The sequence below is a fragment of the Citrobacter amalonaticus genome, from assembly GCF_002918555.1.
Lineage (GTDB): Bacteria > Pseudomonadota > Gammaproteobacteria > Enterobacterales > Enterobacteriaceae > Citrobacter_C > Citrobacter_C amalonaticus_A.
In genome coordinates, this window is the sequence record NZ_PQMB01000005.1 from 461372 (window position 1) to 576562 (window position 115191).

The 115191-nt window shown below is 52.6% G+C and carries 111 protein-coding genes, 2 pseudogenes and 1 other annotated feature (1 of these 114 running past the window's edge); of the genes and pseudogenes, 37 read left to right on the forward strand and 76 right to left on the reverse strand.

What is annotated here, in order from left to right:
• Together mgtA and C3432_RS22050 are read right to left on the reverse strand one after the other, a co-directional pair.
• Positions 1 to 861, reverse strand: partial view of a magnesium-translocating P-type ATPase gene (gene mgtA / locus C3432_RS22045; protein ID WP_103778889.1) — the 5' portion only. The gene continues 1872 nt to the left of window position 1, outside the view; 861 of the gene's 2733 nt are visible here — the first part of the coding sequence; the start codon lies at positions 859 to 861; its stop codon lies off the left edge, out of view.
• Positions 862 to 1020: 159 nt separating this feature from the next.
• Positions 1021 to 1716, reverse strand: a complete 696-nt coding sequence (locus C3432_RS22050) for an MgtC family protein (RefSeq protein WP_103778891.1) — start codon at positions 1714 to 1716, stop codon at positions 1021 to 1023.
• 488 nt (positions 1717 to 2204) lie between these two features.
• Between C3432_RS22050 and C3432_RS22055 the strand changes: the two genes are divergently transcribed.
• Positions 2205 to 3107 (forward strand): carboxylate/amino acid/amine transporter, encoded by a 903-nt coding sequence (locus tag C3432_RS22055; protein ID WP_103778893.1) that lies wholly within the window; start codon positions 2205 to 2207, stop codon positions 3105 to 3107.
• A gap of 45 nt (positions 3108 to 3152) precedes the next feature.
• On the opposite strand, the gene C3432_RS22060 is transcribed toward C3432_RS22055, so the two are convergent.
• From C3432_RS22060 to C3432_RS22095, 8 genes are all read right to left on the reverse strand, one after another.
• The gene (locus C3432_RS22060; protein WP_103778895.1) at positions 3153 to 3791 is read right to left on the reverse strand and encodes a hypothetical protein; all 639 of its coding nucleotides are present in this window, start codon (positions 3789 to 3791) and stop codon (positions 3153 to 3155) included.
• A gap of 16 nt (positions 3792 to 3807) precedes the next feature.
• The gene (locus C3432_RS22065; protein ID WP_103778897.1) at positions 3808 to 4539 is read right to left on the reverse strand and encodes a fimbrial biogenesis chaperone; all 732 of its coding nucleotides are present in this window, start codon (positions 4537 to 4539) and stop codon (positions 3808 to 3810) included.
• Positions 4540 to 4549: 10 nt separating this feature from the next.
• Entirely contained in the window at positions 4550 to 5635 is a 1086-nt protein-coding gene (locus C3432_RS22070; protein ID WP_181012965.1) for a fimbrial protein, read from the reverse strand.
• Positions 5632 to 8217, reverse strand: a complete 2586-nt coding sequence (locus C3432_RS22075; RefSeq protein ID WP_308457714.1) for a fimbria/pilus outer membrane usher protein — start codon at positions 8215 to 8217, stop codon at positions 5632 to 5634. Before C3432_RS22075 ends, C3432_RS22070 begins: the two co-directional genes overlap by 4 nt.
• A complete protein-coding gene (locus C3432_RS22080) occupies positions 8165 to 8914 on the reverse strand; it encodes a fimbrial biogenesis chaperone (protein ID WP_103778903.1) in 750 nt (249 codons plus the stop codon). Before C3432_RS22080 ends, C3432_RS22075 begins: the two co-directional genes overlap by 53 nt.
• A 52-nt stretch (positions 8915 to 8966) precedes the next feature.
• A complete protein-coding gene (locus tag C3432_RS22085) occupies positions 8967 to 9524 on the reverse strand; it encodes a fimbrial protein (RefSeq protein ID WP_103778905.1) in 558 nt (185 codons plus the stop codon).
• Between the two features lie 908 nt (positions 9525 to 10432).
• On the reverse strand, positions 10433 to 11251 hold the full coding sequence (nlpA, locus tag C3432_RS22090; RefSeq protein WP_103778906.1) for a lipoprotein NlpA: 819 nt from the start codon (positions 11249 to 11251) through the stop codon (positions 10433 to 10435).
• Positions 11252 to 11590: 339 nt separating this feature from the next.
• Positions 11591 to 12007 (reverse strand): GNAT family N-acetyltransferase, encoded by a 417-nt coding sequence (locus tag C3432_RS22095; RefSeq protein ID WP_103778908.1) that lies wholly within the window; start codon positions 12005 to 12007, stop codon positions 11591 to 11593.
• A gap of 130 nt (positions 12008 to 12137) precedes the next feature.
• Here C3432_RS22095 and C3432_RS22100 point away from each other — a divergent pair, with 130 nt between their 5' ends.
• The gene (locus C3432_RS22100) at positions 12138 to 12419 is read left to right on the forward strand and encodes a YicS family protein (RefSeq protein WP_103778910.1); all 282 of its coding nucleotides are present in this window, start codon (positions 12138 to 12140) and stop codon (positions 12417 to 12419) included.
• 94 nt (positions 12420 to 12513) lie between these two features.
• Positions 12514 to 13896 carry a glycoside hydrolase family 1 protein gene (locus C3432_RS22105; protein WP_103778912.1) on the forward strand — a complete coding sequence of 461 codons (1383 nt, stop codon included), beginning with the start codon at positions 12514 to 12516 and terminating at the stop codon, positions 13894 to 13896.
• A 38-nt stretch (positions 13897 to 13934) separates the two neighbouring features.
• Here C3432_RS22105 and phnV read toward each other — a convergent pair whose 3' ends face one another.
• The 5 genes from phnV to phnR all read right to left on the reverse strand — a co-directional run bounded on the left by phnV (position 13935) and on the right by phnR (position 18627).
• Positions 13935 to 14732, reverse strand: coding sequence for a 2-aminoethylphosphonate ABC transport system, membrane component PhnV (gene phnV / locus C3432_RS22110; RefSeq protein ID WP_103778914.1), 798 nt, complete (start codon positions 14730 to 14732; stop codon positions 13935 to 13937).
• Between the two features lie 2 nt (positions 14733 to 14734).
• Positions 14735 to 15595 carry a 2-aminoethylphosphonate ABC transporter permease subunit gene (gene phnU / locus C3432_RS22115; RefSeq protein WP_103778916.1) on the reverse strand — a complete coding sequence of 287 codons (861 nt, stop codon included), beginning with the start codon at positions 15593 to 15595 and terminating at the stop codon, positions 14735 to 14737.
• 2 nt (positions 15596 to 15597) lie between these two features.
• Positions 15598 to 16707 (reverse strand): 2-aminoethylphosphonate ABC transport system ATP-binding subunit PhnT, encoded by a 1110-nt coding sequence (phnT, locus tag C3432_RS22120; protein WP_103778918.1) that lies wholly within the window; start codon positions 16705 to 16707, stop codon positions 15598 to 15600.
• Between the two features lie 5 nt (positions 16708 to 16712).
• Positions 16713 to 17726, reverse strand: coding sequence for a 2-aminoethylphosphonate ABC transporter substrate-binding protein (phnS, locus tag C3432_RS22125; protein ID WP_103778920.1), 1014 nt, complete (start codon positions 17724 to 17726; stop codon positions 16713 to 16715).
• A 181-nt stretch (positions 17727 to 17907) separates the two neighbouring features.
• The gene (phnR, locus tag C3432_RS22130; protein WP_103778922.1) at positions 17908 to 18627 is read right to left on the reverse strand and encodes a phosphonate utilization transcriptional regulator PhnR; all 720 of its coding nucleotides are present in this window, start codon (positions 18625 to 18627) and stop codon (positions 17908 to 17910) included.
• 140 nt (positions 18628 to 18767) lie between these two features.
• On the opposite strand from phnR, the gene phnW reads away from it, so the two are divergent.
• Together phnW and phnX are read left to right on the forward strand one after the other, a co-directional pair.
• Positions 18768 to 19871: a 2-aminoethylphosphonate--pyruvate transaminase gene (gene phnW / locus C3432_RS22135; RefSeq protein ID WP_103778924.1), complete on the forward strand. Its 1104-nt coding sequence runs from the start codon at positions 18768 to 18770 to the stop codon at positions 19869 to 19871.
• Between the two features lie 10 nt (positions 19872 to 19881).
• Entirely contained in the window at positions 19882 to 20691 is an 810-nt protein-coding gene (phnX, locus tag C3432_RS22140; protein WP_103778926.1) for a phosphonoacetaldehyde hydrolase, read from the forward strand.
• A 94-nt stretch (positions 20692 to 20785) separates the two neighbouring features.
• On the opposite strand, the gene nepI is transcribed toward phnX, so the two are convergent.
• From nepI to rbsK (C3432_RS22170), 5 genes are all read right to left on the reverse strand, one after another.
• On the reverse strand, positions 20786 to 21976 hold the full coding sequence (gene nepI, locus C3432_RS22145; protein ID WP_103778928.1) for a purine ribonucleoside efflux pump NepI: 1191 nt from the start codon (positions 21974 to 21976) through the stop codon (positions 20786 to 20788).
• A 104-nt stretch (positions 21977 to 22080) separates the two neighbouring features.
• Positions 22081 to 22533, reverse strand: a complete 453-nt coding sequence (locus C3432_RS22150) for a DUF1198 family protein (RefSeq protein ID WP_103778930.1) — start codon at positions 22531 to 22533, stop codon at positions 22081 to 22083.
• Between the two features lie 245 nt (positions 22534 to 22778).
• Positions 22779 to 23792 carry an aldose 1-epimerase family protein gene (locus C3432_RS22160; RefSeq protein WP_103778932.1) on the reverse strand — a complete coding sequence of 338 codons (1014 nt, stop codon included), beginning with the start codon at positions 23790 to 23792 and terminating at the stop codon, positions 22779 to 22781.
• Between the two features lie 11 nt (positions 23793 to 23803).
• Positions 23804 to 25120 carry an L-fucose:H+ symporter permease gene (gene fucP, locus C3432_RS22165; RefSeq protein ID WP_103778934.1) on the reverse strand — a complete coding sequence of 439 codons (1317 nt, stop codon included), beginning with the start codon at positions 25118 to 25120 and terminating at the stop codon, positions 23804 to 23806.
• A gap of 27 nt (positions 25121 to 25147) precedes the next feature.
• Positions 25148 to 26068, reverse strand: coding sequence for a ribokinase (rbsK, locus tag C3432_RS22170; protein WP_103778936.1), 921 nt, complete (start codon positions 26066 to 26068; stop codon positions 25148 to 25150).
• A 326-nt stretch (positions 26069 to 26394) separates the two neighbouring features.
• Between rbsK (C3432_RS22170) and C3432_RS22175 the strand changes: the two genes are divergently transcribed.
• The gene (locus C3432_RS22175; protein WP_103778938.1) at positions 26395 to 27180 is read left to right on the forward strand and encodes a DeoR family transcriptional regulator; all 786 of its coding nucleotides are present in this window, start codon (positions 26395 to 26397) and stop codon (positions 27178 to 27180) included.
• 1 nt (position 27181) lies between these two features.
• Here the strand turns inward: C3432_RS22175 and ilvN are convergent, their stop codons facing one another.
• The 3 genes from ilvN to ivbL form a co-directional block, all read right to left on the reverse strand.
• The gene (ilvN, locus tag C3432_RS22180; RefSeq protein WP_103778940.1) at positions 27182 to 27472 is read right to left on the reverse strand and encodes an acetolactate synthase small subunit; all 291 of its coding nucleotides are present in this window, start codon (positions 27470 to 27472) and stop codon (positions 27182 to 27184) included.
• A 3-nt stretch (positions 27473 to 27475) separates the two neighbouring features.
• Positions 27476 to 29170: an acetolactate synthase large subunit gene (gene ilvB, locus C3432_RS22185; protein WP_103778942.1), complete on the reverse strand. Its 1695-nt coding sequence runs from the start codon at positions 29168 to 29170 to the stop codon at positions 27476 to 27478.
• A gap of 230 nt (positions 29171 to 29400) precedes the next feature.
• Complete coding sequence (gene ivbL / locus C3432_RS22190) at positions 29401 to 29499, reverse strand: ilvB operon leader peptide IvbL (protein WP_003827118.1); 99 nt, start codon at positions 29497 to 29499, stop codon at positions 29401 to 29403.
• Here ivbL and C3432_RS22195 point away from each other — a divergent pair.
• The 4 genes from C3432_RS22195 (at position 29454) to emrD (ending at position 32503) form a co-directional block, all read left to right on the forward strand.
• A complete protein-coding gene (locus tag C3432_RS22195) occupies positions 29454 to 29924 on the forward strand; it encodes a hypothetical protein (protein WP_181012967.1) in 471 nt (156 codons plus the stop codon). The two genes, ivbL and C3432_RS22195, sit on opposite strands and share 46 nt — an antisense overlap.
• A 99-nt stretch (positions 29925 to 30023) precedes the next feature.
• Entirely contained in the window at positions 30024 to 30113 is a 90-nt protein-coding gene (tisB, locus tag C3432_RS22200; RefSeq protein ID WP_097734737.1) for a type I toxin-antitoxin system toxin TisB, read from the forward strand.
• A gap of 119 nt (positions 30114 to 30232) precedes the next feature.
• Positions 30233 to 31066, forward strand: coding sequence for a DMT family transporter (locus C3432_RS22205; RefSeq protein WP_103779118.1), 834 nt, complete (start codon positions 30233 to 30235; stop codon positions 31064 to 31066).
• A 252-nt stretch (positions 31067 to 31318) separates the two neighbouring features.
• Complete coding sequence (gene emrD, locus C3432_RS22215; RefSeq protein WP_103778948.1) at positions 31319 to 32503, forward strand: multidrug efflux MFS transporter EmrD; 1185 nt, start codon at positions 31319 to 31321, stop codon at positions 32501 to 32503.
• On the opposite strand, the gene C3432_RS22220 is transcribed toward emrD, so the two are convergent.
• Together C3432_RS22220 and dsdC are read right to left on the reverse strand one after the other, a co-directional pair.
• Positions 32430 to 33491 (reverse strand): cellulase family glycosylhydrolase, encoded by a 1062-nt coding sequence (locus C3432_RS22220; RefSeq protein WP_103778950.1) that lies wholly within the window; start codon positions 33489 to 33491, stop codon positions 32430 to 32432. The genes emrD and C3432_RS22220 overlap by 74 nt on opposite strands.
• A gap of 90 nt (positions 33492 to 33581) precedes the next feature.
• Positions 33582 to 34505 carry a DNA-binding transcriptional regulator DsdC gene (gene dsdC / locus C3432_RS22225; RefSeq protein ID WP_103778952.1) on the reverse strand — a complete coding sequence of 308 codons (924 nt, stop codon included), beginning with the start codon at positions 34503 to 34505 and terminating at the stop codon, positions 33582 to 33584.
• 341 nt (positions 34506 to 34846) lie between these two features.
• On the opposite strand from dsdC, the gene dsdX reads away from it, so the two are divergent.
• Both dsdX and dsdA read left to right on the forward strand, forming a co-directional pair.
• Positions 34847 to 36184 (forward strand): D-serine transporter DsdX, encoded by a 1338-nt coding sequence (gene dsdX, locus C3432_RS22230; RefSeq protein ID WP_103778954.1) that lies wholly within the window; start codon positions 34847 to 34849, stop codon positions 36182 to 36184.
• A 16-nt stretch (positions 36185 to 36200) separates the two neighbouring features.
• Positions 36201 to 37523: a D-serine ammonia-lyase gene (gene dsdA / locus C3432_RS22235; protein WP_103778956.1), complete on the forward strand. Its 1323-nt coding sequence runs from the start codon at positions 36201 to 36203 to the stop codon at positions 37521 to 37523.
• Between the two features lie 12 nt (positions 37524 to 37535).
• On the opposite strand, the gene C3432_RS22240 is transcribed toward dsdA, so the two are convergent.
• The 5 genes from C3432_RS22240 to C3432_RS22260 are packed head-to-tail and all read right to left on the reverse strand — an operon-like array spanning position 37536 to position 42610.
• Positions 37536 to 38648 (reverse strand): anaerobic sulfatase maturase, encoded by a 1113-nt coding sequence (locus tag C3432_RS22240; RefSeq protein ID WP_181012966.1) that lies wholly within the window; start codon positions 38646 to 38648, stop codon positions 37536 to 37538.
• Positions 38645 to 39007 (reverse strand): DUF202 domain-containing protein, encoded by a 363-nt coding sequence (locus C3432_RS22245; RefSeq protein ID WP_103778960.1) that lies wholly within the window; start codon positions 39005 to 39007, stop codon positions 38645 to 38647. Before C3432_RS22245 ends, C3432_RS22240 begins: the two co-directional genes overlap by 4 nt.
• On the reverse strand, positions 38997 to 39344 hold the full coding sequence (locus tag C3432_RS22250) for a YidH family protein (protein ID WP_103778962.1): 348 nt from the start codon (positions 39342 to 39344) through the stop codon (positions 38997 to 38999). Before C3432_RS22250 ends, C3432_RS22245 begins: the two co-directional genes overlap by 11 nt.
• A 60-nt stretch (positions 39345 to 39404) precedes the next feature.
• The gene (locus C3432_RS22255; RefSeq protein WP_103778964.1) at positions 39405 to 40898 is read right to left on the reverse strand and encodes a sulfatase-like hydrolase/transferase; all 1494 of its coding nucleotides are present in this window, start codon (positions 40896 to 40898) and stop codon (positions 39405 to 39407) included.
• Positions 40895 to 42610, reverse strand: a complete 1716-nt coding sequence (locus C3432_RS22260) for a solute:sodium symporter family transporter (protein ID WP_103779120.1) — start codon at positions 42608 to 42610, stop codon at positions 40895 to 40897. Before C3432_RS22260 ends, C3432_RS22255 begins: the two co-directional genes overlap by 4 nt.
• Before the next feature lie 167 nt (positions 42611 to 42777).
• On the opposite strand from C3432_RS22260, the gene C3432_RS22265 reads away from it, so the two are divergent.
• The gene (locus tag C3432_RS22265) at positions 42778 to 43671 is read left to right on the forward strand and encodes an AraC family transcriptional regulator (RefSeq protein WP_103778966.1); all 894 of its coding nucleotides are present in this window, start codon (positions 42778 to 42780) and stop codon (positions 43669 to 43671) included.
• A gap of 127 nt (positions 43672 to 43798) precedes the next feature.
• Here C3432_RS22265 and C3432_RS22270 read toward each other — a convergent pair whose 3' ends face one another.
• The 4 genes from C3432_RS22270 to C3432_RS22290 all read right to left on the reverse strand — a co-directional run bounded on the left by C3432_RS22270 (position 43799) and on the right by C3432_RS22290 (position 45981).
• On the reverse strand, positions 43799 to 44266 hold the full coding sequence (locus C3432_RS22270; RefSeq protein ID WP_103778968.1) for a DUF6392 family protein: 468 nt from the start codon (positions 44264 to 44266) through the stop codon (positions 43799 to 43801).
• Positions 44267 to 44431: 165 nt separating this feature from the next.
• Positions 44432 to 44899 carry a DUF6392 family protein gene (locus C3432_RS22280; protein WP_103778970.1) on the reverse strand — a complete coding sequence of 156 codons (468 nt, stop codon included), beginning with the start codon at positions 44897 to 44899 and terminating at the stop codon, positions 44432 to 44434.
• Positions 44896 to 45216: a hypothetical protein gene (locus C3432_RS22285; protein WP_258041645.1), complete on the reverse strand. Its 321-nt coding sequence runs from the start codon at positions 45214 to 45216 to the stop codon at positions 44896 to 44898. The genes C3432_RS22280 and C3432_RS22285 overlap by 4 nt, the downstream gene beginning before the upstream one ends.
• Positions 45217 to 45480: 264 nt before the next feature.
• The gene (locus tag C3432_RS22290) at positions 45481 to 45981 is read right to left on the reverse strand and encodes a hypothetical protein (protein WP_103778972.1); all 501 of its coding nucleotides are present in this window, start codon (positions 45979 to 45981) and stop codon (positions 45481 to 45483) included.
• An 87-nt stretch (positions 45982 to 46068) separates the two neighbouring features.
• Here C3432_RS22290 and C3432_RS28455 point away from each other — a divergent pair.
• Both C3432_RS28455 and C3432_RS22295 read left to right on the forward strand, forming a co-directional pair.
• Positions 46069 to 46152 (forward strand): annotated as a pseudogene (locus C3432_RS28455) (IS1 family transposase); the annotation flags it as partial.
• Positions 46113 to 46334: pseudogene (locus tag C3432_RS22295) on the forward strand (helix-turn-helix domain-containing protein); the annotation flags it as partial. The pseudogenes C3432_RS28455 and C3432_RS22295, both read left to right, overlap by 40 nt.
• On the opposite strand, the gene C3432_RS22300 reads toward C3432_RS22295, so the two are convergent.
• Together C3432_RS22300 and C3432_RS22305 are read right to left on the reverse strand one after the other, a co-directional pair.
• The gene (locus C3432_RS22300) at positions 46331 to 47653 is read right to left on the reverse strand and encodes a 6-phospho-alpha-glucosidase (RefSeq protein ID WP_103778974.1); all 1323 of its coding nucleotides are present in this window, start codon (positions 47651 to 47653) and stop codon (positions 46331 to 46333) included. The pseudogene C3432_RS22295 and the gene C3432_RS22300 overlap by 4 nt on opposite strands.
• Entirely contained in the window at positions 47650 to 49269 is a 1620-nt protein-coding gene (locus tag C3432_RS22305; RefSeq protein WP_103778976.1) for an alpha-glucoside-specific PTS transporter subunit IIBC, read from the reverse strand. Before C3432_RS22305 ends, C3432_RS22300 begins: the two co-directional genes overlap by 4 nt.
• A gap of 223 nt (positions 49270 to 49492) precedes the next feature.
• Between C3432_RS22305 and C3432_RS22310 the strand changes: the two genes are divergently transcribed.
• Positions 49493 to 50209, forward strand: coding sequence for a GntR family transcriptional regulator (locus C3432_RS22310; protein WP_103778978.1), 717 nt, complete (start codon positions 49493 to 49495; stop codon positions 50207 to 50209).
• Here the strand turns inward: C3432_RS22310 and C3432_RS22315 are convergent, their stop codons facing one another.
• From C3432_RS22315 to ibpA, 3 genes are all read right to left on the reverse strand, one after another.
• Positions 50210 to 51871: a putative transporter gene (locus C3432_RS22315; protein ID WP_103778980.1), complete on the reverse strand. Its 1662-nt coding sequence runs from the start codon at positions 51869 to 51871 to the stop codon at positions 50210 to 50212.
• A gap of 123 nt (positions 51872 to 51994) precedes the next feature.
• Positions 51995 to 52423, reverse strand: a complete 429-nt coding sequence (gene ibpB, locus C3432_RS22320; RefSeq protein WP_103778982.1) for a small heat shock chaperone IbpB — start codon at positions 52421 to 52423, stop codon at positions 51995 to 51997.
• Positions 52424 to 52515: 92 nt separating this feature from the next.
• Positions 52516 to 52929 carry a small heat shock chaperone IbpA gene (ibpA, locus tag C3432_RS22325; RefSeq protein WP_103778984.1) on the reverse strand — a complete coding sequence of 138 codons (414 nt, stop codon included), beginning with the start codon at positions 52927 to 52929 and terminating at the stop codon, positions 52516 to 52518.
• Positions 52923 to 52995, reverse strand: a sequence feature (ROSE (Repression Of Heat Shock gene Expression) occurs in the 5'-region of heat shock genes and acts as an RNA thermometer to modulate expression.). Its footprint overlaps the gene before it by 7 nt.
• 362 nt (positions 52996 to 53357) lie before the next feature.
• On the opposite strand from ibpA, the gene C3432_RS22330 reads away from it, so the two are divergent.
• On the forward strand, positions 53358 to 53687 hold the full coding sequence (locus tag C3432_RS22330) for a YceK/YidQ family lipoprotein (protein ID WP_103778986.1): 330 nt from the start codon (positions 53358 to 53360) through the stop codon (positions 53685 to 53687).
• A 1-nt stretch (position 53688) separates the two neighbouring features.
• Here C3432_RS22330 and C3432_RS22335 read toward each other — a convergent pair whose 3' ends face one another.
• The gene (locus tag C3432_RS22335; RefSeq protein ID WP_103778988.1) at positions 53689 to 54915 is read right to left on the reverse strand and encodes a DUF3748 domain-containing protein; all 1227 of its coding nucleotides are present in this window, start codon (positions 54913 to 54915) and stop codon (positions 53689 to 53691) included.
• A 98-nt stretch (positions 54916 to 55013) separates the two neighbouring features.
• Between C3432_RS22335 and cbrA the strand changes: the two genes are divergently transcribed.
• Entirely contained in the window at positions 55014 to 56120 is a 1107-nt protein-coding gene (cbrA, locus tag C3432_RS22340; RefSeq protein WP_103778990.1) for a colicin M resistance lipid reductase CbrA, read from the forward strand.
• Here cbrA and C3432_RS22345 read toward each other — a convergent pair.
• The 10 genes from C3432_RS22345 to dnaA form a co-directional block, all read right to left on the reverse strand.
• Positions 56117 to 57454, reverse strand: coding sequence for an MFS transporter (locus tag C3432_RS22345; RefSeq protein ID WP_103778992.1), 1338 nt, complete (start codon positions 57452 to 57454; stop codon positions 56117 to 56119). The two genes, cbrA and C3432_RS22345, sit on opposite strands and share 4 nt — an antisense overlap.
• Before the next feature lie 117 nt (positions 57455 to 57571).
• Positions 57572 to 58720 carry a galactonate dehydratase gene (gene dgoD / locus C3432_RS22350; protein WP_103778994.1) on the reverse strand — a complete coding sequence of 383 codons (1149 nt, stop codon included), beginning with the start codon at positions 58718 to 58720 and terminating at the stop codon, positions 57572 to 57574.
• On the reverse strand, positions 58717 to 59334 hold the full coding sequence (locus C3432_RS22355) for a 2-dehydro-3-deoxy-6-phosphogalactonate aldolase (protein WP_103778996.1): 618 nt from the start codon (positions 59332 to 59334) through the stop codon (positions 58717 to 58719). The genes dgoD and C3432_RS22355 overlap by 4 nt, the downstream gene beginning before the upstream one ends.
• Positions 59318 to 60196 carry a 2-dehydro-3-deoxygalactonokinase gene (locus tag C3432_RS22360; RefSeq protein ID WP_103778998.1) on the reverse strand — a complete coding sequence of 293 codons (879 nt, stop codon included), beginning with the start codon at positions 60194 to 60196 and terminating at the stop codon, positions 59318 to 59320. Before C3432_RS22360 ends, C3432_RS22355 begins: the two co-directional genes overlap by 17 nt.
• Complete coding sequence (dgoR, locus tag C3432_RS22365; protein ID WP_103779000.1) at positions 60193 to 60882, reverse strand: D-galactonate utilization transcriptional regulator DgoR; 690 nt, start codon at positions 60880 to 60882, stop codon at positions 60193 to 60195. The genes C3432_RS22360 and dgoR overlap by 4 nt, the downstream gene beginning before the upstream one ends.
• A gap of 246 nt (positions 60883 to 61128) precedes the next feature.
• Positions 61129 to 61941, reverse strand: a complete 813-nt coding sequence (gene yidA, locus C3432_RS22370; protein WP_103779002.1) for a sugar-phosphatase — start codon at positions 61939 to 61941, stop codon at positions 61129 to 61131.
• Positions 61942 to 62102: 161 nt separating this feature from the next.
• Positions 62103 to 64517, reverse strand: coding sequence for a DNA topoisomerase (ATP-hydrolyzing) subunit B (gene gyrB / locus C3432_RS22375; RefSeq protein ID WP_103779004.1), 2415 nt, complete (start codon positions 64515 to 64517; stop codon positions 62103 to 62105).
• A gap of 28 nt (positions 64518 to 64545) precedes the next feature.
• Positions 64546 to 65619 (reverse strand): DNA replication/repair protein RecF, encoded by a 1074-nt coding sequence (gene recF / locus C3432_RS22380; protein WP_103779006.1) that lies wholly within the window; start codon positions 65617 to 65619, stop codon positions 64546 to 64548.
• A gap of 140 nt (positions 65620 to 65759) precedes the next feature.
• On the reverse strand, positions 65760 to 66860 hold the full coding sequence (dnaN, locus tag C3432_RS22385) for a DNA polymerase III subunit beta (protein ID WP_103779008.1): 1101 nt from the start codon (positions 66858 to 66860) through the stop codon (positions 65760 to 65762).
• Positions 66861 to 66864: 4 nt separating this feature from the next.
• A complete protein-coding gene (dnaA, locus tag C3432_RS22390; RefSeq protein WP_103779010.1) occupies positions 66865 to 68268 on the reverse strand; it encodes a chromosomal replication initiator protein DnaA in 1404 nt (467 codons plus the stop codon).
• A gap of 296 nt (positions 68269 to 68564) precedes the next feature.
• On the opposite strand from dnaA, the gene C3432_RS28565 reads away from it, so the two are divergent.
• The 10 genes from C3432_RS28565 to C3432_RS22435 all read left to right on the forward strand — a co-directional run bounded on the left by C3432_RS28565 (position 68565) and on the right by C3432_RS22435 (position 76565).
• The gene (locus tag C3432_RS28565) at positions 68565 to 68645 is read left to right on the forward strand and encodes a hypothetical protein (RefSeq protein ID WP_445432939.1); all 81 of its coding nucleotides are present in this window, start codon (positions 68565 to 68567) and stop codon (positions 68643 to 68645) included.
• A 228-nt stretch (positions 68646 to 68873) separates the two neighbouring features.
• Entirely contained in the window at positions 68874 to 69014 is a 141-nt protein-coding gene (rpmH, locus tag C3432_RS22395) for a 50S ribosomal protein L34 (RefSeq protein ID WP_000831330.1), read from the forward strand.
• A 17-nt stretch (positions 69015 to 69031) separates the two neighbouring features.
• The gene (gene rnpA / locus C3432_RS22400; protein WP_012000809.1) at positions 69032 to 69391 is read left to right on the forward strand and encodes a ribonuclease P protein component; all 360 of its coding nucleotides are present in this window, start codon (positions 69032 to 69034) and stop codon (positions 69389 to 69391) included.
• On the forward strand, positions 69355 to 69612 hold the full coding sequence (gene yidD / locus C3432_RS22405) for a membrane protein insertion efficiency factor YidD (protein ID WP_001307474.1): 258 nt from the start codon (positions 69355 to 69357) through the stop codon (positions 69610 to 69612). The genes rnpA and yidD overlap by 37 nt, the downstream gene beginning before the upstream one ends.
• Before the next feature lie 2 nt (positions 69613 to 69614).
• Complete coding sequence (yidC, locus tag C3432_RS22410) at positions 69615 to 71261, forward strand: membrane protein insertase YidC (RefSeq protein ID WP_103779012.1); 1647 nt, start codon at positions 69615 to 69617, stop codon at positions 71259 to 71261.
• Between the two features lie 192 nt (positions 71262 to 71453).
• Positions 71454 to 72818 carry a tRNA uridine-5-carboxymethylaminomethyl(34) synthesis GTPase MnmE gene (mnmE, locus tag C3432_RS22415; protein ID WP_103779014.1) on the forward strand — a complete coding sequence of 455 codons (1365 nt, stop codon included), beginning with the start codon at positions 71454 to 71456 and terminating at the stop codon, positions 72816 to 72818.
• A gap of 163 nt (positions 72819 to 72981) precedes the next feature.
• On the forward strand, positions 72982 to 74163 hold the full coding sequence (locus C3432_RS22420) for an MFS transporter (RefSeq protein WP_103779016.1): 1182 nt from the start codon (positions 72982 to 72984) through the stop codon (positions 74161 to 74163).
• Positions 74132 to 75091, forward strand: coding sequence for an HTH-type transcriptional regulator YidZ (gene yidZ / locus C3432_RS22425; RefSeq protein WP_103779018.1), 960 nt, complete (start codon positions 74132 to 74134; stop codon positions 75089 to 75091). The genes C3432_RS22420 and yidZ overlap by 32 nt, the downstream gene beginning before the upstream one ends.
• Positions 75092 to 75238: 147 nt before the next feature.
• The gene (locus C3432_RS22430; protein ID WP_103779020.1) at positions 75239 to 75988 is read left to right on the forward strand and encodes a 4'-phosphopantetheinyl transferase family protein; all 750 of its coding nucleotides are present in this window, start codon (positions 75239 to 75241) and stop codon (positions 75986 to 75988) included.
• Between the two features lie 10 nt (positions 75989 to 75998).
• Positions 75999 to 76565, forward strand: coding sequence for an NADPH-dependent FMN reductase (locus C3432_RS22435; RefSeq protein WP_103779022.1), 567 nt, complete (start codon positions 75999 to 76001; stop codon positions 76563 to 76565).
• Between the two features lie 54 nt (positions 76566 to 76619).
• On the opposite strand, the gene adeP is transcribed toward C3432_RS22435, so the two are convergent.
• Complete coding sequence (gene adeP / locus C3432_RS22440; RefSeq protein ID WP_103779024.1) at positions 76620 to 77957, reverse strand: adenine permease AdeP; 1338 nt, start codon at positions 77955 to 77957, stop codon at positions 76620 to 76622.
• Between the two features lie 166 nt (positions 77958 to 78123).
• Here adeP and yieH point away from each other — a divergent pair, with 166 nt between their 5' ends.
• Positions 78124 to 78789, forward strand: a complete 666-nt coding sequence (gene yieH, locus C3432_RS22445; protein ID WP_103779026.1) for a 6-phosphogluconate phosphatase — start codon at positions 78124 to 78126, stop codon at positions 78787 to 78789.
• An 86-nt stretch (positions 78790 to 78875) separates the two neighbouring features.
• Here the strand turns inward: yieH and C3432_RS22450 are convergent, their stop codons facing one another.
• The 21 genes from C3432_RS22450 to asnC all read right to left on the reverse strand — a co-directional run bounded on the left by C3432_RS22450 (position 78876) and on the right by asnC (position 100386).
• Positions 78876 to 79784, reverse strand: coding sequence for a chitinase (locus C3432_RS22450; protein ID WP_103779028.1), 909 nt, complete (start codon positions 79782 to 79784; stop codon positions 78876 to 78878).
• Positions 79785 to 80268: 484 nt separating this feature from the next.
• Positions 80269 to 80994, reverse strand: a complete 726-nt coding sequence (gene phoU, locus C3432_RS22455; RefSeq protein WP_042323545.1) for a phosphate signaling complex protein PhoU — start codon at positions 80992 to 80994, stop codon at positions 80269 to 80271.
• Between the two features lie 24 nt (positions 80995 to 81018).
• Positions 81019 to 81792 carry a phosphate ABC transporter ATP-binding protein PstB gene (gene pstB / locus C3432_RS22460; RefSeq protein ID WP_015961095.1) on the reverse strand — a complete coding sequence of 258 codons (774 nt, stop codon included), beginning with the start codon at positions 81790 to 81792 and terminating at the stop codon, positions 81019 to 81021.
• Positions 81793 to 81839: 47 nt separating this feature from the next.
• Positions 81840 to 82730: a phosphate ABC transporter permease PstA gene (gene pstA / locus C3432_RS22465; protein ID WP_103779030.1), complete on the reverse strand. Its 891-nt coding sequence runs from the start codon at positions 82728 to 82730 to the stop codon at positions 81840 to 81842.
• Positions 82730 to 83689 (reverse strand): phosphate ABC transporter permease PstC, encoded by a 960-nt coding sequence (pstC, locus tag C3432_RS22470; RefSeq protein ID WP_103779032.1) that lies wholly within the window; start codon positions 83687 to 83689, stop codon positions 82730 to 82732. Before pstC ends, pstA begins: the two co-directional genes overlap by 1 nt.
• A gap of 82 nt (positions 83690 to 83771) precedes the next feature.
• A complete protein-coding gene (pstS, locus tag C3432_RS22475) occupies positions 83772 to 84812 on the reverse strand; it encodes a phosphate ABC transporter substrate-binding protein PstS (RefSeq protein ID WP_103779122.1) in 1041 nt (346 codons plus the stop codon).
• A gap of 314 nt (positions 84813 to 85126) precedes the next feature.
• Positions 85127 to 86956, reverse strand: a complete 1830-nt coding sequence (gene glmS / locus C3432_RS22480) for a glutamine--fructose-6-phosphate transaminase (isomerizing) (protein WP_103779124.1) — start codon at positions 86954 to 86956, stop codon at positions 85127 to 85129.
• Positions 86957 to 87196: 240 nt separating this feature from the next.
• Complete coding sequence (glmU, locus tag C3432_RS22485; RefSeq protein ID WP_103779034.1) at positions 87197 to 88567, reverse strand: bifunctional UDP-N-acetylglucosamine diphosphorylase/glucosamine-1-phosphate N-acetyltransferase GlmU; 1371 nt, start codon at positions 88565 to 88567, stop codon at positions 87197 to 87199.
• Between the two features lie 311 nt (positions 88568 to 88878).
• Positions 88879 to 89298, reverse strand: a complete 420-nt coding sequence (locus tag C3432_RS22490) for a F0F1 ATP synthase subunit epsilon (RefSeq protein WP_008806724.1) — start codon at positions 89296 to 89298, stop codon at positions 88879 to 88881.
• 20 nt (positions 89299 to 89318) lie between these two features.
• Positions 89319 to 90701 (reverse strand): F0F1 ATP synthase subunit beta, encoded by a 1383-nt coding sequence (gene atpD, locus C3432_RS22495; protein WP_103779036.1) that lies wholly within the window; start codon positions 90699 to 90701, stop codon positions 89319 to 89321.
• Between the two features lie 26 nt (positions 90702 to 90727).
• Entirely contained in the window at positions 90728 to 91591 is an 864-nt protein-coding gene (gene atpG / locus C3432_RS22500; protein WP_103779038.1) for a F0F1 ATP synthase subunit gamma, read from the reverse strand.
• A 50-nt stretch (positions 91592 to 91641) separates the two neighbouring features.
• On the reverse strand, positions 91642 to 93183 hold the full coding sequence (gene atpA, locus C3432_RS22505) for a F0F1 ATP synthase subunit alpha (RefSeq protein ID WP_103779040.1): 1542 nt from the start codon (positions 93181 to 93183) through the stop codon (positions 91642 to 91644).
• Between the two features lie 12 nt (positions 93184 to 93195).
• Positions 93196 to 93729, reverse strand: a complete 534-nt coding sequence (atpH, locus tag C3432_RS22510; protein WP_103779042.1) for a F0F1 ATP synthase subunit delta — start codon at positions 93727 to 93729, stop codon at positions 93196 to 93198.
• 14 nt (positions 93730 to 93743) lie between these two features.
• Positions 93744 to 94214, reverse strand: coding sequence for a F0F1 ATP synthase subunit B (gene atpF, locus C3432_RS22515; protein WP_073511767.1), 471 nt, complete (start codon positions 94212 to 94214; stop codon positions 93744 to 93746).
• Between the two features lie 59 nt (positions 94215 to 94273).
• Entirely contained in the window at positions 94274 to 94513 is a 240-nt protein-coding gene (atpE, locus tag C3432_RS22520; protein ID WP_000429386.1) for a F0F1 ATP synthase subunit C, read from the reverse strand.
• 46 nt (positions 94514 to 94559) lie between these two features.
• Positions 94560 to 95375: a F0F1 ATP synthase subunit A gene (gene atpB / locus C3432_RS22525; protein ID WP_103779044.1), complete on the reverse strand. Its 816-nt coding sequence runs from the start codon at positions 95373 to 95375 to the stop codon at positions 94560 to 94562.
• Between the two features lie 8 nt (positions 95376 to 95383).
• Entirely contained in the window at positions 95384 to 95764 is a 381-nt protein-coding gene (atpI, locus tag C3432_RS22530; RefSeq protein ID WP_103779046.1) for a F0F1 ATP synthase subunit I, read from the reverse strand.
• 616 nt (positions 95765 to 96380) lie between these two features.
• Positions 96381 to 97004: a 16S rRNA (guanine(527)-N(7))-methyltransferase RsmG gene (gene rsmG / locus C3432_RS22535; protein WP_103779048.1), complete on the reverse strand. Its 624-nt coding sequence runs from the start codon at positions 97002 to 97004 to the stop codon at positions 96381 to 96383.
• A gap of 102 nt (positions 97005 to 97106) precedes the next feature.
• A complete protein-coding gene (gene mnmG, locus C3432_RS22540) occupies positions 97107 to 98996 on the reverse strand; it encodes a tRNA uridine-5-carboxymethylaminomethyl(34) synthesis enzyme MnmG (RefSeq protein ID WP_103779050.1) in 1890 nt (629 codons plus the stop codon).
• A 378-nt stretch (positions 98997 to 99374) separates the two neighbouring features.
• A complete protein-coding gene (gene mioC / locus C3432_RS22545) occupies positions 99375 to 99818 on the reverse strand; it encodes an FMN-binding protein MioC (protein ID WP_103779052.1) in 444 nt (147 codons plus the stop codon).
• A 109-nt stretch (positions 99819 to 99927) separates the two neighbouring features.
• Positions 99928 to 100386 (reverse strand): transcriptional regulator AsnC, encoded by a 459-nt coding sequence (gene asnC, locus C3432_RS22550; protein WP_000433016.1) that lies wholly within the window; start codon positions 100384 to 100386, stop codon positions 99928 to 99930.
• A gap of 151 nt (positions 100387 to 100537) precedes the next feature.
• On the opposite strand from asnC, the gene asnA reads away from it, so the two are divergent.
• Positions 100538 to 101530 carry an aspartate--ammonia ligase gene (gene asnA, locus C3432_RS22555; RefSeq protein WP_103779054.1) on the forward strand — a complete coding sequence of 331 codons (993 nt, stop codon included), beginning with the start codon at positions 100538 to 100540 and terminating at the stop codon, positions 101528 to 101530.
• Between the two features lie 4 nt (positions 101531 to 101534).
• Here asnA and viaA read toward each other — a convergent pair whose 3' ends face one another.
• Complete coding sequence (gene viaA, locus C3432_RS22560; protein ID WP_103779056.1) at positions 101535 to 102986, reverse strand: ATPase RavA stimulator ViaA; 1452 nt, start codon at positions 102984 to 102986, stop codon at positions 101535 to 101537.
• Positions 102980 to 104476 carry an ATPase RavA gene (gene ravA, locus C3432_RS22565; RefSeq protein ID WP_103779058.1) on the reverse strand — a complete coding sequence of 499 codons (1497 nt, stop codon included), beginning with the start codon at positions 104474 to 104476 and terminating at the stop codon, positions 102980 to 102982. The genes viaA and ravA overlap by 7 nt, the downstream gene beginning before the upstream one ends.
• 331 nt (positions 104477 to 104807) lie before the next feature.
• Between ravA and kup the strand changes: the two genes are divergently transcribed.
• The 7 genes from kup to rbsR all read left to right on the forward strand — a co-directional run bounded on the left by kup (position 104808) and on the right by rbsR (position 112760).
• Positions 104808 to 106676 (forward strand): low affinity potassium transporter Kup, encoded by a 1869-nt coding sequence (kup, locus tag C3432_RS22570; RefSeq protein WP_103779060.1) that lies wholly within the window; start codon positions 104808 to 104810, stop codon positions 106674 to 106676.
• Between the two features lie 193 nt (positions 106677 to 106869).
• Positions 106870 to 107289 carry a D-ribose pyranase gene (gene rbsD, locus C3432_RS22575; protein ID WP_103779062.1) on the forward strand — a complete coding sequence of 140 codons (420 nt, stop codon included), beginning with the start codon at positions 106870 to 106872 and terminating at the stop codon, positions 107287 to 107289.
• 7 nt (positions 107290 to 107296) lie between these two features.
• On the forward strand, positions 107297 to 108802 hold the full coding sequence (gene rbsA / locus C3432_RS22580; protein ID WP_103779064.1) for a ribose ABC transporter ATP-binding protein RbsA: 1506 nt from the start codon (positions 107297 to 107299) through the stop codon (positions 108800 to 108802).
• A gap of 5 nt (positions 108803 to 108807) precedes the next feature.
• Positions 108808 to 109773 (forward strand): ribose ABC transporter permease, encoded by a 966-nt coding sequence (gene rbsC / locus C3432_RS22585; protein ID WP_103779066.1) that lies wholly within the window; start codon positions 108808 to 108810, stop codon positions 109771 to 109773.
• Positions 109774 to 109797: 24 nt separating this feature from the next.
• On the forward strand, positions 109798 to 110688 hold the full coding sequence (rbsB, locus tag C3432_RS22590) for a ribose ABC transporter substrate-binding protein RbsB (protein ID WP_103779068.1): 891 nt from the start codon (positions 109798 to 109800) through the stop codon (positions 110686 to 110688).
• A gap of 140 nt (positions 110689 to 110828) precedes the next feature.
• Positions 110829 to 111758 (forward strand): ribokinase, encoded by a 930-nt coding sequence (rbsK, locus tag C3432_RS22595; RefSeq protein ID WP_103779070.1) that lies wholly within the window; start codon positions 110829 to 110831, stop codon positions 111756 to 111758.
• A 3-nt stretch (positions 111759 to 111761) separates the two neighbouring features.
• Complete coding sequence (gene rbsR, locus C3432_RS22600) at positions 111762 to 112760, forward strand: ribose operon transcriptional repressor RbsR (protein WP_103779072.1); 999 nt, start codon at positions 111762 to 111764, stop codon at positions 112758 to 112760.
• Here the strand turns inward: rbsR and mdtD are convergent.
• Positions 112726 to 114153, reverse strand: a complete 1428-nt coding sequence (mdtD, locus tag C3432_RS22605; RefSeq protein ID WP_103779074.1) for a multidrug transporter subunit MdtD — start codon at positions 114151 to 114153, stop codon at positions 112726 to 112728. The genes rbsR and mdtD overlap by 35 nt on opposite strands.
• Before the next feature lie 11 nt (positions 114154 to 114164).
• Entirely contained in the window at positions 114165 to 114869 is a 705-nt protein-coding gene (locus C3432_RS22610) for a FadR/GntR family transcriptional regulator (protein ID WP_103779076.1), read from the reverse strand.
• Between the last annotated feature and the right edge of the window lie 322 nt (positions 114870 to 115191).

Here is a 115191-nt window from a genome sequence, read left to right on the forward strand (position 1 = left end):
AGTCTGGGTGCGGGTGCCGACGATGGACTTCGCCAGCGAACCAAACCAGGTGCGGTTACCGGTGGCGACGACCACCGCCTGCGCTCTGCCGCTGGTCACGTTCGTTCCCATCAGGCAAATGTTGCCCATCTCCAGCAGGCTTTTATCCTTATTCGGCGTGGGCAGCTGGTCGCTGTCCTTGCCCGATACGCTGGCCATCACGTCATATTTCTCAACCGGCAGCGATTCTCCACTAAGAATCGACTGGCTGACGAACAGATCGCGAGACTCCAGCAAGCGAACATCCGCCGGAACCAGATCGCCAGCAGCGAGAAAAATCACATCGCCGGGTACCAGTTCCTCAATCGGAATCTCTTCTTGTACCGGCCCAATATTGCCCGGTCCGCGACGCAGAACTGTCGCCGTGGTACGAACCATCGATTTCAGCGCATGTGCCGCTTTGTTCGTGCGAAACTCCTGCCAGAAACGCAATAACCCACTCAGACTAACCATCGTCAGTATGATGATAATCCCGGTCAGATCGGTCTCTTCACCGTTACGCAGCGGGAGCCAGTAATCGGTGACGACACTGACAGCGGCCAGCGCCATCAGCACATAGATAAACGGGTTATTGAATGCCTGCAAAAGCTGGACCAGCGCCGGGGGTGCCTGCTCATGCGCCACTTCATTGCGGCCATATTCATCCAGTCGCTCAAGGGCATCTTCTGTCGTAAGCCCCTGACGACTGCTGTTCAGGCGCGCCAGCGTGTGATCCGGGCTGTGGAAAGCCTCCGTTTCTATCGGAAAGCTTTTTTTATGCTGCTTATCATTTTCTGACGCAGACCGGTTTACTTTCCGGTTTTCTATTTTCATGTCAGTCATGATTTATCCCCAAATTTAAGACGTCGTTATTCCTGCACAGAAATCTCTATGCATAATGTATTTCTCACTCTACAGAGCAGGTATTACTTTATGTGTATGGGAATATCCATCATTCCCTCCTTATGCGATACTTCGCAGCGTATTGAAGTTCGGGAAGGATTACCTCCCCTGTGCACTCCAGCGAACTGAAGTAATATTTTCATGCCCACCGATTCTGGACATAATAAGATCCCGTGTTTTTCGGTTATCGGAGTCACTAATAATCTCGGCGCGAATTTCCTTGTGGCCTTTTTCTTCCGCAGAGACACAGCCCAGTCCGTGCAGGCTGAGCGTCATCTCTTTCGCTATATTCAGTAACAGCTGGCGAATGGCATTTTCATGATCGTCATTGCAGGTGACTTTCAGAACATAGCGTTTTTCTTCTTCTGTTGCGCCTGGGATTTGATTAATCCGCTGCGCGGCTTCGCGAAGCAAAATATTGGCGCACAGGATAATCAACGTGGCCGCCGCCGCATTCCAGAACTGCCCCAGACCACATAAGACACCAATGCCCGCGGAGCACCACAGCGTCGCTGCGGTGTTCAGGCCGCGCACATTCATGCCTTCACGCATAATGACGCCAGCGCCAAGAAAGCCAATCCCGGAGACAATCTGCGCCGCAATGCGCCCCGGACTGTCAGGGGATGTGGACATTGAACTCAGAATAAAAACCGCCGCACCGGTGGCAACTAACGCATTAGTTCGCAAGCCAGCCATCCGCTGACGCCATTGTCTTTCCGCACCAATCAGCGCCCCCAGCAGCATCGCTGCGAGCAAATTTGAGATATAAGGAAACATCAACATACGTTCCTCCATTTTTGCTGGAAGAATTAAGTACGTGCTTTATTTAGCACACGACAAATTGTCGCCCAAAAGAGCGATTAACGTCGTGCTGACGGTGGAGGGAATAAAGAATTTTTAAACATGAACATAACGACTGCCCTCGCGACACTGCGCGGTTGTAACTTTATTGGGAGGCAATCGACTGTCTGAGGTGATTGCTGCCCGCCGTTTCGGCAAGCAGCGCAGGAATAAATGCGTTAGCTTGCCTTGTTATTTAAGTAAGGGTGACTGTCCAACGTATTACTCCTGTGTGAATTTGTGCTCATTATAGTCGGTCATTGAATTGAGTAAAGTTAAAAAAAACATTCAGTGACGATTTGTTTAGGTTTTCCTGACGGGCTTTGTTGATGACAATAAAATGACAATGTCGCAATAAATTCCGTTTCCTCGCCCGCAGCGCCCCGACATCTCTGATATGATGGCTGCACACAAATAAGACAAAACAACATGCTGAGGAAAAAATGGGTTCCACCAGAAAAGGGATGCTGAATGTCCTGATTGCTGCCGTATTGTGGGGGAGTTCGGGCGTTTGTGCGCAGTACATTATGGAGCAAAGCCAGATGTCGTCGCAGTTTCTGACCATGACGCGCCTGATATTCGCCGGGCTCATTCTGCTGATGCTCTCCTTTGTGCACGGCGACAAAGTATTTTCAATTTTCAAAAGCCGCAAAGATGCCCTGAGTTTACTGATCTTCTCCGTGGCCGGCGCTCTGACGGTGCAACTGACCTTCCTGCTCACTATCGAAAAATCGAACGCGGCGACAGCGACGGTACTGCAATTTTTATCACCGACCATCATCGTCGCGTGGTTCTCGCTGGTGCGTAAAGCCCGTCCAGGCATTCTGGTATTCACCGCCATCCTGACGTCGCTGATGGGAACCTTTTTACTGGTCACGCACGGTAACCCGACGTCGCTGTCGATTTCTCCCGCCGCGCTGTTCTGGGGGATCGCCTCAGCATTTGCCGCCGCGTTTTATACGACGTATCCCTCCACGCTGATTGCACGCTACGGTACGCTGCCGATAGTTGGCTGGAGTATGTTAACAGGTGGCCTGATCCTGCTGCCTTTCTATGCCGAGCAGGGTACAAACTTTGAGGTGAACGGCAGTCTGATTCTGGCGTTTTTCTACCTGGTGGTCATCGGTACCTCGCTGACGTTCAGCCTGTATCTGAAAGGCGCGCAGATGATAGGCGGGCCGAAAGCCAGCATCCTGAGCTGTGCTGAGCCGCTCAGTAGCGCGCTGCTTTCACTGTTGCTGTTAGGTATCACCTTTACCGTGCCGGACTGGCTCGGTACGCTGCTGATCCTCTCGTCGGTTATCCTGATTTCAATGGATTCCCGCCGTCGCGCCAGAGCAGGCTAACAAAAAATGGTGGACCAGCCGTCGCCTGGTCCGCTTTCATAAGATTTATAACGTTGCGTTAATTTTGATTAACCTTTTGTATAATCTGCAATTTTGTTGGTCTATGAGTTTTCGCGCCAGCGTCCAGCGTTCCCGGTAAACCAGTTTATCGCTCACGTTTAATTCAAGGGCGATTTCTTTAACAGACATCCCCTGTAATAAGTGGAAGATTATCTGCTGCTCGCGCAGGGTAAACAAGAAGCTGCTGGAACGGCACTTTTTATTCCCCCCGATGACCGCTGCACAATGCATCATAAAAGCGTCAATGCGCTCTTTAACCACCTCAGGATCGCTCAGTCCGGCGAACGAAAGAAATGAAGTATGGTCAGGATTGTACATATCGACAAAAAAGAGAATATGGTTAAAACTCAGTCTTTTTATCTCTTCCCCTTTCACGGAAAGGATAATATCATTTTCAAGTACACGGCTACGTTGTTGATACGTCGCATTAAAACGCAATGAAAATGGAATAAAATTACTGTATTTATCGATGAGATGAAAAGGGATATCCTCCTGGAGAACCGTTTTCAGCCCCGACTCATTCAGCGCCTCTTCAAAAAGAGTATGAATAGCAATGCCATCGTAGATGTTTTTCGTTAAATAAATAAACTTAAAACGTAAGGATGACGGGTTAAAGTTAAGCATAGCAGTATCCTTCACGTTAGTAGTTGTAGGTATTGTTTACGCCATAATCATCAATCCATGAAAATGCTTTGACAGTACCGTTTCCTTTTGTGTTATGTGGTAAAAAAACCGTTTTCGTTGACAATGGTGCTAACAGACCATCATCAGGCAGCTGCTTTATTTCCACGCCATCGTTGAGCGTCAAACTGATTAATGTCACATGCAAAGGCGAGTTATTTTTCACTAACAAGCAGCGGTCCCCGCCACAGTCAGATGAAGAGATGTGCAATTTTCTAATACTCTCCTCAAGGGAGATATTCGCCAGTGCCGTGGGGCGCCAGAATAGCTTCACCCGGGTACGGAATGCGACCTGCAGCGCGCCGCGACTCCCGTTATTATCCGCGACAGGCGGGACTTCCAGCGTGTTCAGCCAGAACAGCGATTCCCTGTCAGCAGGGAGCGTATGCCGATCGCCTGTAAACTGTATTCGCACCGCCCGGGATGTTTTTCCTTCCAGTCGGAAAATGGGCGGTAAGACCATAAACGGTGTTTTAATCGCCTCGGGGCGCTCAAAGATATTGTCTTTTTCAGTCCACAATTTTAATAAGGCTGGATTTATCCCCTCATTATAAATAGTAAACGACGCCTCACGATCTTTCTCATTGATAATCAAACGGGTATGGTTGATATAGGTTGCCGCCATCGCTACGGGGGACGACAACATTATAACCAGAAAGTGATTCAGAACATGTTTCAGCAGTTTCTTCATGCACTCTCCTTTATTTATATACAAGGGTGAAGGTCACCGAGCCTCTGACATCGCCTGAAGAGACGTTTGTCGAGGTCTGATATAACCCTGCACGCAATGGAACGGTGTAATTAGCATTATCCTGCGTAGGATCGTAATCCGTGAGGAGATATGCCGTATTAAATGACAGTGGGATATCCTGGCTGTCCAGCAACTGGATCCCTACACCGCCAGCCGTTGAGCTACTGGCGAGCGCAAATACACCATGAGTATTATCAATAATGGCTGTGGTCGGCGTAAATAAATAACGGATGCTCGATAATCCCGCCGGGCATTTCGTAAAATTCAGATTAAAGTCAGTACGTGCTGCAATATAACCCACGCCACTAAAATCAGCCCGACTCACCGCCGGTAAATTAACGTTCACATCGGAGGTGGTACACGTCCCTCCCGTTGTGGATATGATCAGTCCACCTGCCAGAAAATCAGCGATCATATAAGTACCGCTGCCGACGGATGTGCTGCCTCCATATGTCTGGTAATGCCGCATATACATCGGATCAAAAACGGAGGTGCTACCGGCAGTCAGCGACGTTGCCGTTTTGACAAAGCGGATTTGAACATCCACGCCCAGATTCCACGTACTTCCGTCACCGGTCACCGTAAATAACTGCGATGGCGTCTGATAAACGCCATTCGCAACGGTGAGTGGATACCAGTCGCTGGTTTGTCCTTTTACCGTATAGCGCCAGCGGGCGATATAGCCCAGCCCCGTTTTTACCACGGTGTGATAGACGTTGTAAGTTTGCCCATCCACCTGCGTGGTTCCCCATATGGCGTAAGGGGGATAGCCCTGCACAGCCATCGGTATGGTGTAGCTTTGATAGTTGGTACGGTGCGAGCAGGTCCATGCCGTTGGGTTGTAAGAGGTCGCCCAGGTTCCCAGCAAATCGCCTACCGCCGCATCTTTGCCTACCTGTATCGCGGTGGAATCAAAGTACTGGTAGTAACCTTTGGTTCGTTCGCAGTTCACCCATGTTCCGTCCGCCCTCGCCGCACCACACATCGCCATCAGCATCAGAAACGCGAACACCACACCCGTTACGATAGTTTTCATCTTGTACTCCTTAATGGCTGACATACCGCATCAGCCCGGCGTAATTCAGTGACATCCGCGTTTCTCTGCTCTGATAAGCGATAATTAAACTGGCACTGCTTATCCGATTCACTCCCCCATTTCACGCGTAGTGTGCCGGTCAGATCCTTAACGCGAGCAAAACTTTGCCCACCCTGGGCGATATAACCAACAGTGTTACCGCGCGCGTCCACGACATCCGCGCCAAACGGCAATATTTCTCCGACATGCTGGAGGGTGAAAAGCACCGAGTAGCCAACATCGGTGGCGTATTTCATCAGCACCACGGCCCCGGCGGTGGGCACGCTGTTCTGACTGGTAACGTCCAGGGAGATATCGTTGGATAACCCCTTCGGATCGAGTTCGATAGTGTTCTGCCGATACGGCGAAAGATAAGGCACCGCAGCATTGCCTTTGTTGTTAAGGCTGAGACTGTTGTTGTTTGCGATCCTTGCCCCTGCCGCATGTTCCGCTTCGATGACCGCCATGGTGTCCCCCATGACCGGCGTCAGCACGACCCCCTTTTGCCAGGCAACCCCCCCCCCGGAGAGATTCATGCCATATTGCTGATAACCCTGACCTGCGGAAAAGCTGCCGCCCATACTGGTCCATGGCGACGTCCAGCCTCCGCTGGCCCCACCGGTGGTTTTGCTGCTGCTATGGTCGTAATGATCCTGATTGGCGAAAGCGCTCCAGGTGTACTGGCGGTTTTCCCCGGAAGTTCCGGCGAGGGTGTTTTGCAGTCCCTGATGTCCGCTCTCCTGCACATACGTGGTACTGAGATAAGCCGAACGCGCACTATTTCCTAACGGTAAGGAAATACCCACCGCTATTTTGTTATCCCATTTGTCTTTCACCAGATCGCGGGTACGGCTGGCATTCAGGTTGAAGTTGAACCATTTAAACGCATTGCTATAACCGAGCTGATACTCCGTATCACGCCCGCTTTTGTTCCAGTAATCCTGAGTGCTGGCACTGATATTGATGCTGCCAGACGTGTCGGAAATCGTCTGTGTCGCGCTAATCTGCAGCCGATTTTTACGGTTAACGCTGCCGGAATAAGCACTTTTATGTGTTCTCTCTAAATCACGCATCAGCATCGCGTCATCAATATCGTAATAGCCGGAACTGGAATAGCGATAGCTCGCCAGAGTGATATTGGTATCGATGACCGGCAGGATCCTGGCAAAAGAAAAACGAATACTCTGGCCTTCGCGTTTACTGTCATCTGCAAGCGTCGTACGCGCATGTGTTACGTCAGCAGAAAGCGCACCAACTGGCGTATTGAGCGCGACCCCACCGGCAACCGATTGGTAATCCTCCCCACCCATCGCACCGGTATAAGCGGTCAGCAGGTTGGTAAAACCGTGGCGGAATGTTCCCATCGCTATCCGGGGTTTTTCATTAACAGAGGTATTCCGGTAACGTCCCACCATCAGCGAATAGCGACGGGTTCCCGGGCGGAGCAGCTCCGCAATGGTGGCGTAAGTCACGGTAAAACGGTGTTCGCTCCCGTCCGCCTCGTTGATCGTGACCAGCAGATCGCCCCCGGTTCCGGTGGGATACAGATCGTCAATACGAAACGGCCCGGGTGGAACCGTCGTTTGATAAATTCGCACGCCGCGCTGGCTCACGCTGACGAGAGCGTTGGTATTCGCAACCCCGTTAATGACAGGCGCATAACCGCGCTGAGAATCCTCATACATACGATCGTCAGAAGTCAGCATCACGCCACGAAAACCGACGCTATCGAACACCTGTCCATCCGTCGTGGAATCCCCCATAACCAGTTTGCTGCGCAATGGGATAATGCCGCGTTCGAGATAAGCGCTGTTTGAGTCATAATGCCAGCCCTTATCATTATTCCAGTTAAAAATACCGCGATAGCGTAAGCGCCAGGCATCCCAGTTCAGTCCGCCCATCAGGCCTAAATATTGCGACGACGACGATTCAGAGCCGGACATTTCGGCATGCCAGGCGTTGTAATCATATTGCAGCGTTGCGGCAGGGATACCGTTATCCCATAACTCTGGATTCACATAGCCACGCGCCTGACGAAGCAACCACACCTGAGGTGCCTGGACATTAATACGCTGCGTGGCAACGTCGAAATTAGCGGTCAAATCGGAAGAAATAGCATCCATCCGCACACAGCGACTTTCATCCTTAAGAGCCTGGCGAATTGCAGAGTCAATTTTATCAATATCAATACCCAGCGTTGATATCAGCTTTAGCGTAAAACAAGGTTTGGCAACAACGGTGCCGCTTGCATCATTTTCAAATTTAACGTCGCCTCTGCCCCGCCATTTGTCGTTCACATAAAGATCGACATTATATTGTCCCTGGGGAACAGGATTCCCCCTAGACCAGGCGCTGATATCAATCGCTGAGCGCAAAAAATCGCTATTAAACTGGACCTCCTCGTTTTCAGCAAAGGCAATCTGAACAGTGACAAGTGATAAAACAACAAATTGAGCAATATGAGTGAATGTCATTGAATAAGAAATAACATTATGGGCTATTTTGTAATTTCTGCTCATTTGTTGTTTCCCCTCCAAAGTCATTTATTACACGGTAAAAGACTGATGCTCCCCTTAACGCCCCCATGTTTTTATTCACAAGAGGGAATATGATTTCACTTTTCGGCTTCACCATGCGTTGAGGAAATTTTTCTACCGTGGCTAACACAGTGGAATCTTTTGATTGTCGAATCTCGATCTTGCTAAACGTAACGTGATACGGAGATTCATTTTTAACCTTTAAATTATTACCCTGTAAGGATATTTTTAGTTCTTTATAGGCCTGTAATGGCGTTGACTGTAAATTATCCGGACGATAGAACATTTTTATTCTGGTGCGAAATGCCAGCTGCATATGCGTTTTCCCGGACTTCGATGCCTGGGCTTTAGGCGGAATTTCCAGCATGTTAAACCAGAAGACAGATTCCCTGTCCTGCGGCAATGCAGGGTTCGTTGCCATAATACGCACGGCCTGGCCTTTCGCAGGATCAATACGCACGACAGGTGGCGTGATGAGGAATGGAACTGTTACATTCCCAGGTCTGGCATCAGCATTCCCGTCATCTATCCAGAGTTGTAAAAGATAAGGATTATTCCCCTGGTTTTTTAGCTGTACGACGGATTCTTTATCCTTCGCATTAAATACAATGCGGGTTCCATTAATCACAACGTCAGCCAGAGCATTGAGTGGAAACAATACTGTAGTAAACAACACCAACCCAGGAAATAATTTCTTTAACATCTCATCACCTCATCATCAGGAGTAAAGATTGGCGTCTCTACCCCTGTCTTTATTACTCGTAAACCATGGTGTAATCGACCTGAGTCGTTACGGAACCCGCTGTTGACGTACCTGTTGCATAATATTGTGCAAAATAATTCAGCGTGCCGTTGCCAGAGGCGATACTGACAGGAATATCATTCTGACCATTCGCCGCTGATGCCCCTGCGACAATCGCGTTACGATCGGCATTTAATAACTGCACCTGCACGAAGGTTGCAGCATCAGCGGCTGTCGAATCAATGTTCAGGCGACCCGTTGTACTATCAACATACGCACCGGGTTCAAAATAGGTGCTGGCAGTATTTATTGACGTACCTGAGCAGTTACTCAGAGAAATCGTAAATGGTGTCGCACCTGCCGTCGCGCCAGGCGAGGAAAGAGTCGATGCAGAGACGGTTGGCAACGTTACGGTTGCATCATTACTGCCGCCATCGACAGAAATAGTGCAAGTTGTATCCGTAATTTGCCCATTAATTGTAATAGTGCCATCTGCCGCAAATGCTGAAACAGTAAATGCTGAGGTAGCGACCATCGCTAATGCTGATAACACAAAATTATATTTACGCATATTAAACTCCCTTTTGTGGTTGATATAAATGAACAGCACCTTGAACGTGTTATTAGGGCAAAACGATCCCGGTCTCATTTTCAAAAATGAGCGCTAAATAACCAATTTCAGTTCCATTGACATGATATACGCAAAACCTTCATCCGCAATATTAGGAATTTTCAACTAAAACCCATCAATCCAAATACTTATCGGAAAATCGAGTGCTACATAACATCTGCGCTATTCACTATGCAAAATATAAACAGTTCTAGCTTTTTATAAGACAGGTTCAGTTAAAAAAAGATAAAATTTCATAAATCGTCAAAATTGATATGGATCAATGCCAAACAAAAAAAACCCTTAATCGCAACAGTTATAAAACACACAAACAACAAAAAAGCATCATATCAATATCAATTAAAAAACAAAAAAGCCCTGTTATTGATGGTTTATTAGCCAGAAAAGATCCTGTTCTGCGCAATGAGAATATTCCTGACAATACGACTCAACTACTCTTTATAATCCGTTAATATTAAAAGAATTATTTCATTTGAAACATTTTTTTATTCACTCATAAGAATTATCCTATTGAGAATAAAAAGGTAATCATTGTTAAAGTTATGTTCCAAAACCTGCTATTTCCAGGAATTTTACCGGAACGATCTTTTCTTTTAATCCCTCACCTTTTCTCAGTATAAAAATCTACACATTACCCCATTAAACCTTACAAAAAAGGACAATTGACTATCAGAAACGGGTTTCTTGAGCACAATAAAGAGTGAAAGAGGAAGGTGTGTTGAAAACTCTGAACGGATAAAAAGGTGGAAAATCTCTCAGTTATTGTTTTGAGGAAAGAAACCGACCGTGGATTATCGCCAGAAAGCATTTTCTGGCGATAAATTTCATTTATCTTAACGCGTTATCACTTACCAGCCCGGCACTCCGCCGCCATTGAAGATAGTCTCTGCCGCTTTCGCAACTTCCGGTGACTGATAGGATTGCAGAAACGCTTTTACGTTGTCAGCGTCCTTGTTGTCTTCCCGTGCGACCAGAATATTGACGTACGGAGAGTTTTTATCTTCGATAAACACGCTGTCGTGAACCGGAGATAACCCGGTTTGCTGAATATAAGTGGTGCTGATAATCGCCACATCGACTTTCGGGTCATCCAGCACGCGCGGCAGCTGCGCGCCCTCCAGCTCCATAATCTGCAAATGACGTGGGTTATCGGCAATATCCAGCGCTGTCGGCAGCAACCCTTTCCCCTCTTTCAGGGTGATAAGCTTCTCTTTTTGCAACAGCAGAAGAGCGCGGCCGAGGTTGGTCGGATCGTTCGGAATCGCCACCGTTGCCCCCTCTTTCAGTTGCTCAACGGTTTTGATTTTTTTTGAATAACCCGCCATCGGGAAGACAAACGTATTGCCCACCGCCACCAGCTTGTAGTGATGCGCTTTGTTATCCTGTTCAAGGAACGGGCGATGCTGGAAAACGTTGGCATCCAGTTCGCCGTGATCGGTGGCGTCATTGGGCAGTAGCGAACCGCTAAAACCCACCAGTTCGACGTCGAGATCGTATTTCTCTTTGGCGACTTTTTTGGCAACCTCCGCCACATCCTGCTCGGCGCCGTTAATCACGCCAACTTTGATGTGCTTCGCATTGCTACTTTGCTGATCGCAGCCTGCCAGCAGTAATCCCGCCAGCAGCACAGCCGCCCCTGTCCGTAAATGAGGTATCGTCAATTTCACATTGTCATCCTTTTGAAATAACCGCCTGATGGGTAAAGAAATGACTATAGCGGGAAGGCCGGTGCGATTTAAAAAACGAAAAGGTATCAGTAAGAAGAAAAAGGCATAACAGGATTTATGCCTTTATACCGGGTGGAGCGGGCGACGGTGACCGGACCTGGGTATGGTGCTCCGCGTAACCCTCTCTGACTAACAGCCAGGCCCACCGGTGTCATTGACACAGGTCGTTTGAATACGCAAAGTCCGCACGTCAGCCGCTCCCGTTCTCCCGGAATACACCATTCTGCTACGCGAGAAAGAGAGGAGACTTCCAGACACCGCGCACGAAGCTTCCGGTCATCAAAATGTTTTCGTCAAATAGTGGCGGGAGGCGCCCTGCTCCGGGAAGCCTGGCAGCGTCAATTTCAGCTGGTAGCCGTTCTTCTGATAAAACGGTAACGCCTGGAAGCTCATGGTATCCACCTGTGCATGCAGGCAGCCGCGTTCCTGCGCGGTTTTCTCCGCGGCCTGAATCAACCGGCCTCCATAGCCGCCTTTTCGCAAAGACTCGTGCATCCACAAATATTCGATGCACAGCCAGTCACCTTTGACTTTAGCAATTAGCCCCCCCTGAATTTCACCCCGATCGTCACGCCAGTACACGGCAAGATCGCCGAAATTTGACGTTTTTATAAACTGCAGGTTGTAAGCCCGCAACCCGGTAAGGAGCGCGGTTTGATCTGCATCGGTAATGCTATCGGTTATCTGTAGCTGCATTTTATTCCCCTGAAAAAACTACAACTTCTGGCTGAAACTGGCTTTGTCGTTAACACGGACTGCTGAGTGAGTCGTGTGCTGTATACACTTACTCTTGAGATAACGTTCATCAGCAATAAGGATTATTACCATGAAACGATCCGCTCTGCTGCTTTTTGCCCCTCTTCTTACACTCTCAGCCATTGCGCAAGCCGACGTCCCTTATGGCGCGCAGGAAAAAAACACCGTGTTGAAGGAGTTACGCAAGATTTGTACGCCGCAGGCCGCGCTCTCAGACGAAGCATGGGAAAAGGTGATCATGTCAGATAAAAATAACGCGCAACATATTCGCGAGGCAATTGTGGCGATGAAGAGGAATAATCAACACAACTACTGGGAAGCGCTCGGCAAAGTGGAATGTCCGGATATGTAGCTATCATATTGAAAAATGAGTACTGTAACCGGTTTCTGTCGTACAAAAAAACGTATTATTGCCAGAACAAATGAATCCTAAAGGAGCAACAATAATGCGATACCGTTTTCCTGAAAACTTCTGGTGGGGCAGCGCCTGTTCCGCTTTGCAAACCGAAGGGGACAGTCTGCATGGCGGCAAAAGCCAGACCACATGGGATGTGTGGTTCGAACGCCAGCCAGGTCGTTTTCATCAGGGGGTTGGACCGGCCAATACCTCAACGTTTTACCGCCACTGGAAGCAGGATATCGCCCTGCTCAGGCAGTTAAAGCACAACAGTTTTCGCACCTCAATAAGCTGGTCACGTCTGATCCCTGACGGTACAGGTGACGTTAATCCCGAAGCGGTGACATTCTATAACAACGTCATTGATGAGCTACTCGCGCAGGGCATTACGCCATTTATCACCCTGTTCCACTTTGATATGCCAATGGTCATGCAGGAAAAGGGCGGCTGGGAAAACCGCGAAGTCGTGGAAGCCTTTGGCCGCTACGCGCAAACGTGTTTTGCGTTGTTCGGCGATCGGGTGAAGCACTGGTTTACCTTCAACGAACCAGTGGTCCCGGTGGAAGGGGGCTATTTGTATGACTTCCATTATCCCAATGTGGTGGATTTCAAACGCGCTGCCACCGTGGCGTATCACACCGTACTGGCGCATTCGACGGCGGTAAAAGCTTATCACGCAGGGAACTACGGGGGAGAAATCGGCGTGATCCTGAATCTGACGCCCTCTTACCCGCGATCGCAGCATCCGGCAGATATTAAAGCCGCGCACCATGCGGATCTGCTGTTTAACCGCAGCTTTCTCGATCCGGTACTGAAAGGTGAATATCCGACGGATCTGGTGGAACTGCTGAAAGAGTACGATCAGCTCCCGGCCAGTGAACCTGCCGATAAACAGCTGATTGCCGACGGTAAAATCGATCTGCTGGGCATTAACTACTATCAACCGCGCCGGGTGAAATGCCGCGACGCGGCGGTCAACCCGGACGCGCCGTTTATGCCGGAGTGGTTGTTTGATTATTACGAAATGCCGGGACGTAAAATGAACCCTTATCGTGGCTGGGAAATCTATGAGCCGGGGATTTACGACATCATCACGAACCTGCGCGATAATTACGGTAACCCGCGCTGCTTTATCTCCGAAAACGGGATGGGCGTTGAGAACGAACAGCGTTTTATTCAGGATGGCCAGGTTAACGACAGCTATCGTATTGAATTCATCTCTGAACACCTTGAATGGTTACATAAAGGCATCAGCGAAGGCTGTAACTGTCTTGGCTACCACATGTGGACCTTTATCGATAACTGGTCATGGCTCAATGGTTATAAAAACCGCTACGGCTTCGTGCAGCTGGATTTAGAAACACAAAACCGGACGGTGAAAAAGAGCGGCGAATGGTTTGCGAAGACCGCCGAGAATAACGGCTTTGATTAAATAAATCTTATTGCCGGATGGCGATGCCATCCGGCATTTCAGGCTTGTCCCAGCCTCTTCGCAACCCGCTCCAGCTTCATCATCAACAGCAGCGTCACGCCCACCAGCACAATAGTCAGCGCCGCGCCATCGGCAATATTACCGCGATCGGTCAGGCTAAAGATGGCGACCGGCAGCGTGGTCCAGCCCGGCGGATAGATCATCATCGTCGCCCCCAGCTCCCCCATCGAGAGCGACAGGCTCAGCGCCAGCGCGGAAACCATCCACGGCATCAGCAGCGGCAGCGTCACGTGACGCAGTCGATACCACGGCGATGCGCCGAGGCTTGAGGCGACGTTTTCAATATCCGCAGAGATCCGCGCCAGCCCCGTTGAAACGTTGCTGAAGGTAAACGCAGAAATCAGTACGAAATGCGCCGTCAGGACAATCCACAGCGTGCCGTTCATTTGCAGCGGCCCCTGGCTGAAGGCCACCAGAATCCCAAGCCCCACAGAAACCGACGGGATGGCACTCGGCAGATAGAACGCCATACTTAGCCATTTTTGCGCTTTTACACTGTATTCCCGCAGCGCCAGCGCCGCCCATAAGCCGCACAGCAGGGCAAACAGGCTGGCGCAAAAACCGATAGCCAGACTGGCTAACAGCGCATCCCATGCCGCACCGTGCAGGGCGTTCACAAAGTGGTTTAGCGTGAAGCCGCTCGGCAGGATCCCGTTCCACTGCTGGCTGAGGCTCGACATCAAAATCACCGCCAACGGCAGGAAGAAAAAGACGGCAAACAACGTGGTGGCGACGATCCCCGCAGCGGCACGCCCTTTACGTGACCAAATCAACATGGTTAGCTCCTTACGCCGGTGCGCGATGCCGCCAGGCGATACAGGGAGAACAGCCCCAGCGACAGCACAATGTTAATCAGCGCGATCGTGCAGGCGACGCTGTAGTCGGACTCCAGAATCGCTTTGCTGTACACCATCATCGGCAATGTATTGACCCCTTTCGCACCGATAAACAATACAATGCCGAACTCGTTGGTGGTGAGCAGCAGGCACAGACTGCCGCCCGCCATCAGCGCTGGCAGCGCTGCCGGGAAAATGACCTGAGCGATCACCCGCAGCGGGCGGGCGCCAAGAATGCTGGCCGCCTCCAGCTGGCTTTGATCAATTTGTCGTAGTGCCGCCATCAGCGGGCGCATCACCAGCGGCGTGAACACGGTTATCTCCGCCAGAATCACGCCCTGCATGGAGTAGAGGAAATCAACCGGCTGCAGCCCGAAGGCAAACAGGCTCATCAGCGTGCCGTTGAGCAGCCCCGCCGAGCCATAGATAAAGGTGAATGCCAGCGTAATCAGAAAGGTCGGCAGCGCGATAAAGGTATCCACCACCCGACTAATCAGCTCGCTGCCCGGAAAAGGGATAAACACCAGAATCAACGACATAACGCTACCCAGCAGCAGACAACCCGCGGTGGCGAAGAAGGCAATTTGCAGGGTGTTAATCAGCGCGCCGATAAAACGCTTAGATTCAACCACCTGCCAGAAAGTCTCCAGCCCGATATGACCGCTGGTATCACGCAGCGCCTGGTCGACAATAAGCGATAAGGGCCATAAGAACAGCGTCGCCAGCACCAGCAGCGGCATGAGCAGCCACAGGAACGGACGCAGATTGAGGGTGGACTTTTCCACGGTCTGAGAGAGCGACATCGTTATACCTCGATCAGAACCGCGTCATCAGGCTCGAACCACAGCGCCAGCTTATCACCCGGCTGTGGCAGCGGATCCACGTGCGTCATGACGATGCGCACCGCCTCCCCCGCCACATCGCACAGCAGATGAGTTAAGTCACCCTGCCAGTGTACCGATTGCAGCGTAGCGTTAAGGCGGTTGCTCCCCGCCGAGCGCGGCGCCAGGCTCAGATGCTGCGGGCGAATACACAGCAGCTTGTTATAACCATGATGGCTGCCCTGGCTGAAAGCGCGGATCACCGCACCGCCGCAGCTCACGTCCACCAGCCCCGGAGTATCCGTGATCCCCAGCGCGGTCGCGGAGAGAATATTGGCGCGGCCTAAAAACTCAGCGGCAAAGCGATTGGGTGGATGCCGGTACAGCGTGCGGGTTTCACCGTGCGCAATCATCGAGCCGTCCTTCATGATGCCAATTTTGTCCGCCAGGGTCAGCGCTTCCGTCTGATCGTGAGTGACATAAAGAATAGTGAGTTCTGGCAGTTCGCGGTGCAACCGGCCAATTTCCTCCACCATGTTATGGCGGATTTGCGCATCCAGTGCTGAGAGCGGCTCATCGAGCAGCAGCACGCGCGGGCGCACGGCAATGGCACGGGCAATCGCCACGCGCTGCTGCTGACCGCCGGAAAGCTGGTGAGGGTAGCGGGTGGCATAGTCGCTCATACCGACAATTTTCAGAGCTTCGGTCACGCGATCCTTAATCAGCGCTTTTGGCTGTTTCTGCGCACGCAGGCCGAAGGCGACGTTATCCTCCACTTTGAGATGTGGGAACAGCGCGTAGTTCTGCACTACCATCGCCAGCCCGCGTTTGTAGGGCGGCAAATGAGTGACGTCCGTATCACCAATAAGTATGCGCCCCCCCGCTGGCTGAACAAAGCCCGCCACCGCACGCAGCACCGTGGTTTTCCCGGAGCCGGAAGGGCCGATCAGCGCCAGAACCTCGCCGGGTTCGATGGTCAAGGAGAGCGGTTTCAGCACCACGTTGCCGTGATACGCCACGCGCAGCGAGTCGAGGACAATCCCCGATGTCCCCTGCATCGCAGGGGACTGAACGACGGTCGATTTCATCAGCATCAGGCTTACTCGCTTTCGGTCACGTTATGCCAGCGGGAGATATCCGCAGACAGCGATGTCGCCACCTCGTCCCAGTTCGGCTGCCAGCTCTGCACGCCTTCCAGCGCGGCGGTCGCCGCCTTGTAGTGGGCGTCGTCCGGCGTCACGTCGCTACGCACCGGCATCCCCCAGGAGAGTGCGCTGACGCTGGTTTGCGCCTCTTTACTGAGCAGAAAATTAATCAGTTTCTTACCGTTTTCACTCTCCGGCGCCCCCTGGACCAGGCCAATCACGTACGGGATTGCCAGCGCGCTGCGCTCGCCTTTCTCATTGGCAGGCCAGAAGATCTTCACGTTTGGATTACGTTCCATCTGTGCCAGGTTCATCTGTAGATCGCCGTTAGCCACATACAGCTCGCCTTTATTCACCAGCGCGGTCAGTTTGCCGGTGGAAGCGGATGGCCCAACGTTGTTGGCTTGCAGTTTACCCAGATAGTCAAATCCCGCCTCTTTGCCGCCGAAGCTGTGGAAAGCCTGCAACATCACCGCCGTACCGTCAGCAGCCTGTCCCGGCGTGGAGTACTGGAGTTTGTTTTTGAATTTACCGTCCAGCAGATCCTGCCAGCTGGCTGGGGCGGTTTTCAGCAGCTTGCCGTTGTAGATAAAGCTCAGGTAGTTCTTCACCAGCGGAGAGTAGAAATCATTGGCGTCCGGGATCGCGGCGGCGGCGTCGGTTTTAAAGTTCGCCAGCAGCTTCCCGGCGGCGGCACGCTGAATGAACGGCGGCGCGGTTACCAGGACATCCGCCTGTGGATTGGTGCGCTCTTTCGCCAGACGCTCCACCACTACGCCACCGCCGCCTTCCACGTAGCGCACGGCAATGCCGGTCGCTTTGGTGAATGCGTCAAACTGCGCCTGATACCAGCTGTTATCGCCATCGTGTAGCCCGTCGATGGAATAAACGGTGACCACGGATCCCGCCCAGGAGGGGGCGCTGGCGAGGGCAAAAACAGACAACAGGGCAAGTCGGGAAAGTTTCATCGTAATAGCCTCATAGCGTACATTTCATTTTTCTGGCCTATACCAGATTTGTTTTACGCTAAACGGCTTTTATGACAAAACGATGAAAGAGGTGTGAATCTGTGGAATACCGGGTGGCGCTACGCTGATCCGACCGACGGGCGGCGCCGTTAAAGGCATTTACGCCGCCATCGGCAAGCGGCTAGTGGGTATCCACCTCAATACGCAGGCTGTCATGACGCCAGTATTCGATGTCCAGATCGAGCACGCGACCGTGCTGATCGTAGTTCAGACGACGCAGCAGCAGCGCCGGACGCCCTTCCATTACCCCCAGCGCCTGTGCGGCCTGGACCGGCATCGCGGTAGGGTAGAACGACAAATGCATACTGGTATAGACAAGGTTGTAGCGCGATTCATACACCTCGGTCAGGCTACCGTTGAGGTCATACTGCAACAGCTCAGGCACGCGGGCGGGCAGGCAGTGGTTTTCGCAATAGCAAACGGCGCGGCCATCGGCATAGCGCAGGCGGGTCAGCAGATAGATTTGGTCAAACGGCTGCAACTGCAGCGGCTCCATCACCTCTACCGGTACGGTGGTCAACACGCCGCTCAGCAGGGCGGTTTTCGGCTCTCTGCCCTGCTCGCGGCACAGCTTATGGAAGTTGGTGTTCTGGGTTGGATCCAGCCACAGACGGTCTGGCGTCACAAACCAGCCGCGGCGATCGGCGCGCCAGACAAGCCCGCTGGCCTCCAGCTGTGCCAGACTTTCGCGGATCGTAATGCGTGTGGTGTTGAAGATCGCACACAGCTCACGTTCAGATGGCAGCTTATCGCCGCTTTTCAGCGCACCGCTCTGGATACGTGCCTGAAGCTGCGCCTTGATCAACAGGTACTGCGGGATATCGCCCGGGACAGATTTCATGCTTGCTCGCTTCCATTTTTCCTGCCGCTATTATACAGACGCAGATGAATTTTTTGTTGCAGCGCCATTTTCCCTTTGACCCATTGCGGGAAAGATCGTCATGATAAATGCAAATCTGGTATAGACCAAAGGTAAATAACATGACTTCGCGTAACTATCTGCTGCTGACCCCTGGCCCGCTGACCACCTCACGCACGGTGAAAGAAGCGATGCTGTTCGATAGCTGTACCTGGGATGATGACTACAATATCGGCGTGGTGGAGCAGATCCGCCAGCAGCTAACCGCACTGGCAACAGCGTCTGAGGGTTACACCTCCGTTTTACTGCAAGGTAGCGGCAGCTTCGCCGTGGAAGCCGTGCTGGGCAGCACGCTCGGCCCACGGGATAAGGTGTTGATCGTCAGCAACGGTGCCTACGGCGCACGCATGATTGAGATGGCAAACCTGATGAGCATCGCCCATCACGCCTTTGACTGTGGGGAAGTCACCCATCCGGACGTGCGGGCGATCGAAACGATCCTCAAAGCCGACCCGGCGATCAGCCATATCGCGATGGTACACAGCGAAACCACCACCGGGATGCTCAACCCGATTGCTGAAGTGGGCGCGCTGGCGCGTCAGTATGGCAAAACGTACATCGTTGACGCCATGAGCAGCTTCGGCGGCATTCCGATGGATATCGCCGAACTGAACATTGATTTTTTGATTAGCTCCGCCAACAAATGTATTCAGGGCGTGCCGGGATTTGCCTTCGTGATCGCCCGCGAGGCCAAAATTTCTGTATGCAAAGGCTGCTCCCGTTCGCTGTCGCTGGATCTTTACGCCCAGTGGCGCTGCATGGAGGATAATCACGGCAAATGGCGCTTCACCTCGCCTACCCATACCGTGCTGGCGTTTGCCCAGGCGCTGAAGGAGCTGGCGGAAGAAGGCGGTGTGGCGGCGCGCCACCGGCGCTATCAGCAAAACCAGCGCAGCCTGGTGGCCGGAATGCGGGCGCTCGGTTTTAACACCTTGCTGGATGATGACCTGCATTCGCCGATTATCACCGCCTTTTATTCGCCGGAAGATCCGCAGTATCGCTTTAAAGAATTTTATACCCGCCTGAAAGAACAGGGATTTGTTATCTATCCCGGGAAAGTCTCGCAGAGCGACTGCTTCCGCATTGGTAACATCGGCGAAGTCTACGATGCCGACATCACCGCCCTGCTTGCCGCCATCCGCAACGCCATGTACTGGACAAAATAAGGAGCCATCCATGAATCGTATCAACGCTGTTATTCTTGACTGGGCGGGCACCACCGTCGATTTTGGTTCCTTTGCGCCGACGCAGATTTTTGTCGAAGCCTTTCGTCAGGCGTTTGACGTGGAGATTACCCTTGCCGAAGCGCGCGTGCCAATGGGGCTGGGGAAGTGGCAGCATATTGAAGCGCTGGGCAAATTGCCCACGGTGGATGCCCGCTGGCAGGCGAAATTTGGCCGATCAATGACCGCTAACGATATCGATGCCATCTATGCCGCGTTTATGCCGCTGCAAATTGCCAAAGTCGTCGACTTTTCTGCACCGATTGACGGTGTTATCGACACGATTGCCGCACTTCGCGCAGAAGGGATTAAGATTGGCTCCTGCTCCGGCTACCCGCGTGCAGTAATGGAAAAACTGGCTCCCGCCGCCGCCGCCCACGGCTATACGCCGGATAACTGGGTTGCCACCGACGATCTGGCGGCGGGCGGACGTCCTGGGCCGTGGATGGCGCTGCAAAACGTGATTGCGCTGGGTATTGATAACGTCGCCCACTGCGTGAAAGTGGACGATGCAGCCCCCGGAATTGAAGAGGGGATCAACGCCGGGATGTGGAGCGTCGGGCTGGCGGTGTCCGGTAATGAGTTTGGTGCCACGTGGGAAGAGTATCAGGCAATGACGACAGAAGAGATTGCCGCCCGCCGCGAACATGCGGCCCGCAAGCTGTATGCTGCCGGAGCGCACTATGTCGTGGATTCGCTGGCAGATTTGCCGGGGGTGATTGCCGACATCAACACCCGTCTGGCAAAGGGCGAACGTCCATAAGCACAGCGCCGGATGGCGCTGTGCTTATCCGGCCGACAATTTAACACTGCACCGCAGGCCGGATCAGACGTTCACGCCGCCATCCGGCACTGCCTCAGATAATCCTGACCTTTGCCGTCACCAGAAGTGCGGTCAGCAGCATCAGCGTCCCGGAGAGCACCAACGGTGAGATCAGCCCTAAATGGTCCAGCGCCAGGCCACCCGCCGCCGCCCCGCAGGTATTCGCCAGCTGAATCACCGCCACCTGAACTGAACCGGCTTTTTCCGCCTGATCGGCCAGCGAGCGGGTGATCCACGTCGACCAGCCCACCGGCACCAGCGCAAACGCCAGCCCCCAGATAATAGCAATGCCCGCCGCCACGATTTTATCGCTGCCCCACAGCGTCAGCACCAGCGCGCTCACCGCCAGTACCAGCGGCGCCCCCGCCAGCGCCAGCCTGACTGAACGCTTGAGAATAACGGAAGAGAACGATGTGCCGACAAAGCTGGCGATACCAAAGCTCAGCAGCACCAGCGTCAGGCCATCAACATCAAAACCCGCCAGATTCATATACACCGGACGGATGTAGGTAAAGAAAGCGAACTGTCCGGCAAAAGACATGAAGATAGCGATCATCCCGGCCATGACACCGGGACGTTGCAGCAGACTAAACATGTTTTGCTTCTGATGCGCGGGTTCACCAGGCAGGGATGGCAACGCCTTCACTACCCAAACGATACACAGCAACCCCATCACCGCCGCCGCATTAAAGACGTTACGCCAGCCAATAATACCGCCCAAAAAGCTCCCCAGCGGCGCGGCAATCACCAGTGCCACAGAGACGGCGCCAAAGATCACCGACAGCGCTTTAGGTACCGTGCGCGGCGGCACCAGACGCATCGTCAGCGACGCCGACATCGCCCAGAATCCACCGAGCGCCAGCCCCAGACAGGCGCGCCCCAGCAGCAACAGCGTAAACGAATTGGCGAACGACACCATCAGGCAGGAGAGCGTCAGCAGAACGGCGAATAACATCACCACATAGCGGCGATCGGTCGCACCAATGGCCTGGGTAATAAACAGGCTGGAGAACATGGCGACAAAGGCCGTGACCGTCACCGATTGCCCGGCCACGCCTTCGGAAATGCCCAGCTCCTGCGCCATCGGCGTCAGCAGGCTCACCGGTAAAAATTCGACGGTAATCAGGCAGGCGACGCAGAACGCCACGGCAAAAACCGCCGACCAGTTGGGGCGTGAAACCTCTTTGGTATGCGGTTCGGGCGTGGTCTGGATCTGTTGTGTCATGGCGTCACCTGAGGCTGAAAAGTGCGGGAAAGCCGCGCAGTTTATCATCAAAACTGTGACGAATTTAACGTTTTTATAACTATATTTGCGGCGCGGGCGGCCACTCAGTGCAGAAAGAAAATCCCCTCTTGCGGCAGGAAAAGCTGATTATAGCGTAGCTGGAAGGCGTTAAGCTCCTGCGGGTCCGGCTCCATCTCGCGCATAAAACCGAGCGTCAGACGGATTTGTGCGTCAGTGATCGGCGCGGCGAGACGCGCCTTACGCAGCAGCCGGTGCCAGGTATGCAGATTGTTTTCACTGCCATCGACAATACAGACCTGCCAGATCAGCAGCACCTGGGCGGCATTTTGCAGATGGGCCTCGTCCGGTCGTTCAAGGTAGCGGATAAACGCATTACCGGAGGTTTTACCAAACTGGTCGATCATCGACTCCACCGGAACCGGGGTGATCCCCAGGCGCTCGCTCAGGCGACGAATAGCCCGGCGGGAGTCAGAGGTTAATACCCGAAACCCCACCACAAACACCACAACCAGCGTCGCCAGCATTATCCAGACCATGCATTCTCCTTACGATTAGCAGGTCATGATATCGGGAAATGCGCTATTGTCGACAGCGCTTCGCGCCCTGGCCCGAATCAGGCGACAACCGGCAAATCAGGCTCCCTCTCCGGCAGCGGCGCAAAGCCGGGGCGAACGATACAGTGGTCGTCAGTACGGGCAACGGTGAACGTGATTCTGTCCTGGCGGGTAAAAAAACGCGCTGACCTTGACGATAAGCGCGTTGTTGTTCAAGCCCTGAGCGGTCAGGCAATACCCGTGGTGACGGTAAATGTCCGGGTTTGCTGGGGTTCCACCTGAATCAACGTGCCATTTCGCTGTACCGCCAGGGATCCTTCGGGTCGACAGGTCGCGGGCAGGGCAAACGCCGCCACCTGCTGATCGCCGTTATAGAGGATCCAACGGGTAACATAATTCAGTTCGGAACTGGCGAAACGGGTAACGAACGTGGTGCCATCCGGGGCGATCATACTGAATTCTGGCTTATCCGTGTATCTGTCCAGCGTGTCGGCAAAGAAGACGATTTCCGGATCGTAGAAGGCCGGTTCATTGAGCACCGCCAGAGAAGCCTCCCCCTGCAGGAGTCGCTGATTAAACGCCAGCCACTGTTCGGTGGGTTTCACATGCGCCGGAACCGATTCACGCAGCTTCAGCGCCTCATCCGGGATGTTCTGGCTGAAGGTGGCTTGCGGCACGTACGCATAGTTCATGTGGCACATGTACTGTAACGGCATTGCCACGGAGGCCAGATTGGTAACGGCCATCTGAATATCAAACAGCGCGCTCGCTTTATGCATCACTGTCGCAGGCTGAGCCTGATAATGATGACCGAATCCCATCACATACTCATAGCGTCCCCTCACGCGCAGGCTGTCCCCCTCCAGCTCCAGCCAGGCTTCGTCCATTGCCGCACAGGCCATTTCACCGTGCAACGGGTGAGTATCCTCCGGTGACGGACAGCCATTGGCCAGTAAACCGGAGTGGAAGGCAAAACAGCCGTAAGTCGCCACCACTTCGGTTGCGGGTTTTGGTTGGCTGAACATGTTGCGCATGGTCAGGTCATGGCCGTCGAACTGCGCGTCCCAAATCATCTGCCCCATCCAGGGCAGAATCACCAGATGCCCACGACTGTTCTCAATCTTCAGCCCTTCCACACCGCTGGCATAGCGAAACGCGGTGACCGTGAAGTCGCTGTTCTCCAGCAGAACCCGCGGATGTTCGCCAAAGAGTTCCCGCCACAATGTAATACGTGTAGTCATGATCGTTCTCCTCAGGAAGCCGTTGCTTCTGCCAGGTTGCTACGCACTTTGCTTTCGCGCCAGAAGTAGATACCGACGTAAACGAAGCACAGCATAGAGACAAGGAACGAGAGCTGGAGCGAGTGGAAGAGATCCGCCACGTACCCCTGAATCGCCGGGATCACCGCCGCGCCGACAATCGCCATCACAATAACCGCCCCCGCCATCTCAGTATGTTCGTTATCCACCGTGTCCAGCGTTCCGGCATAGATGGTCGCCCAGCAGGGACCAAACAGGACGCTCACCAGCACCGCGACATAGACGGCGCTAAAGCTCGGCGCCAGCGAGACATAGGCGAGGAATAGCGCCCCGATGATGGAGTAGAGAATCAGCACTTTTTCCGGGTTGAAACGCGTCATCAGAATGTTGGCGATAAACTTGCCGATAAAGAAGCAGGCAAAGCTGTAGACCATGAAGTTAGAGGCATCACGCTCGTTAATATCCCCCAGCTCCAGCGCCAGACGGATGGTGAATGACCACACCGCCACCTGCATCCCGACATACAGGAACTGCGCCACAATCCCACGACGAAAACGCGCGTTGCTGGCCAGATAGCGCAGCGTATCCATGGCTGACGGGCGTTTATGGTTTGCAGTTTGCGCCACTTTACAGGTTGGGAAACGCGTCAGCAGGAATAGCACCATCACCACCACCAGAACCATAATCATGTACTTATACGGTTCCAGCGTATTTTCCAGCATCAGCAGTTTAAAATTATGGATCTGTTCGGCATTCATCCCGGCCATCTGTTTTTGCAGACTCTCGCCTTCGGAAAAGACCAGATATTTACCCAGCAAAATACCGGATGCCGCACCGATAGGATAAAAAGTCTGGCTGATGTTCAGACGCAACGTGGCATAGGCTTTTGGGCCAATCATCGAACTGTAGGTATTCGCGGCGGTTTCCAGGAAGCTCAGACCGATTGCAATCGCAAAAATCGCCGCAAGGAACATGGTGTAAGTGGCCATATGCGATGCCGGAAAAAAGAGCGTGCAGCCGACGATATAGAGCGTCAGGCCAATTAATATCGCCACTTTATAGCTGGTCTTTTTAATTACCAGAGATGCCGGAATTGCAATTAAAAAATAACCACCATAAAAAGCGCTCTGAACTAATGCCGAAGCAAAGTTACTGAGTGAAAATACACTTTTAAATTGCGTAATCAGAATATCATTTAACGCGGCTGCGCATCCCCATAAAGGGAATAAACAGGATAACAAAATAAACTGGAACAGAGGGGTCTTATTCAGATACCCATCGGGCATCTGAATGATGTTTTTATCGTTCATAGTGCTACCTTTTACAGTGCAGGAGTATTATTCGTTTAGGGTAAGAAATTCATTAAATTGTTCTATGCTCGGATAAGATGATTGGGTGCCTTTCCCTGTGACGCTAAAAGCAGCAAAGAGAGCGGCTTTCTTCATGGCGGCCTCGACATCTCCGCTCTGGACATAATAATGGGCAAAGCAACCGATGAAAGCATCGCCAGCGCCGCTGGTATCGACGGCATTTACGTTAAACGCCGGAACATGCACTTCCTGGTCCCGCGTCATCCACAGCGCGCCTTTTTCACCCATGGTGACGATGATATTGTTCAGACCTTTATCAACCAGCGAACGCGCAGCGACGCGAATACGATCGTAAGTATCCACCGGCATACCGGTTAATATCTCCAGTTCAGTTTCATTTGGCACAAAGAAATCGCATTTACAGGCATAAGACATATCTAATTCCCGTAATGCCGGGGCTGGATTTAATAACACTTCAATGCCATGTTTTTTACCAAATTCAATCGCGTGGTAAACCGTTTCCAGTTGAACTTCAAGTTGCAGGACAATTAACTGACATTTTTTCAGATCTTCTGCCGCACGATCGATATCTTCCGGAGAGAGAAACTTGTTCGCCCCTTTAATAATCAGAATACTGTTACTGGAGTTGGCATTAACGAAGATCGGCGCGACGCCGCTGCTGGTGCAGGGAACTTTTTCCACATAGGTGGTGTTAATGCCCCACGACTCGAGGTTGCGAATGGTGTTATCCGCAAAAATATCGTCACCGACTTTCGTCAGCATCAACACTTTGGAATTGAGCTTAGCCGCTGCGACAGCCTGATTCGCCCCTTTACCGCCACAGCCGATTTTGAACGCTGGCGCTTCCAGAGTTTCCCCTTCTTTGGGCATCTGGTTGGTGTAAGTGATGAGATCCACCATATTGGAGCCGATAACCGCGATATCCATTTTACTACCTCTCAGAAACAATCACTCAACAATGATATTAAAATAACATTATCATGTTACTTTCGTACCATTTGTGACTACGATCGCGATTGGAAGATCATTTTATTGTTTATTTATTGCACGCAATGTTGCTCTTTTATCATGCTGAAAATCATTCGCTTCGTTACAATTCACTGAAATTGAACTGTTTATAAACAACAAAACGTGAAAAAACTTACTTTTATTTCCCTGTAGCCAGAAGTATAGTAATGCAGCAATGCGATGTTCTCAGAAACACATAAATGTTACTTAAGAAACATGCGCATGATGATTCGCGGAGAGGAAGCATGGAAACTAAGCAAAAAGAACGTATTCGACGTCTGATGGAACTGCTGAAGAAAACGGACCGAATCCATCTGAAAGACGCGGCGCGGATGCTGGAAGTTTCTGTGATGACCATCCGCCGGGATCTCAGCCAGGATGACGAACCGTTACCGCTGACGCTGCTTGGTGGTTATATCGTCATGGTAAATCAACCCGCTACTTCACCCCATGCCCCGCTTCCGGCGCAAACCCCCCATCATCGCGACGATTTACCTGTCGCTATCCTGGCCGCCGGACTGGTGAGTGAAAACGATCTGGTCTTTTTTGATAATGGTGCGGAAATGACCCTGGTTATCAGCATGATCCCGGATGAAATTACCTTTACCGGCATCTGCTACTCCCATCGCGTGTTTATGGCGCTCAATGAAAAACCCAACGCCACGGCGATTCTGTGCGGTGGAACCTATCGGGCGAAGAGTGATGCCTTTTACGACGCCAGTAACCCTTCGGCACTGGATTCACTTAACCCGCGGAAAGTTTTTATCTCCGCCAGCGGAGTGCATGAGCATTTCGGCGTCAGCTGGTTTAATCCGGATGATCTCGCCACCAAACGCAAAGCGATGGAGCGCGGGCTACGGAAAATTTTGCTGACGCGTCACGCCCTGTTTGATGAGGTCGCCCCCGCCAGCATTGGCCCGCTCTCCACCTTTGATGTACTGATAAGCGATCGTCCGTTACCGGCAGATTATGCTACCCACTGCCGGAACGGCTCCGTCAAAGTGATCACCCCGGACTCAGACGGCGATTAACTTACTCAAAGAACACGGCGATTTTGTTGAACATGGTCGGATCCGACTGATTGCGCACCACTTTCGCCACATCTTCCAGTTTGTCGATCTGACTCATCATCTGCTCCAGACGCTGATCGTCGTTAACCAGTAGCCAGATACGGCTCTGGTCGCTGCCCTGAATTGGCAGGCAGAGGATGCCTTCCACGTTGAATGCGCGGCGGGCAAACAGCCCGCAGACGTGCGTCATTACGCCAGGGTGGTTACGGACGGTGAGTTCCAGAATGACGTTATCATGTGATTGTTTCTGCATGGCTTATTCCCCCACCATCTCTGTATTTGCCGCACCCGGCGGAACCATCGGATACACTTTTTCTTCAGCATCAATACGTACGTGAATCAGCGCCGGTCCCGGACGACGGATAATCTCCAGTAACGCTGCCTGCGGATCGGCCTCGTTATTCAGATCGCAGGTCTCCAGGCCGAATCCGGCGGCAATCTGCATAAAGTTGATTGTGCCCGGATAGGTGGCGGCAAAAACGCCCTGTTTATAGAACAGGCTCTGCTGCTGGTGTACCAGCCCCAGCGCTTCGTTATTCATCAGAATGATTTTCACATCCAGCTGATTTTCGCTGGCGGTTGCCATCTCCTGAATGTTCATCATCAGACTGCCGTCGCCGGAAAAGCAGAGCACTTTCTTATCCGGGTTCGCCAGCGCTGCGCCAATCGCGGCGGGCAGGCCAAAGCCCATCGTCCCCAGACCGCCGGAGGTCAGCCACTGACGAGGACGATTGAGCGGGTAGGCCTGCGCCGTCCACATCTGATGCTGCCCCACGTCGGTGGTGATAATCGCGTTATCGTCCACGCAGGCGGCGACCGCGTTAATCAGCCCGTAATGGCTGAGCGGATCGCTCTGTTGCGGGATCGCGCACGGGAACTCACGTTGCAGATCGGCTATCAGCTGGCGCCACTCCTCACGCGACTGCATCTCAATGTGCGAAATCAACTGTGCCAGAACGTCATCCACATCGGCCTGAATAGCCACATGGGGCTGTTTGATTTTCCCCAGTTCTGCACGGTCGATATCCACGTGGATGATTTTAGCATTCGGACAGAACTGTTCGGTTTTACCAATCGCCCGGTCATCAAAACGTGCCCCCAGAACCACCAGCAAATCAGACTCTTGCAGAATAAAGTTGGTGCTGCGGGCACCGTGCATTCCTAACATGCCTAATGACAGCGGATGCGCTTTTGGCAGTATTCCCAGCGCCATCAGGGTCATGGTGGTCGGCAGCTGCGCTTTCTCCGCCAGTTCGCGTACACGCTCCGACGCATTAATCACCCCGCCGCCGAGATACAGCACCGGGCGCTTCGCCGCGTTAATCATCGCTGCGGCTTCCTGAATGCTTTCTGCGCTGAACGCCGGAGAGGCCATTTTTTGCGCGGGAGCCGGCAGATCGTCAATCTCAAACACCGCCGTCTGCACGTCCTTAGGTATGTCTATCCACACCGGGCCAGGACGTCCTGACTGAGCAATACGGAAGGCGTCGCTCATCACCTGCGGGAGTTCATCGATATGTCTGACCAGATAGTTATGTTTGGTGATGGGGATAGAGATGCCGTAGGTATCCACTTCCTGGAAGGCGTCAGTGCCAATCATGGAGGCCGGCACCTGCCCGGTAATGCAGATCAGTGGAACAGAATCCAGACGCGCATCGGCGATGGCGGTCACCAGGTTAGTTGCGCCGGGTCCGCTACAGGCCATGCACACGGCAGGTTTGCCGTCGGTTCGCGCCATACCCTGCGCAATAAACCCCGCACCCTGCTCGTGACGCGCCAGGATATGGCGAATTTGCGTACTCTGGCTTAAGGCGTCGTAGACGGGGAGAATCGACCCGCCGGGAATGCCAGTGACAATCTTAATCCCCTGACGTTCCAGAAAATGAACGATAAATTCTGCGCCCGTAAAGCGCGTACGCTGGGAGGTTGATGTTGTGCCCGAACTTGCCATGCTCCAGTCCTTTTATTCTGGGCCGACTTTACGCGTCGTACTTCAGGTTGCTGGTGCGTTGGCCTCGCTCGTTCACCCCAGCCACGTACCTGTGTACGCTCCAGGGGATTCGCTCACTTGCCGCCTTCCTGCAACCCGAATTACTTAGCGTATCCGGGCAGGTCTCTTAAACGAAAAACCCCGCCCGGTTTGCGCCGGCGGGGTTTTGGAATCGTGTGTTGTTCCGGACCCTACGGCGCATTGCCGACGACCACCACCACACGCACGACGACCGCTGCGCGAGATGGCGCAGTTTTTAGTAGGGTCGCAGTCAGCATGGAAGGGTTCATTAGGGACCTTGTCTGTTTATGGATTAACAGGATTCATACAAACACAGGTTGCAAAAGCTGACAACGGAAAAATTTTCATCTGCGTAAAAATGCGTCAGCGATCACATTTAGTTCATCAATATGTCAGAAAACAAAAAACCCCGCCGGAACGAGGTTTTGATCAGCGCTATGCGGTTGGTAGCCACAAAACACACTGTGTTATGTCAACGGTAAAAGTATACGCGTTCTGCGAAGAACACGCAATTTCGGCACGAATTTTGACGCATTTGAGTATGGTTCAGAAGTTACCTTTCGTCCACAAATGCCTGTTCATTTATACAGTATTTATCTATAATATCACCGTACGCAATGTGTTATACGGGGGCCGCATGAAAACCGGCGCAACGAAGTCCTGGCTGAAACGGGTGGTGCCGTCAGCGCCTTAACCCCCGTGCGAGCACACTGTGTTATGTCAACAAAGGTGCTGGCCACAGGCGGCGGAGAGGTACGTCAGCACCGTGCTCCTTTTACCAAAAGGAGAGCGTATGAGCCTCGTGGATATCACAATTCTTATCCTCAAACTCATTGTTGCAGCACTGCAACTACTTGATGCTGTTCTGAAATACCTCAAGTAATTCAGATTCAGGTCGCAACGAAGGGGAGCGGGCAACCGCTCCCCTTTCATCACTCTGCCAGGTGCTTGCCGTGCAAGGATATGTTACGTTTTTATGACTTTCCCAACCGACACCTGATCATGACGCTTTCTGTTTTCTGCATTTTATTGTTTGCCGCACTGCTGCACGCCAGCTGGAACGCTATCGTGAAGGCAGGAAATGATAAACTCTACGCCGCCATTAGCGTCAGTGGAACAGCGGCTGTCATGGCATTGCTCTGCCTGCCCTTTGCGCCCCAGCCTTCCGGCGCCAGTATCCCGTTTTTAGCCACGTCTACCGCATTGCAGGTGGTCTACACCGTGCTGGTCGCCAAAACCTATCAGGTCTCGGATATGAGCCAGACCTATCCCCTGATGCGCGGCACCGCACCGCTGCTGGTCGCGATAATCAGCGTTCTGTTTCTTGGCGACAGCCTCTCTGCCCTCGCCTGGGTGGGCATCGCGGTGATTTGCATGGCGATTCTTGGCATGGCCTGCAATGGTCGCGCCAGTTCCCGCCGGGGGATTACGCTGGCGCTGATCAACGCCTGTTTTATCGCCGGATATACGCTGGTGGACGGCACCGGCGTGCGACTCTCAGAAACAGCGCTGGGTTACACGCTCTGGACCTTTTTTCTCAACGGTTCCTCTCTGCTGACCTGGGCGATGATAGCCCGCCGTCGGGAAGCATCGCGCTACCTGGTACAGCACTGGAAGAAAGGCATTTTGGGCGGCATCGGAACAATGGGATCTTACGGACTGGCGCTATGGGCAATGACTCAGGCCCCGCTGGCGGTGGTAGCCGCACTGCGTGAGACGTCCATTTTATTCGGCGCGCTGCTCGCCTGGCTGCTGCTTAAAGAGCGGGTGGCTGGTCTGCGACTCGTTGCCGCCGGAGGGATTGCGGCAGGGGCGATTTTGCTGCGTTTGTCATGATTAACGGGCCACACGTCTGCGCGCCCAGGCCGGATAAGGCACAGCCGCCATCCGGTCTACGGAAGCGAGGCGATAAACAATCCCGGCAACATTTATTGCCGCTTTTTGTTTACATATCCTGCCGTCTGCTGCCGCGCCATTCCAGTCCGCTATCTGGTCTTCTTTTTTTAGTGTGGTAGATTTCACTCGCATTTATGGGAATGCGCAGCACCTTATTCTTATTTTTTCTCTTTTTTAAAAGTATTCAGCGAAATGAAAAGGCAGAGAAGCGTCAATTTGTTGTTGATGTTGGTATTACTTGTGGCTGTAGGGCAGATGGCGCAAACCATTTATATCCCGGCCATTGCCGATATGGCACGTGAACTGAACGTCCGCGAAGGAGCCGTGCAAAGCGTCATGGCCGCCTATCTGCTGACGTATGGCGTATCACAACTGTTTTATGGCCCGCTTTCCGACCGGGTAGGGCGTCGCCCGGTGATCCTCGTCGGCATGTCTATTTTTATGCTGGCGACCCTGGTCGCCATTACCACCCACAGCCTGACGGTGCTGATTGTCGCCAGTGCGTTGCAGGGGATGGGGACCGGCGTTGGCGGAGTGATGGCGCGGACGTTACCGCGCGATCTGTATGAAGGCACACAGCTACGTCATGCCAACAGCCTGTTGAATATGGGGATTCTGGTCAGCCCACTGCTGGCGCCGCTGATTGGCGGCCTGCTGGATACCCTGTGGAACTGGCGCGCCTGTTATATTTTCCTGCTCATTCTCTGTGCGGGCGTTACCTTCAGTATGGCGCGCTGGATGCCGGAAACGCGTCCTGCCGGAGCGCCGCGCACACGCCTGATCGCCAGCTATAAAGCCCTGTTCGGCAACGGTGCATTTAACTGTTATCTGCTGATGCTGATTGGCGGTCTGGCCGGAATTGCCGTCTTCGAGGCCTGTTCCGGCGTGCTGATGGGCGCGGTTTTAGGATTGAGCAGCATGGTAGTCAGTATTCTGTTTATTCTGCCGATTCCGGCGGCCTTCTTCGGCGCATGGTTTGCCGGTCGCCCGAATAAACGCTTCTCAACGCTGATGTGGCAATCGGTCGTCAGCTGTCTGCTGGCCGGTCTGATGATGTGGATCCCCGGCTGGTTTGGGGTGATGAACGTCTGGACGCTGCTGATCCCCGCCGCGCTGTTTTTCTTCGGCGCAGGGATGCTGTTCCCGCTGGCGACCAGCGGCGCGATGGAGCCTTTTCCGTTCCTCGCGGGTACCGCAGGCGCGCTGGTTGGCGGCCTGCAAAATATTGGCTCTGGCGTACTGGCGTGGCTCTCTGCGATGCTGCCACAAACCGGGCAGGGCAGTCTCGGCCTGTTGATGACGCTTATGGGGCTACTGATTTTACTGTGCTGGCTGCCGCTGGCGGCACGCGTGTCCCACCAGGGGCAGGCGGTTTAATCGGAGGTTGCCCCGGCTTATCGCCGTGCTTTTCACAGCCCGGCGTAATCATCGCGGTCAGCAGCGGCTCCAGAGCGGGTCGCCATGCCCCCTCTTCTCCATCATAAAACTGTGTGTCGGCATTGAGGGCATAAGGTATTTTTGCTCTCTTCAGCTCGCAGGCCATAAAGCTGGCAAACGCGAGCTGCGCGGGCGATGGCGTATTCCTGATGCTCTCTGCCGCAGCCCAGCCGCCGACCCAGCTTGCGTGCCCAGTTTTCTGCTGCCAGCGTAAGGCGGTGTTAATCCGCGCGCGTATTGCCGATTTTTCTGCAGCGGTACCTGACGTCCAGGGATATTTACCGTTATTTTTCAACGGCCCCCACGGAAAGATATGCCACTCAGCCAGCACGTAGCTTTGGCTTTGCGGTGGCAGCTTCAGGTTCAACAAATCCTCCGGGGCCGCGCGCAGACGCGGGGCAACAAATATCATCCGCTGAGGGTCGATGGCATGGATCGTGCGAATGGTTTTGTCATATACCCGATTGAGCGATGCCAGGCTGTGGTTGAGCTTCTCCGCGGGCTCATAAATCAGGTCAAAACCCAGCAACGGCGACCCCTGACCAAAATAGTGCGCAACCGCCACCCACCAGTTGATCACCTCTTTTTCATTACTGGCGCTGGGATCTTTTTTATATTCATCCGCCTGATAGGCAATGACAGGGATCACTCCGTTCTGCTCGCAGGCTTCCACCAGCTTGCGCAGATGAATAAGTCTTGCCTCCGTCGGCTCACCCGCCACCCGAATACGCACGTGGGTAATCCCCTTTGCCCTGAAATCCCGTACGACCAGCGGATCAAACTCCCGGATCCCCCGCTCGGTGCGTGCCCAGTCTACGTCCATCCCCACGCCAAGCTGCTGCGCATAATGGGAAGCCGTCAGCGACGGTTGTACCGCGCAAACGGTGGCGCTGGTGAACAGTAAGAGGGAAACAAGCGGCTTTAACACGATTGTCCTTAGCAAATCATCAGGTGTGATATCACGTATTTAGCACGCTTTTTCACTTTACGCGTAGTAAATCTTTGCTTCACAAAATGACTACGCCTGCTCTTGCAACCAACCGATAAATGCTTCGATTTTTGGCCACTGTCTTCCGGGCAACGTAGTGATGTAATAGTGCTGATGGCATTTCAGCGCCATGTCCCCAAAAGGTGCGATAAGCTCCCCGCTGTCGAGGCGCTTTTGCACCAGCCGTTTGCGTCCCATCGCTACACCGATGTGATTCATTGCAGCAATCACGGCCAGGTCGGAACGATCAAAGCCAATGCCAGACGATGTTGGTAAACTCACGACAAAATGCTGTGCCCAGCTATGCCATTCGTCGGTACCGGAGTCGTTGCTCCACGCCTGCCGGTCATGCAACAAAGTACAGTGCGGCAGATTCACCAGCGAGCCGGTTAAGTCAAAACGACGGGCATATTCAGGGCTGCACACTGGCAGAATGTCCTCGTCCATCAGAAAATAGTGGGTCAGCTGCGCCGAGGGCGCATCGTCAAAATAGATGGCCAGATCGATCCCGGCACGCTGCAGGTTCACATTGTCGTTGCCGGTCAGTATCGTCAGCGAAATAGAGGGATAGCGACGCGTGAAGTCGCCTAATGCCGGAACCAGCCAGCACTGGGCGATTGAAGGTCGCGAGTATACCGTCAGCGTACCTGACAGCTCCTGATTTTTGATATCGAGAATTTCCTGGTTGAGCGTATCCAGCGACGATTTCAGCGCCCAGAATACCCGCCTGCCTTCATGGGTAAGCTCCACTTTACGGTGCGAGCGGACAAACAGCTGGATACCCAGCTCCTCTTCCAGCTGATTGATGCGATGGCTGACGGCGCTGGGACTTAACGACAGTTCGTCTGCCGCCATCGCAAAGGACTGATGCCTGGCCGCCACCTCGAACGTGTAGAGTTTTGAAAGCTGCCAGCCGTTAAGCAGACGATTTCTGACTTCGCGAAGGGGATCCATAACGCTCTCTTGCACTCTGATTCTTTTACCCGAATTTTAAAAAAAACCGCTGTAAAAATCAGCGCAGAGATGAATCAAAGTGAACCACATCGCAAAATAGCGCTGTTATTCGACGATAATCACCAGTTTGATGCAATCTGGCTCATGTGAAAGACTAATTATATCGTTTGTCAGCGTGTGCCGTATTTTTGTCCAATATACCCGTCATACTTCAGGCTGCATGTGCGTTGGCTGCGTTCGTTTCCCCCTGTCACTGGCTCTTATAAGCGTCCGGGGATTCTCACTTACCACCTTCTTGCAACTTGAATCATTTACAGGTTAATCACAGGGCAAGGTGAGATATGCACTCTCAAATCTGGGTAGTGAGCACGCTGCTGATAAGCATCGTGTTAATCGTTCTGACCATCGTGAAGTTCAAATTCCACCCGTTTCTGGCGCTACTGTTAGCCAGTTTCTTCGTGGGTGCAATGATGGGCATGGGACCGCTGGAGATGGTCAATGCGATTGAAAGCGGGATTGGCGGTACATTAGGCTTCCTCGCCGCTGTCATCGGTCTGGGGACCATTCTCGGCAAGATGATGGAAGTCTCCGGCGCGGCAGAACGCATCGGCCTGACGCTCCAGCGCTGCCGGTGGCTTTCCGCTGACGTGATCATGGTGTTAGTGGGGCTGATTTGCGGGATCACGCTGTTCGTTGAAGTCGGCGTTGTCCTGCTGATCCCGCTGGCTTTCTCCATCGCTAAAAAAACCAATACCTCGCTGCTGAAGCTGGCAATTCCGCTATGTACGGCGCTGATGGCCGTTCACTGCGTCGTGCCCCCGCATCCGGCTGCGTTGTTTGTGGCAAATAAGCTGGGCGCGGATATTGGTTCCGTTATCGTTTACGGCCTGCTGGTGGGGTTGATGGCATCACTGGTTGGCGGTCCGCTGTTCCTGAAATTCCTCGGCAGCCGTCTGCCGTTCAAACCGGTACCCGCAGAATTTGCGGATCTGAAAGTTCGCGATGAAAACACGCTTCCGTCGCTGGGCGCCACGCTGTTTACCGTCCTGCTGCCCATTGCTCTGATGCTGGTTAAAACCATCGCTGAGCTGAATATGACAAAAGGCAGCACGCTGTATACGCTGCTGGAGTTTATCGGTAACCCCATTACCGCGATGTTTATCGCCGTCTTCGTTGCTTATTACATTCTCGGTCTGCGCCAGCATATCGGTATGAGCACGCTGCTGACCCACACTGAAAACGGCTTTGGCTCAATTGCGAATATTCTGCTGATTATCGGTGCTGGCGGGGCATTCAACGCGATCCTCAAAAGTAGTGGTCTGGCGGATACCCTGGCGGTGATCCTTTCCAACATGGATATGCACCCCATTTTGCTGGCCTGGCTGGTGGCGCTGATTCTGCACGCGGCGGTTGGTTCCGCCACGGTGGCAATGATGGGGGCAACGGCAATTGTCGCGCCAATGCTTCCGCTCTATCCCAATGTCAGCCCGGAGATTATCGCTATTGCCATCGGTTCTGGTGCCATTGGCTGCACGATAGTCACCGATTCCCTCTTCTGGCTGGTGAAGCAGTACTGCGGCGCGACCCTTAATGAGACGTTTAAATACTATACAACCGCGACATTTATCGCTTCGGTCATTGCACTGGCCGCCACATTCCTGCTTTCCTTTATCATCTGACGCAAAGAGACGTACTATGGAAAACATGCACAAGCTTATCGCCCGGTATCCTTTGGTAGAGGATCTGGTCGCACTGAAAGAAACAACCTGGTTCAACCCTGGAACGACTTCTCTTGCGGAAGGTTTACCTTATGTTGGGTTGACGGAGCAGGATGTTAAGGCCGCCCATGCCCGCCTCGCCCGTTTTGCACCATATCTGGCAAAAGCGTTTCCGGAAACCGCCGCTACCGGTGGGATTATCGAATCCGATGTGGTTGCCATTCCGGCAATGCAAAAGCGCCTGGAAAAAGAGTACGGACAGAGCATCTGCGGCGACATTCTGTTGAAGAAAGACAGTCACCTGCCAATCTCCGGATCGATTAAAGCTCGCGGCGGCATTTATGAAGTGCTGACCCACGCAGAAAAACTGGCGCTGGAAGCGGGACTGCTGACCACGGAAGATGATTATAGCGTGCTGCTCTCGCCGGAGTTCAAACAGTTCTTCAGCCAGTACAGTATCGCCGTCGGTTCCACCGGGAATCTGGGGCTGTCAATTGGCATCATGAGCGCCTGCATCGGCTTTAAGGTGACGGTGCATATGTCTGCCGACGCCCGCGCCTGGAAAAAAGCGAAACTGCGCAGCCACGGCGTGACGGTCGTGGAGTACGAAGAAGATTACGGCGTGGCGGTGGAGCAAGGCCGCAAAGCGGCAGAATCCGATCCTGACTGTTTTTTCATCGACGATGAAAACTCCCGCACGCTGTTTTTAGGTTACGCGGTCGCCGGACAGCGTCTGAAGACCCAGTTCGCACAACAGGGACGCGTGGTCGACGCCGAACATCCGCTGTTTGTCTATCTCCCCTGCGGGGTCGGCGGCGGTCCTGGCGGCGTGGCCTTTGGCCTGAAGCTGGCATTCGGTGATAACGTGCACTGCTTCTTTGCTGAGCCGACCCACTCTCCGTGTATGCTGCTGGGCGTTTATACCGGTCTGCACGATGAAATCTCTGTCCAGGATATTGGGATTGATAACCTGACGGCCGCTGACGGTCTGGCGGTGGGGCGCGCCTCTGGCTTTGTGGGGCGGGCGATGGAGCGTCTGCTCGACGGTTTGTATACCCTTAGCGATCAGACCCTGTACGACATGCTGGGCTGGCTGGCGCAGGAGGAGGAGATTCGCCTTGAGCCGTCGGCGCTGGCGGGAATGGCGGGCCCGCTGCGCGTCTGTGGCTCAGAGGCATATCAGCAGATGCACGCCTTCAACGCAGAACAGTGCAATAACGCCACCCATGTGGTCTGGGCGACAGGCGGTGGGATGGTGCCGGAAGCCGAGATGGCGCAGTATCTGGCGAAAGGGCGCTAAGCGCCGTTGACCTCAACGCAGCATCGCCATTAGCTCCGTCGGTGAGCGATGCTGCCTGATCAAGTCACGCATGACGCGCATGTACGGCGAAGTGTGATTCAGGAAGGTACTGTACCCGACACAAAGAATACTTTTCCCGCTCGCGTCACGATGCTTTGGGCAATCTCCGTGGCAAAACCGCAGTAACGAACAGCTCTGACAATCTGTACTGAGCGCTGACCATTTCAGCTGGCCAAATTTCTCGGCCCGTGGACTGGCGTTCATCTCATCCAGCGACGTGTGATGAATGTTACCCAGCCGATGCTGCGGATAAACATAGTGATCGCACTGGTACACATCGCCGTTCGCCTCCAGCGCAAAAGCATGACCGCAGGTTTCGCTCAGAGAACACATCTGCGACGGATACCCACACCAGACCCCCAGCGTCGAATCAAACAGCTGGATGAACACGCGACCAATATCTTCCCGTACCCAGAGATCAAAAACGGTATTCAGAAACTCGCCCCACGCCTGCGGCTCCACGGATTCGGCGGTGAGCATGCCATTTTCATCACGCTCAACCAGAGGAATGAACTGCAGGAAAGGCGTTCCGGACTGACGAAGATAGTGGTACATCCGGGCAGGCTGCTGACTGTTGCGGCGGTTAACGACCACCAGCAGGTTAAACTCTACGTGATACTCGACAAGCTTTGCGATAGCCTTCGCCACGTTGTGGTGGGTGGGCTTTCCGCTGCGATTGACGCGATAGGCGTCGTGCAGATCGGCAGGGCCATCCAGGGAAATTCCCACCAGCCAACCGTTATCATGCAGAAACTGACACCACGCATCGTTAAGCAAAATACCGTTAGTCTGGAAGGCATTATGGATCCGCTTTCCTGCCCCGTACTGCTTCTGCAATGTCACCACACGCTGGAAAAAGTCGAGTCCGCACAGGGTCGGTTCTCCCCCCTGCCAGGCAAACTGAACGTCCGGCCCCGGCTGCGCGGCGATATGCTGACGAATAAATGCCTCCAGCGTGGCCTCATCCATCACGGGCTGGGTGGGTTTATCAATGTAAAAACAGTAACGACAATCAAGGTTACAACGTGAGCTGGCCGGCTTGGCCATGACCTGACATCCTGTCATGCTAAATTCCCAATACATGCGATAAGTTTACGAACATGCGTTACAGCAAACAGTATTGCGAGGGATAACACCGCGAGGGAGATCATAAATTTGTCACGTAGGGCGCGAGATTGAGAAAAATCGCAACGGGCCACATCCAGCAAATTTCGGCTGCGGGTATAGCGCCAGAGAACGATCGCGACGACCGCCAGCACGCCAATGGATAGCCAGAACAGGGATCCTGCCTGATGCCAGTTATGCTTTACCGCCAGCGCCATCAGCGCACCATAGCCCAGCAGGGTACGAAACCACGCCAGCGACGTACGCTCCGGTTGCAGTCCGGGGTCGGCAATACGACGCGCTTTGCGGCTATCCGGCATATAACACCAGCGCCATCACAATCACGGCCACAATCGTCAAAATCACACTGATAATCAGCAGGCTGTGGGTGTACGGCAGGTCCTCTTTCAGACGCATTGCCTTCTCGTTACTCAGCCAGCGCAAATAGCCATAAATCGCCAGCCCTCCGGCAAACAGGCACAGCAGCAGCGCCAGCAGCTCGCGAATGACCGGGGTGGCGAAATCCGGGGCCAATTGATCAAGACCCACGCCTGCCGCCAGAAACCCCAGCGCAGTGCGGATCCATGCCAGAAAGGTTCGCTCATTTGCCAGTGAGAAGCGGTAATCCGGTGCTTCTCCGAGGCGGGAAATCTTCATGGTCACTCCTCTTGATATCATCCCTTCCTGAGAGGCCAGGCAGGGATGATCAATAATGCATCAGAATTTCTGTTTTTTCTCTTCCACTTTTACCCCCTGCGTCGGCAAACCGGTGTCGTAATCGCGTACCACCGGGGAGTGGCCGTCACCCGGGCGCGGGCGGAAAGCGCCCATCCAGCGCGGCTGAGCGTCAGGACGCCACGGGCGCAGGCTCCACTGATAAGTGCGGAACGGGTCGCGGATTTTATCCATATAGTCCAGCAGCGCATCGTGCATCTGGCAGCGAACGTCGGCGAATTCAGCGCTATCAATCAGGTTATGTAGCTCATCCGGGTCGTTATGTCGGTCGTAAAGCTCATCGCTGGTAAACAGATTAAGCACCAGCTTATACGCATCCGTCACCCAGCAGCGTACCGGAATAAATCCGCCAAAACTGTCATGTTCAATCTCATAACGGTTGAACTCTACCATCACGCCGCGTGACGCTTCTGCGATAAGGATGTTTTCTCCCGGCAGAATATCCGGTTTTTCGATACCCGCCAGCGCCATCATCGTAGGCAGCAAATCAATATGGCTGACCGGCGTGTCGACCTGCCGCTGTTCCCCTCGCGGCGAGCGAATAATCAGCGGGATGCGGGTGATATCGTCATACATCGCCGCCCCTTTGCTGATGAGCTTATGCGCCCCCATCATCTCACCGTGATCGGAGGTGTAAATCACCCAGGTGTTCTCCCGCTGTTGCGGGGTTAAGGCGTTAATCACCCGGCCAATCTGGTCATCAACAAAATCGTTGCAGGCAAAATAGAACGGATGGTGGTAGCGTCCGTCATCACCTACCGGCGAAGGCATCGCTTCAGACCACAGGCGATGATGCTCAGGTTTATTACTGAGAGAGTCGTGCGCCTTCGCCCCCAGGTCATAGTAAAAGTCCTGATATTTCGTCAAATACTCGACCGGGCAGGTAAACGGGTGATGCGGTTCATCATACGAAACCACCATTAAAAACGGCTCCTCAGACCGGGCTGGCTGGTGGAGAAAATCCACCGCCCGGTTACTGATGCGGTACGCCCAGGTGAAGGTTTCATCAATATGATTGTCCAGCAAGTCTTCCGCGCTGTTCAGCCCGTTACGCCACAGGCTGATCTCTTTCTCCGTCAGCTCCGCGAGGTAATTGGCCCCGTCATACCAGTAATCGGCATCCCACTCTGGCGGACACTCGCCGGTGCCAAAGTAGTCATGCCCGTCGAGGTGCCACTTGCCGATATAACAGGTGTGATAACCCGCATCCTGAAAGTAGCGCCCCATTGTGGAGATATTCTTTCCCGGCGCGACGTTATTGGTCCACGGACCGGACTGGCTGGCATAAATGCCGGTAAAGAGTCCGGCGCGGGCCGGAGTGCAGACCGGCGAGCAGGTGTAAGCGGAATTGAAGCGAATGCCTTCGGCGGCCAGGTTATCAATGTGCTGCGTATTCAGCGGCTTCCCGCTGTAGCAGCCCACCATATTGGTCGCCTGGGTATCAGTCATAATGAACAGAAAATTAGGACGGGTCATACTTTATCCTTAGCGTCGGAGAGACAGATCGCAGAGGCGGAACGGCGCGTCTGCCAGCTGCTGTAAATCAGATACAGCACAACCCCCGCCGTGATGGAGTAGCTAAGAATCATCAGCCAGCGAGTGCTGTAACCGCCAAATTGCGCGAGGCCCGCATAGACGCCAATCATCGCGAACAGGATGCCAACGGAGGCGATCTTCGCGTTTTTCCACGGGTTCATATCCACCGCAAAGGCGTCCTGAAATTTAAACGGCGTGGCGCGTGGCTTAATCGCGCCAATGACCAGCATCACCACCACGTTGATGCAGAACGTGCAGGCCAGGACGTAGAGGAAATGAAAATCGAATTTCACAAGGTAATTAATGGTGATATAGCTGACGATGCCTACTCCCATCGCCACCTTTGCTGCCAGCGCCGGAATGCGCGGAAAAAAGAACCCCATAATGATGATCGTCACCAGCGGCACGTTATAAATACCATTAAGCTGTTTCATCCAGCTGTAGAGTCCTTCCGGCGCGTTAGCGATCCACGGGGCCACCAGCATGGAAATAAGTGCGATAAAAAAGCCAAATTTCCGTCCGGCCCCGACCAGGCGTTCTGACGGCGCATCCGGGTTAATGATTCGCCGGTAAATTCCCATGCTGAATAGGGTGCTGGCGCTGTTTAAAAAGCCGTTGAAGGTGCTGATTACGGCCCCAAACAGCACTGCGCCAAAAAAACCGACAAGGGGAGTCGGGAGGACGTTATTGACCAGCGTCGGGTAAGCCATATCCGCTTTGGGTAAATCCTGATACAGGTGAAAGGCGATCAGCCCCGGCAACACCAGCACCAGAGGATCGAGCATTTTCAGCACAGCCGTTAACAGCGCGCCTTTCTGCCCTTCGGCAAGGCTTTTAGAAGCCAGCGTACGCTGTACAATCCCCTGGTTTGTACACCAGTAAAAGGTATTTACCAGGATCAGGCCGGTAAACGCGGCGCCAATCGGCAGCGGATCGGACGCTCCGCCAATAGAATTTAACTTCCCGGCATGTACGGTGGTCAGCTGCTCAATACCCTGTAAAAAACTGCCTTTCCCCATCGCGATCAGACCAAACACCGGCACCATCAGCCCGCCAATCACCAGGCCGATGCCATTGATAGAGTCCGCCACCGCGATGGCGCGCAATCCGCCAATCACCGCATAAATAATCCCGGCCATCCCAAGCAGCACCACCAGCAGCCAGATGGCCGCCCCCTGTGAAATTCCCAACGATTCGCCGACATGAAAAAGGCTATTAAGCGCCAGCGCGCCGGAATAGAGCACAATGGGCAGGAAACAAACCCCGGTGGCGATCAGGAAACAGAAATCGATAATGAGGCGTGTGGTTTTGTCGTAACGCTCCTCCAGAAAATCGGGAATCGTCGCAATCCCCCGCTGCAGATAGCGCGGCAGGAAGATCAATGCCAGAAAAATGAGCGTTACCGCAGAGGTCACTTCCCAGCCCATGACCGACATACCGCTTTTATAGGCCTGACCGGAAAGGCCGACCAGCTGTTCGGTAGAGAGGTTGGTTAACATCAACGACGCGGCGATCACCGGCGCTTTCAGCGAGCGACCCGCCAGAAAATATCCTTGCTGGGATCCGGTGTCCGTTTTGCGAATCTTCCACCAGGTGATTACCGCCACCAGCAGCGTAAAACCAACAAAGCTCAAAATTTGTAGCGTATTCATCTTATAGCCCTTGTTTTTCATTATGTCCCGGTGGCTGTAGAGTTAGCGTGAGGTATTGCTCGCCGGGTCAGGCAGTTAGATTTCTTAATTACAAAGATCGTCTCCCTGAAGCATTCACTTTCTGTTATGTTCAGGTTGTAGGCATAATTCTCTGGCGGGAAATTAAAATGAATGGAAACTTGCAAAGTTCGCATGTAAAAAACGAAACTCCGTACAATATTCCGCTTTTGATTAACGAAAATGTGATCTCAAGCGGAATTTCATTGATCTCACTGTGGCATACCTACGCCGATGAACATTACCGGGTTATTTGGCCACGAGACAAGAAAAAGCCGCTGATTGCCAATTCATGGGTCGCCGTCTATACGGTACAGGGCTGCGGGAAAGTTCTGTTGAAAGATGGCGAGCAAATTATATTAACCGGAAACTGTATTATCTTTTTAAAACCGATGGATATACAGTCTTATCATTGCGAAGGATTAGTCTGGGAACAGTACTGGATGGAATTTACCCCAACCAGCATAATGGATATTCCTCTTCGCCAGCAAAGCGTTATTTATAACGGTGAAATTTATAACCAGGAGTTGACAGAGGTCGCCAGGTTAATTACCTCAGAAGACTCAATAAAAAATAATCTTGCCGTCGCGTTCCTGACCAAAATAATTTATCAGTGGATTTGTCTTATTTATTCTGAAGGTAAAAAAGACCCTCAGAGAATACAAATTGAAAAACTGATCGCCACCCTGCATGCCAGTCTGCAACAGCGCTGGAGCGTCGCGGATATGGCCGCCACCATCCCCTGTAGCGAGGCCTGGTTGCGCCGTCTGTTTTTACGTTATACCGGCAAAACACCGAAAGAATACTATCTGGATGCGCGGCTGGAGCTGGCGTTATCGCTGTTAAAGCAGGAGGGAAATAGCGTCGGGCAGGTAGCCGATATGCTCAACTTTTTTGACTCGTTTCATTTCAGCAAGGCGTTTAAACATAAATTTGGCTATGCGCCGTCGGCGGTATTGAAACATGCGGACCGGCACCCACAGGATGCCGGTCAACAGGGTTAGCGCAGTTCCGGCCAGTACTCTTTGTTAGCGTCGGAATCGCTTTGGCTACAGACGCGCCCGGCACGGTATTACGCGCAGCGGTAAATGATCTCTGGAATATGTTTTTAAGACCCTTCAGAAAATGGGATCACCAGCGTAGTTCAGATGTCGCTATAAAACCGACAGACCTGACGTTATCTGCCACGTCATAGCTGATTTGCATACTGGTCGGGGTAGCACGCCCCTTAGCCTCGTAGAGATCTGTCCACCCAAAAGAACGCCTCATAATGACTTTTGGCGGGACACTTCTTAGTGGTTTGCCAACATGTTCATGCACCCATTGGCGGGACATTTTCTGTTGCAATGGTGCAGGAAGATCATTAGGAAAAACCCAGTCTTTAACTTTATCATGTTGAATTCTTAAGACAATTGACCACAGATAGCGACCATCCCTTTTAAAGGTTAAATGAAGACCTTCTTTTGCCATATCTAATGTCAGATCTGGATCACCAGAATAGCCAGTCGGTTTTGTTTTATAAGGAATTAACCCTTCATCAAGCAACTCAAGATAGGTTTTACCTATGGAGTTTATTAAATCATCAACATTTACGGTCATTTGTATAACCCCATTTCACTGTTCAGTTTGTGCATTTTCGCTCTGGCCGCTTCTATCTGGGACTCTGTTGCGCCATGCTCTTTTAATGCCGGTTTGATAGCATCCAGATTGCTATCAGCCGCAGCTCTCAGATTGCGTGAATCAAGATCGATTTGCGAAAATAGATCACCACCGTAAATTTTCAATAGGTAGAAACGTAACGTCCTTAACATTCTCATCAAGGTCATAATCAAAGCGCATCACTGTTGGTACACACTGACCATCAACCTTATAGACCTCAATCCATCCAAATGAGCGCCGCATAACAACTCGCGGTTCAGCTTTTTTAAATGGTTCACCAAACGTGCTATGGACCCAAGATCTAGACATATCCTTTTGAAGTCCAAACGGTAATTCATTTGGAAATACCCAGTTTTTTATCGTTGGCCGAAGAAGATGCAATGTTATTTCCTGGAAAATATGGCCATCACGTCTAAATGACAGATACACCCCCTCTTTAGCCATCTCAAGACTAAGGTCAGGATCACCAGAATAACCAGTGGGTTGGGTTTTATAGGGTACGAGTTCAGCATCAAACATCTCGCTGTACGACTTACCCAGGCTGTTAATCAACGCTTCAACGTTTACCGTCATTTGTATAACCCCATTTCCCCGTTCAATTTGTGTATTTTCGCCCTTGCCGTCTCGATCTGACTCTCCGTTGCACCATGCTCTTTTAGCGCCGGTTTGATGGCATCAAGATTGCTATCAGCCGCAGCTCGCAGGTCACGCGAATCCAGGTCAATTTGCGCCTGATTGTTACGCCCGCCGTAGGTTTCACTTAATTTTTGGTGAACCTCTTTAGGAATAACGATTGCAGCAACATCCTGAGAAGCAAGCTCAATATCTTCCGGGGTCATTCCAGGATAATTAACTTTGAGATATGCCTTAACAGCCGCAGCCGATGGCATATGGTCAGCCTCATATTTACCCTGCCACACCGCTGCGACGGGTCAGGCTCCCGGCAACCGCTATCCGGTAAATCACTATGCATCAACGCTTAAGTGAACGGCATTGCGCCGGAAGGCGGTTTTATCCCCGCGCCGGATAACACCAAACCCATGTGCGTTATAGCGGTTCAGGGGGATGGAGGAAATAAGCCTGGCACCGGTCGTGGTTTTGTCGCAGGAAAGAGCTTTCCCGCGTCCATGAATATCAGTCCTGTATCCCATCACTTACGCTTCGGGCATAACCAGAAAATCGTCCGGCATGGACTCACCGGCCCGGTCCGTCAGTATGGCGTAGCCTTGTGGGGTGCTGATGATCTCATCGCCGTTATCAAGCAGACTGTTAACCAGCGCCATGCCTTTGCCGTCGCCGCCGGTAAACTGGCTACCGGCACAACTGACAATCCGGGCCTGTGTGCCATCTGGATACGTCATCGTACAGCCCTCGGTCAGCACACTGGCGAACTGACCGTTATCCAGGGCAATCTTGTGTCCTTCCTGCGGATTGGGGTTAAATTCATCGCCAACACCGCCGCGACGGGTCAGGCACCCGGCGACCGCTATCCGGTAAATCCTGGTCACCGGATGCTGGCGGCAGTATTCTTCCTGAGCTTCAATCAGGGCCCGCGCCTCATCGTTCATATCAGCCAGTTGTTCCGGGGTGAAAGGGGATTTATCCAGCCCGGCCAGAGCCTCGGGGGTCAGTTCGTTGGTGTATTGCTGAGTCATAATCAATTCCTTTTGGTTTATACGGTTAAAATCTCACCCATCATACACTGGACGAGACTTAACCAAAATTTCCCTGTATGTCGCAATATGTTACCGGATGGTCGGGGAAGTTATGCCAGAGAAGTCCCGAAGGAAAAACACCTGACGGGAAAGATTTTTACTCAGCGGATTTGGAGCTGGCGATATCGCTGTTAAAGCAGGAGGGAAATACGGTCGGGCAGGTCGCTGATATACTTAACTTCTTTGACTCGTTTCATTTCAGCAAGGCGTTTAAACACAAATTTGGCTATGCGCCGTCGGCGGTATTGAAACATCCTGACCGGCACCCACAGGATGCCGGTCAACAGGGTTAGCGCAGTTCCGGCCAGTACTCTTTGTTAGCGTCGATCAGATCATCCAGAATCGCTTTGGCTACAGACGCGCTCGGCACGGTTTTCGACAGGGTGATAGCCTGCCACAAACGCTGGTAAGAGCGGTGCTCCCAGGCATCGACCACCAGCTTCTCAACCGCTACCTGCTGGCTCATTAGCCCTTTCTGGAACTGCGGGATATCCCCCACCGTCAGCGGTTCCGGTCCGTTATGCCCCACCAGACAAGGGATCTCAACCATCGCTTCATCATCAAAGTTACGGATCGCACCGTTATTCGGCACAATCAGCAGCATCCGCTCCTGAGTGTTAAAGGCGATGGCCGCCGCCAGATCGACAATGTAGGAAGCATGTTCGTCAATTTCCAGCTCACCGGCAGCGGAATGACCCGCCTCAATAATAGCGCGGCAGGAACCGAACACCTGTTTTTCGCGGTGATCCATGACCTCGTTGGCACGGGTACGCTCCGGACTGGAGTGCTGGACCACGTAATCCGGGAACAGATAGTATTTCAGGTAGGTATTTGGCATGGTGTCCGGATCCAGCGCCTGCACATCCTTCGCCTTAGCGAAGGTATCGTTCCAGCTCGCCTCCGTATGCGGATCGTTCGATGGCGGCACATAACCATGCTTCGCCACGTATTCACGCAGCTTCGGCATCAGATCGTTACCCTGGAGATCTTCAATCGATGTCCACCAGCCAAAGTGGTTCAGCCCGTAGTAACGCACGCGCATCTGTTTGCGATCTTTAAGTCCAACAATTTGCGCCATCCGTCCTTCAATACCGATGGGCATATCGCAGATATTGAGGATTTTCGCATCTGGACGCAGACGACGCGTAGCCTCAGCGACAATTGCCGCCGGGTTGGAGTAGTTCAGCATCCAGGCGTTCGGTGAATATTTTTCCATATAATCCACCAGTTCCAGCACGCCGCCGATAGAACGCATGCCGTAGGCGATCCCACCCGGCCCACAGGTTTCCTGGCCTAACACTCCGTGACGCAGCGGGATTTTCTCGTCTTTCTCACGCATGGGATATTTACCCACGCGGATATGCGCCATCACGAAATCAACATCGGTAAACGCAGTTTTGGGATCGGTGGTGTAACTAAACTCAATCTCCGGCGCCTGCTCTTTGAGGATAATTTTACACGCCTCGGCAATCACCTCCTGACGTGCGCCGTCGTTGTCATAGAATTTCAACGCGCGAATTGGAAAACGGTCCTGGTTTGCCAGCAACATCAGCACGATGCCTGGAGTGAAGGTACTACCGCCGCCTGCGATAACCACTGAGAATTTTTTCATGATACTGCCTCCGTCATGGGGATGTGTTCGTTTGATAAAGAGGATTTCATTAGCGTTTCGAGCTGGTCGCGTACCTGAGGAACATGCAGACCGACAATGACCTGAATACCGTTGCCGCGACGCACAACGCCGTGTGCGCCCAGCGCTTTGAAGACGTCATCACTTTGCGTTTGCGCCATATCGTGAAGCGCAATCCGCAGGCGAGTGGCGCAGTTATTAATACTTTCGATATTGCCTGCGCCGCCTAACGCCTGCAGAAAACCGGCCGCCTGTCCCAGTTTGGTGTCTGGCGCAGCGGCGGTGGTTTGCCCACGCGCGGCTTTATAGTCAGCTTTGGTGTAGAGTTTGATTTCGCTGTCTTCCCGGCCCGGCGTTTTCAGGTTGAAGCGCAGGATCAGCGCGCGGAAGATGGCAAAATAGAGTGTGGTAAAGGCCAGGCCAATCGCTATCTGGGTGAACATCATTCCGGCATGGTTGTGGAACATCGGGATCCAGTTTTGCGGTAAGAACTGATCAAGCAGGCCGCCGCCCATATTGCCTACCACCCCGCAGAGATACATCACCGTTGCCATAGACGCCGCCAGCACGGCGTGTACAGCAAACAGCAAGGGTGAGATAAACAGGAAGGTGAACTCCAGCGGTTCGGTGATCCCCACCAGCACGGCCGTCAGCGTGGCGGGGATCAGCAGTCCCGCCACCTTCACCCGGTTTTCCGGAGAGGCCGTGAAGTAAAGCGCCAGAGCAATACCTAATGAACCAAAGATTTTCGAATTGCCGTGCAGGGCAAAACCCCCTTCCGGGAACAGTGTTTTCAGCGACTCTGTGCTTTGGCTGAATTCCTGCAAATGCTGCGCCCAGTAGACCTGGATGCCGCCTTCCACCGCCGCAGGGCCGAAGATAAATGGACCATAGACAAAGTGATGCAGCCCGGTCGGAATCAAAATACGTTCCAGGAAGGTATACACCCATACCCCCAGCGCCCCAGCAGAGCGCAGAAAGGCTTGCAGGGATTCAATCCCCATCTGCACCTTTGGCCAGCCCAGCAGCGTCAGCCAGGCACAGGGGATCATCACCAGGAAAGCAATGATCACCACAAACGATGTCCCCTGGAAAATACCAAGAAATACCGGCAACGGTTTATCGAAATAACGATTGTGCAGAGCGGTGACAATACCGGAAATGACAATGGCGCCGATGATGCTGGTATCAAGCGTTTTAATCCCGGCCATCATCGTTAAGCCGCTACCTGCCGTCGGGTCTGCGCTAAAATCCACGCCGAAGAAATGCCCCCAGGTCATGCCCATGGCATTAATAAAGTAGTTCCACGTCAGAAAACTCACCAGTACAGCCAGACAGGCGCGCCCCTGAGCCTGTTTCGCCAGACCAACAGGCAGACCAACGGCGAAAATCAGCGGCATATTGCGAAATACCGTCCAGCCACCTTCTTCGATGATATGAACGATTTGTGCGAACAAACTGTTGGGATCGGTAAGCGCTTCACCCACAAACAGCGGGTTGCGCAGCATAATAGCGATGCCTACGACGATACCGGCAAAGGGAAACAGCAGCACCGGGGTGAACATCGCGCCGCCAAAGCGTTGTATTTGACTGAGCATTTTCACATCCTCATATAACAACCAGTAGGGGAGAGGCCTTTTTTGTAGTGATTGCTGGCCTGATTCGAGAATAGAAAGTTGCGATCCTTCAGACATGGCATGCCGCTGCGATTCGTGATCGCTTTCATGGTTTTAATTTCGGCAATGAGGTCTACTTTTTTCGTAAAAGTTAGACATCAAAAGGTTTCTGGTGCGGTAATTAAAAGAAAAAAGAGGTCTGGTAGTGATCTACAAATCAATCGCGGAACGACTACGAATTCGCCTGAATTCGTCTGATTACAACATCGGTAGCCCGTTGCCGGGTGAAAAAAAGCTGGCGGAAGAGTTTGCGGTGTCGCGCATGACGATCCGTAAAGCGATTGATATGTTGATTGGCTGGGGGCTGGTCGTGCGTCGTCACGGGAGCGGAACTTATGTGGCGCGCAAAGATGTCCATCATGAAACCACCAATCTGACCGGGCTGGCGGAAGTGCTGAAGCGACAGGGGAAAGAAGTAACCAGCCAGGTATTGGTTTTCGAAGTCATGCCTGCACCACCGGCGATTGCCAGCCAGCTGCGCATCCAGATTAACGAACGTATCTGGTTCTCACGCCGCGTGCGCTATGTCGACGGCAAGCCGCTGATGCTCGAAGACAGCTACATGCCGGTAAAATTGTTCCGTCACCTGTCGTTGGCTCATCTGGAAGGGTCAAAATTCGATTACATCGAGAAAGAGTGCGGAATAACTATCAGCGGTAACTATGAAAGTCTGACCCCCGTTCTTGCCGATAAGCAGCTTTCCGCACAGATGAACGTGCCTGAACAGACGCCATTGCTGCGGATCACCTCACTGTCCTACAGCGATAGCGGGGAGTTTTTGAATTATTCGGTGATGTTCAGAAACGCCAGCGAGTACCAGGTGGACTACCACTTACGGCGCGTCCACCCGGACTCAGCCTGACTACCCCAATCCCCAGAAGATCACCGCCAGCAGTTGCGGCGTGATAATTCGCAGGAACATCACCAGCGGGTAAACGGTCGCATACGAAAGCGCCGCCGCGCCGCTGGTGGCGTGCAGGTTGTTTGCAAATGCCAGCGCAGGCGGATCGGTCATGGAACCGGCCAGCATCCCGCACAGCGTCAGATAGTTCATTTTGGCAAAGATACGCGCCAGCAGACCGACGGTAATCAGCGGAATGGCGGTGATAAAGATCCCGTAGCCAATCCAGCTTAACCCTTCCCCCTGGGTCAGCGTATCGACAAAGTCACCGCCGGATTTCAACCCAACCACCGCAAGAAAGAGCACAATTCCCAGTTCCCGCAGCGCCAGGTTGGCGCTCGGCGGCATAAACCAGTAGAGCTTACCGATGCTACCGATACGGCCCAAAATTAGCGCCATTATCAGCGGCCCCCCCGCCAGCCCAAGCTTTAACGCCACCGGGAACCCCGGAACAAACAGCGGAATTGACCCCAGCATGACACCCAGCCCGATACCAATAAACACGGGCAGCATCTGTACCTGCTGTAGTTTTTGCTGGGCGTTACCCACAACATTAGCAACAGCATCAATCGAGGAAGGTCGACCGACCAGATTAAGGATGTCGCCAAACTGCAGGCTGGCATCGTTACTGGCTACCAGCTCAACGCCCGCACGGTTCAGCCGCGAAATCACCACATCGTAACGCTCTTTAAAGTGCAAATCGCGAATGCGCTTACCGAGCACTTTTTCATTGGTCACCACCACCCGGTCAACGCGCAAATCCGTGCCACGGGTCGACAGCGAGGTATCCACCTCCTGACCAATCACCAGTTTCGCGCTGCGCAGATCTGAAGGTTGCCCGACGAGGTGCAGCAGGTCACCCAACTGGATAACAGTGCTCGGCGATGGCACCATGAGCATCTCTTCACGCTTCAGACGAGAACAGATAATTTTGTCGCTATTCAGAATCGGGACTTCCTGAATCGCCATATTGTTGAGGTTCGGGTTTTCAACACGGATATTGATGGTCTGGATCAGCGAATGCCCAGTGGTAAGCGTGGATTCATGTTGCTTTGCTTCGGCCTCCACGTTGATGCGAAAAATCAGCCGCATCAGCCACATCGTAAGCAAAATGCCACAGATGCCAAACGGATATGCCATCGCGTAGCTCATCCCCATCTGGTCCACCACGTCCATTGGCGTACCCAGATCGCGCAGAATCTGCTGTCCTGCCCCCAGCGCCGGAGTGTTAGTGACCGCACCGGAGAATATCCCCAGCACCACAGGTAACGGTATCGCAAAGATTTTATGCAGAATCGCGGTAACCAGGCCACCCATGACGACAATCAGGATAGCGAACAGGTTGAGACGCAGACCGGAAACGCGTAGCGACGCGAAGAAGCCCGGTCCCACCTGAATCCCGATGGTATATACGAAGAGAATCAGGCCAAACTCCTGAATAAAATGCAGCATATCGCCGCTCAGAGTCATCCCGGCCTGATCGACAAAGTGACCGACGATAATACCGCCGAACAGCACGCCCCCAATGCCAAAGCCTACACCCCGTACCTTGATATTGCCGATCCATAATCCGACAACTGCTACCAATGCCAGAACGCTGACCGTCAATGCTATATCACTCATCTTCTGTTCCCTGTGAATAACATCATTAAGTAAATGGATTCTCGCAGAGTACAGGCGCAATGTATGGGTGGTAAAGCACAAAAAAGCCCCGTCATTTCTGGCGGGGCAAAGGCAAGGAGCTAATTAGCTATTTAATGCGGGACGTTCGCTAATGGCGATACGTTGTGGTGCAATGCTTTCTGGCTCATTACGGGTTAAATCGATGTGCAGTAAGCCATTGGTGAAGGCCGCACCGGAGACTTCCATATTTTCAGCCAGGGTAAAGCTCAGGCTGAATGACTGGCTAACCAGGCCCTGATGAAGCCAGCGGCTCTCTTTTTCTGGCTGCGGCGGCGTTCCTTTCACGGTCAGACGCGTGCCTTCCAGTTGAACATCCAGATCTTCCTGACGGAAACCGGCCAGCGCGAGGGTAATGCGGTAGTGGTTGTCGTCGCTTTTTTCAATGTTATAGGGCGGGAAGGTCTGGCTTTCACCGGCGTTTTGCAGTGCGTTAGCCAGTTTGTCAAAACCGATCCATTGACGCAGCAGCGGGGATAAATCGTAGTTACGCATAATAATCTCCTTCTAAGAAGCGAGTAAGTACCTTTCGGCTCCCTGACGGCAAGCCGATTGCTTAGCAGGGCCGCCTGAAGCGGCCCACAGAATTAGTTGATTTCGATGCGGCGCGGTTTGTTCGCTTCCGGAATCACGCGCTCAAGATCGATATACAGCAGACCGTTCACCAGGTTTGCGCCACGAACATGAATGTTCTCTGCTAACTGGAACTTACGTTCAAAGTTGCGCTCCGCGATACCCTGATAAAGGTAGGTACGTTCTTTCTGGTCGTCCGCATGCGCCCCTTTCACCACCAGCAGGTTGTCCTGGGCGGTAATTTCCAGCTCACTTTCGGCAAAACCAGCAACGGCGATGGCAATACGGTAATGGTTTTCGTCCACCAGCTCGACGTTATACGGAGGGTAGCCGCCATTACTCTGGCTCTGGTTGTTTTCCAGCAGGTTAAACAGGCGGTCAAAACCAATAGCAGAACGATACAACGGGGATAAATCAAAGTTACGCATAATCAATAGCTCCTGAAATCAGCGAGAATGTTCGACCTTCCATCGTGGACAGGTCCGGTACCCAGAACACCCATCAGGCGTGCTCTTTCTTTGTCTACATCTTAAAAATGGGTCTGGTTACAAACTTTTCAAGCGTATTGATATGACTTTTTTTTGCAGTTTGCTGTCTATACTCTAAATCATTCGAGTTGCGGGACAAAACGCGTCGTCGTTTTGAACAGCGCTAGCGCTGGCCCCGAAGGGGCGAGTAACGCGGCAACACACCAGCAACTTGAAGTATGACAAGTATATTGCATAGACTGGGTGTGATAGCACCAAACGTTAAAGTGCGATAACCGCCACAGTGCGACGTGATGATGATGTTATTTCTGGCAAGGGATCGCTATAACTCACCATGCAAACACCGATAATCAACAGATGAATGAATCATGATAAGAAATGTGTTGTTAGCGCTGATGTGCTGTGGAATGGTTTTTCTGGGCGGTTGCTCCAGCATAATGTCACATACGGGGGGTAAAGAAGGAACATACCCGGGCACACGCGCCAGCGCCGCGATGATCGGTGACGATGACACCAACTGGGGTACTAAATCGCTGGCAATACTGGATATGCCATTTACCGCCGTCATGGATACGATTCTTCTGCCGTGGGATCTGTTTCGCAAAGACAGCTCGGTCAGATCCCGCGTCGAAAAGAGCGAGCAGAGCACGCAGGCAACCAATGCCATTATCCCCCCGGCAAGAATATCTGCCCCCTGATTTAACGCCCGGTTTTCGTCATCCAAAGCTGACGGAAACCCGCCACGTCTTCCATCCACGCGACCCACTGACCGTCCGGCGAAAAGACGACGGCATCAGCAGAAGGTGGGTTACCGTGATCCTGCGTTAAGAACGCAATCGCCCCTGTCCGGGCATTACAGCAGGCAATACGATTTTCCAGAACAAAACCCAGCCAGTCGCCTGATGGATGCCAGTTAAATGCCGACTGGATATCGGTCGCGTTATGCGTAAGCTGGCGTGGTTCACCGCCAGCGAGAGAGAGAAGCCAAAGCTGAACGACGCCGTGGTCATCACGCATCAGAAACGCAATCTCTGACGCCTGAGGATTGACGCGCACCCAGTGACGTGGCACGTTCACCACCCCCGGAAATGCGCGGTGATGGGTAAAGGTCATACGGCGCTGAATCACCCCGCGCGGAGGCGCAGGCAGCGTTAATTCGGTTCCTGCCAGCGGCGCATCCCCGGATTGCTTCCAGCCCTTTTCATCCTGCGGTAAATCAACCAAAAACAGCTCCGGCACCTTCTCACCGTTTACCGACAGAGTGTCGCCAATAAACGCCAGCGCGCGGTCTCCCACCCATCCCTCTTCATAGGCGCGGTTAATCTCATTGCTGCCTGGCCGTGGTGTGGACGTCGTCTGGCTCACCAGCACACACCAGCGACTACCGCTGTACTCACGCGGATGCTGAACGGATACCGTCACCGGGCCATAGGGCGTTGCTACGCCAACGTTACGCAAATCCAGCGCCGGATCATACTCGTGCAGAACATGGTCGTTATAGGTAAAACTGACGAACTCCCCGTTCGGACTGAAGACATGCACGTGGCTGCCGCCGCGCAGCGCGCCTGGCGTATACGGCGCAGTGATATCCATCGCGTCCAGACTGGTGATACCTTCCCTGTCAGCAATCACCCCGCGACGATGATGAAAATCGTAATGCCAGCTGTCATCCGGATTTTCAGGCCCATGAATAAACACATATTTTTCGGACTTCGGATGAACGGTCACCACGCCAACGTGCGCCCCCTGCGTCGCACGCCAGATAACCTCCACCTCGCCGCTATGAACGTTAACCCGTTCGATAGTCTCACCGGTAAACGATGCGCCGGAAGGACGAACATCAAAAACCAGCCACTGGCTGTCAGGCGTCCAGGTGTTGGTATTGGTAAGCTGATGATTACGCGGCGTAAAGGTGATTTGCTTCATGGGATACCCGATCCGAGACAATTTCAGCCATCATACTTCACAAGGACTTCACTTTCAGGCTTTAGCGTATCGTCATCTCAATTATTGCAGGCAGAAAGATGGAACATTTTGACGTGGCGATTATCGGCTTAGGTCCTGCCGGGGCGGCGCTGGCACGGCAATTAAGCGGGAAGATGCGCGTGATCGCCCTGGATAAAAAGCATCAGTGTGGAAACGACGGCTTCACCAAGCCCTGTGGAGGTTTACTGGCGCCGGACGCTCAGCGTTCGTTTATTCGCGACGGGATTACGCTCCCTGTCGAGGTTATCGCCAACCCGCAGATTTTCAGCGTCAAAACGGTGGATGTCGAAGCATCACTGATGCGTAACTACCAGCGCAGCTACATCAATATCAATCGTCATGCGTTTGATTTATGGATGAAATCGCTCATCCCTGAGGACGTGCAGGTTTACCACGACAGCCTGTGCCGAAAAGTCTGGCGCGAGGAGGATAAATGGCATGTTATCTTCCGCGCTGACGGTTGGGAGCAGCAGATTACCGCCCGCTATCTGGTGGGTGCCGACGGCGCTAATTCACTGGTGCGCCGTTATCTCTATCCACAGCATCAGATCCGCAAATATGTCGCCATCCAGCAGTGGTTCGCGGAAAAACATGCCGTCCCGTTTTACTCATGTATTTTTGATAATGCCGTAACAGACTGCTACTCCTGGAGTATCAGCAAAGATGGTTATTTTATCTTTGGCGGGGCTTATCCGATGAAAGACGGTCAGGCGCGTTTTGACGCACTGAAAGCGAAGATGGAGGCCTTTCATTTCCAGTTCGCCCAGCCGGTGAAAAGCGAGAAATGTACGGTGCTGTTTCCTTCACGCTGGAAGGATTTCGTTTGCGGTGAAGAGAATGCGTTTTTGATCGGCGAAGCGGCAGGTTTTATCAGCGCCAGCTCACTGGAAGGCATTAGCTACGCGCTCGACAGCGCAGCGCTCCTCAAATCCGTGTTAATTCAGGGCGCAGAGAACAAAAATAGTGCTTACCAGAAAGCCTCCCGCAAACTGCGTATCAAACTCTACGGTAAGATTATCAAGAGCCGGATATTAACGTCGGCCTTTACCCGGAAATGGATCATGCAAAGCGGCGTGGCGCATATTCCGCTCAGTCAGGACAGGCAGTCCGCCGCAACGGCTGGCGGACTGGCAAGTGAAAATTAACCCACGCGTTCGACTTCACCAACGAGCAGAATGTAAGAGAGCGCACCTGTCAGGGCAACGGCGGAGATATAGACCAGCGCAGGGCCAAAACCATAATCCTGCGCCAGGTAACCAATCACCAGCGGTACCGTGATACCGCCTAATCCACCGACAAAGTTAAACATTCCGCCGGTCAGCCCGATCAGACGCATCGGAGCGAGGGACGAAACCAGCGACCAGGTGATGGAAGCAAAACCGTTGCCAAAGAAGGCAAGCGCCATCAGGGTCATGATCCACACCGGATCGTTGGTATAGTTCGCCCCCATGATGCAGGTGGAAATCAGCAAACCACAGATAATCGGCGTTTTGCGCGCCACCCCCAGGGAGAAGCCTTTTTTCACTAGCTTATCCGCCAACCAGCCGGAGAGCAGCACGCCAAAGAAAGCTGCCAGGAAAGGCACCGTGGTCATAAAACCCGCTTTCAGCGCAGCGATGCCTTTCTCCTGAGTTAAATAGTTTGGGAACCAGGTCAGGAAGAACCATAACGTAGACGTTACCGCAAACTGCCCCAGGTAAACCCCCACCAGCTTACGATGGAATACCAGTTTCCAGTCAGCCTTAGTCAGCGGTTGACGCGCCTCTTTCCGGATAGGCGCATCACCATCCACCAGACCACCGCCATCGCGAATATAGTCCAGCTCAGCTTTAGTGATATTTTTGGTCAGCCGCGGCGGCTGATACACCCTGAACCAGATTAACGACCAGATAATCCCGATTCCCCCGGTCACGATAAACACCCAGTGCCAGCTCAGCAATTCCTGGATCCAGATGAGCAGCGGCGTCAAAAACGCCAGGCCAACAAACTGCCCGGAGGTATAGAAACCCACGGCAGAGGCGCGTTCATGTTCCGGGAACCAGCTGGTTACCATCCGGTTATTGGTCGGAAAGGCCGGAGCTTCAAATATCCCGGTGATGGCGCGCAGGCCAATCAGCGAGAATAATCCGCTGGCAAACCCCTGGAATAGCGTCGCCACAGACCAGCCCAAAATGGCAATAAAGTAGGTCAGTCTCGATCCCACCCGGTCAAGGAACCAGCCGCCGGGGATTTGGCATAATGTATAGAGCCAGGCGAAAGCAGAGAAGACATACCCCATTTCTGCTTTAGTGATACCAAATTCTTCCTGAATATGCGCCGATGCCACGGCAAGGTTCGCACGGTCAACGTAACAAATAACCACGGTAATAAAGATCATAATAAGCGTCAGATAACGGCGACGCCCGGGTTTTGCAGTAGTAACAGAAATATCCATCGCAATCTGTCTCCAGATTTTGGGCATAGCGAGGCCGCTCACCATGCCCGTTAATTTACAGAGGGTGTATTTGATTTTTTTTAATTAAAAACGTAACTCAAATGCGCTAAATAATTCGAGCCGAGGTAAGCAAGCGCAGCCAGCGCGAAGTATGACGCGCATTTACCACTCGGCTACTGAGCCATCTTCATGTCGCCATAATGGATTACGCCAGTCCGGCGCGTTTTTACTGAGTTCGATGACTTTGGCTTCGTTAATATCCACACCAAGACCCGGCTTCATTAACGGTTTAAAGAAGCCGCCTTCCATATTGAAATCTTCTTTGTTATTCACAAAGTCGAGCAGCTCTGCGCCTTTATTATAATGAATGCCCATACTCTGCTCCTGGAACACCGCATTACGCGAGACAAAGTCGACGTGCAGACAGGCGGCCAGCGCGACCGGGCCTAACGGACAGTGCGGCGCCAGCGCCACATCATAAGCTTCCGCCATCCCGGCAATTTTGTAGCATTCGGTAATGCCGCCCGCATGCGACAGATCCGGTTGCAGAATCGCCAGCCCACCCGCTTCCAGTACACGCTTAAACTCAAAACGCGAGAACATGCGCTCTCCAGCGGCGATTGGAATATGCGTTTGCGCCGCCAGCTTTGGATAATATTCCGCCTGTTCAGCCAGCACCGGTTCCTCAATAAACAGTGGACGGTATTGCTCCAGCTCTTTAATTAACACTTTCGCCATGGGTGCGCTGACGCGTCCATGAAAGTCGAGACCAAATTCAATTTTGTGACCAAAGGCTTCACGGATTTGTGCCACAGTATTAACCGCCGCATCCACCGCACGTGCGTTGTCAATCAATCCCATCTCTTCACAGCCGTTCAGCTTGAAGGTGTCAAAACCGATGCCGCGCAGCTTTTTAATCCCGTCGATCACTTCTGCCGGACGGTCGCCGCCCACCCAGCTATAGGCTTTGATTTTGTCCCGCACCAGACCGCCCATCAGCTGCCAGACCGGCGCGTTCAGCACTTTACCTTTAATATCCCATAACGCCTGGTCGATACCCGCGATAGCGCTCATCAGGATCGGCCCACCACGATAGAAACCGGCACGGTACATTACCTGCCACAAATCGTTGATACGTGCCGGATCCTGACCAACCAGGTAGTCGCCAAGCTCATGCACCGCCGCTTCAACGGTGCGCGCGCGCCCCTCAATGACGGGTTCCCCCCATCCCACCACACCTTCATCAGTTTCAATTTTCAAAAACATCCAGCGCGGGGGTAAACGGTATGTGGTGATATTGGTTATTTTCATTTCACAGCCTCTCTGTACGCTTTAACAAATGCCATAGCCTGCTGTGCGGTACGCTCAACGGATTGTCCGGCACGATAGAGATCGCTGCCCAACCCGGCACCTGCACAACCTGCCTTAATCCATTGAGCCAGGTTCCCCGGCGTTACGCCGCCAACGGCAAAAACAGGTACCTCAGATGGCAGCACCGCTTTCAGCGCTTTGATATAGTCCGGACCAAACGCCGAAGAAGGGAAGATTTTCAGCGCCTGTGCCCCCGCCTCCAGTGCGGTAAACGCCTCTGTCGCTGTGGCGCAACCGGGACAAACGGTCATGCCATAACCTGCCGCCCGGCGAATGACCTCGGGCTGAATATTGGGCGTGACGATAAGTTTGCAGCCCATTTGCGCAAGCCGGTCCACCTGCTCAGGTTTGAGTACCGTACCGGCACCGATCAGCGCCTTTTCGCCATACGCATCCACAATAGCCGGAATACTCTTCTCCCATTGCGGAGAGTTAAGAGGGATCTCAACGGCATCAAAGCCTGCATCAATAACCGCACCAACGTGTGCCAGCGCGACATCGGGCGTTACGCCACGTAATATCGCAATAAGCGGGAGATTAGTTTGCCACTGCATGAGCGATGCTCCTTATACCTGCCTGAAATGCCGTATCACCGGAAACTGCGGATACTTCACGCCCAATGGCGTGGAAGGCCTGTTGATAACGCGAGGTTAGCCCCGTCCCGGCGACGAGAGTAATGGCCTGCTGCTGCGTGAATTGTTCTGTCATGCAGGCAACTTCGGCGCCAATCAGCAGGCCAGAAAGGAACTCGCTGACCTGCTCGCGGGCAAGTGTTCCCAGCACGTGCGAGGCGCGAACCTCAAAGAGTTGCGGCAGAACGGCAGGCGAAGCGAGGCCGCGCTCAAGCCCGGCGGTAAACGCCCCGGGGGAGGTTTCCTGCTCTGGTAAACCAGCCCCCACCAGCGAATGCGTCAGCAGCAAGTGATGCAATTCACCGGTCATCACGGTGCGAAAATCGTGGATTTGCTCAGCATCGGCCTGCACCCACTTGCAGTGCGTACCCGGCATCACGTAGACGGAAGAGGGGGAAAGCGTACGTGCGCCAAGCAACTGCGTCTCTTCGCCCCGCATGACATTGTGGTTATCCTCGCGGGAGACGCAAAGTCCAGGAATGATCCAGATATTGTCGCCAACGGCAGTTAACTGCTCGCCAATGGCTGAGAAATGGGCGGGAACCGACAGATAGGGGGCTACTTTCCAGCCCACGTTGCTGCCAACCATTCCCGCCATCACCACGGGGGTAGCGCTGTCGCGCCAGTTTTGTGTGACTTCTGCTAACACCGCTTCAGGAGATTTACCATGCAGACGCGTCACGCCTGCCTCTGATTGCCTGCTCTCCAGGCATTTGTCGCCCTGATAAAGCCAGGCGCGCAAATTAGTCGATCCCCAGTCAATTACGATGTAGCGAGCTGTCATGTGATTTCCTTAAGCCTTCGTGTTGAGCTGGCGATCATGGTGAGCGCCGCCTGCTCTGCCGCGTCGCTATCCTGATGCCGTATAGCATCAAACAGCGCTTTATGTTCCTGGAGCGTTTTAGGCATATTGCCCTCATCCCCCATCCAGGTTTGTTCAAATACCGCTCTTTGTAGTGAGGTAATCGCCACGTTAAGCTGTTGTAAAACCGGGTTATGTACCGACTGCAACACCGCTTCGTGATAGCGAATATCCGCTTCGTTAAAGGCATCCCGATTCTGGTTGTTGGCGATCATGTCGTTGAGCGCTGACTCAATTTCAGCCAGATCGCCAGATGTCGCCCGTTCCGCCGCCCAGCGCGCGATAGCGGGTTCCACCAGATTTCGTACTTCACTCATCGCGCTAATAAGGCGTGGGTCATAGTCGTTTTCCAACACCCATTGCAACACCTCGGTATCGAGGTAGTTCCACTGGTTTCGTGGTGCGACAAACGCCCCGCGATAGCGCTTCATGTCGATTAATCGCTTCGCCATCAGCGAGCGAAACACTTCACGAATAATGTTGCGCGAGGTTTCAAACTCTTCGCATAGATCGGCTTCCGCAGGCAGTGCCGAACCCGGTACGTATTTGCCGCTGACAATCTGCTTGCCCAGCGTGATGAGGATGCGGTCGGTTTTGTTGAGAGTCATGGAGAGTCCTTGTGCTCTGTATGTACTTCTCTACTTTACCGTCACTGCTGAAATTTACCTCAATTTTGTAGTACTAACGTGAGGTTATTCATCGTCTCCGTTTGTCCAATGTAGTACAACATAATAATGTTGTACTACAATTTAGATCACAAAAACGGCAATCGGTAAAATAAATGTTATCCGGAGCGGGCCGGAGGCATAAAAAAACCCGCGATAAACGCGGGCTCCGGGACAAACGGGAAAGCTTTAAATCAATACGTATTTCTCAATCGCGTACGCCACGCCATCTTCCAGGTTGGATTTGGTGATAACATTCGCCGCGTCTTTCACTGACGCAATCGCGTTGTCCATCGCCACCCCCATGCCCGCGTATTCAATCATCGCGATATCGTTTTCCTGATCGCCAATCGCCATGATCTCTTCCGGTTTGATTCCCAGCGCATCGGCCAGCGACTTCACACCGGTACCTTTGTTGACGCGTTTATCTAAAATTTCGAGGAAGTACGGCGCACTTTTCAGGACGGTATATTTCTCTTTCACTTCCGCCGGAATGCGCGTTATCGCTTTATCGAGGATCGCTGGCTCATCAATCATCATTACTTTCAGGAACTGCGTTTCCGGGTCCATTTTCTCCGCCTCACAGAACACCAGCGGAATAGTCGCGACGTAAGATTCGTGCACGGTGTAATAGCTGATATCGCGGTTCGCCGTATACAGCGTGTTGCGATCCAGCGCGTGGAAATGTGAACCCACTTCGCGGGATAACTTCTCAAGGAAGAGATAATCGTCATAGCTTAGCGCCGTTTGCGCCACAGTACTGCCATCCCCCGCTTTCTGCACCAGAGCACCGTTATAGGTTATGCAGTAGTCGCCGGGTTGTTCCATGTGAAGTTCTTTCAGATAGCTGTGGACACCGGCATACGGACGCCCGGTGGTCAGCACCACGTTAACACCACGCGCTCGCGCCGCAGCAATTGCGTTTTTAACCGCAGGTGAAATGGTGTGATCGGGCAGCAGAAGTGTGCCATCCATGTCGATAGCAATGAGTTTGATAGCCATGAGTTCCCCAGATTAAATGAATCCTCCCTCATGCTAACGCGATTCCGCTCAAAAAACAGCAATGAAAAGGGGGATCGAAAGCGGATGCGGGTTCCCCCTTTTGCGGGCAAAAAAAGCCCGGCAGCGCAATGCAACCGGGCAGATTGTACGGCATTACACCATTAAATATCGATGTTCGCCGCTTTCAGGGCATTCTCTTCGATAAACGCACGACGCGGTTCAACGGCGTCGCCCATCAGCGTAGTGAACAGCTGGTCGGCAGCAATCGCATCTTTTACGGTGACGCGCAGCATACGACGGCTTTCCGGATCCATGGTCGTTTCCCACAGCTGATCCGGGTTCATCTCGCCCAGACCTTTATAACGCTGGATAGCAAGACCACGACGGGACTCTTTCACCAGCCAGTCCAGGGCCTGCTCAAAGCTGGCAACCGGCTGACGACGCTCCCCACGTTCGATAAAGGCGTCGTCTTCAATCAGGCCGCGCAGCTTCTCGCCAAGCGTGCAGAGACGACGGTACTCGCCGCCGGTCACAAATTCGTGATCCAGCACGTAGTCGGTATCCACACCGTGGGTACGCACGCGAACGATCGGTTCAAACAGATTCTGTTCCACATTATGGTGAATATCGAACTTCCACAGGCTACCGTGCTGCTCTTTCTCGTTCAGCTCAGTAATCAGCGCATTCACCCAACGCGTTACGGTTTGTTCATCAGAAAGATCGGCTTCCCTCAGCGTCGGCTGATAAACCAGCTCTTTCAGCAACGCTTTCGGGAAACGACGCTCCATACGAACAATCATTTTCTGCGCAGCATTGTACTCAGAAACCAGTTTTTCTAACGCTTCGCCAGACAGAGCCGGGGCGCTGGCGTTGGCATGCAGCGTCGCGCCGTCCAGCGCGATGGAGATCTGGTACTGATCCATCGCCTCATCGTCTTTAATGTACTGTTCCTGCTTACCTTTCTTAACCTTGTACAGAGGCGGCTGCGCAATGTAGACGTGACCGCGTTCAACGATTTCCGGCATCTGACGATAGAAGAAGGTCAACAGCAGCGTACGGATGTGCGAGCCGTCGACGTCCGCATCGGTCATGATGATAATGCTGTGATAACGCAGCTTGTCCGGGTTGTACTCGTCGCGACCAATGCCGCAGCCCAGTGCAGTAATCAGCGTCGCCACTTCCTGGGAAGAGAGCATCTTGTCGAAGCGGGCCTTCTCCACGTTCAGGATTTTACCTTTCAGCGGCAGAATCGCCTGGTTCTTGCGGTTACGCCCCTGCTTAGCAGAGCCGCCCGCAGAGTCCCCTTCCACAAGGTACAGTTCGGACAACGCCGGGTCGCGTTCCTGGCAGTCAGCCAGTTTGCCTGGCAGACCGGCCAGATCCAGCGCACCTTTACGACGCGTCATTTCACGGGCGCGACGTGCCGCTTCACGCGCACGCGCGGCATCGATAATTTTACCCACCACGATTTTGGCATCGGACGGGTTTTCCAGCAGGTATTCGCTCAGCAGTTCGTTCATCTGCTGTTCCACCGCCGTTTTCACCTCAGAAGAGACCAGCTTGTCTTTAGTCTGAGAAGAGAATTTCGGATCCGGCACCTTCACGGAAACGACCGCAATAAGACCTTCACGGGCATCGTCACCGGTGGCGCTGACTTTGGCTTTTTTGCTGTAGCCTTCTTTGTCCATATAGGCGTTCAGGGTACGGGTCATCGCCGCACGGAAGCCTGCCAGGTGAGTACCGCCATCGCGCTGCGGAATGTTGTTGGTAAAGCAGTAGATGTTTTCCTGGAAGCCGTCGTTCCACTGCAACGCCACTTCCACGCCGATACCGTCTTTTTCGGTGGAGAAGTAGAAGATATTTGGGTGGATCGGCGTTTTGTTCTTGTTGAGATACTCAACAAACGCCCTGATGCCGCCTTCATAGTGGAAGTGGTCTTCTTTACCGTCACGCTTGTCTTTCAGGCGAATAGAAACGCCGGAGTTCAGGAAAGACAGTTCGCGCAGACGCTTGGCCAGAATCTCGTATTCAAACTCAACGACATTGGTGAAGGTTTCGTGGCTCGGCCAGAAACGCACCATGGTACCGGTTTTGTCGGTATCGCCTGTCACTGCCAACGGTGCCTGCGGCACGCCGTGCTCATAGATCTGACGATGAACTTTGTTATCACGCTGGATAACCAGTTCCAGTTTCTGGGACAGGGCGTTTACTACGGAAACACCAACGCCGTGCAGACCGCCGGACACTTTATAGGAGTTATCGTCGAATTTACCGCCTGCGTGCAGGACAGTCATGATCACTTCCGCCGCCGATACGCCCTCTTCCGGGTGAATACCGGTCGGGATGCCGCGTCCGTCATCCTGTACGGATACGGAGTTATCGGCATGAATGGTGACGACAATGTCTTTACAGTGACCCGCGAGCGCTTCGTCGATAGCGTTATCTACCACCTCGAATACCATGTGGTGCAGACCGGTGCCGTCATCCGTGTCGCCGATATACATACCCGGGCGCTTACGCACCGCATCCAGCCCTTTCAGGACTTTGATACTGGAGGAGTCATAAGAATTCGACATCAACGTTTCTCGCTCATTTAAACTTGGGTTAATCCGTTATTTTACCCTTTTCCACGGTGAACATCTTCGAATTTTTGTCCGACATGTCCAGAACGTGTTCAGCGCTGATTGCGCTGACAAAGACCTGAGATTGCGTCGCTTTTAAGCGGCTGGCTAACAGCCCACGACGCGCATCATCAAGTTCAGAGGCAAAATCATCTATCAGGTAGAGACACCGCCGCCCGCTTTCGCGGGTGAGGAACTCCCCTTGCGCCAGACGTAAGGCGCACATCAGCAGCTTTAGCTGCCCACGCGACAAGGTATCTTCCACCGGCGCACCGTCAGCGCGAATGCGAAAATCCGCTTTGTGCGGACCGTGCGCGGTGTAAGTCAACATGCGATCGCGTTCAAAACCGCGCTCCAGCACCTCGGCATAATCTGTCTCTTTCTCCCAGCCGCGCTGGAATGAGAAGGAGAGAGAAAACTCGGGTAGAAACTGCTGACAGGTATCCGCCATATCCTGCGCGATACCGGCGCTGTACTCCGCGCGCCAGGTGCTGATTTGTTCCGCCAGCGGGATCAGTTCTTTATCCCACGGGCGCAGTTGCTCATAACGACTCACCTGGCGCAGGGCCGCGTTGCGCTGTTTGAGCAGACGCTTAAGATTACTCCAGGCGGTGAAGAATCCGGCTTCATTGTGAAAGCATCCCCAGTCAAGGAACGCTCTTCTGTATTTGGGACCGCCGTTGAGTAAAGTAAACCCCTCCGGCGTGATCAGCTGCATCGGCATCAGATGCGCCAGCTCCGCCACCTTGTGACCGTCGGTGCCATCAATACGGACTTTGCTGTCGCCCAGCTTATCTTTGGTTAAGCCAATCGACGTTTCACGCTCATTCCCTTGTAAACGCCCGTGGAGAATAAAAGACTCCTGCTCGTGGCGAATCACACGGCCAATCTGCAAACTACGAAACGCCCGACCGTGGCCGAGCGTATAGATGGCTTCCAGAACGCTGGTTTTACCGCTGCCGTTAGCGCCTACCAGGAAATTAAAGCCAGGGGAAAGAGCGAGATCCGCGTTTTCGATATTGCGGAAATCTTTAATAAGCAGTCGGGATAGCGACATGATCAGCTCATAACCAGGGCGTTATCGTCGCCATTAATCTGGTTACGGCCAGCGCGCAACAACCGGAACGTACTGGAGTACGTGAGGATTGCGAGCACTGCCCGGAGCCAGAATAACAAGTAAGATAGCCCGATACTTTTCTACAGACGCATTGGCATGACAACATACGCCGCACTCTGGCTGGCAGCATCTTCAATCTGTACGCTCGAAACCGAGTCGGTCAGCATAATGCGCACATTTTCGCACTTCAGCGCATTGAGTACGTCCAGCACATAGCTGACGTTAAAGCCGATTTCCAGTTCAGTCCCCGGATAAGTAACGTCCAGGATCTCTTCCGCTTCTTCCTGTTCCGGGTTGTTGGCGGTGATTTTGAGCTGGTTTTCGCTGACGTACAGGCGCACCCCGCGGAATTTCTCGTTAGAAAGAATTGCCGCTCGCGCAAAAGCCTGCTTGAGAATATCGCAACCGGCTTCCAGATGTTTATCCGGATTTTTCGGCAGTACGCGACGATAGTCCGGAAAACGACCATCCACCAGCTTGGAGGTAAAGATAAAGTCGCCAACGTGTGCACGGATGTTGTTGCTGCCAATCTGCACGCGCAGCGGGTTTTCACCGCCGTCGAGCATACGCATCAGTTCAATCACCCCTTTACGCGGTACGATCACCGAATGGTTGGGCAACGATTGTCCAACAGGCATTGAACAGACCGCCAGACGGTGGCCATCGGTTGCCACGGTGCGCAGCTCTTCGCCTTCAGTCTCAAACAGCATGCCGTTTAAGTAATAACGCACGTCCTGATGCGCCATCGAGAACTGGGTGGCTTCAATCAGACGCTTCATCGTTGCCTGCGGCAGGGTGAATTCCACCTCACTCTGCCAGTCATCCAGATTCGGGAAGTCTGCGGCAGGCAGCGTGGAAAGAGAGAAGCGACTGCGACCAGAACGCACCAGCATACGATCGCCTTCCAGCTGGACAGCAATTTCGGCGCCTTCGGGCAGGCCGCGGCAGATATCAAAAAACTTCCGCGCAGGGACGGTGGTTGCTCCGGGTTCATGAGGTTGAATCAACGCAACGCGCGCCACCATCTCCATTTCAAGATCGGTGCCAGTGAGAGAAAGCGTACCGTCAGCCACCTGCAACAGCAGGTTTCCGAGAATTGGCAGCGTAGGACGACCACCCAGCGGGCCGCTGACCTGCTGAAGCGGTTTTAATAAATGTTCACGTTCAACGGTAAATTTCATAGCGTCACGAAGATAATGTTCTGATTAAGTTTGAGAAATCTTCTTTTATGTCATGGCTTTCTTCACGCAACTGCTCAATCTTACGGCAGGCATGAAGGACGGTAGTGTGGTCGCGCCCGCCAAACGCATCGCCAATTTCCGGCAGACTATGGTTGGTGAGCTCTTTTGCCAGCGCCATAGCCATCTGACGCGGACGTGCCACTGAGCGAGATCGACGCTTGGATAGCAGATCCGCTATTTTGATTTTGTAATACTCGGCTACCGTCTTCTGAATATTGTCGATGGTAACCAGTTTTTCCTGCAACGCCAGCAGATCGCGCAGCGCTTCCCGCACGAAATCGATGGTGATCGCCCGTCCGGTAAAGTTGGCGTTGGCAATAACGCGGTTCAGCGCCCCTTCAAGCTCACGCACGTTAGAGCGTAGCCGCTTGGCAATAAAGAACGCCACCTCGCCTGGCAGACGAATATCATTTTCGTCCGCTTTTTTCATCAGGATCGCTACGCGGGTTTCCAGCTCAGGCGGTTCGATCGCCACCGTCAGTCCCCAGCCGAAGCGGGATTTAAGACGATCCTCAACGCCGTTGATCTCTTTTGGATAGCGATCCGACGTCAAAATGATCTGCTGATTACCTTCTAACAGAGCGTTAAAGGTGTGGAAGAACTCTTCCTGGGATCGTTCTTTATTGGCAAAGAATTGAATGTCATCGATAAGCAACGCGTCGACGGAACGGTAGTAACGCTTAAACTCTTCAATCGCATTGTTCTGTAAGGCTTTAACCATATCCTGTACAAAACGTTCGGAGTGCATATACACCACTTTCGCATTCGGCTTACGCGCCACAATGCCGTTACCCACCGCGTGCAGCAGGTGGGTTTTACCCAGACCGGTGCCGCCATACAGGAATAACGGGTTGTAGGCGCCGCCGGGGTTATCCGCCACCTGACGTGCCGCCGCGCGCGCCAGCTGGTTGGATTTACCTTCGACGAAGTTATCAAACGTATGTTTAACGTTGACGTTGGAACGATAGGTCTGTTCTGCCGGAGCGGGGACATTATCCCAACCCGAACGCATCGCAGAAAGTTCGGCGCGCTGAGGCTGAACGACCGCCGCCTGCGCTGGCACCACCACATTGTTCACAGGTGTTCTGAGCGTTTGGGTCACCGGCTTCGTGCCAACCTCAAAACGCAGTTGTGGGGCATCCGCTCCGCAGAAGTTATTTAGCAATCCGTTGATATTATTAAGGTATTTGTCTCTTACCCAATCGAGCACAAAACGGTTTGGCGCATACAAAGCCAGCGTGTTATCGCTCAGTTCCGCCTGCAATGGGCGTATCCACATACTGAATTCTGTGGCTGGTAACTCATCCTGCAATCGGGCAAGACACTGCTGCCAAAGCGAAAGTGACACGGCGGACTCCACTCGAACAAAGTCGATAAATGACAAAGGCTGAAACGTTCATGATTTTTGACGCACATCGACAAGACCCTGTGCAAAGGGTGACGTGCGAATTGCTATCTGCAATTTTTACCCGATCAGGATCCTTTGAAACGATCGGGACCGCGGATCATAGCGTAAACTGAGCAAGAGATCTTCTGTTTCTCACAGATTCTTCCCGATTTATCCACAGGCCAACACAGAATCGGATAAGTGTAAACGATCCTGACTACGTGCAGCAGGATTTCGCACGCATATTGGAAAAATTAATGAGTAAAGACGATATACTGCTTAAACGATCGAATAAAGATCCCGGGCGATCCTTGCGCTTTACTCGCCAGCCCGTATAATTCTCCACCCGTCACGCAATGCCCGTCATACGGCGTCAGCGCTGCTTGTTTTTCGCACTAAAAGGCGCGGAAAAACGCAGGGATTTAAGGAAAGAGAATTGACTCCGGAGTGTACAATTATTACAATCCGGCCTCTTTAATCACCCACGACTTGGGCGTCCGTCATTTGAAATTCGTTCGGGCACTCGTAAATGTCATGAATTTATTCAAGTTTAGGTAGAAATCGCCATGAAACGCACTTTTCAACCGTCTGTACTGAAGCGCAACCGTTCTCACGGCTTCCGTGCTCGTATGGCTACTAAAAATGGTCGTCAGGTTCTGGCACGTCGTCGTGCTAAAGGCCGCGCTCGTCTGACCGTTTCCAAGTAATAAAAGCTAACCCCTGAGTGGTTAAGCTCGCATTTCCCAGGGAGTTACGTTTGTTAACTCCCAGTCATTTCACATTCGTCTTCCAGCAGCCACAACGGGCTGGCACGCCGCAAATCACCATCCTCGGCCGCCTGAATTCGCTGGGGCATCCCCGCATCGGTCTTACAGTCGCCAAGAAAAACGTTCGACGCGCCCATGAACGCAATCGGATTAAACGTCTGACGCGTGAAAGCTTTCGTCTGCGTCAACACGAGCTTCCAGCAATGGACTTCGTGGTGGTGGCGAAAAAAGGGGTTGCCGACCTCGATAACCGTGCTCTCTCGGAAGCGTTGGAAAAATTATGGCGCCGCCACTGTCGCCTGGCTCGCGGGTCCTGATAGCCCTTATTCGGGTCTATCAACGCCTGATCAGTCCGCTGCTTGGGCCGCATTGCCGTTTCACGCCAACGTGTTCAAGCTACGGAATTGAGGCATTGCGCAGGTTTGGAGTGATAAAAGGCAGTTGGTTGACGGTGAAACGCGTATTAAAATGCCACCCTTTACACCCTGGTGGTGACGATCCCGTCCCACCCGGACCATTTGATACCAGAGAACACTAACGATGGATTCGCAACGCAATCTTTTAGTCATCGCTTTGCTGTTCGTGTCTTTCATGATCTGGCAAGCCTGGGAGCAGGATAACAATCCGCAGCCTCAGGCCCAACAGACCACGCAGACAACGACCACCGCAGCGGGTAGCGCCGCCGACCAGGGCGTACCGGCCAGTGGCCAGGGGAAACTGATTACGGTTAAGACTGACGTGCTTGATCTGACCATCAACACCCGTGGTGGTGATGTTGAACAGGCCATGCTGCCAGCTTACCCGAAAGAGCTTGGTTCCAGCGAACCGTTCCAGTTGCTGGAAACGACGCCACAGTTTATCTATCAGGCTCAGAGCGGTCTGACAGGTCGTGACGGTCCGGATAATCCGGCTAACGGCCCACGTCCACTGTACAACGTTGAAAAAGATACGTTTGTACTGGCTGACGGGCAGAATGAATTGCAGATCCCGATGACCTGGACTGACGCGGCAGGCAACACGTTTACTAAAACGTTTGTCCTCAAGCGTGGTGAATACGCTGTCAACGTTAACTACAGCGTGCAGAACGCTGGCGAGAAACCGCTGGAAGTCTCCACCTTTGGTCAGCTGAAGCAATCCATCAATCTGCCTTCTCATCGCGACACCGGTAGCAGCAACTTTGCGCTGCACACCTTCCGCGGCGCAGCGTACTCCACGCCGGATGCGAAGTATGAGAAATACAAATTTGACACCATTGCCGACAACGAAAACCTGAACGTCAACGCTAAAGACGGCTGGGTGGCGATGCTGCAACAGTATTTCGCGACTGCGTGGGTTCCACGTAACGACGGCACCAATAACTTCTATACCGCTAATCTGGGTAACGGCATTGCCGCTATCGGCTACAAATCGCAGCCGGTACTGGTACAGCCGGGTCAGACTGGCGCGATGACCAGCACCCTGTGGGTCGGCCCGGAAATCCAGGACAAAATGGCGGCCGTTGCACCGCACCTGGATCTGACAGTTGACTACGGCTGGTTGTGGTTCATCTCTCAGCCGCTGTTTAAGCTGCTGAAATGGATCCACAGCTTCGTGGGTAACTGGGGCTTCTCCATTATCATCATCACCTTTATCGTTCGTGGCATCATGTACCCGCTGACCAAAGCGCAGTACACCTCCATGGCGAAGATGCGTATGCTGCAGCCGAAAATTCAGGCGATGCGTGAGCGTCTGGGCGATGACAAACAGCGTCAGAGCCAGGAGATGATGGCCCTGTATAAAGCAGAGAAGGTTAACCCGCTGGGCGGCTGCTTCCCTCTGATTATCCAGATGCCAATCTTCCTTGCGCTGTACTACATGCTGATGGGCTCCGTTGAACTGCGTCATGCGCCGTTCGCACTGTGGATCCATGACCTGTCCGCACAGGACCCGTACTACATCCTGCCGATCCTGATGGGCGTGACGATGTTCTTCATTCAGAAGATGTCTCCGACCACCGTGACCGACCCGATGCAGCAGAAGATCATGACCTTTATGCCGGTCATCTTCACCGTGTTCTTCCTGTGGTTCCCGTCAGGTCTGGTGCTGTACTATATCGTCAGCAACCTGGTAACCATCATCCAGCAGCAGCTGATTTACCGTGGTCTGGAGAAGCGTGGTCTGCATAGCCGCGAGAAGAAAAAATCCTGATACTCTTCATCCTTCAAGCCGCAGGTGTGTTGGTTTCATTTGCTTGTCCCAGAGCTTACTGAAGTAAGTGACTGGGACGCACAAACGTGCCGCCTTCCTGCAACTTGAATTATTACGAGTATTTGCGGTAAATTTTATGCCAGAGAAGGCGGTCAAAAGACCGCCTTTTTTACATTTACAAAGAGATAATCCATGAGCCATAACGACACTATCGTCGCCCAGGCAACCCCACCGGGACGCGGTGGTGTAGGCATACTGCGCATTTCCGGCCTGAAGGCGCGCGAGGTAGCTGAAGCGGTACTGGGTAAACTGCCAAAGCCGCGCTACGCTGATTATCTGCCGTTTAAAGATACCGACGGCACCCCACTGGATCAGGGCATCGCGCTGTGGTTCCCCGGTCCAAACTCCTTCACCGGAGAAGACGTGCTGGAACTGCAGGGCCACGGCGGTCCGGTGATCCTCGACCTGTTGTTAAAACGTATTCTGACGATCCCCGGCCTGCGTATTGCCAGACCCGGCGAGTTTTCCGAACGGGCGTTCCTTAACGATAAGCTCGATTTAGCCCAGGCAGAAGCGATTGCCGATCTGATTGACGCCAGTTCAGAGCAGGCGGCGCGATCGGCATTAAACTCATTGCAGGGCGCGTTTTCCAACCGTATTAACCATCTGGTGGAAGCACTTACTCACCTGCGCATCTATGTGGAAGCAGCTATTGATTTTCCGGATGAGGAGATCGACTTTCTCTCAGACGGCAAAATCGAAGCACAGCTGAATGGCGTGATAACCGACCTTGACGCTGTACGCGCAGAAGCGCGACAGGGAAGCCTGCTGCGCGAAGGGATGAAGGTCGTCATCGCCGGACGCCCTAACGCCGGGAAATCGAGCCTGCTGAACGCGCTGGCGGGACGTGAAGCGGCCATAGTCACCGACATCGCCGGGACCACCCGTGACGTACTGCGCGAACATATCCACATTGACGGAATGCCGCTGCACATCATCGACACCGCCGGTCTGCGTGATGCCAGCGATGAAGTTGAACGTATCGGTATCGAGCGCGCCTGGCAGGAGATTGAGCAGGCCGACCGCGTGCTGTTCATGGTTGATGGCACCACCACCGACGCCGTTGACCCGGCAGATATCTGGCCCGATTTTATCGCCCGGTTACCGGCCAGACTGCCGATTACCGTGGTGCGCAACAAGGCCGATATCACCGGCGAGACGCTGGGGCTCAGTGAAGTAAATGGTCACTCACTGGTTCGCCTCTCCGCACGTACCGGCGAAGGCGTGGACGTGCTGCGTAACCATCTCAAGCAGAGCATGGGCTTTGACACCAATATGGAAGGGGGTTTCCTTGCCCGCCGTCGTCACCTGCAGGCGCTGGCCGAAGCCGCAGAACATCTCCAGCAGGGTAAAGCACAGCTGCTTGGCGCATGGGCTGGTGAGCTGCTGGCGGAAGAGCTGCGGCTGGCACAGCAGGCGCTGAGCGAGATCACCGGTGAGTTTACCTCTGACGATCTGCTGGGCCGAATTTTCTCCAGTTTCTGTATCGGCAAATAACATGGTTTGCCCGGTGGCGCTACGCTTCCCGGGCAAACTGATTCACGTAAGTCGTCTAAGGTAACCCATCTTTCCTCACAGGAAATTACTGTTGTCCAAATGGCAACTCGTACTACTGACCCTCTCCCCGTATGCTTAGCGCCACACTTGTCGTGAGGACGCTATGACTCGCTTTCTAATCTGCAGTTTTGCCCTGGTTTTACTCTATCCTGCCGGAATCGATATGTACCTTGTTGGTTTACCGCGCATTGCCGCCGATCTCAACGCCAGCGAGGCGCAGTTGCATATCGCGTTTTCCGTCTATCTGACCGGGATGGCTACCGCCATGCTGTTTGCAGGGAAGATTGCCGACAGGTCAGGACGCAAACCAGTCGCGATTGCAGGCGCGGTAATTTTTATTATCGCCTCCACACTTTGTTCGCAGGCGACGGATGGCTCGCTATTCCTGATCGGTCGTTTTATTCAGGGAGTGGGTGCCGGGAGCTGCTATGTCGTCGCTTTTGCGATCCTGCGCGATACGCTGGACGATCGCCGTCGGGCTAAAGTGCTGTCGTTATTGAACGGCATTACCTGCATCGTGCCCGTGCTGGCACCGGTACTTGGGCACCTGATTATGCTGCGATTTTCGTGGCAAAGCCTGTTTTATACCATGATGGTGATGGGGGTAACGGTTTGCCTGCTGTCGTTGTTTATCCTCAGAGAAACGCGGCCAGAACGCGATGTATCCACCTCACATACCGCGCAAAATACAGAATCACTGATCAACCGCTTTTTCCTCAGCCGTCTGGCCATTACCACCCTGAGCGTCTCGGTAATCCTCACCTTTGTGAATTCTTCACCGGTATTGCTCATGGAGATGATGGGGTTCGATCGCGGCGAGTATGCCACCACGATGGCGTTGACCGCCGGCGTCAGCATGGCGGTTTCATTCACCACGCCGTTTGCGTTAGGCGTCTTTAAACCACGTACGCTGATGATAACTTCGCAGGGGCTGTTTCTGGTGGCTGGCGTGGTACTCAGCCTTGCGCACTCCCATGCAGCCACCCTCTTTGGCCTGACGCTGATCTGTGCCGGTTTCTCGGTCGGCTTTGGTGTGGCGATGAGCCAGGCTCTGGGACCGTTTTCGCTGCGAGCGGGCGTGGCCAGCTCCGCGCTGGGAATAGCCCAGGTCTGCGGGTCGTCGCTGTGGATTTGGCTGGCGGCCGTCATTGGCATCAATGCGCTGAATATGCTGATCGGGATTCTGATTGTCTGTAGCATAGTGAGTCTGTTATTGATTATGCTCGTCGCATCCAACAGGCCCGTACCCGCCCATGAAGAAAGCCATCACCAATCTCGATCTTAACTTATTGTTATGTTTGCAGCTTCTGATGCAGGAACGCAGTGTAACCAAAGCGGCGAAGCGAATGAACGTCACGCCTTCGGCAGTAAGTAAATCACTGTCGAAGTTACGAACCTGGTTTGATGATCCCCTGTTTGTGAAAACCCCTCTCGGCCTGACGCCAACGCCGCTGATGCTGAGTATGGAGCAGAATCTGGCGGACTGGATGCAGATGGGGAATCAACTCCTGGATCAGCCGCATCATGAAACCCCTCGCGGACTGAAATTCGAGCTGGTTGCCGAATCACCGCTGATGATGATCATGTTCAATGCGCTGTCACAGCAGATCTACCAGCGCTATCCACAGGCCACCATTAAGGTACGTAGCTGGGATTACGACTCCCTGGACGCCATTACGCGCGGTGAGGTGGATATTGGTTTTACCGGACGAGAAAGCCATCCACGTTCACGTGAACTACTGAGTCTGCTGCCTTTGTCGATCGATTTTGAAGTGCTGTTCAGCGATTTACCCTGGGTATGGCTGCGCGAAGATCATCCGGCTCTACGTGAAGAATGGAATCTGGAGACATTTCTGCGTTATCCGCATATCAGCATCTGCTGGGAACAGAGCGACACCTGGGCGCTGGATGATGTCCTGCAGGAAATGGGGCTTCAGCGCCATATCGCGATGAGCCTGCCGGGCTTTGAGCAATCGCTGTTTATGGCCGCCCAACCAGAACACGCCATGCTGGCCACGGCGCCTCATTATTGCAAACGCTATAACCAGCTTCATCAGCTACCGCTGGTGGCGCGTCCGTTGCCTTTCGATGCCGCCCAACGAGAAAAACTAATGGTACCTTTCACGATGCTCTGGCATAAACGTAACAGTCATAACCCCAAAATAATCTGGTTAAGAGAGACGATCAAAACCCTCTATAGCAACCTCTCCTGATATTTAAGTAAACAGTGAGCCAGAAGAATTGTAAAAGTAGCATTCTGAACCCTTTATAGGGTGAACTTTTCAGCATTTTCGCCTGTCCATAATTTACGTAAATGTTACTCTCGTAATGATCACGGACCATTAATCACGGAGCGAAAAATGGCGACTCATTTTGCCAGAGGGATTCTTACGGAAGGGCATCTGATTTCAGTTCGTCTCCCTTCATCCTGCCATCTCGAAGCCAGAAGTTTACCCCCCCATCGTAGAACACGTTTCCTGGCTTCCAGAGGCTTACTCGCCGAGCTGATGTTCATGCTGTATGGCACCAGCGAGCTACCTGAAATCATTATGCGGGCGAAGGGAAAACCTGCCTTTCGCGACAAAAATCTGCCAGGTTTCTCTGTCTCCTACGCGGGAAATATCGTTGGCGTGGCGTTGTCCACTGAGGGCGAATGCGGTCTGGATATGGAGCTACAGCGCGCCACCCGAGCGTTTCATAGCCCGCACGCAGCTCAACATACCTCGTTCTCCAGTAATGAAAACTTATGGATCAACAACCAGAGCGATCCCAATGAAGCACGTGCGCAGCTTATTACCTTACGTCAGAGCGTGCTAAAACTTACCGGCAATGTCCGTAATGACAATCCCCGCGAACTCCAGCTATTACCCGGCGCAGGGCGGCTAAAATGCGCACATGTTGCAAAGATTGAAGCCATATGCGATGCAGAAGATGTATTAGTGTGGTCTGTTGCGGTTACGCCAGCCATTGAAAAACTTCAGGTTTGGGAGTTTGATGGTAAAGAAGGCTGGAAAAACCTGCCAGATGCCCAGACCCGCACCAATGAGCCAACGGGTCGCCTGATACGATTCGCCCAACTCTCTGCGGCGAAATCTTATACGCTTAACTGATGGAGTAATCATGCCTGAATCGTTGAATGTTGTTACGTTACTGGGGAGCCTGCGCAAAGGTTCATTTAACGGTATGGTTGCCCGTACGCTGCCGAAAATTGCGCCAGCAGGTATGGAAGTGAATGCGTTACCCTCAATCGGTGATATCCCACTGTATGATGCCGATCTGCAACAGGAAGAGGGATTCCCGGCAAGCGTGGAAGCGCTGGCAGAGCAGATCCGTCACGCCGATGGCGTGGTTATCGTCACGCCAGAATACAACTATTCGGTTCCTGGCGGCCTGAAAAACGCCATCGACTGGCTGTCTCGTCTGCCCGATCAGCCGCTGGCCGGTAAACCCGTATTGATCCAGACCTCTTCAATGGGTGCGATTGGCGGTGCGCGCTGCCAGTATCATCTGCGCCAGATTCTGGTATTCCTGGATGCAATGGTGATGAACAAGCCGGAATTTATGGGCGGTGTGATTCAGAACAAAGTGGATCCGCAAACGGGTGAAGTCATCGATCAGAGCACGCTGGACCACCTGAGAGGTCAGTTGACCGCATTTGGCGATTACATCCAGCGCGTGAAAGCCTGATATAAAAAAACCGCCAGCAGCAACGCATGGCGGTTTTTTATCATCCCTGCGGACTTAATGCGCGTCGATAAACACAATCTTCAGCACAAACAGCAGCGCCACAATGATCACACACGGGCTGAGATCGCGCAGACGACCTGTACCAATTTTCATCACGCAGTAAGAGATAAAGCCCAGCGCGATACCTTCAGTAATCGAGAAGCTGAACGGCATCATGACCGCGGTGATAAAGGCCGGAACGGATTCCGTCAAATCGTCCCACTTCACACGCGCCAGGCTGGACGTCATCAGGACCCCCACATAAATCAGCGCGCCTGCTGCCGCATAGCCCGGAACCATCCTCGCCAACGGCGACAGGAAGATGACCAGCAGGAACAACAGACCAACCACAACCGCCGTCAGTCCCGTACGTCCCCCCACGGAAACCCCGGAAGAAGATTCAATGTAGGCCGTAACCGAGGATGTACCAATAAATGAACCAGTAACAGAAGAGATACTGTCCACATACAGCGCCTGCTTCATACGCGGGAATTTACCCTGCTCATCTGCCAGACCCGCTTTATCGGTCACACCAATCAACGTACCGGAGGAATCAAAGAGGTTCACCAGCATAAAGGAGAAAATCACCCCCGCCAGCCCCAGGTTCAGAGAGCCCGCCAGATCGACATGGCCAATCACCGTCGTTACGCTCGGTGGTGCGGAGACAATCCCTTCGTACTGCACATCACCTAACATCCAGCCCAGTAGGGTCGTCACAATAATGGAAACCAGCACGGCAGCATGAATGTTACGTGAAGCAAGAATAGCGATGATAAAGAAGCCCAAAACCCCCAGCAGCACGCTGTGGGAAGTCAGGTTGCCGATGCTGACCAGCGTATCCGGGTTAGCAACAATCACCCCCGCGTTTTTCAGCCCCATCATGCCGATAAACAGACCGATACCGCTGGTGATCCCCACACGCAGGCTCACCGGAATATTCGCAATCATCCAGTAACGTACGCGGAAAATGGTCAGCAGCAGCAGGCCAACGGCACCCCAGAAGATAGCCCCCATCCCGACCTGCCAGGACAGCCCCATCGCCTGTACAACCACGAACGCGAAGAAGGCGTTCAGACCCATTGCCGGAGCCAGCGCAACCGGCAGGTTGGCAAACAGCCCCATCAGGATGCTACCGAATGCCGCAATCAGGCAGGTGGTAACGAAGACGGCGCTGGTATCCATGCCAGCAACGCCAAGAATTTGCGGGTTAACAAAAACGATGTACACCATCGTCAGGAAGGTCGTGAAACCGGCGATCACTTCGGTCCGTGCCGTCGTGCCATGTTCGCGCAGTTTGAACACGCGTTCCAGCATCCCCCGACCAGAAGCCTGGGTTGTGTGTTGTTGACTCATTATCAATTTCCGAACAAGGAGGGAAAATTCGTCGCTATCCTATACCAAAATGCGACAATAAGGGCAGTTGTGAGACACTTTTTTTCATTGAATTTGCTAATACGGCAACGATTGCGTGGCACAATTATGCACGACGTAAACGTTAAACTAGCGATAAGAGGAAGGCATGCCCCAGATAGAAGCGGTATTTTTTGACTGCGACGGTACGCTGGTCGACAGTGAAGTGATCTGTTCCCGTGCGTATGTCGCAATGTTCCAGGCGTTTGGTATCAGGCTCGATCTCGAAGAAGTCTTTAAACGCTTTAAGGGCGTAAAGCTCTACGAAATCATTGATATCATCAACGAGGAGCACGGCGTTACGTTGGCGAAAGCCGATTTAGAGCCTGTCTATCGTGCTGAGGTCGCACGCCTGTTCGACTCTGAACTGGAGGTTATCGCTGGCGCAAATACGCTGCTGGACAGCATGACAGTACCGATGTGCGTCGTGTCTAACGGACCGGTCAGTAAAATGCAGCATTCGCTGGGCAAACTGGGCATGTTGCACCACTTCCCGGATTTACTGTTCAGCGGCTACGATATCCAGCGCTGGAAGCCCGATCCGGCCCTGATGTTCCATGCGGCTAAAGCAATGAACGTCCACGTTGAGAATTGCATTCTGGTGGATGACTCGTCAGCGGGCGCACAATCGGGGATTGATGCGGGGATGGAAGTGTTTTACTTTTGCGCCGATCCGCACAACAAACCGATCGTTCACCCTAAAGTAACGACCTTTACCGATCTGGCGCAGCTGCCTGAATTGTGGAAGGCACGCGGATGGGATATTACGCGTTAAATAAGCAACCATTACGCAATCTGCGGTCGCGGAAAAAGATAACCCCACCAAAAACAGTGGGGTTATCGCTCTTTTTAAGTCAGCGCTTATCTGGTGAGGCCATTAACAAAATGGCTGCAATATTCCCCGGACACACGCTGTTCCGGGTTGCTGCTGGTTGTCAGGTCAACATAGGTGTAAGACGAAGGATTGTCGCGGTTAAAATCCCAGATACCGATAAAATTCATGCCATTCTGTTTGGCAAAGGTGGCCAGCGTATCGGCATCATGAAGTTTAAACATGCTGCCATCGTCATTCATGCCGATCATCGGCGTAATCGCCACCGCCGAGTAGCCGCCGCTCACGGACAGAGAGGCTAACTGACTGGCGATGCTGCGGGCTGCGTCAACCGCAGATTTACCCATATCAGCACGATACTGCGCGCTGTAATAATCCATTGCCATACCGTTTACCACAAACGTTAATCCGGTATTATGCGCTTGTTTTACAATATTCAATCCGGCACTGGTTAAACCGGTTGGCATGGTGGGTAAAGTAAAGGAGATAGCGACTTCTGGATTATTTTTAGTCACCACCTTCAGCGCTTCACAAATATTACTGATATTATACTGACTATTTTCCAGATCAAAATCCAGGCCATACGCAGAATAATCATTAATAAAAGACTGGTAAATTTCAGCCAATTCGGCAGAGCTAAAATAGGTTGATATATCGCTGTTCACCGCGCCGCCAAAAGAAATAATAACCTTTTTACCGGCGGCATTGAGATCGTTTGCTAACGGCAATGCCCAGTCCATCGGCATGGCGTCCTGGGCAGCCCAGCATGCTTTTTTGTTCGCTGATAAAGTAATAAAACCAAATACCAGGCCGTCGACCTTCCACGCTTTAGCTTCCTGAGAATAAAGCGGATTCGGACGGCCATTGGGATAATCTTGCCAGTCCGACCATTCTGCATTTACGGTGACATCTATAAACGGGGTATAAAGCGTTTTCATATTTCACCTCATTATTTTTTTCATATTAGTCAATAACGCCAGAAAACCATTTCTCTGGTGGAGGTGATGCTATATTTTCAGAAACGGTTAATTTATGACGATGATCACACCAAAATGGCTCATGATAAAAACAAATATTTACTGATAGATATTATCATAGTGATGATGATTATCTGATGATATCAGGCCAGAAGCAGATGCCCGCATCATTGAAAATAAAGGGAGGTTGAACGTCTAACCTCCCAGGAAAATCAATATGAAGTTTTATGAAATATGATGTTGTTCGCAGTTATGAAAACTGTTTAAATTTTAGGAAAAAATAAAGAAGCCACACTTAATCCCGATAAATTACATACCGGGATTAAGTTTTATACTCTGCATAATGCGTCGTTGCAAAAAACCGACGACGCGGTGACAAGGCCCAGGGATGGGCCGAGTAACAAAGCCAGCACACCCGCAACGTGACGTATGACGAGTATATTTATCACTCTTTAGGATCTTTACCCGCCAGCAGTTTATCCAGCTCATCACCGCCGACGTGACGGAAATCCTGACCCTTCACAAAATAGAAGATGTATTCGCAAATGTTCTGGCAACGGTCGCCGATACGCTCAATAGAACGCGCGCAGAACAGCGCGGTCAGCACGCTGGGGATGGTGCGTGAATCTTCCATCATGTAAGTCATCAGCTGACGAACAATACCTTCGTATTCCTGATCAACTTTCTTATCTTCACGATAGATACGCACCGCTTCATCAAGATCCATACGCGCAAACGCATCCAGCACGTCATGCAGCATCTGTACGGTATGACGACCCAGCGATTCCAGGCTTACCAGTAGCGGCTGATGCTGTTGGGAAAATTTCTCCAGCGCGGTGCGGCAGATTTTGTCCGCTACGTCACCAATACGCTCCAGCTCAGCAATGGTTTTGATGATTGCCATCACCAGACGCAGATCGCTCGCCGTCGGTTGTCGTTTAGCGATAATACGGACACAGGCTTCGTCGATCGCCACCTCCATCATGTTAACGTGCTTGTCGCCATCAACAACGCGTTTCGCCAGCTCGCTATCCTGATTGTGCATCGCAGTGATGGCATCGGAGAGCTGCTGTTCCACCATGCCACCCATGGTCATAACCTGAGTGCGGATGCTTTCCAGTTCTGCGTTGAACTGTCCGGAAATATGTTTATTAAGGTTTAAATTGTCCATCATTTCTCCAGATGCCCGGGCATATCAACCGTAGCGACCAGTAATGTAATCTTCAGTTTGTTTCTTCGCGGGCTTGGTGAACAGATCGTCCGTGTTGCTGAACTCAATCAACTCGCCCAGATACATAAATGCCGTGTGATCGGAACAACGCGCAGCCTGCTGCATGTTATGCGTCACGATCACGACGGTGTAATCCTGCTTCAGTTCGGTGATCAGCTCTTCAATACGCCCGGTGGAGATCGGGTCCAGCGCTGAACACGGCTCATCCAGCAGCAGTACTTCCGGGCGAATAGCAATCCCCCGCGCAATGCACAGACGCTGTTGCTGACCGCCAGAGAGAGAGTACCCGCTCTGGTGCAATTTATCTTTGGTTTCATTCCACAATGCGGCTTTGGTCAATGCCCACTGCACGCGCTCGTCCATATCTGCGCGGGAAAGCTTCTCAAACAGACGCACGCCAAAAGCGATATTGTCGTAAATGGACATCGGGAACGGCGTTGGCTTCTGGAACACCATGCCCACTTTGGCACGCAGTAGCGCGATATCCTGGGTGTTGGTGAGAATATTGTCGCCATCCAGCAGGATTTCGCCTTCCGCACGCTGCTCAGGATAGAGCGAATACATTTTGTTAAAGGTGCGCAGCAGGGTGGATTTACCACAGCCAGACGGACCGATGAATGCCGTGACCTGGTTCTTTGCGATATCCAGGTTGATATTCTTCAGGGCATGGAATTTGCCGTAGTAGAAGTTCAAATCACGAACCTGAATCTTACCCGGGGCAGTATCAACCATACTCATTGACTCATTTCCTCATTCGGCGCCGCGATGTGCCGCGCCGTAAAAAATTAACCGTGTTTATTCTTCGCAAAAATGACGCGCGCCAGAATGTTCAGCAGCAGAACGCAAAGGGTAATAATCAGCACCCCAGCCCAGGCCAGCTGCTGCCACTCAGCAAACGGGCTCATCGCAAATTTAAAGATGGTCACCGGCAGGTTGGCGATCGGCTGCATCATATCGGTGCTCCAGAACTGGTTGGAGAGCGCGGTAAACAGCAGCGGGGCGGTTTCACCCGCAATACGCGCAATTGCCAGCAGGATACCGGTCATGATGCCGGAAACCGACGCCTTCAGCGTAATTGCTGAGATCATCTTCCACTTTGGCGTACCCAGCGCATATGCCGCTTCGCGCAGGCTATCCGGCACCAGTTTGAGCATGTTCTCAGTGGTACGGATAACAATAGGTACCTGCAGCAACGCCAGCGCAATCACACCCGCCCAGCCGGAGAAATGCTCCATCTGCGCAACCACGATGGTATAAACAAACAGGCCTACGACAATCGACGGTGCGGAAAGCAGAATGTCGTTGATGAAGCGAATGACTTCCGCAATCCAGGATTTACGACCATATTCGGCAAGATAAATCCCCGCCATAATGCCCAGCGGCGTACCAAGCACCGTCGCCCAGAGGATTAACAGGCCGCTGCCTGCCAGGGCGTTCGCCAGGCCGCCCCCCGCCGTATTGGGTGGTGGTGTCATTTCGGTAAACAATGCCAGCGACATCCCGTCGATCCCACGCGTAATGGTGGACATCAGGATCCAGACAAGCCAGAACAGGCCAAACGCCATCGTCGCCATAGAGAGTGTCAGCGCGATGCGGTTTTTCATCCGGCGCTTAGCCTGCATTTTGCGGCGGGATTCCGCCAGTTCTGCGGTAGTTTGCATTTCAAGCGTAGCCATTAACGTGCCCCCTCATTCTTAGCAAGGCGCATAATCATGAACTTGGACGCTGCCAGGACGATGAAGGTGATAACAAACAGAATCAGACCCAGTTCCATCAATGCGGCAACGTGCAGACCTGATTCCGCTTCTGCAAATTCATTAGCCAGCGCAGAAGTGATGCTGTTACCCGGCATATACAGCGAAGCGCTGTCGAGTTGATAGGTGTTACCGATGATAAACGTGACAGCCATCGTTTCACCCAGCGCACGCCCCAGACCCAGCATAATGCCGCCGATCACCCCATTTTTGGTGAACGGAAGAACAATGCGCCAGATAACTTCCCAGGTTGTGCAGCCAATACCGTAGGCTGACTCTTTCATCATCACCGGCGTTTGTTCGAATACATCACGCATTACCGCAGCAATATACGGAATGATCATGATAGCGAGGATCACCCCCGCAGCCAGGATACCAATACCAAATGCCGGGCCGGAGAACAGGGCGCCCACAAACGGAATGTTAGAAAGAATATTACCGACCGGTTCCTGAAAGTACGTGGCAAACAACGGGGCGAAGATAAACAGGCCCCACATGCCGTACACGATGCTGGGAATAGCCGCCAGCAGTTCAATGGCAATCCCCAGCGGACGCCTCAACCAGCCAGGCGCAAGCTCAGTAAGGAACAGGGCAATGCCGAAGCTCACCGGAACGGCGATCAGCAGTGCGATAAATGAGGTGACCAGCGTGCCGTAAATCGGAACCAGTGCTCCGTAGATATCATTCGGCGCATCCCATTCTTTGGTCCACAGGAATGAGAAACCAAACTTCTCAATGCTTGGCCAGGAGGAGATGATCAGAGAGACAATAATGCCACCCAACATCAATAGCACAATCAGCGCAGCCAGTTTTACCAGCGCGCTGAATATCATGTCACCCTTTTTACCCGGTGGGTTAAAAACAGGCTTGGTTGCAGCCATAAATCACTCTTTCCGTTAAACGCGTTTACGAAGTTGGCGGGTAAGCATTAGCGCCCCCCGCCATTCTCGTCAGAATACTAAATTAATACAACGCTTTACCGCTGCTGTCCTTTACATTGGTTTTCCATGCAGCGCGAATCTGCTCAACCACGCTGTCTGGCAGGCTGGCGTAATCCAGATCGTTAGCCTGTTTGCCGCCATTTTTGTACGCCCAGTCGAAGAACTTCAGCACTTCAGCGCCTTGTTCAGGTTTCTTCTGCTCTTTATGCACCAGGATGAAAGTGGTGGAGGTGATTGGCCACGCATCGTCACCTTTCTGGTTTGTCAGATCCTGAGCGAAAGATTTGCTCCAGTCAGCGCCTTTTGCAGCGTTGGCGAAGTTCTCTTCGGTCGGGCTTACCGGTTTGCCATCCGCGGACACCAGTTTGGTGTAGGCCAGATTGTTCTGCTTCGCGTAAGCGTATTCAACATAGCCGATAGAACCTGGCAGACGCTGGACGAACGCGGCGATACCGTCGTTACCTTTACCGCCCAGACCGGTCGGCCAGTTAACAGTAGAACCTGCGCCCACTTTAGATTTCCACTCTTCGTTCACTTTGGCCAGGTAACTGGTGAAAACGAAGGAGGTTCCGGAACCATCAGCACGACGCACCACGGCAATGTTCTGCGAAGGCAGTTTAACGCCTGGGTTCAGTTTGGTGATGGCTTCATCATCCCACTTCTTAATTTTACCCAGGTAGATGTCACCCAGCGTCTTACCATCCAGAACCAGTTCGCCAGACTTCAGCCCTGGGATATTCACCGCCAGCACCACGCCACCGATGACGGTCGGGAACTGGAACAGTCCTTCCTGATTCAGTTTTTCGTCAGACAGCGGAGCATCGGATGCGCCGAAATCAACGGTATTTGCCGTGATTTGTTTTACACCACCGGAGGAGCCGATACCCTGGTAGTTTACTTTGTTACCAGTCTCTTTCTGATAGGTATCAGCCCATTTGGCATACACCGGCGCAGGAAAAGTTGCACCTGCACCTGTCAGGCTTGCAGCTGCATTTGCTGCGAAAGCGCTCATGGATAAGGTCGCGGCGACAACAGTTGCGACAGTGGTACGCATAACTTTCATAATGTCTCCTGCACGGTTTTCGTAAATCATTGTTTGAGTTGCTACTGTGAGCAAAATAGGACAAACAGGTGACAGTTAAATGTACGAAATATGACAGTTTTATGACAATGAAGTTCTTACTCAAAACCCAAATTAATAAACCTTAATTATCATTAACATAGACACAAACATGACGGTGTGTTTTCAGAAAAATTTTCTTTCTGTGACAAGGGAAAAGGTAGCTTAAGATGACGGTTTGTCACAATAAAACGGAGGGGGGATGATTAGAAAAAGAACCGATGAGAAAAAGCCCCGCTTACGCAGGGCTCGGTTTTTTACTCTACCGTAACAGATTTTGCCAGGTTACGCGGCTGATCCACGTCGGTGCCTTTAATCAGCGCCACGTGATATGCCAGAAGTTGCAGCGGAACGGTGTAGAAGATTGGTGCAATCACCTCTTCGATATGCGGCATCTCAATGATGTGCATATTGTCACAGCTGACAAAACCCGCGTCCTGATCGGCGAAGACATACAGCTGGCCACCACGGGCACGAACTTCTTCGATGTTGGATTTCAGTTTTTCCAGTAACTCGTTGTTTGGTGCAACCACGATAACCGGCATATCTGCGTCGATCAGCGCCAGAGGCCCGTGCTTCAATTCACCCGCAGCATAAGCTTCAGCGTGAATATAAGAGATCTCTTTCAGCTTCAGCGCACCTTCCAGGGCAATCGGATATTGATCGCCACGCCCCAGGAACAGTGCGTGGTGTTTGTCAGAGAAATCTTCGGCCAGCGCCTCAATGCGTTTGTCCTGAGACAGCATCTGTTCAATACGGCTCGGCAACGTCTGCAGACCATGAACGATGTCATGTTCAATGGAAGCATCCAGACCTTTCAGGCGTGCGAGCTTCGCCACCAGCATCAGCAAGACGGTCAGCTGAGTGGTGAACGCTTTGGTCGAAGCCACACCAATTTCGGTACCGGCATTGGTCATCATCGCCAGATCGGATTCACGCACCAGGGAAGAACCCGGCACGTTACAGATGGCGAGAGAGCCAAGATAGCCCAGCTCTTTCGATAAGCGCAGGCCAGCCAGCGTGTCAGCCGTCTCGCCAGACTGAGAGAGAGTAATCATCAGGCTATTACGGCGCACGGCTGATTTGCGATAGCGGAACTCAGATGCGATTTCGACATCGCACGGAATACCGGCCAGCGATTCAAACCAGTAGCGGGAAACCATACCGGAGTTATATGAAGTCCCACAGGCAATGATCTGGATATGCTCAACCTGAGACAGCAGCTCGTTCGCGCCAGCCCCCAGTTCGCTTAAATCCACTTCGCCGTGGCTGATACGCCCGGTCAGGGTATTTTTAATCGCGTTCGGCTGCTCATAGATCTCTTTCTGCATGTAGTGGCGGTAAATACCTTTATCGCCTGCGTCATACTGCAGATTGGATTCGATATCCTGACGTTTCACTTCTGCGCCGGATTTATCAAAGATGGAGACCGAACGGCGTGTTACTTCCGCAATATCTCCCTCTTCCAGGAAGATAAAGCGACGGGTTACCGGCAGCAGAGCCAGCTGATCGGAAGCGATAAAGTTTTCGCCCATCCCCAGCCCGATAACCAACGGGCTGCCTGAGCGTGCCGCCAGCAGCGTATCCGGATGACGTGTGTCCATGATCACCGTGCCGTACGCGCCGCGCAACTGTGGGATCGCCCGTAGAACAGCTTCACGCAGAGTCCCCCCCTGCTCCAGCTCCCAGTGTACTAAGTGAGCAATCACTTCGGTGTCGGTTTCTGAAACAAAGGTATAACCGCGCGCTTTCAGTTCTTCACGCAGAGGCTCATGGTTTTCGATAATGCCGTTATGCACCACGACAATGTGGTCAGAAACATGCGGATGCGCGTTCGCTTCCGAAGGTTCACCGTGGGTAGCCCAACGAGTGTGAGCAATACCGGTACCGCCATGCAGCGGATGTTCTTCCGCAGCCTGAGAAAGCATCTGTACCTTACCGAGGCGACGCAGGCGGGTCATATGACCTTCTGTATCCACCACAGCCAGACCGGCAGAATCATAACCACGATATTCCAGACGACGTAAACCTTCGAGAAGGATTTCAGCTACATCACGTTGCGCGATAGCGCCAACAATTCCACACATATTTTTTAATTCCGATTTTGGCATGATGCCAGGCGTTGTCGCCGACCTGTTTGCCCGTATTTTCGGGCGCCCCGAGCCTTGTAGAGAGTGGGGTTATTTTTATGGTACTGCTTGCGGGCGGGGATATATTTTTATCTCCTCAGCCCTTTTCTGTCGGATGGCGCTAACGCTTATCCAGCCTGCAGAACGTTACCGTATGCAGGCCGGTCAGGGTAAAGTCGCCATCCGGCAAATAAATGCTTACTTTTTCTTAACCGGACGCTGCCAGCCTTGCTTATGGACCTGCGGCGCGCGGCTTAATACCAGTTCATTAGCGGCGACATCCCGAGTAACCGTAGTGCCGGCAGCAATGGTGGCCCCGTTACCGACGGTGACCGGCGCTACCAGTTGGGTATCGGATCCGACAAATACATCATCGCCAATAATCGTTTTAAACTTGTTCGCACCATCGTAGTTACAGGTAATGGTACCCGCGCCGATATTTACGTTATCGCCTATTTCCGCATCGCCCAGATAGGTCAGGTGGCCTGCTTTCGAACCTTTACCCAGACGCGCTTTCTTCATTTCAACGAAGTTGCCTACATGAGCGCCTTCCTGAAGTTCAGCGCCAGGGCGCAGACGCGCGAACGGGCCAATGGTGCAGGCTGCTTCCAGATGCGCATCTTCTACTACACTGTACGGGCTGATTTCGCAGCCATTGCCGATTACGCTATTTTTGATGATGCAGCCTGCGCCAATCTTCACGCGATCGCCAAGCTGGACGTTACCCTCGATGATAACGTTAGTATCAATTTCAACATCACGCCCGTGGTTCAGCGTACCGCGCAGGTCAAAACGCAAAGGGTCGCGCAGCATCACGCCTGCCAGCAGTAGCTTTTCAGCTTGTTCTGACTGGTAAACACGTTCCAGGCGGGAGAGTTGCAGACGGTTATTTACGCCTTCCACTTCACTCAGACGATCGGGATGAACAGCCGCTATTTCACGCCCTTCCTGATACGCCAGTGCAATAATATCAGTGATGTAATATTCACCCTGCGCATTATTATTGGTCAGTTTCGACAACCAACGCTTCATGTCCGCGCCATTAGCGATCAGGATGCCGGTATTAATTTCCTGGATCTGACGCTGTTCATCGGTCGCATCTTTATGTTCAACAATACCGGTCACTTTATCGTTCTCACGCGTAATACGACCGTAACCGCCTGGATCGTCCAGCTTCACGGTGAGTAAACCAATACCCCCCTGTGGTTTGGCATCACGCAAACGCTGAAGTGTTTCAACCGAGATCAGCGGCACATCGCCATAGAGCATCAATATGTCTTCGTCATCGCCAAAGAAAGGGGCGGCTTGCTGCATTGCATGCCCTGTCCCTAATTGCTCTGCTTGCAAAACCCAGTTCAGGTTATCGTTTTTCAGGGTCTGTTTAAGCAGATCGCCGCCATGACCATAAACCAGGTGTACCTGAGAGGCACCTAATTCATTAGCAGCATCAATAACATGCTGAACCATCGCTTTTCCCGCAAGGGTATGCAGCACTTTTGGAATATCGGAATACATACGCGTGCCTTTGCCTGCGGCAAGGATCACTACGCTCATAGCATTATTCAACATACGCGTCCTGACTGTAATTTGTGAACGAATTTATACCGTTTCACGTTGAAAATACTACATTTTTTTCATCGTGAAATGGGCAGAAGATAAAATGCTCAACGGGAGGTTTTCACCGCTTGTTAGTGAGGCATTTTCGTCCATAGCCCTACCTTTTGTCTTCAGAAAAGTCAGACTTCGTCTTCATTAAAGGCATAGGTTAATGTTTTTGCTATTTTTTCGTCCAATGAATAAAGATGGAGATATAAGGAATAAAAATCAGGCAAAAAAAAACCAGTCTGAATACAGACTGGTTTTATGCTTTCAAGCCGGTGTTACATCGCTTTTTTGGTCAACTCGATAACGCGCAGTTTAGCAATCGCTTTGGCCAGTTCCGCAGACGCCTGAGCGTAATCCACGTCACCATGAGAGCTCTTAATGTGCTCTTCAGCCTTACGCTTCGCTTCCAGGGCTCGCGCTTCGTCGAGATCCTGGCCGCGAATCGCGGTATCAGCCAGGACGGTCACGCTGCCAGGCTGCACTTCCAGAATGCCGCCGGACAGATAGATAAACTCTTCATGACCGTGCTGTTTAACGATGCGAATCATACCAGGCTTAATGGCGGTGAGCAGCGGCGCGTGACCCGGGTAAATACCCAGTTCACCTTCGCTACCCGTTACCTGGATTTTCTCGACCAGACCAGAGAACATTTGTAGCTCTGCGCTGACGACGTCCAGGTGGTAAGTCATTGCCATATCACCCTCCGATTAAGGCGTTAAAGTTTTTTGGCTTTTTCCACGGCTTCGTCGATGGAACCGACCATGTAGAACGCCTGCTCCGGCAGGTGATCGTATTCGCCTTCCATGATGCCTTTAAAGCCACGGATGGTGTCTTTCAGAGAGACGTATTTACCCGGAGAACCGGTAAATACTTCTGCCACGAAGAACGGCTGGGACAGGAAGCGCTGGATCTTACGTGCGCGAGCTACCACCAGTTTATCTTCTTCAGACAGTTCATCCATACCCAGGATGGCGATGATGTCTTTCAGTTCCTGATAACGCTGCAGGATGGACTGTACGCCACGCGCGGTGTCGTAGTGTTCCTGACCCACAACCAGCGGATCCAGCTGACGGCTGGTGGAGTCCAGCGGGTCAACGGCCGGGTAGATACCCAGAGATGCGATCTGACGGCTCAGTACCACGGTTGCGTCAAGGTGCGCAAAGGTGGTTGCTGGAGACGGGTCAGTCAAGTCATCCGCAGGTACATATACCGCCTGTACGGAGGTGATAGAACCCGTTTTGGTGGAGGTGATACGTTCCTGAAGAACACCCATCTCTTCCGCCAGGGTCGGCTGATAACCTACCGCTGAAGGCATACGACCCAACAGTGCGGATACTTCCGTACCGGCCAGGGTATAACGATAGATGTTATCGACGAACAGCAGAACGTCACGACCTTCGTCACGGAATTTCTCCGCCATAGTCAGACCGGTCAGTGCAACGCGCAGACGGTTTCCCGGCGGCTCGTTCATCTGACCATACACCAGGGATACTTTATCGATAACGTTGGAGTCGGTCATTTCGTGGTAGAAGTCGTTACCCTCACGAGTACGTTCACCTACGCCTGCAAACACTGAATAACCGGAGTGCTCAATCGCGATGTTACGAATAAGCTCCATCATGTTTACGGTTTTACCTACACCCGCACCGCCGAACAGACCGACTTTACCGCCCTTCGCGAACGGACACATCAGGTCGATAACTTTGATACCTGTTTCCAGCAGCTCCTGAGAGTTTGACAACTCTTCGTAGGAAGGTGCTGCGCGGTGGATAGCCCAGCGCTCTTCTTCACCGATGTCGCCTTTCATGTCTACCGGTTGGCCCAGTACGTTCATGATACGACCCAGTGTTGCTTTACCTACCGGGACTTCGATCGGGTGCTCAAGGTCTTTGACTTCCAGACCACGACGCAGACCGTCAGAAGAACCCATAGCGATGGTACGTACAATACCGCCGCCAAGCTGCTGCTGAACTTCCAGCACCAGATGCTCATTACCATTCTGCACCTCAAGGGCGTCGTACACGCGCGGTACGGCATCCTGAGGGAATTCGACGTCAACTACGGCGCCGATTACCTGGACAATTTTTCCAGTAGCCATCTTGAATCCTCTACGAATTAACCTGGTTATACCGCGGATGCACCACCGACGATTTCGGTGAGTTCCTGAGTAATGCTGGCCTGACGAGCTTTGTTGTATACCAACTGCAGCTCTTTAATCAGGCTGCCGCCATTGTCGGTCGCGGCTTTCATCGCCACCATACGTGCGGCCTGCTCGCTGGCCAGGTTTTCTACCACGCCCTGATAAACCTGGGACTCGACATAACGACGCAGGAGAGTATCCAGCAGCGCTTTCGGATCCGGTTCGTACAGGTAATCCCAGGATTTACGTTTCAGTTCATCATCTTCTGATGCCGGTAACGGCAGCAGCTGAGTGATAGTCGGAACCTGAGACATGGTGTTAATAAATTTGTTGCTAACAATGTACAGCTTGTCCAGACGGCCTTCATCGTAGGCCTGCAACATCACTTTTACCGGACCGATCAGTTCGGACAGGGATGGGTTATCCCCCATGCCCGTCACCTGGGCGACAACATTGCCACCGACGGAATTAAAGAAAGAGACGCCTTTAGAGCCGATCATTGCGAGTTCGCACTGAACGCCTTTATCGGACCATCCTTTCATATCCGCCAGCAGTTTTTTGAACAGGTTAATGTTCAAGCCACCGCACAGACCACGGTCGGTCGACACCACCAGGTAGCCCACGCGCTTAACGTCACGTTCTTCCAGGTATGGGTGCTTATATTCCAGATTACCGTTCGCAAGGTGACCAATCACTTTGCGCATGGTATCTGCATAAGGACGGCTGGCCGCCATGCGATCCTGCGATTTACGCATTTTGGAAGCGGCGACCATTTCCATCGCTTTAGTGATCTTCTGCGTGTTCTGGACGCTTGCGATCTTACTACGTATCTCTTTTGCGCCGGCCATGAGCTTCTCCTCAATGCCTTGCGGCCTGCGTTAAAGCAGGCCACCAGACGTTACCAGGACTGGGTTGCTTTGAAGGAATCGAGGATGCCTTTCAGCTTGCCTTCGATTTCGTCGTTATAGCCACCGGACTGGTTGATCTCTTGCATCAACGGAGCGTGATCACGGTCGACGTAAGCCAGCAGAGCGGCTTCGAAGCTACCGATTTTCGCCAGTTCTACATCCGCCAGATAACCACGTTCTGCCGCGAAAAGAACCAGAGACTGCTGCGCAACGGACATCGGCGCATACTGTTTCTGTTTCAGCAGTTCAGTTACTTTCTGACCGTGGTCCAGCTGCTTACGGGTTGCATCGTCAAGGTCAGATGCAAACTGGGAGAACGCCGCCAGTTCACGATACTGTGCCAGCGCGGTACGGATACCACCGGACAGTTTCTTCATGATCTTGGTCTGTGCTGCACCACCCACACGGGATACGGAGATACCCGGGTTAACCGCAGGACGAATACCGGAGTTAAACAGGTTGGTTTCAAGGAAGATCTGACCATCGGTAATGGAAATTACGTTGGTCGGAACGAACGCAGAAACGTCACCCGCCTGGGTTTCAATAATCGGCAGCGCAGTCAGAGAACCGGTTTTCCCTTTTACTTCACCTTTGGTGAAGGCTTCAACGTATTCAACGTTTACACGTGCAGCACGCTCCAGCAGACGAGAGTGGAGGTAGAATACGTCGCCAGGGAATGCTTCACGTCCTGGTGGACGACGAAGCAGCAGGGAGATCTGACGGTAAGCAACAGCCTGTTTGGACAGGTCATCGTAGATGATCAGCGCGTCTTCGCCGCGGTCGCGGAAGTATTCGCCCATTGCGCAACCAGCGTATGGCGCCAGGTATTGCAGTGCGGCAGATTCAGAAGCGGTAGCAACCACAACGATGGTGTTAGCCAGCGCGCCGTGCTCTTCCAGTTTACGAACCACGTTGGAAATGGTGGACGCTTTCTGGCCGATAGCCACGTAGACGCACTTGATGCCAGAATCACGCTGGTTGATGATGGCGTCGATAGCCAGAGCGGTTTTACCCGTCTGACGGTCACCGATGATCAATTCACGTTGACCACGACCGATTGGGATCATGGCATCAACGGATTTATAACCGGTCTGTACCGGCTGATCGACGGACTGACGTTCGATTACGCCTGGCGCGATAGCTTCAACAGCAGAGAAACCGTCGTGCTCAACCGGACCTTTACCGTCGATTGGCGCACCCAGGGTGTTAACCACACGACCCAGCAGGCCACGGCCAACCGGAACTTCCAGGATACGACCAGTACATTTAACCTTCATGCCTTCGGCAAGGTCAGCGTACGGACCCATAACAACCGCACCCACGGAGTCGCGCTCCAGGTTCAGTGCGATAGCGTAACGGTTTCCCGGCAAGGAGATCATTTCACCCTGCATACAATCGGCCAGGCCGTGAATGCGGATAACACCGTCACTTACAGAAACAATAGTACCTTCGTTGTGAGCTTCACTCACTACATTGAACTGAGCAATGCGCTGCTTGATCAGTTCGCTGATTTCGGTGGAATTCAGTTGCATGCTCCAGTCCCCTTAAGACTGCAAGACGTCTGCAAGGCGCTCAAGACGGCCGCGTACGCTGCCATCAATGACCATATCACCCGCTCGGATGATAACGCCCGCCATTACAGACTTATCGATTTTGCAATTCAGCTTAACTTTGCGTGACAGACGTTTTTCCATCGCAGCGCTAATTTTCGCAAGCTGTTCTTCACTCAGTGCGGTGGCGGAAGTGACTTCTACTTCAGAAGTAGACTCACTCGCTGCACGCAGGTGAACAAACTGCTCCAGAACATCCGGGAGCGCGTTAAGACGATTATTCTCAGCCATAACCCGAATCAGGTTCTGACCGTTTTCGTCCAGCTGCTCACCGCAGACTGCGATAAACGACTCAGCGAGCGTTTCCGGCGCCAGCGCGCCAGAGAGAAGCTCTGCCATTTGTTCGTTCTTGGTAACCTCGGCAGCAAACGCCAGCATGTCCTGCCAGCGCTCTACGCTTTGGTGTTCGACGGCAAAGTCAAAAGCTGCTTTGGCGTAGGGGCGAGCTACCGTAACAAATTCAGACATCAGCCCCTCCCTCCTTACAGTTCAGCGACAAGTTTATCCACGATGTCGCTGTTAGCAGCTTCATCCACGGAACGTTCGATGATCTTCTCGGCGCCAGCAACAGCCAGGATAGCAACTTGCTTACGCAGTTCTTCACGGGCACGTTTACGCTCGGCTTCAATTTCCGCCTGCGCCTGAGCCACGATTTTAGTACGTTCCTGCTCTGCTTCAGTTTTGGCTTCGTCCAGGATCTGGGAGCGACGTTTATTCGCCTGCTCGATGATTACCTGAGCTTCCGCCTTCGCTTTTTTCAGCTGGTCGGTCGCGCTGGCCTTTGCAAGGTCAAGGTCCTTATGTGCTCGTTCTGCGGAAGCAAGACCGTCAGCAATTTCTTTTTGACGTTTTTCAATGGCAGCCATTAACGGCGGCCATACATACTTCATGCAGAACAGAACGAACAGGACAAACGCGATGGCCTGGCCGAGGATTGTTGCGTTAAGATTCACAGCACAATGCCTCTATCTAGTTAACGTTCTGATATTGCTCTTGTTTCAAGCAACGCTTACTACGCGACAGCGAACATCACGTACAGACCCAGACCGACAGCGATCATCGGGATAGCATCCACCAGACCCATAACGATAAAGAACTGAGTACGCAGCAGAGGAATCAGATCAGGTTGACGCGCTGCGCCTTCCAGGAATTTACCCCCGAGGATGCCGATACCGATCGCAGCACCGATTGCCGCCAGACCCATCATCACAGCGGCAGCCATGTACAGCAGATCCATATTCAGGTTTTCCATGACAGTCTCCAGTTTGTTTCAGTTAAAACGTAGTAGTGTTGGTAAATTAATGCTCTTCGGACGCCATCGACAGATAGACAATCGTCAGAACCATGAAGATGAAGGCTTGCAGCGTAATAATCAGTATGTGGAAAATGGCCCAGGGCACATTCAGGATCCACTGTGACCACCACGGCAACAGACCAGCAATCAGAATGAAAATCAGTTCACCGGCATACATATTGCCGAACAGTCGCAGACCGAGAGAAACCGGTTTGGACAGCAGACTTACCCCTTCAAGGATTAAATTGACAGGGATGAATGCCCAGTGATTAAACGGCTGCAGCGTCAACTCTTTCGTGAAGCCACCGATGCCTTTCATTTTGATGCTGTAGAACAGAATGAGGATAAACACGCCCAGCGCCATTGACAGGGTAATGTTCACATCAGCAGACGGAACTACACGCATCGCCGGCAGCCCCAGTACATGCTCAGCAATGTACGGCAGCAGGTCGATAGGCAGTAAGTCCATCAGGTTCATCAGGAATACCCAGACGAAGATCGTCAGGGCCAGCGGTGCAATGAGCTTGCTTTTGCCATGGTACATGTCTTTGACGCTACCATGCACAAAACCGATTACCAGCTCAATCGCGGTCTGAAACTTGCCTGGTACGCCGCTGGTCGCCTTTTTGGCTACGCTACGGAACACAAGCAGGAACAACAGACCCAGCACCACCGAGAAGAACATGGAGTCAATATTGAGTGTCCAGAAGGTGGCTGGGGGGTTATGCGGATCCACCAGCGAGAATGTACGCAGGTCCAGCTGAAGGTTATTCAGATGGTGTCCTATGTAATCCTGCGGCGTCATATTTTCTGAAGCCATGATGCCTTTTACCCTTTGTTGTTAATTACAGCCGGCGCCAGTATCTGAACCACCAGCACCAAAACCCACGTAACGATCAGCGGCGAAAACACCGCCTTCAAAACCGCCAACGCCACCACCAGTAAAACCAGCATTGCTAACACCCTGAAGGCTTCGCCGAACGCGAATGTCCAGGCCACTCGGCCCTTAGCAGGTGTATGCGCCTGGTGACGCCAGGCAAATATCATAAACAACATATTAGGCAGAAAGACTGCCATCCCTCCGCATAAAGCGGAGACGCCCCAGAAGGGGTCTTTGAGGCTAAACAGCAATCCACTTGCTATCACCGCCAAAAACTGAATGAACAGAAGCTTACGAGCAACGTTTCGACTCAAGAGCGACACAGACATCACGTTCTAACTCCTGCTCCTTACGAGGTATGTCGCGTATCGTATAAAACGTTCTTTAAGGCTGAGAGTCAAGCATCAAAAAGCGGACAAATTATACGGTGCGCCCCCGTGATTTCAAACAATAAGTAGCTAAAAGGTGAATAAATGTTTAAATATTTTTCACTAGTGCACATTTATTACTTTTCGCAAAACTGTGAACGATCATGCAAAACTGCAAATGGCGCGTAAACACTAGTGATAAATCGTGCTTCAGATCACATATTGAATATATTCACTCTGACACCATTTATTTACTTGGCAAATGATGCCATTTCAACTTTTTGATATTTAAGCCTAAAATCACTCACTGTTTTAAAAAAGACAGTTTACAGCTTAAAAACTCACCATTGACATTTTTAATAAAAATTTAACGTGGTGATTAATTCTTACGTTAGATTTTTAGCAGCCTGATATTTTCAATGTTGACTAATTTTTTATTTACCAAAAAAAGCCACGTTACTCCGTTGATAACAAACCGTGAATATTCAGTTAAGTGTGTAACTAATTATATCAGTCCAAAATTATCCCGTTGTTAACAAGCAAGAAGCCGATTTTTCTTCTTTTTTTTTGATAAAAATTAAATTTTGTTTGGTTTTATCACCACCAGGTGACGTTCGCCATCCAGTTGCGGAACCTTCAGTTTTACAATTGATTCCACATGAAATTCAACAGGAAGCAGTGCAATCTCATCCTCTGGTAATTGCCCCTTCAGGGCATAGAAGCATCCATTTTCACCCGCCAGATGATGGCACCAACTCATCATGTCATTGAGAGAGGCAAATGCCCGGCTGATCACACCATCAAACGGCGGTTCAGAAGGGTATTCTTCCACCCTGCTCTGTACCGGCGTGATATTTTCCAGTTTCAGCTCATGCTGAACCTGACGCAAAAAGCGAACGCGTTTACCCAGGCTGTCCAGCAGTGTGAAATGCGACTCCGGACGCACAATAGACAGCGGGATCCCTGGCAGTCCCGGTCCTGTACCGACATCAATAAAACGTTCCCCCTGCAAATATGGCGCAACAATGATGCTGTCCAGAATATGACGTACCAGCATTTCATTGGGATCGCGCACTGACGTCAGGTTGTACGCTTTATTCCATTTGTGCAGCATATTGACATACGCAATGAGCTGATTTTTCTGGTGATCGGTAAGCGAAATGCCAGCTTCAGCCAGCAGACGAGAAAGTTTGTTAAGCACGACAGTTACCTGTTAGAGATAATTTGCCGGATGGCGGCTTCGCCTTCTCCGGCCTTCAGTATAGGGCGGGCAAGCAAAGCGCTCCCCACCAACACAGCGTATTTACGCGCTGCGGCGCAGCATTCCCTGTTTCTTCAGCCATACCAGCAAAATGGAGATGGCCGCAGGCGTGACACCGGAGATACGTGATGCCTGACCAATAGAAACCGGTTTGTGATCGTTCAGCTTGGCTATCACCTCATTCGACAAACCGGAAACCTGGCGGTAATCCAGGGTTGCAGGCAGTAGTGTGTTCTCATTGCGCTGCTGCTTTTCGATCTCATCCTGCTGACGGGCGATATAACCTTCGTATTTTACCTGGATCTCAACCTGCTCAGCGGCCTGAACATCGTCAAGGGCCGGCGCAAACGGCGTCAGCACCGTCAGCTGTGCATAGGTCATTTCCGGACGACGCAGCAGGTCTTCACCACTGGCTTCACGAGACAGTGGCGCAGTCAGGTGAGTATTCACTTCAGGGGCGGCTTCAGCAGAAGGGGTGACCCATGTCGATTTCAGGCGTTGACGTTCGCGTTCGATATTCTCAAGCTTCTGACAGAATCGCGCCCAGCGTTCATCATCCACCAGACCCAGTTCACGTCCCTTTTCGGTCAGACGGAGATCGGCGTTGTCTTCACGCAGCATCAGACGATATTCCGCCCGGGAGGTAAACATGCGGTACGGCTCTTTGGTACCTAAAGTACACAGGTCATCCACCAGCACACCGAGGTAGGCCTGAGAACGCGCAGGTGCCCAACCCTCTTTGTCCGCTGACAAACGTGCGGCATTAAGCCCGGCGAGCAAACCTTGCGCCGCGGCTTCTTCGTAACCGGTGGTGCCGTTAATTTGTCCGGCGAAAAACAGTCCCTGAATAAATTTGCTCTCCAGAGTCGGTTTCAGATCTCGCGGATCGAAGAAATCGTACTCAATAGCGTAACCAGGGCGAACGATTTTAGCATTCTCCATCCCCTGCATCGAGCGCACAATTTGCATCTGCACATCGAATGGCAGGCTGGTGGAGATACCATTCGGATAAATTTCATTAGAAGTCAGTCCTTCCGGCTCCAGGAAGATTTGGTGCTGGTTCCGATCGGCAAAGCGCATCACTTTATCTTCGATCGACGGACAGTAACGAGGGCCGATCCCCTCGATCACTCCGGCATACATTGGGCTGCGATCGAGGTTATTACGGATCACATCATGGGTTTTCTCATTGGTATGCGTGATGTAGCACGGTACCTGCTGAGGATGCTGAGAGGCATTACCCATAAACGAGAAGACCGGCATCGGATTATCGCCGTGCTGCTGCGCCAGAACGCTGAAATCAATCGTTCGGGCATCAATTCGCGGTGGCGTCCCGGTTTTCAGACGACTAACGCGCAGCGGAAGTTCGCGCAGACGACGCGACAGGGGAATGGATGGTGGATCGCCAGCACGACCACCGCTGTAGTTATCCAGTCCAATATGAATTTTGCCGTCAAGGAATGTCCCGACGGTGAGTACGACCGCTTTAGCGCGGAATTTCAGTCCCATCAGGGTAACTGCGCCAACGACACGATCGTTTTCAACAATCAGATCTTCAACCGCCTGCTGGAAGATCATCAGGTTAGGCTGGTTTTCCAGCGCAGTACGTACCGCCTGACGATACAGAACGCGATCCGCCTGAGCACGGGTAGCGCGAACGGCGGGACCTTTGCTCGCGTTTAGTATCCTAAACTGAATACCAGCTTGATCGATCGCTTTCGCCATCAGCCCACCGAGCGCATCCACTTCTTTTACCAGGTGTCCTTTGCCAATACCGCCAATAGCTGGATTGCAGCTCATTTGCCCCAGCGTGTCGATATTGTGCGTCAAAAGCAGGGTCTGTTGACCCATACGCGCTGCGGCCATCGCGGCCTCAGTGCCTGCATGACCCCCGCCAATGATAATGACGTCGAAAGGATCCGGATAAAACATGGTAATTGCCTCGCATAACGCGGTGTGAAAATGGATTGAAGCCCGGGCCGTGGATTCTACTCAACTTTAGCCGATGGAGAAAGGCCTGGGATCCTGGGTATTAAAAAGAAGATCTTTTTATTTAGAGATCTGTTCTATTATGATCTCTTATTAGGATCGGGGTCGCTTGTGGATAACCCGGATCCGCCAATTAAGATCAATAAGTTGGTAAGGATCATTAGCTGTGAATGATCGGTGATCCTGGTCCGTATAAGCTGGGATCAGAATGAAGGGTTATGCACAACTCAAAAAGTGAACAACGGTTATACTTTGGATAACTACCGGTTGATCCAAGGATCTTCCCAGAGTTATCCACAGACGATCGCACGATCTGTATACTTATTTGAGTAAATTAATCCAGGATCCTAGCCAAAGCTCTGCCGGATCCTCCGGAATATCGTGCTCAAGGATGTTGATCCGCAGTGTTTCCCCAAGCTGTTTTGCACCCGCGCTCTTCAGTTCTGCTTCTATCTTCTCAATTGCCCCGCAGAAAGTGTCGTATTCACGGCTGCCGATACCGATAGCACCGAAACGAACCGCTGACAGATCGGGTTTTTGAGCCAGAAGATCTTCATATAAAGGAACAAGGTTATCCGGAATGTCCCCCGCACCGTGTGTGGAGCTTATCACCAGCCAGATCCCGGAAGCTGACAGATCCTCCAGGAGCGGTCCGTGCAGGGTTTCGGTTGAAAAACCAGCGTCTTCCAGCTTTTCAGCCAGATGTTCTGCAACATATTCGGCACCGCCAAGGGTGCTGCCGCTGATCAGAGTGATGTCTGCCATGATCGCCCTCCTTTATAAGAGCCTGTCCCATTAGGCTCGCGAGGGCGTATTGTACGCTGTGAGTGAGCTGGGATCTACCTGTGGAAAAATGTGGGATTAAAAAAGCCGATCACGGCTTGATGGTACGCATGATCGGGTTCTGCAGGACGATCAATGTTTCAGTGGATTGAATTTCATCAATTGTTTGGATCTTGTTGATAAGTACATGCTGGAGTGCGTCGATCGATTTGCACATGACTTTTATAAAGATACTGTAATGCCCGGTGGTGTAGTACGCTTCCGTCACTTCATCCAGACTCTCCAGCCGGGCCAGCGCGGAGGGGTAGTCCTTTGCGCTTTTGAGGATGATGCCGATAAAACAACCCACGTCGTAACCCAGCTGTTTAGGACTGACATCAATGCGTGCGCCAGTAATAATCCCTGCCTGCTTCATCTTTTCTACCCGTACGTGAATCGTCCCCGGGCTGACGCCAAACTGTTTGGCCAGTTCGGCATAGGCGGTACGGGCATTTTCCATTAAGGCATCGAGAATGCCGCGGTCCAGATTGTCGATCTGATAATTTTCCATAGCTTTTTCTTATGAAGATTGATGATTCTTTCTATTTTAGCGGTTAATTTTAGCGAATCAAAATCGAAGTCGGCTTTTTGTTTGTTGATTATTGAATATTACCCCTGTTCTGTTGCTTAATCATAGGCAACAGGACGCAGGAGTAAAAATAATGAAAACCGCTTACATTGCCAAACAACGCCAAATTAGCTTCGTGAAATCTCACTTCTCTCGCCAACTGGAGGAGCGTCTGGGTCTGATTGAGGTTCAGGCACCGATCCTGAGCCGGGTTGGGGATGGCACGCAGGATAACTTGTCGGGCTGTGAAAAAGCGGTGCAGGTGAAAGTGAAAGCACTGCCTGACGCCCAATTCGAAGTGGTTCATTCACTGGCGAAGTGGAAACGTCAAACTCTGGGACAACACGACTTCAGCGCGGGCGAAGGGCTCTACACGCACATGAAAGCCCTTCGCCCCGATGAAGACCGCCTCTCTCCGCTTCACTCGGTCTATGTTGACCAGTGGGACTGGGAGCGCGTAATGGGCGACGGCGAGCGTCAATTTTCAACCCTGAAAAGCACGGTAGAGGCTATCTGGGCGGGAATTAAGGCCACCGAAGCCGCGGTAAGCAAAGAGTTTGGTCTGGCACCGTTCCTGCCGGATCAGATCCACTTTGTTCACAGTCAGGAACTGCTGTCCCGCTATCCGGGGCTTGATGCTAAAGGTCGTGAACGTGCGATTGCGAAAGAGTCAGGCGCGGTATTCCTGGTGGGGATCGGCGGTAAGCTTAGCGATGGTCACCGTCATGATGTGCGTGCGCCGGATTATGATGACTGGAGTTCTGCTTCCGATCTTGGCTATGCCGGTCTGAACGGCGACATCCTGGTCTGGAACCCGGTTCTGGAAGATGCGTTTGAACTCTCTTCAATGGGAATTCGCGTGGATGCTGATGCGCTGAAACACCAGCTTAAACTTACCGGTGATGAAGATCGCCTGGCGCTGGAGTGGCATCAGGCCCTGCTGCGCGGTGAGATGCCGCAGACCATCGGTGGGGGTATTGGACAGTCGCGTCTGACCATGCTGCTGTTACAACTGTCGCACATTGGTCAGGTTCAGTGTGGCGTATGGCCAGCGCAGGTCCGCGAAAGCGTCTCTTCTCTGCTGTAAGTCTCTATCGCCGCCAGCGTCGAAGCAGGCGGCTTCGCATTCCGGTATCAAAGCGCCAGATATGATCGAAAATGCGCATGATGCCGGGTTTGCCGTGTGCAGACATCGCCACCGCATGAAAACGGTGCTGGTGTACCCGCTGTAACTCTCCCACTTTGCTCACCACGTCATCGGGCAAGCGCTGGGCGATAAAATCTGAGATGACCACCGCATCGGCATCAAACCATTCTCGCCCCTGCATCCGTTCAATAATCGCGCGAAAACAGCTGGCGATATCCGTGCCGCCGCGAAACTGTTGGCTCAAAAAACGGATTGCCTGTTCAATGCCTTGCGGACCGGTGAGTTCATACCGCACCACTTCTGTGGAAAAGAGCATAATGAAGCAACGGCGATTGTCGGCGAGCGCGATGCGCATCAACGCCAGGCAAAACGCTTTCGCGCACTGCTCGTTAAAGCCGCCCATTGATCCGGAAGTATCCACACAAACAATAAATGGTCCACGCGGCTGCTCGTCGAAATCCTGGTGGACAACCGGGCGTTCGGTTACCTTCTCGCGCCATGCTTCCCCGTGCAGGCGATAGGTGAGCAACTGTTTTTCCACCAGCCGCCGATAGAATTCATATTCCAGCTCCGTAATACCAAGCGTGGCCAGTTCCGGTGGCAACAGGCGCAGAATGTCGTCGCTTTGCTGAATGCCATCGACCTGTTCTGGTACCGTTGCGGGTTCGCGCACCAGCGTACGGAAGGTTTCCATCGGTGCGTCTTTGCGGGGAACAGACTTTGCTTCTCTGGAACGCCCTAGCTGTTCAGCCAGTTGCTGAAGTTCGGGTTGTTCAGTCAGGAAACCGCCGTATTTCACGATCAACTGATAATCCCCGCGTTTGAGTTGGCCTGCGCTCATATCCCACAGGCGACCCGCCGCCGTTTCATTCTCAGCAAGAACAGGATCTAATTGCCCACTTAGGGTCAGACGTTCCTGCACTTCGCTGAGCAATTGCTCGCGTTCTTCTTCCAGAAGCTGCTGATTGAGCGTGGTGGCTTGCACCACCAGACTTAAACGCCAGCGTTGCAGAAAAAGGGTGTGCAGTGCGGGAGTAAAGGTACTGTTATTGTCCACCAGCTGCTGAGCCTGCCCGGCAAAAGGGGAATCGAGACGGTGTAAGAGTGCGAGTGTTTGCGGTAGCTGCACAATGAACTGCGGTGTGGAGAGAAGCTGGCTTTGTTGATAGCACATCACCTCTTCCGTCAGCTCCGGCGGGACACGCGTGTCTTTGAGTCGGCTACGCAGCGCCTCACGCCAGCGCGGCAGATCGTCAGTAATAACCGCTCTTAGTCGGGGAAATTTTTCAAAAAAAAATGCCAGCTGAGGTGAGGCCAGCAGTACGAGGATCATCTCTTCGATCATCCCTTCTTCACTGACTGCCAGCATTATATTGAGTGTATCCAGCGTCAGCATTGTTGCGCCTGATGGATCTGTTCACCTACGTCCTGCAGGCTGGCCTCAATACGACCTAACCAGTCGTTGTGAACAAACAGACATTTTTGCTGCTCGCTGAACCGGGTGTGCTGCTGATGCCAGTCATTTTCCAGTGCTTCCAGTTGTTGTTTAATCTCGCCGGGCATCTCGTCTTCAGAGGTGCCCGGCAGCGCCAGACGGCTGCTCTGTAGACTGATATCGCGCACTACCAGATGCTGAGAGCTGTCGACTTCCATATTCAGCGTCTGGGCAAAACCAATTCCGTTAAGTTTGCCGCGGATCTCGCCGCCTTTGGTCAACCATTGTTCAAGGGCGCTACGTTCAAAAGTAATATGGATCACCTCCATATCATGCAGTTTCAGCGGTTTTTGCAGCAAAAGGGTCTGTGTCGTCGCGCTGGCTTCCGGTGGGAGATCGTAGTGCGGACGGCGGCTGAACATTCCTCCCTGGCGGATCACCGTGAATGCGGTTTTATCGCTTTGTTGCTGCTGTAACTGAATGCGGCGCTGCACAATGCCGCCGAGACGCGTCAGCATGGCTTGTTGCTGCCAGGCGTGCCCGGTCATCAATATTTCAAGCTGCTGTTGCATCAAATTCAGGCTTTGTGCGTCATACCACAGACAGTCTTTCAGCAGAATGAGATCAATCGGTGCTACCGCGTCGCGTCCGCTAAAGAAGGCGCTGGCCTGTAACAGACGAATGGCTTTCTTCCAGCGCCGGTCAGAGACATACGGCGCATTGGGTAAATTATCCAGCTGCTGACGCAGAGTAAATATCAGCTCAAATACATGATCGGGTAACGTAATGGCGCCTGTCTCTTTCTGCCACTGGTAATACTCTTCATCACTCACCTGCAAAGACACGGGGACCGGATTTTCGTTTTCGTCCTGCTGGCTTATCAGCATGGAGCGGAAATTGGCTTTGTCCTGCACTTTATCTAACCACAGGCGAATCAACATGCGGTCATAAAGTGCTTCCAGGCTGCTGTCTGCTTCCGGGAGTTCGTTAGAAGCCGCCACCAGCAAGCGCATCGGGATTTTTTCCTCAGAGGCGCCATTACGGAATTGGCGTTCATTAATTGCTGTTAACAACGTGTTCAGGATTGCCGGGCCCGCCTTCCAGATCTCATCCAGAAAGACGATTTCCGCTTCCGGAAGATAACCCGTAGTTAAGCGTTCGTAGCGACCTTCATCTTTTAACGCCTGAATAGAGAGCGGTCCAAAAACCTCTTCAGGCGTGGAGAAGCGCGTCATCAGGTATTCAAATGCGCGCGCATTCTGAAAAGCAAACTTCAGACGGCGGGCAATCAAACTTTTAGCAATCCCCGGAGGGCCAAGTAAGAAAACGCTCTCTCCACTCAGCGCCGCCAGCAGGCAAAGACGGATGGTGTGGCTGCGTTCATAAAGCCCCTTTTCCAGCGCATTGCTCAGACGGGAAATTCTTTCCGCTAATAAATGTGAGTGAGCCATAATAAGGTGGCATCCTTTCATTAAATGTACTGCGTTAACAGCGAGTATAGACGTTTCGTCCCGGAGGCTGAACAGGTCTGAAAGGCTGTTTCTTTTTCTTTGAGCCAGGTTAATCTGGCATCATTTAGGGGTACGATTTTGCCAATAATCGTGCATACTGTGCGCTTTTTTGTGGGCCAAGGGACTACGCACACATTTCATATATATACACCAAATCATTCAAACTGCACCAAGGCGGCAAAGGAGTTATTCCCCGGGATGGGGTGAATTACGAATGCTGCTAACGCGGAGGTAGCTTGAAGGATGAAGTGTGTAAACGAAAGACGAGTCTATGAGCACTGATAATAAGCAATCATTGTCTGCGATAACTCTCGCGGCCATTGGGGTTGTCTACGGTGATATTGGTACCAGCCCACTTTATACGCTTCGTGAATGTTTGTCTGGTCAGTTTGGTTTTGGTGTTGAACGTGACGCCGTGTTCGGTTTTTTATCGCTGATTTTCTGGCTTCTTATTTTTGTTGTCTCCATTAAGTATCTGACCTTCGTCATGCGTGCTGATAACGCCGGTGAAGGTGGGATCCTGACGCTGATGTCGCTGGCGGGACGCAACACGTCGGCGCGGACGACCTCGATGTTGGTGATTATGGGGTTGATCGGGGGAAGCTTCTTCTATGGCGAGGTGGTGATTACCCCGGCAATCTCGGTGATGTCAGCCATTGAAGGTCTGGAGATTGTGGCGCCGCAGCTGGATACCTGGATAGTCCCACTGTCTATTATTGTCCTGACGCTGCTGTTTATGATTCAAAAGCACGGTACCGGGATGGTGGGTAAGCTCTTTGCGCCGATTATGCTGACCTGGTTTTTGATTCTGGCCGTTTTGGGTCTGCGTAGCATTATCGCTAACCCTGAGGTATTGCAGGCGCTGAATCCCGTCTGGGCGGTCCATTTCTTCCTTGAGTATAAAACCGTTTCCTTTGTTGCTCTGGGGGCGGTGGTGCTGTCGATTACCGGAGTCGAGGCGCTGTACGCCGATATGGGACATTTTGGTAAGTTCCCTATCCGTCTGGCCTGGTTTACGGTGGTTTTGCCTTCGCTGGCGCTCAACTATTTCGGTCAGGGCGCCTTGCTGTTAAAGCATCCTGAGGCCATAAAAAACCCGTTCTTTTTACTTGCGCCGGAATGGGCGCTGATCCCGCTGCTGATCCTCGCCGCGCTGGCGACGGTTATCGCCTCTCAGGCGGTCATTTCCGGGGTCTTCTCACTGACGCGTCAGGCTGTGCGTCTGGGTTATTTGTCGCCGATGCGCATCATACATACCTCCGAGATGGAATCAGGGCAGATCTACATTCCTTTCGTCAACTGGATGCTCTATTTTGCGGTTGTTATTGTAATCGTGAGCTTTGAGCACTCCAGTAACCTGGCCGCGGCGTATGGGATTGCCGTTACCGGTACGATGGTGCTGACCTCCATTCTCTCTACTACGGTCGCACGCAAAAACTGGCACTGGAATAAGTATTTTGTGGCGCTGATTCTGGTCGCCTTCCTGTGTATTGATGTGCCGCTGTTTACGGCGAACCTCGACAAACTGCTGTCCGGTGGTTGGCTGCCGCTGACGCTGGGGCTGGTGATGTTCACCATCATGACCACCTGGAAAAGTGAGCGTTTCCGTCTGCTGCGCCGTATGCATGAACATGGCAACTCTCTGGAAGCGATGATCGCCTCGCTGGAGAAATCGCCGCCGGTACGCGTGCCGGGGACCGCGGTCTATATGTCCCGTGCGCTGAACGTCATTCCGTTTGCCATGCTGCATAACCTCAAACACAACAAGGTGCTGCATGAGCGAGTGATCCTGCTGACGCTGCGTACCGAAGATGCCCCGTATGTGCATAACGTTCGTCGTGTACAGATTGAGCAGCTTTCACCCACCTTCTGGCGCGTAGTGGCCAGCTATGGCTGGCGCGAGACGCCGAATGTGGAAGAGGTGTTCCACCGCTGCGGTCTGGAAGGGCTAAGCTGCCGGATGATGGAAACGTCGTTCTTTATGTCGCACGAGTCGTTAATCGTCGGCAAGCGTCCATGGTATCTGCGCCTGCGTGGCAAGTTGTATCTGCTGTTGCAACGCAACGCTCTGCGTGCCCCCGATCAGTTTGAAATCCCGCCTAACCGGGTGATTGAACTTGGGACTCAGGTCGAGATTTGATCCTGCCAACGCCCTCTTTCATTACGAAAGGGGGCGTTTTGTTTCTTCCTTCGCACTTTTCCTTTCTCTGCATTATATGGCTTGCGAAACGTTTCGATGACGATCACATTTTCGTAACGTCATGGTGGTTCTCTGCCCACGGTTCATCCTAAACTTAACCCTGGCGAAACGTTTCGCTAGTGGGGAAAGAAAAATGAAGAAAGGCACAGTTCTCAATTCAGATATTTCATCGGTGATCTCTCGTCTGGGACATACCGATACGCTGGTGGTGTGTGATGCTGGTTTACCCATTCCGGGCAGTACAACGCGTATCGATATGGCATTAACCCAGGGAGTACCTTCTTTTATGCAGGTGCTGGATGTGGTTACCCATGAAATGCAGGTTGAAGCGGTCATTCTTGCGACGGAAATTAAACAACATAATCCGCAACTCCACGAAACGTTGCTCAGTCACATTGAGCAACTGCAGCAGCACCAGGGAAACACGATTGAAATTCGTTACACCACGCATGAACAATTCAAAAAACAAACCGCAGACAGCCAGGCGGTAATTCGCAGCGGGGAGTGTTCCCCGTATGCGAATATTATTCTCTGCGCTGGCGTCACCTTCTGAGGCCATCATGGACGCATTACTGCAACTCAAGGGGATCGATAAAGCGTTCCCGGGCGTTAAGGCCTTATCCGGCGCCGCGTTAAACGTTTATCCTGGCCGCGTAATGGCGCTGGTGGGCGAAAACGGAGCGGGTAAATCCACCATGATGAAAGTGCTGACCGGCATCTATACCCGTGATGCGGGTTCGCTATTATGGCTGGGTAAAGAAACTACCTTTAACGGACCTAAATCTTCTCAGGAAGCCGGGATTGGCATTATCCACCAGGAACTGAACCTGATACCGCAACTGACTATTGCGGAAAATATCTTCCTGGGACGCGAGTTTGTTAATCGTTTTGGCAAGATTGACTGGAAAACAATGTATGCCGAAGCAGATAAGCTACTGGTGAAGCTGAATCTGCGGTTTAAAAGCGATCGACTGGTGGGAGAGTTATCGATTGGCGATCAGCAGATGGTGGAAATCGCCAAAGTGCTGAGTTTTGAATCCAGAGTCATCATCATGGATGAACCTACCGATGCGCTCACTGATACCGAAACGGAATCTCTGTTCCGCGTCATCCGCGAGCTGAAGTCGCAGGGGCGTGGGATTGTTTATATCTCCCACCGTATGAAAGAGATTTTCGAGATTTGTGATGACGTGACTGTCTTTCGCGACGGGCAGTTTATTGCCGAGCGTGAAGTGGTATCGCTGACGGAAGATTCTCTCATCGAAATGATGGTGGGGCGTAAGCTCGAAGATCAGTACCCGCGTCTGGATAAAACACCGGGGGATGTTCGCCTGAAGGTGGACAACCTGTGCGGACCAGGTGTGAATGATGTCTCTTTTACCCTGCGTAAAGGTGAAATCCTCGGCGTATCGGGCCTGATGGGCGCCGGGCGTACCGAACTGATGAAGGTTCTGTATGGGGCGCTGCCGCGTATCAGTGGTTATGTCACCCTCGACGGACATGAAGTGATTACCCGCTCTCCGCAGGACGGGTTGGCTAACGGTATTGTCTATATTTCCGAAGACCGCAAGCGCGACGGCTTAGTGCTGGGAATGTCGGTGAAGGAAAATATGTCGTTGACGGCGCTACGTTACTTTAGCCGTACCGGTGGCAGCCTGAAACACAAAGATGAACAGCAGGCGGTCAGCGATTTTATCCGCTTGTTCAACGTTAAAACGCCGTCAATGGAGCAGGCGATAGGGTTGCTCTCTGGCGGTAATCAACAAAAAGTCGCCATCGCGCGCGGTCTGATGACACGTCCGAAGGTGTTAATTCTTGATGAACCCACCCGCGGCGTGGACGTGGGCGCCAAGAAAGAGATTTATCAGCTTATTAACCAGTTTAAGGCCGATGGCCTGAGCATCATTCTGGTCTCATCTGAGATGCCAGAAGTATTAGGCATGAGCGATCGTATTATCGTCATGCATGAAGGGCATCTCGGCGGTGAATTTACTCGCGAGCAGGCCACCCAGGAAGTTCTGATGGCTGCCGCTGTGGGCAAGCTTAATCGCGTGAATCAGGAGTAAAAAAGATGACTACCCAGGCTGTTTCTGGTCGCCGTTATTTCACCAAAGCATGGTTGCTGGAGCAAAAATCACTCATTGCCCTGCTGGTGCTGATCGCGATTGTTTCGACATTGAGCCCCAACTTTTTTACCGTTAATAACCTGTTCAACATTCTCCAGCAGACCTCGGTCAACGCCATTATGGCGGTGGGGATGACGCTGGTGATCCTGACGTCAGGTATCGATCTGTCCGTCGGTTCCCTTTTGGCGCTCACCGGTGCGGTGGCCGCTTCAATTGTCGGGATTGAAGTTAACGCACTGGTGGCTGTTGCCGCCGCGCTGGCACTCGGTGCCGCTGTGGGGGCCGTGACTGGCGTAATCGTAGCGAAAGGCCGCGTACAGGCATTTATCGCCACGCTGGTGATGATGCTGTTACTGCGTGGTGTAACGATGGTGTACACCAACGGCAGCCCGGTAAATACCGGATTTACCGATAATGCCGATCTGTTTGGCTGGTTTGGTATTGGTCGTCCGCTGGGTGTGCCAACACCGGTATGGATCATGGCTATCGTCTTTATTGCGGCCTGGTACATGCTGCATCACACCCGTCTGGGGCGCTATATCTACGCGCTGGGCGGCAACGAAGCGGCAACGCGTCTGTCCGGCATTAGCGTTAATAAAATCAAGATTATTGTCTATTCTCTCTGCGGACTGCTGGCGTCCCTGGCGGGCATCATTGAAGTGGCGCGCCTCTCCTCGGCGCAACCGACGGCAGGTACTGGCTATGAGCTGGATGCTATCGCCGCGGTGGTGTTAGGTGGTACCAGCCTTGCCGGGGGGAAAGGACGGATTGTTGGGACCTTGATCGGCGCATTGATTCTGGGTTTCCTCAATAATGGTTTGAATTTGTTAGGTGTTTCCTCCTATTACCAGATGATCGTCAAAGCGGTGGTGATTTTGCTGGCGGTACTGGTAGACAACAAAAAGCAGTAACAACGACTACAGGACATCTTAAATATGAACATGAAAAAACTGGCTACCCTGGTTTCTGCTGTTGCGCTAAGCGCCACCGTGAGCGCGAATGCAATGGCGAAAGACACCATTGCGCTGGTGGTCTCTACACTCAACAACCCGTTCTTTGTTTCCCTGAAAGAGGGGGCGCAGAAAGAAGCGGATAAACTGGGTTACAACCTGGTTGTGCTGGACTCCCAGAATAACCCGGCAAAAGAGCTGGCGAACGTTCAGGATTTAACGGTACGTGGCACGAAGATTCTGCTGATCAACCCAACCGATTCCGACGCGGTAGGTAACGCCGTGAAGATGGCGAACCAGGCGAAGATCCCGGTTATTACACTTGACCGTCAGGCAAGCAAAGGGGAAGTGGTCAGCCATATCGCTTCTGATAACGTGCTGGGCGGTAAAATTGCGGGCGATTACATCGCGAAGAAAACGGGTGAAGGCGCGAAAGTTATCGAGCTGCAGGGGATTGCCGGTACTTCTGCGGCGCGTGAGCGTGGTGAAGGCTTCCAGCAGGCGGTTGCCGCCCACAAATTTAATGTTCTGGCCAGCCAACCCGCAGATTTTGACCGTACGAAAGGTCTGAACGTCATGCAGAACCTGCTGACTGCGCATCCGGATGTACAGGCTGTATTTGCGCAGAACGATGAAATGGCGTTGGGCGCGCTGCGTGCTCTGCAAACCGCAGGTAAATCTGATGTGATGGTGGTTGGATTTGACGGTACGCCGGATGGCGAAAAGGCCGTAAATGATGGCAAACTGGCTGCGACTATCGCTCAGTTACCTGACCAGATTGGCGCGAAGGGCGTAGAGACTGCGGATAAGGTGCTGAAAGGCGAGCAGGTTCAGGCCAAATATCCGGTTGACCTGAAGCTGGTCATCAAGCAGTAATAACGATTCAGGCAGGAAACTGCCTGATGGCGACATAAAACACGTTATCCCTGAAGATTTTTTGAAGGTGAAAGCGTAAAAAGAAAAGCAGGGCACGCGCCACCCTAATACGGTGGCGCACTTTACTGGATATCCCGAACATGAAAACCTCAGGCAATCTCGTCGTTCTTGGCAGCATCAATGCTGACCACATCCTTAACCTCAAATCTTTCCCGACACCTGGCGAAACCGTCACCGGTAACCACTATCAGGTGGCATTCGGCGGTAAAGGCGCGAATCAGGCGGTTGCGGCGGGGCGTAGCGGGGCTAATATTGCCTTCATTGCCTGTACGGGCGATGACGATATTGGTGAAAGCGTTCGCAAACAGTTAGCCAGGGACACGATTGATATCACGCCAGTTAGCGTCATTGATGGTGAAGCCACAGGCGTTGCGCTGATTTTTGTCAATGGCGAAGGGGAAAACGTCATTGGTATTCACGCGGGGGCTAACGCAGCGCTATCGCCTGCGCTGGTGGAAGCGCAACACGCGCGTATTGCTGAAGCTTCTGCATTATTGATGCAGTTAGAATCGCCCATTGATAGTGTTCTCGCAGCGGCGAAAATCGCGCATCAGAACAACACTATCGTTGCGCTTAATCCAGCACCTGCGCAGGAACTCTCTGACGAGCTTCTGTCGCTGGTGGACATTATTACCCCGAACGAAACGGAAGCGGAGAAACTCACCGGGATCCGTGTAGAAAATGATGAAGATGCTGCTAAAGCCGCGCAGGTACTGCACGCGAAAGGTATTCGTACCGTACTGATTACGTTAGGCAGCCGTGGCGTCTGGGCAAGCGTGAATGGCGAAGGTAGCCGCGTACCGGGTTTCAAAGTGGAGGCCGTAGATACTATCGCCGCCGGAGATACCTTCAACGGTGCGCTGATTACCTCTTTACTGGAAGATAAGCCGCTGGCAGAAGCAATTCGCTTTGCCCATGCCGCGGCCGCTATTGCGGTAACGCGTAAAGGTGCGCAACCTTCCGTTCCGTGGCGCGAAGAGATAGAGGCGTTTTTAGGTCAGCAGAGGTAACGCTTGGCTACAATGAAGGATGTTGCCCGCCTGGCGGGCGTTTCCACTTCAACCGTTTCGCATGTCATTAATAAAGATCGTTTTGTCAGTGAGGCTATCACCGACAAAGTTGAGGCTGCGATTAAAGAGCTTAATTACGCGCCTTCTGCACTGGCGCGTAGTCTTAAATTAAATCAGACCCGTACGATCGGGATGCTGATCACCGCCAGTACCAATCCCTTTTATTCCGAACTGGTTCGCGGCGTTGAGCGCAGCTGTTTTGAGCGTGGCTACAGTCTTGTGCTTTGCAACACCGAAGGTGATGAGCAACGGATGAACCGCAATCTTGAAACTCTGATGCAAAAGCGGGTGGACGGCTTACTGCTGCTGTGCACCGAAACGCACCAGCCGTCGCGTGAGATCATGCAGCGTTACCCTTCTATCCCTACCGTTATGATGGACTGGTCGCCGTTTGATGGCGAAGGGGAAAGCGATCTTATTCAGGATAATTCGTTACTCGGTGGCGATCTGGCGACTCAACATCTCATTGGTAAAGGGTTTACCCGCATCGCCTGTATCACGGGACCACTGGATAAAACGCCGGCGCGTTTGCGTCTGGAAGGGTATCGGGAAGCGATGCAGCGTGCCGGTCTGGCTATCCCACAGGGCTATGAGATCACCGGAGATTTTGAGTTCGGTGGTGGATTTGCCGCGATGCAAACGCTGTTATCTCATCCGCAACGACCACATGCCGTTTTTGCCGGTAATGATGCAATGGCGGTCGGCGCCTACCAGGCGTTGTATCAGGCGGGGTTGCGTATTCCGCAGGATATGGCGGTAATTGGCTATGACGATATCGAACTGGCACGCTACATGACGCCGCCGCTTACCACCATTCATCAACCAAAAGATGAACTGGGAGAGCTGGCCATTGATGTCTTGATCCATCGTATGGCGCAGCCCACATTACAACAACAGCGCTTGCAGCTTACTCCTGTTCTGATGGCGCGCGGTTCGGTTTAGTTTTGTGCCGCTCTTTGATCAGGTTGCGGCCATCTTTGGCTTTAAGCAGCATGAACATCAGTGCAGAAACGACTGTAATCGCCCCCATCGTGATAAAGGTGTAGTGGAACTGCTCTACCGTATTGGTTCCTTCAAATCCTTCATAGATCCTCAATACAGCGGCGCTGATAGCCACCCCTAAACTGATAGAAAGCTGCTGTGTGACGGCGAGTACGCTGTTACCACTGCTGGCGTTGTCATCGGTCAGGTCGGCCAGCGTAATCGTATTCATTGCCGTAAACTGCGTGGACATTGCCATTCCCAGAACAAACAGCGGCAGAATCAGCATCCATACTGGCATGGCGGGGGATTGCAGGGAAAATTGCGCAATCATCAGACCAATAAACACGGTAATGCCAACCAGCGTTTTTCGGTATCCCAGACGGCGCAGTACCTGCGTAACCATCGATTTTGCCAGAATGGATCCCAGTGCCGTTGGCGCCATCATGCAACCGGCAATTAATGCCGGGAAACCAAATCCTACCTGTAGCATGAGCGGCATTAAAAAAGGAATGCAGCCGGTACCTAACCGGGTTGCGAGATTTCCGCTAATTCCGACCGAAAAGGTGCGTGTCTTAAACAGCGACAGTGAAATTAATGGCGTCGGGTGGCGGCGGGCATGACGTATATAAGCAAGCAGCAAAAAAATACTGGCCGCGATAATCGTTAACGCTATCCACGTTGCGACGATTTTCTCACCAAAGAGCTCCATCCCACTGGAAAAGAGCACCAGACTAAGGCCGAAAAGAAAGAAGCCCGTCATATCAAAACGTCGCCGTGGCGTAGTGAAATTCGGCATATATTTGCGAGCGTACAGGATACCGGCAATGCCAATGGGAATATTAATCAGGAAGATCCAGTGCCAGCTCGCCCATGTAACCAGCACGCCGCCCAGCACCGGGCCTAAAATGGGGCCAACAAGTCCAGGCATGGTGACAAAGTTGAGCACCGGCAGCAATTCACTTCGTGGATAAGCGCGTAATAAAGCCAGACGGGCGACGGGCATCATCATTGCTCCGCCTATACCCTGGATCACGCGAAATATCACCAGTTCAGTCAATGAACCGGAGAGCGCACAAGCCAGCGAGCCTAACGTGAACAGACTGACAGCAATCATGAAAACGCGACGGGTGCCAAAGCGATCGGCCAGCCATCCACTCACCGGGATCAACATAGCTACCGTCAGGGTATAACTGATAATGGCAGATTGCATAGCCAGAGGGGAACGGTTAAGACTGTGCGCAATAGCGGGTAAAGCGGTGTTAAGAATAGTGGCATCTAACGCTTGCATAAAGAAGGCCATCGCCGCTATCCACGGTAACCCTGCCATGCTGCGCGCTTTTTTCTCTGACATTCAATATTCCGTTAGTTTTCCGAACGCTTGTTTGGGGCAACCAACAGAGCCTGACAGGCTTTGAAGGCTCCGTCGCCGTCGCTCCGGGCAATGGCATCGACAATTGACTGGTGTAAATCCAGTTTAATGACGTCGTTATAAGTTATAGAGGTGAAGTAGGAGTGATACACCGAATGGAATAGTGAGGCAAAGGAAGACAGGAACGGATTGGCGCTCATTTCATAAATATGTTTATGCCAGGCCATATCAACTTCAATCCAGCGTTCACGCCTGAAGTCCTTTTTCAGTGTGACCATCTCTTCCATGAGTGTATTCAGATACGCTTTTTGTCCGGCGGTGCCAATGGTTGCGGCCAGCAGACAAGCCAGCGGCTCAAGGCTAATACGCATTACCAGAAAATGTTCGATAACCTGATGGAAGTTCTCATCTGTCATCCACCAGGTCAGAAGTTCCTGATCGAGGAAATTCCAGTTCGACTGTGGCATGACACGAGTACCGATTCGCGGACGGGGTAACACCATCCCTTTTGCTGTTAAGGTCTTAACGGCCTCACGCACCGCCGTGCGGCTTACGCCGAACTGCTCACCCAGTTCAATCTCACCAGGCAGAATGGTGCCCGGGGGATATTCTCCATTCAGGATACGCTGCGCCAGCTTTTCTGCCAGTACCCAGGAAATGTTTTTCTGTGCGGCCAACTGTTGTGCGCTTAAGGACATTAATATTCTTCCTTTCTCTTTTTCTTAATCATAGTATGCCACCAGGAAGTGTGATTGCGGTTGCAAAAACGGAAAAACGCTTACTTTATAGTGCCTCACGGTCAGTTTTGGCGAAAAAAAGGACATTTGGAAAATTATTTTAAATTTCCCCTTGTCAGCCTGAAATAACTCCCTATAATGCGCCTCCACTGACACGGAACAACGGCATGCAAGCCGCCGGGTCAGCAGAGTCCTCCCGGCGAAAGCCGTCGACGGATACCGGAGAAAAGCAAAATAAATGCTTGACTCTCAAGCGGGAAAGCGTATTATGCACACCCCGCGC

What these genes read in the sequence shown, in the direction of transcription:
- C3432_RS22050 (WP_103778891.1), bottom strand. Translation starts at nt 1,716, where the DNA reads ATGGAGGAACGTATGTTGATGTTTCCTTATATCTCAAATTTGCTCGCA.
- C3432_RS22055 (WP_103778893.1), top strand. Translation starts at nt 2,205, where the DNA reads ATGGGTTCCACCAGAAAAGGGATGCTGAATGTCCTGATTGCTGCCGTA.
- C3432_RS22060 (WP_103778895.1), bottom strand. Translation starts at nt 3,791, where the DNA reads ATGCTTAACTTTAACCCGTCATCCTTACGTTTTAAGTTTATTTATTTA.
- C3432_RS22065 (WP_103778897.1), bottom strand. Translation starts at nt 4,539, where the DNA reads ATGAAGAAACTGCTGAAACATGTTCTGAATCACTTTCTGGTTATAATG.
- C3432_RS22070 (WP_181012965.1), bottom strand. Translation starts at nt 5,635, where the DNA reads ATGAAAACTATCGTAACGGGTGTGGTGTTCGCGTTTCTGATGCTGATG.
- C3432_RS22075 (WP_308457714.1), bottom strand. Translation starts at nt 8,217, where the DNA reads ATGACTTTGGAGGGGAAACAACAAATGAGCAGAAATTACAAAATAGCC.
- C3432_RS22080 (WP_103778903.1), bottom strand. Translation starts at nt 8,914, where the DNA reads ATGTTAAAGAAATTATTTCCTGGGTTGGTGTTGTTTACTACAGTATTG.
- C3432_RS22085 (WP_103778905.1), bottom strand. Translation starts at nt 9,524, where the DNA reads ATGCGTAAATATAATTTTGTGTTATCAGCATTAGCGATGGTCGCTACC.
- C3432_RS22095 (WP_103778908.1), bottom strand. Translation starts at nt 12,007, where the DNA reads ATGCAGCTACAGATAACCGATAGCATTACCGATGCAGATCAAACCGCG.
- C3432_RS22100 (WP_103778910.1), top strand. Translation starts at nt 12,138, where the DNA reads ATGAAACGATCCGCTCTGCTGCTTTTTGCCCCTCTTCTTACACTCTCA.
- C3432_RS22105 (WP_103778912.1), top strand. Translation starts at nt 12,514, where the DNA reads ATGCGATACCGTTTTCCTGAAAACTTCTGGTGGGGCAGCGCCTGTTCC.
- phnV (WP_103778914.1), bottom strand. Translation starts at nt 14,732, where the DNA reads ATGTTGATTTGGTCACGTAAAGGGCGTGCCGCTGCGGGGATCGTCGCC.
- phnU (WP_103778916.1), bottom strand. Translation starts at nt 15,595, where the DNA reads ATGTCGCTCTCTCAGACCGTGGAAAAGTCCACCCTCAATCTGCGTCCG.
- phnT (WP_103778918.1), bottom strand. Translation starts at nt 16,707, where the DNA reads ATGCTGATGAAATCGACCGTCGTTCAGTCCCCTGCGATGCAGGGGACA.
- phnS (WP_103778920.1), bottom strand. Translation starts at nt 17,726, where the DNA reads ATGAAACTTTCCCGACTTGCCCTGTTGTCTGTTTTTGCCCTCGCCAGC.
- phnR (WP_103778922.1), bottom strand. Translation starts at nt 18,627, where the DNA reads ATGAAATCTGTCCCGGGCGATATCCCGCAGTACCTGTTGATCAAGGCG.
- phnW (WP_103778924.1), top strand. Translation starts at nt 18,768, where the DNA reads ATGACTTCGCGTAACTATCTGCTGCTGACCCCTGGCCCGCTGACCACC.
- phnX (WP_103778926.1), top strand. Translation starts at nt 19,882, where the DNA reads ATGAATCGTATCAACGCTGTTATTCTTGACTGGGCGGGCACCACCGTC.
- nepI (WP_103778928.1), bottom strand. Translation starts at nt 21,976, where the DNA reads ATGACACAACAGATCCAGACCACGCCCGAACCGCATACCAAAGAGGTT.
- C3432_RS22150 (WP_103778930.1), bottom strand. Translation starts at nt 22,533, where the DNA reads ATGGTCTGGATAATGCTGGCGACGCTGGTTGTGGTGTTTGTGGTGGGG.
- C3432_RS22160 (WP_103778932.1), bottom strand. Translation starts at nt 23,792, where the DNA reads ATGACTACACGTATTACATTGTGGCGGGAACTCTTTGGCGAACATCCG.
- fucP (WP_103778934.1), bottom strand. Translation starts at nt 25,120, where the DNA reads ATGAACGATAAAAACATCATTCAGATGCCCGATGGGTATCTGAATAAG.
- rbsK (WP_103778936.1), bottom strand. Translation starts at nt 26,068, where the DNA reads ATGGATATCGCGGTTATCGGCTCCAATATGGTGGATCTCATCACTTAC.
- C3432_RS22175 (WP_103778938.1), top strand. Translation starts at nt 26,395, where the DNA reads ATGGAAACTAAGCAAAAAGAACGTATTCGACGTCTGATGGAACTGCTG.
- ilvN (WP_103778940.1), bottom strand. Translation starts at nt 27,472, where the DNA reads ATGCAGAAACAATCACATGATAACGTCATTCTGGAACTCACCGTCCGT.
- ilvB (WP_103778942.1), bottom strand. Translation starts at nt 29,170, where the DNA reads ATGGCAAGTTCGGGCACAACATCAACCTCCCAGCGTACGCGCTTTACG.
- C3432_RS22195 (WP_181012967.1), top strand. Translation starts at nt 29,454, where the DNA reads ATGGCGCAGTTTTTAGTAGGGTCGCAGTCAGCATGGAAGGGTTCATTA.
- ivbL (WP_003827118.1), bottom strand. Translation starts at nt 29,499, where the DNA reads ATGAACCCTTCCATGCTGACTGCGACCCTACTAAAAACTGCGCCATCT.
- tisB (WP_097734737.1), top strand. Translation starts at nt 30,024, where the DNA reads ATGAGCCTCGTGGATATCACAATTCTTATCCTCAAACTCATTGTTGCA.
- C3432_RS22205 (WP_103779118.1), top strand. Translation starts at nt 30,233, where the DNA reads ATGACGCTTTCTGTTTTCTGCATTTTATTGTTTGCCGCACTGCTGCAC.
- emrD (WP_103778948.1), top strand. Translation starts at nt 31,319, where the DNA reads ATGAAAAGGCAGAGAAGCGTCAATTTGTTGTTGATGTTGGTATTACTT.
- dsdC (WP_103778952.1), bottom strand. Translation starts at nt 34,505, where the DNA reads ATGGATCCCCTTCGCGAAGTCAGAAATCGTCTGCTTAACGGCTGGCAG.
- dsdX (WP_103778954.1), top strand. Translation starts at nt 34,847, where the DNA reads ATGCACTCTCAAATCTGGGTAGTGAGCACGCTGCTGATAAGCATCGTG.
- dsdA (WP_103778956.1), top strand. Translation starts at nt 36,201, where the DNA reads ATGGAAAACATGCACAAGCTTATCGCCCGGTATCCTTTGGTAGAGGAT.
- C3432_RS22240 (WP_181012966.1), bottom strand. Translation starts at nt 38,648, where the DNA reads ATGACAGGATGTCAGGTCATGGCCAAGCCGGCCAGCTCACGTTGTAAC.
- C3432_RS22245 (WP_103778960.1), bottom strand. Translation starts at nt 39,007, where the DNA reads ATGCCGGATAGCCGCAAAGCGCGTCGTATTGCCGACCCCGGACTGCAA.
- C3432_RS22250 (WP_103778962.1), bottom strand. Translation starts at nt 39,344, where the DNA reads ATGAAGATTTCCCGCCTCGGAGAAGCACCGGATTACCGCTTCTCACTG.
- C3432_RS22255 (WP_103778964.1), bottom strand. Translation starts at nt 40,898, where the DNA reads ATGACCCGTCCTAATTTTCTGTTCATTATGACTGATACCCAGGCGACC.
- C3432_RS22260 (WP_103779120.1), bottom strand. Translation starts at nt 42,610, where the DNA reads ATGAATACGCTACAAATTTTGAGCTTTGTTGGTTTTACGCTGCTGGTG.
- C3432_RS22265 (WP_103778966.1), top strand. Translation starts at nt 42,778, where the DNA reads ATGAATGGAAACTTGCAAAGTTCGCATGTAAAAAACGAAACTCCGTAC.
- C3432_RS22270 (WP_103778968.1), bottom strand. Translation starts at nt 44,266, where the DNA reads ATGACCGTAAATGTTGATGATTTAATAAACTCCATAGGTAAAACCTAT.
- C3432_RS22280 (WP_103778970.1), bottom strand. Translation starts at nt 44,899, where the DNA reads ATGACGGTAAACGTTGAAGCGTTGATTAACAGCCTGGGTAAGTCGTAC.
- C3432_RS22285 (WP_258041645.1), bottom strand. Translation starts at nt 45,216, where the DNA reads ATGCCATCGGCTGCGGCTGTTAAGGCATATCTCAAAGTTAATTATCCT.
- C3432_RS22290 (WP_103778972.1), bottom strand. Translation starts at nt 45,981, where the DNA reads ATGACTCAGCAATACACCAACGAACTGACCCCCGAGGCTCTGGCCGGG.
- C3432_RS22300 (WP_103778974.1), bottom strand. Translation starts at nt 47,653, where the DNA reads ATGAAAAAATTCTCAGTGGTTATCGCAGGCGGCGGTAGTACCTTCACT.
- C3432_RS22305 (WP_103778976.1), bottom strand. Translation starts at nt 49,269, where the DNA reads ATGCTCAGTCAAATACAACGCTTTGGCGGCGCGATGTTCACCCCGGTG.
- C3432_RS22315 (WP_103778980.1), bottom strand. Translation starts at nt 51,871, where the DNA reads ATGAGTGATATAGCATTGACGGTCAGCGTTCTGGCATTGGTAGCAGTT.
- ibpB (WP_103778982.1), bottom strand. Translation starts at nt 52,423, where the DNA reads ATGCGTAACTACGATTTATCCCCGCTGCTGCGTCAATGGATCGGTTTT.
- ibpA (WP_103778984.1), bottom strand. Translation starts at nt 52,929, where the DNA reads ATGCGTAACTTTGATTTATCCCCGTTGTATCGTTCTGCTATTGGTTTT.
- C3432_RS22330 (WP_103778986.1), top strand. Translation starts at nt 53,358, where the DNA reads ATGATAAGAAATGTGTTGTTAGCGCTGATGTGCTGTGGAATGGTTTTT.
- C3432_RS22335 (WP_103778988.1), bottom strand. Translation starts at nt 54,915, where the DNA reads ATGAAGCAAATCACCTTTACGCCGCGTAATCATCAGCTTACCAATACC.
- cbrA (WP_103778990.1), top strand. Translation starts at nt 55,014, where the DNA reads ATGGAACATTTTGACGTGGCGATTATCGGCTTAGGTCCTGCCGGGGCG.
- C3432_RS22345 (WP_103778992.1), bottom strand. Translation starts at nt 57,454, where the DNA reads ATGGTGAGCGGCCTCGCTATGCCCAAAATCTGGAGACAGATTGCGATG.
- dgoD (WP_103778994.1), bottom strand. Translation starts at nt 58,720, where the DNA reads ATGAAAATAACCAATATCACCACATACCGTTTACCCCCGCGCTGGATG.
- C3432_RS22355 (WP_103778996.1), bottom strand. Translation starts at nt 59,334, where the DNA reads ATGCAGTGGCAAACTAATCTCCCGCTTATTGCGATATTACGTGGCGTA.
- C3432_RS22360 (WP_103778998.1), bottom strand. Translation starts at nt 60,196, where the DNA reads ATGACAGCTCGCTACATCGTAATTGACTGGGGATCGACTAATTTGCGC.
- dgoR (WP_103779000.1), bottom strand. Translation starts at nt 60,882, where the DNA reads ATGACTCTCAACAAAACCGACCGCATCCTCATCACGCTGGGCAAGCAG.
- yidA (WP_103779002.1), bottom strand. Translation starts at nt 61,941, where the DNA reads ATGGCTATCAAACTCATTGCTATCGACATGGATGGCACACTTCTGCTG.
- gyrB (WP_103779004.1), bottom strand. Translation starts at nt 64,517, where the DNA reads ATGTCGAATTCTTATGACTCCTCCAGTATCAAAGTCCTGAAAGGGCTG.
- recF (WP_103779006.1), bottom strand. Translation starts at nt 65,619, where the DNA reads ATGTCGCTATCCCGACTGCTTATTAAAGATTTCCGCAATATCGAAAAC.
- dnaN (WP_103779008.1), bottom strand. Translation starts at nt 66,860, where the DNA reads ATGAAATTTACCGTTGAACGTGAACATTTATTAAAACCGCTTCAGCAG.
- C3432_RS28565 (WP_445432939.1), top strand. Translation starts at nt 68,565, where the DNA reads ATGAGTAAAGACGATATACTGCTTAAACGATCGAATAAAGATCCCGGG.
- rpmH (WP_000831330.1), top strand. Translation starts at nt 68,874, where the DNA reads ATGAAACGCACTTTTCAACCGTCTGTACTGAAGCGCAACCGTTCTCAC.
- yidD (WP_001307474.1), top strand. Translation starts at nt 69,355, where the DNA reads ATGGCGCCGCCACTGTCGCCTGGCTCGCGGGTCCTGATAGCCCTTATT.
- yidC (WP_103779012.1), top strand. Translation starts at nt 69,615, where the DNA reads ATGGATTCGCAACGCAATCTTTTAGTCATCGCTTTGCTGTTCGTGTCT.
- mnmE (WP_103779014.1), top strand. Translation starts at nt 71,454, where the DNA reads ATGAGCCATAACGACACTATCGTCGCCCAGGCAACCCCACCGGGACGC.
- C3432_RS22420 (WP_103779016.1), top strand. Translation starts at nt 72,982, where the DNA reads ATGACTCGCTTTCTAATCTGCAGTTTTGCCCTGGTTTTACTCTATCCT.
- yidZ (WP_103779018.1), top strand. Translation starts at nt 74,132, where the DNA reads ATGAAGAAAGCCATCACCAATCTCGATCTTAACTTATTGTTATGTTTG.
- C3432_RS22430 (WP_103779020.1), top strand. Translation starts at nt 75,239, where the DNA reads ATGGCGACTCATTTTGCCAGAGGGATTCTTACGGAAGGGCATCTGATT.
- C3432_RS22435 (WP_103779022.1), top strand. Translation starts at nt 75,999, where the DNA reads ATGCCTGAATCGTTGAATGTTGTTACGTTACTGGGGAGCCTGCGCAAA.
- adeP (WP_103779024.1), bottom strand. Translation starts at nt 77,957, where the DNA reads ATGAGTCAACAACACACAACCCAGGCTTCTGGTCGGGGGATGCTGGAA.
- yieH (WP_103779026.1), top strand. Translation starts at nt 78,124, where the DNA reads ATGCCCCAGATAGAAGCGGTATTTTTTGACTGCGACGGTACGCTGGTC.
- C3432_RS22450 (WP_103779028.1), bottom strand. Translation starts at nt 79,784, where the DNA reads ATGAAAACGCTTTATACCCCGTTTATAGATGTCACCGTAAATGCAGAA.
- phoU (WP_042323545.1), bottom strand. Translation starts at nt 80,994, where the DNA reads ATGGACAATTTAAACCTTAATAAACATATTTCCGGACAGTTCAACGCA.
- pstB (WP_015961095.1), bottom strand. Translation starts at nt 81,792, where the DNA reads ATGAGTATGGTTGATACTGCCCCGGGTAAGATTCAGGTTCGTGATTTG.
- pstA (WP_103779030.1), bottom strand. Translation starts at nt 82,730, where the DNA reads ATGGCTACGCTTGAAATGCAAACTACCGCAGAACTGGCGGAATCCCGC.
- pstC (WP_103779032.1), bottom strand. Translation starts at nt 83,689, where the DNA reads ATGGCTGCAACCAAGCCTGTTTTTAACCCACCGGGTAAAAAGGGTGAC.
- pstS (WP_103779122.1), bottom strand. Translation starts at nt 84,812, where the DNA reads ATGAAAGTTATGCGTACCACTGTCGCAACTGTTGTCGCCGCGACCTTA.
- glmS (WP_103779124.1), bottom strand. Translation starts at nt 86,956, where the DNA reads ATGTGTGGAATTGTTGGCGCTATCGCGCAACGTGATGTAGCTGAAATC.
- glmU (WP_103779034.1), bottom strand. Translation starts at nt 88,567, where the DNA reads ATGTTGAATAATGCTATGAGCGTAGTGATCCTTGCCGCAGGCAAAGGC.
- C3432_RS22490 (WP_008806724.1), bottom strand. Translation starts at nt 89,298, where the DNA reads ATGGCAATGACTTACCACCTGGACGTCGTCAGCGCAGAGCTACAAATG.
- atpD (WP_103779036.1), bottom strand. Translation starts at nt 90,701, where the DNA reads ATGGCTACTGGAAAAATTGTCCAGGTAATCGGCGCCGTAGTTGACGTC.
- atpG (WP_103779038.1), bottom strand. Translation starts at nt 91,591, where the DNA reads ATGGCCGGCGCAAAAGAGATACGTAGTAAGATCGCAAGCGTCCAGAAC.
- atpA (WP_103779040.1), bottom strand. Translation starts at nt 93,183, where the DNA reads ATGCAACTGAATTCCACCGAAATCAGCGAACTGATCAAGCAGCGCATT.
- atpH (WP_103779042.1), bottom strand. Translation starts at nt 93,729, where the DNA reads ATGTCTGAATTTGTTACGGTAGCTCGCCCCTACGCCAAAGCAGCTTTT.
- atpE (WP_000429386.1), bottom strand. Translation starts at nt 94,513, where the DNA reads ATGGAAAACCTGAATATGGATCTGCTGTACATGGCTGCCGCTGTGATG.
- atpB (WP_103779044.1), bottom strand. Translation starts at nt 95,375, where the DNA reads ATGGCTTCAGAAAATATGACGCCGCAGGATTACATAGGACACCATCTG.
- atpI (WP_103779046.1), bottom strand. Translation starts at nt 95,764, where the DNA reads ATGTCTGTGTCGCTCTTGAGTCGAAACGTTGCTCGTAAGCTTCTGTTC.
- mnmG (WP_103779050.1), bottom strand. Translation starts at nt 98,996, where the DNA reads ATGTTTTATCCGGATCCTTTCGACGTCATTATCATTGGCGGGGGTCAT.
- mioC (WP_103779052.1), bottom strand. Translation starts at nt 99,818, where the DNA reads ATGGCAGACATCACTCTGATCAGCGGCAGCACCCTTGGCGGTGCCGAA.
- asnC (WP_000433016.1), bottom strand. Translation starts at nt 100,386, where the DNA reads ATGGAAAATTATCAGATCGACAATCTGGACCGCGGCATTCTCGATGCC.
- asnA (WP_103779054.1), top strand. Translation starts at nt 100,538, where the DNA reads ATGAAAACCGCTTACATTGCCAAACAACGCCAAATTAGCTTCGTGAAA.
- viaA (WP_103779056.1), bottom strand. Translation starts at nt 102,986, where the DNA reads ATGCTGACGCTGGATACACTCAATATAATGCTGGCAGTCAGTGAAGAA.
- ravA (WP_103779058.1), bottom strand. Translation starts at nt 104,476, where the DNA reads ATGGCTCACTCACATTTATTAGCGGAAAGAATTTCCCGTCTGAGCAAT.
- kup (WP_103779060.1), top strand. Translation starts at nt 104,808, where the DNA reads ATGAGCACTGATAATAAGCAATCATTGTCTGCGATAACTCTCGCGGCC.
- rbsD (WP_103779062.1), top strand. Translation starts at nt 106,870, where the DNA reads ATGAAGAAAGGCACAGTTCTCAATTCAGATATTTCATCGGTGATCTCT.
- rbsA (WP_103779064.1), top strand. Translation starts at nt 107,297, where the DNA reads ATGGACGCATTACTGCAACTCAAGGGGATCGATAAAGCGTTCCCGGGC.
- rbsC (WP_103779066.1), top strand. Translation starts at nt 108,808, where the DNA reads ATGACTACCCAGGCTGTTTCTGGTCGCCGTTATTTCACCAAAGCATGG.
- rbsB (WP_103779068.1), top strand. Translation starts at nt 109,798, where the DNA reads ATGAACATGAAAAAACTGGCTACCCTGGTTTCTGCTGTTGCGCTAAGC.
- rbsK (WP_103779070.1), top strand. Translation starts at nt 110,829, where the DNA reads ATGAAAACCTCAGGCAATCTCGTCGTTCTTGGCAGCATCAATGCTGAC.
- mdtD (WP_103779074.1), bottom strand. Translation starts at nt 114,153, where the DNA reads ATGTCAGAGAAAAAAGCGCGCAGCATGGCAGGGTTACCGTGGATAGCG.
- C3432_RS22610 (WP_103779076.1), bottom strand. Translation starts at nt 114,869, where the DNA reads ATGTCCTTAAGCGCACAACAGTTGGCCGCACAGAAAAACATTTCCTGG.